The 115343-nt window shown below is 42.2% G+C and carries 103 protein-coding genes, 3 tRNA genes, 1 rRNA gene, 1 other RNA gene and 3 pseudogenes (2 of these 111 only partly in view); 15 read left to right on the top strand and 96 right to left on the bottom strand.

Going from position 1 to position 115343, the window contains the following annotated elements; all coding sequences use genetic code 11:
• A protein-coding gene (locus tag NQ550_RS06580; RefSeq protein ID WP_008707544.1) for a cytidylate kinase-like family protein crosses the window boundary here: on the top strand, positions 1-208 show its 3' end. The gene continues 419 nt to the left of window position 1, outside the view; 208 of the gene's 627 nt are visible here — the last part of the coding sequence; its start codon lies off the left edge, out of view; it ends in the stop codon at positions 206-208.
• A 106-nt stretch (positions 209-314) separates the two neighbouring features.
• Here the strand turns inward: NQ550_RS06580 and NQ550_RS06575 are convergent, their stop codons facing one another.
• From NQ550_RS06575 to NQ550_RS22775, 14 genes are all read right to left on the bottom strand, one after another.
• On the bottom strand, positions 315-1085 hold the full coding sequence (locus NQ550_RS06575) for a LamB/YcsF family protein (protein WP_025577218.1): 771 nt from the start codon (positions 1083-1085) through the stop codon (positions 315-317).
• An 86-nt stretch (positions 1086-1171) separates the two neighbouring features.
• Positions 1172-2521 carry an acetyl-CoA carboxylase biotin carboxylase subunit gene (accC, locus tag NQ550_RS06570; RefSeq protein WP_008707547.1) on the bottom strand — a complete coding sequence of 450 codons (1350 nt, stop codon included), beginning with the start codon at positions 2519-2521 and terminating at the stop codon, positions 1172-1174.
• 18 nt (positions 2522-2539) lie between these two features.
• Positions 2540-2977 (bottom strand): acetyl-CoA carboxylase biotin carboxyl carrier protein, encoded by a 438-nt coding sequence (gene accB / locus NQ550_RS06565; RefSeq protein ID WP_025577217.1) that lies wholly within the window; start codon positions 2975-2977, stop codon positions 2540-2542.
• A gap of 41 nt (positions 2978-3018) precedes the next feature.
• Positions 3019-4026, bottom strand: coding sequence for a 5-oxoprolinase subunit C family protein (locus NQ550_RS06560; protein ID WP_022380574.1), 1008 nt, complete (start codon positions 4024-4026; stop codon positions 3019-3021).
• Position 4027: 1 nt separating this feature from the next.
• Positions 4028-4753, bottom strand: coding sequence for a 5-oxoprolinase subunit PxpB (pxpB, locus tag NQ550_RS06555; protein ID WP_025577214.1), 726 nt, complete (start codon positions 4751-4753; stop codon positions 4028-4030).
• A 153-nt stretch (positions 4754-4906) separates the two neighbouring features.
• Positions 4907-6109, bottom strand: a complete 1203-nt coding sequence (locus tag NQ550_RS06550; protein WP_025577213.1) for an NRAMP family divalent metal transporter — start codon at positions 6107-6109, stop codon at positions 4907-4909.
• Positions 6110-6360: 251 nt separating this feature from the next.
• Entirely contained in the window at positions 6361-7755 is a 1395-nt protein-coding gene (locus NQ550_RS06545) for a glycine--tRNA ligase (RefSeq protein ID WP_022380971.1), read from the bottom strand.
• A gap of 152 nt (positions 7756-7907) precedes the next feature.
• A complete protein-coding gene (gene recO, locus NQ550_RS06540) occupies positions 7908-8660 on the bottom strand; it encodes a DNA repair protein RecO (RefSeq protein ID WP_025577211.1) in 753 nt (250 codons plus the stop codon).
• A gap of 28 nt (positions 8661-8688) precedes the next feature.
• Complete coding sequence (gene era / locus NQ550_RS06535) at positions 8689-9597, bottom strand: GTPase Era (protein ID WP_025577208.1); 909 nt, start codon at positions 9595-9597, stop codon at positions 8689-8691.
• A 16-nt stretch (positions 9598-9613) separates the two neighbouring features.
• Positions 9614-12538 (bottom strand): insulinase family protein, encoded by a 2925-nt coding sequence (locus NQ550_RS06530; RefSeq protein WP_025577207.1) that lies wholly within the window; start codon positions 12536-12538, stop codon positions 9614-9616.
• 32 nt (positions 12539-12570) lie between these two features.
• Positions 12571-13155, bottom strand: a complete 585-nt coding sequence (locus tag NQ550_RS06525; RefSeq protein ID WP_025577205.1) for a DUF6553 family protein — start codon at positions 13153-13155, stop codon at positions 12571-12573.
• 71 nt (positions 13156-13226) lie between these two features.
• Positions 13227-14342 carry a UDP-galactopyranose mutase gene (glf, locus tag NQ550_RS06520; protein ID WP_025577203.1) on the bottom strand — a complete coding sequence of 372 codons (1116 nt, stop codon included), beginning with the start codon at positions 14340-14342 and terminating at the stop codon, positions 13227-13229.
• 173 nt (positions 14343-14515) lie between these two features.
• On the bottom strand, positions 14516-16051 hold the full coding sequence (putP, locus tag NQ550_RS06515) for a sodium/proline symporter PutP (protein WP_025577201.1): 1536 nt from the start codon (positions 16049-16051) through the stop codon (positions 14516-14518).
• A 387-nt stretch (positions 16052-16438) separates the two neighbouring features.
• Positions 16439-16528: a DUF6783 domain-containing protein gene (locus NQ550_RS22775; protein WP_329288283.1), complete on the bottom strand. Its 90-nt coding sequence runs from the start codon at positions 16526-16528 to the stop codon at positions 16439-16441.
• Between NQ550_RS22775 and NQ550_RS22770 the strand changes: the two are divergent.
• Positions 16487-16603 (top strand): annotated as a pseudogene (locus tag NQ550_RS22770) (DUF6783 domain-containing protein); the annotation flags it as partial. The gene NQ550_RS22775 and the pseudogene NQ550_RS22770 overlap by 42 nt on opposite strands.
• Here NQ550_RS22770 and NQ550_RS06510 read toward each other — a convergent pair.
• From NQ550_RS06510 to NQ550_RS06500, 3 genes are read right to left on the bottom strand one after another with little or no spacing between them, the layout of a single operon-like run.
• Positions 16567-17121 (bottom strand): DUF5662 family protein, encoded by a 555-nt coding sequence (locus NQ550_RS06510; protein ID WP_025577200.1) that lies wholly within the window; start codon positions 17119-17121, stop codon positions 16567-16569. The pseudogene NQ550_RS22770 and the gene NQ550_RS06510 overlap by 37 nt on opposite strands.
• Positions 17099-19030, bottom strand: a complete 1932-nt coding sequence (locus NQ550_RS06505) for a Type II secretory pathway, pullulanase PulA and related glycosidase (RefSeq protein ID WP_081703168.1) — start codon at positions 19028-19030, stop codon at positions 17099-17101. The genes NQ550_RS06510 and NQ550_RS06505 overlap by 23 nt, the downstream gene beginning before the upstream one ends.
• Positions 19031-19057: 27 nt before the next feature.
• Positions 19058-19813, bottom strand: a complete 756-nt coding sequence (locus tag NQ550_RS06500) for an exodeoxyribonuclease III (protein ID WP_025577195.1) — start codon at positions 19811-19813, stop codon at positions 19058-19060.
• A gap of 218 nt (positions 19814-20031) precedes the next feature.
• On the opposite strand from NQ550_RS06500, the gene NQ550_RS06495 reads away from it, so the two are divergent.
• Positions 20032-20409 carry a DUF1292 domain-containing protein gene (locus NQ550_RS06495; RefSeq protein ID WP_025577193.1) on the top strand — a complete coding sequence of 126 codons (378 nt, stop codon included), beginning with the start codon at positions 20032-20034 and terminating at the stop codon, positions 20407-20409.
• Positions 20410-20639: 230 nt separating this feature from the next.
• Here NQ550_RS06495 and NQ550_RS06490 read toward each other — a convergent pair whose 3' ends face one another.
• Entirely contained in the window at positions 20640-23105 is a 2466-nt protein-coding gene (locus NQ550_RS06490; RefSeq protein ID WP_025577191.1) for a beta-mannosidase, read from the bottom strand.
• 222 nt (positions 23106-23327) lie between these two features.
• Here NQ550_RS06490 and NQ550_RS06485 point away from each other — a divergent pair, with 222 nt between their 5' ends.
• Entirely contained in the window at positions 23328-24092 is a 765-nt protein-coding gene (locus tag NQ550_RS06485) for a DUF6062 family protein (protein WP_025577189.1), read from the top strand.
• A gap of 66 nt (positions 24093-24158) precedes the next feature.
• Here the strand turns inward: NQ550_RS06485 and fabV are convergent, their stop codons facing one another.
• The 22 genes from fabV to NQ550_RS06375 form a co-directional block, all read right to left on the bottom strand.
• On the bottom strand, positions 24159-25343 hold the full coding sequence (gene fabV / locus NQ550_RS06480; protein WP_025577188.1) for an enoyl-ACP reductase FabV: 1185 nt from the start codon (positions 25341-25343) through the stop codon (positions 24159-24161).
• Positions 25344-25634: 291 nt separating this feature from the next.
• The gene (locus tag NQ550_RS06475; RefSeq protein WP_008707572.1) at positions 25635-26147 is read right to left on the bottom strand and encodes a dCTP deaminase/dUTPase family protein; all 513 of its coding nucleotides are present in this window, start codon (positions 26145-26147) and stop codon (positions 25635-25637) included.
• Positions 26148-26282: 135 nt separating this feature from the next.
• Positions 26283-26771, bottom strand: coding sequence for an anaerobic ribonucleoside-triphosphate reductase activating protein (nrdG, locus tag NQ550_RS06470; RefSeq protein ID WP_008707576.1), 489 nt, complete (start codon positions 26769-26771; stop codon positions 26283-26285).
• Between the two features lie 6 nt (positions 26772-26777).
• The gene (locus NQ550_RS06465; RefSeq protein WP_025577186.1) at positions 26778-28871 is read right to left on the bottom strand and encodes a polyribonucleotide nucleotidyltransferase; all 2094 of its coding nucleotides are present in this window, start codon (positions 28869-28871) and stop codon (positions 26778-26780) included.
• Positions 28872-29283: 412 nt separating this feature from the next.
• Positions 29284-29550 carry a 30S ribosomal protein S15 gene (rpsO, locus tag NQ550_RS06460; RefSeq protein ID WP_008707580.1) on the bottom strand — a complete coding sequence of 89 codons (267 nt, stop codon included), beginning with the start codon at positions 29548-29550 and terminating at the stop codon, positions 29284-29286.
• 141 nt (positions 29551-29691) lie between these two features.
• The gene (locus NQ550_RS06455; RefSeq protein WP_025577184.1) at positions 29692-30588 is read right to left on the bottom strand and encodes a bifunctional riboflavin kinase/FAD synthetase; all 897 of its coding nucleotides are present in this window, start codon (positions 30586-30588) and stop codon (positions 29692-29694) included.
• An 8-nt stretch (positions 30589-30596) separates the two neighbouring features.
• Entirely contained in the window at positions 30597-31484 is an 888-nt protein-coding gene (gene truB, locus NQ550_RS06450) for a tRNA pseudouridine(55) synthase TruB (RefSeq protein WP_025577182.1), read from the bottom strand.
• Positions 31481-32443, bottom strand: coding sequence for a DHH family phosphoesterase (locus tag NQ550_RS06445; protein WP_025577180.1), 963 nt, complete (start codon positions 32441-32443; stop codon positions 31481-31483). Before NQ550_RS06445 ends, truB begins: the two co-directional genes overlap by 4 nt.
• Positions 32444-32457: 14 nt before the next feature.
• Entirely contained in the window at positions 32458-32853 is a 396-nt protein-coding gene (gene rbfA, locus NQ550_RS06440) for a 30S ribosome-binding factor RbfA (RefSeq protein ID WP_008707585.1), read from the bottom strand.
• 168 nt (positions 32854-33021) lie between these two features.
• A complete protein-coding gene (infB, locus tag NQ550_RS06435) occupies positions 33022-35847 on the bottom strand; it encodes a translation initiation factor IF-2 (protein WP_025577178.1) in 2826 nt (941 codons plus the stop codon).
• Positions 35848-35850: 3 nt separating this feature from the next.
• Complete coding sequence (locus NQ550_RS06430; protein ID WP_008707587.1) at positions 35851-36189, bottom strand: L7Ae/L30e/S12e/Gadd45 family ribosomal protein; 339 nt, start codon at positions 36187-36189, stop codon at positions 35851-35853.
• Positions 36140-36415, bottom strand: coding sequence for an RNase P modulator RnpM (gene rnpM, locus NQ550_RS06425; RefSeq protein ID WP_008707588.1), 276 nt, complete (start codon positions 36413-36415; stop codon positions 36140-36142). Before rnpM ends, NQ550_RS06430 begins: the two co-directional genes overlap by 50 nt.
• Complete coding sequence (nusA, locus tag NQ550_RS06420; protein WP_022380143.1) at positions 36399-37619, bottom strand: transcription termination factor NusA; 1221 nt, start codon at positions 37617-37619, stop codon at positions 36399-36401. Before nusA ends, rnpM begins: the two co-directional genes overlap by 17 nt.
• A 24-nt stretch (positions 37620-37643) precedes the next feature.
• Positions 37644-38108, bottom strand: coding sequence for a ribosome maturation factor RimP (locus tag NQ550_RS06415; RefSeq protein ID WP_008707593.1), 465 nt, complete (start codon positions 38106-38108; stop codon positions 37644-37646).
• Positions 38109-38259: 151 nt separating this feature from the next.
• Positions 38260-40506: a DNA gyrase/topoisomerase IV subunit A gene (locus NQ550_RS06410; RefSeq protein WP_025577174.1), complete on the bottom strand. Its 2247-nt coding sequence runs from the start codon at positions 40504-40506 to the stop codon at positions 38260-38262.
• A 72-nt stretch (positions 40507-40578) separates the two neighbouring features.
• Complete coding sequence (locus NQ550_RS06405; RefSeq protein WP_025577172.1) at positions 40579-42504, bottom strand: DNA gyrase/topoisomerase IV subunit B; 1926 nt, start codon at positions 42502-42504, stop codon at positions 40579-40581.
• 346 nt (positions 42505-42850) lie between these two features.
• A tRNA-Glu gene (locus tag NQ550_RS06400) sits at positions 42851-42922 on the bottom strand.
• Between the two features lie 253 nt (positions 42923-43175).
• Entirely contained in the window at positions 43176-45344 is a 2169-nt protein-coding gene (locus NQ550_RS06395; protein ID WP_025577171.1) for an RNA degradosome polyphosphate kinase, read from the bottom strand.
• Positions 45345-45358: 14 nt separating this feature from the next.
• The gene (locus NQ550_RS06390) at positions 45359-46897 is read right to left on the bottom strand and encodes a Ppx/GppA phosphatase family protein (RefSeq protein WP_025577169.1); all 1539 of its coding nucleotides are present in this window, start codon (positions 46895-46897) and stop codon (positions 45359-45361) included.
• A gap of 36 nt (positions 46898-46933) precedes the next feature.
• Entirely contained in the window at positions 46934-48241 is a 1308-nt protein-coding gene (locus NQ550_RS06385; protein ID WP_025577167.1) for an ATP-binding protein, read from the bottom strand.
• A 152-nt stretch (positions 48242-48393) separates the two neighbouring features.
• On the bottom strand, positions 48394-49524 hold the full coding sequence (pheA, locus tag NQ550_RS06380) for a prephenate dehydratase (RefSeq protein ID WP_025577166.1): 1131 nt from the start codon (positions 49522-49524) through the stop codon (positions 48394-48396).
• 21 nt (positions 49525-49545) lie between these two features.
• On the bottom strand, positions 49546-50829 hold the full coding sequence (locus NQ550_RS06375; RefSeq protein ID WP_025577164.1) for a bifunctional folylpolyglutamate synthase/dihydrofolate synthase: 1284 nt from the start codon (positions 50827-50829) through the stop codon (positions 49546-49548).
• A 165-nt stretch (positions 50830-50994) separates the two neighbouring features.
• On the opposite strand from NQ550_RS06375, the gene NQ550_RS06370 reads away from it, so the two are divergent.
• From NQ550_RS06370 to NQ550_RS06360, 3 genes are all read left to right on the top strand, one after another.
• Positions 50995-51381 (top strand): putative ABC transporter permease, encoded by a 387-nt coding sequence (locus NQ550_RS06370; RefSeq protein WP_008707623.1) that lies wholly within the window; start codon positions 50995-50997, stop codon positions 51379-51381.
• Between the two features lie 79 nt (positions 51382-51460).
• Complete coding sequence (gene pyrB, locus NQ550_RS06365; RefSeq protein ID WP_022379948.1) at positions 51461-52384, top strand: aspartate carbamoyltransferase; 924 nt, start codon at positions 51461-51463, stop codon at positions 52382-52384.
• A complete protein-coding gene (locus NQ550_RS06360; RefSeq protein WP_008707627.1) occupies positions 52378-52815 on the top strand; it encodes an aspartate carbamoyltransferase regulatory subunit in 438 nt (145 codons plus the stop codon). The genes pyrB and NQ550_RS06360 overlap by 7 nt, the downstream gene beginning before the upstream one ends.
• A gap of 51 nt (positions 52816-52866) precedes the next feature.
• Here the strand turns inward: NQ550_RS06360 and rnpB are convergent.
• From rnpB to NQ550_RS06325, 7 genes are all read right to left on the bottom strand, one after another.
• Positions 52867-53217: RNase P RNA component class A (gene rnpB, locus NQ550_RS06355), an RNA gene on the bottom strand.
• Between the two features lie 58 nt (positions 53218-53275).
• Positions 53276-54943: a nucleoside kinase gene (locus tag NQ550_RS06350; protein ID WP_025577161.1), complete on the bottom strand. Its 1668-nt coding sequence runs from the start codon at positions 54941-54943 to the stop codon at positions 53276-53278.
• A 118-nt stretch (positions 54944-55061) separates the two neighbouring features.
• Positions 55062-55844, bottom strand: a complete 783-nt coding sequence (locus NQ550_RS06345; protein ID WP_025577160.1) for a Nif3-like dinuclear metal center hexameric protein — start codon at positions 55842-55844, stop codon at positions 55062-55064.
• Positions 55831-56538 carry a tRNA (adenine(22)-N(1))-methyltransferase gene (locus NQ550_RS06340; RefSeq protein WP_008707630.1) on the bottom strand — a complete coding sequence of 236 codons (708 nt, stop codon included), beginning with the start codon at positions 56536-56538 and terminating at the stop codon, positions 55831-55833. The genes NQ550_RS06345 and NQ550_RS06340 overlap by 14 nt, the downstream gene beginning before the upstream one ends.
• Positions 56539-56548: 10 nt before the next feature.
• Positions 56549-57676, bottom strand: coding sequence for an RNA polymerase sigma factor RpoD (gene rpoD, locus NQ550_RS06335; RefSeq protein WP_008707631.1), 1128 nt, complete (start codon positions 57674-57676; stop codon positions 56549-56551).
• Between the two features lie 39 nt (positions 57677-57715).
• Complete coding sequence (gene dnaG / locus NQ550_RS06330; protein ID WP_022380712.1) at positions 57716-59512, bottom strand: DNA primase; 1797 nt, start codon at positions 59510-59512, stop codon at positions 57716-57718.
• Positions 59513-59534: 22 nt separating this feature from the next.
• A complete protein-coding gene (locus NQ550_RS06325) occupies positions 59535-60542 on the bottom strand; it encodes a deoxyguanosinetriphosphate triphosphohydrolase (RefSeq protein ID WP_022380713.1) in 1008 nt (335 codons plus the stop codon).
• Positions 60543-60739: 197 nt separating this feature from the next.
• Between NQ550_RS06325 and NQ550_RS06320 the strand changes: the two genes are divergently transcribed.
• Both NQ550_RS06320 and NQ550_RS06315 read left to right on the top strand, forming a co-directional pair.
• Positions 60740-60824 (top strand) — tRNA-Leu (locus NQ550_RS06320).
• Positions 60825-60961: 137 nt separating this feature from the next.
• Positions 60962-62230: a peptidoglycan-binding protein gene (locus NQ550_RS06315; RefSeq protein WP_025580335.1), complete on the top strand. Its 1269-nt coding sequence runs from the start codon at positions 60962-60964 to the stop codon at positions 62228-62230.
• Positions 62231-62332: 102 nt separating this feature from the next.
• On the opposite strand, the gene NQ550_RS22470 is transcribed toward NQ550_RS06315, so the two are convergent.
• The 9 genes and pseudogenes from NQ550_RS22470 to NQ550_RS22465 form a co-directional block, all read right to left on the bottom strand.
• On the bottom strand, positions 62333-62467 hold the full coding sequence (locus NQ550_RS22470; RefSeq protein WP_226824586.1) for an SMI1/KNR4 family protein: 135 nt from the start codon (positions 62465-62467) through the stop codon (positions 62333-62335).
• A gap of 27 nt (positions 62468-62494) precedes the next feature.
• Positions 62495-62695 (bottom strand): flavoprotein, encoded by a 201-nt coding sequence (locus tag NQ550_RS06305; RefSeq protein WP_025580334.1) that lies wholly within the window; start codon positions 62693-62695, stop codon positions 62495-62497.
• A 303-nt stretch (positions 62696-62998) separates the two neighbouring features.
• Complete coding sequence (locus NQ550_RS06300) at positions 62999-64705, bottom strand: AAA family ATPase (RefSeq protein ID WP_022380716.1); 1707 nt, start codon at positions 64703-64705, stop codon at positions 62999-63001.
• Positions 64706-65042: 337 nt separating this feature from the next.
• Complete coding sequence (locus NQ550_RS06295; RefSeq protein WP_025580332.1) at positions 65043-65735, bottom strand: hypothetical protein; 693 nt, start codon at positions 65733-65735, stop codon at positions 65043-65045.
• 250 nt (positions 65736-65985) lie between these two features.
• Positions 65986-66717 (bottom strand): DUF554 domain-containing protein, encoded by a 732-nt coding sequence (locus NQ550_RS06290; RefSeq protein ID WP_025580331.1) that lies wholly within the window; start codon positions 66715-66717, stop codon positions 65986-65988.
• A gap of 24 nt (positions 66718-66741) precedes the next feature.
• A complete protein-coding gene (locus NQ550_RS06285; RefSeq protein ID WP_025580329.1) occupies positions 66742-68211 on the bottom strand; it encodes a sensor domain-containing diguanylate cyclase in 1470 nt (489 codons plus the stop codon).
• 367 nt (positions 68212-68578) lie between these two features.
• Complete coding sequence (gene rseP, locus NQ550_RS06280) at positions 68579-69916, bottom strand: RIP metalloprotease RseP (RefSeq protein ID WP_242832775.1); 1338 nt, start codon at positions 69914-69916, stop codon at positions 68579-68581.
• Positions 69876-71018 carry a 1-deoxy-D-xylulose-5-phosphate reductoisomerase gene (dxr, locus tag NQ550_RS06275; protein ID WP_025580328.1) on the bottom strand — a complete coding sequence of 381 codons (1143 nt, stop codon included), beginning with the start codon at positions 71016-71018 and terminating at the stop codon, positions 69876-69878. The genes rseP and dxr overlap by 41 nt, the downstream gene beginning before the upstream one ends.
• Before the next feature lie 33 nt (positions 71019-71051).
• A pseudogene (locus NQ550_RS22465) lies at positions 71052-71225 on the bottom strand (DUF6783 domain-containing protein); the annotation flags it as partial.
• Between NQ550_RS22465 and NQ550_RS22460 the strand changes: the two are divergent.
• Positions 71163-71330 (top strand): annotated as a pseudogene (locus tag NQ550_RS22460) (DUF6783 domain-containing protein). The pseudogenes NQ550_RS22465 and NQ550_RS22460 overlap by 63 nt on opposite strands.
• Here NQ550_RS22460 and NQ550_RS06270 read toward each other — a convergent pair.
• The 10 genes from NQ550_RS06270 to eno form a co-directional block, all read right to left on the bottom strand.
• Positions 71293-72087, bottom strand: a complete 795-nt coding sequence (locus NQ550_RS06270; RefSeq protein ID WP_025580326.1) for a phosphatidate cytidylyltransferase — start codon at positions 72085-72087, stop codon at positions 71293-71295. The pseudogene NQ550_RS22460 and the gene NQ550_RS06270 overlap by 38 nt on opposite strands.
• Positions 72088-72090: 3 nt before the next feature.
• Positions 72091-72798, bottom strand: a complete 708-nt coding sequence (locus NQ550_RS06265) for an isoprenyl transferase (protein WP_008707655.1) — start codon at positions 72796-72798, stop codon at positions 72091-72093.
• 135 nt (positions 72799-72933) lie between these two features.
• On the bottom strand, positions 72934-73485 hold the full coding sequence (gene frr / locus NQ550_RS06260; protein ID WP_008707656.1) for a ribosome recycling factor: 552 nt from the start codon (positions 73483-73485) through the stop codon (positions 72934-72936).
• Between the two features lie 69 nt (positions 73486-73554).
• Positions 73555-74250 (bottom strand): UMP kinase, encoded by a 696-nt coding sequence (gene pyrH, locus NQ550_RS06255; RefSeq protein ID WP_008707658.1) that lies wholly within the window; start codon positions 74248-74250, stop codon positions 73555-73557.
• An 80-nt stretch (positions 74251-74330) separates the two neighbouring features.
• Positions 74331-75401, bottom strand: a complete 1071-nt coding sequence (locus NQ550_RS06250; RefSeq protein ID WP_025580324.1) for a hypothetical protein — start codon at positions 75399-75401, stop codon at positions 74331-74333.
• Between the two features lie 311 nt (positions 75402-75712).
• Complete coding sequence (locus NQ550_RS06245; protein ID WP_025580323.1) at positions 75713-76303, bottom strand: cytidylate kinase-like family protein; 591 nt, start codon at positions 76301-76303, stop codon at positions 75713-75715.
• A 154-nt stretch (positions 76304-76457) separates the two neighbouring features.
• Positions 76458-76928, bottom strand: coding sequence for an SsrA-binding protein SmpB (gene smpB, locus NQ550_RS06240; RefSeq protein WP_025580321.1), 471 nt, complete (start codon positions 76926-76928; stop codon positions 76458-76460).
• A gap of 75 nt (positions 76929-77003) precedes the next feature.
• Positions 77004-79256 (bottom strand): ribonuclease R, encoded by a 2253-nt coding sequence (gene rnr, locus NQ550_RS06235; RefSeq protein ID WP_081026523.1) that lies wholly within the window; start codon positions 79254-79256, stop codon positions 77004-77006.
• 119 nt (positions 79257-79375) lie between these two features.
• On the bottom strand, positions 79376-79612 hold the full coding sequence (gene secG / locus NQ550_RS06230; RefSeq protein WP_008707669.1) for a preprotein translocase subunit SecG: 237 nt from the start codon (positions 79610-79612) through the stop codon (positions 79376-79378).
• Between the two features lie 87 nt (positions 79613-79699).
• Positions 79700-81037 (bottom strand): phosphopyruvate hydratase, encoded by a 1338-nt coding sequence (gene eno / locus NQ550_RS06225; RefSeq protein ID WP_025580319.1) that lies wholly within the window; start codon positions 81035-81037, stop codon positions 79700-79702.
• A 1160-nt stretch (positions 81038-82197) separates the two neighbouring features.
• On the opposite strand from eno, the gene NQ550_RS06220 reads away from it, so the two are divergent.
• Entirely contained in the window at positions 82198-83025 is an 828-nt protein-coding gene (locus NQ550_RS06220) for a delta-lactam-biosynthetic de-N-acetylase (RefSeq protein ID WP_025581329.1), read from the top strand.
• A gap of 361 nt (positions 83026-83386) precedes the next feature.
• Here NQ550_RS06220 and NQ550_RS06215 read toward each other — a convergent pair whose 3' ends face one another.
• The 6 genes from NQ550_RS06215 to NQ550_RS06190 form a co-directional block, all read right to left on the bottom strand.
• Complete coding sequence (locus NQ550_RS06215; protein WP_025581342.1) at positions 83387-84379, bottom strand: cysteine ABC transporter substrate-binding protein; 993 nt, start codon at positions 84377-84379, stop codon at positions 83387-83389.
• A 292-nt stretch (positions 84380-84671) separates the two neighbouring features.
• Positions 84672-85427: an amino acid ABC transporter ATP-binding protein gene (locus tag NQ550_RS06210; RefSeq protein ID WP_008708208.1), complete on the bottom strand. Its 756-nt coding sequence runs from the start codon at positions 85425-85427 to the stop codon at positions 84672-84674.
• Positions 85428-85448: 21 nt separating this feature from the next.
• The gene (locus tag NQ550_RS06205; RefSeq protein WP_008708209.1) at positions 85449-86126 is read right to left on the bottom strand and encodes an amino acid ABC transporter permease; all 678 of its coding nucleotides are present in this window, start codon (positions 86124-86126) and stop codon (positions 85449-85451) included.
• Positions 86107-86766 carry an amino acid ABC transporter permease gene (locus NQ550_RS06200; RefSeq protein ID WP_008708210.1) on the bottom strand — a complete coding sequence of 220 codons (660 nt, stop codon included), beginning with the start codon at positions 86764-86766 and terminating at the stop codon, positions 86107-86109. Before NQ550_RS06200 ends, NQ550_RS06205 begins: the two co-directional genes overlap by 20 nt.
• A gap of 178 nt (positions 86767-86944) precedes the next feature.
• Positions 86945-87565 (bottom strand): GDSL-type esterase/lipase family protein, encoded by a 621-nt coding sequence (locus NQ550_RS06195; RefSeq protein WP_008708211.1) that lies wholly within the window; start codon positions 87563-87565, stop codon positions 86945-86947.
• Between the two features lie 244 nt (positions 87566-87809).
• Positions 87810-88577 carry a helix-turn-helix domain-containing protein gene (locus NQ550_RS06190; RefSeq protein WP_025581267.1) on the bottom strand — a complete coding sequence of 256 codons (768 nt, stop codon included), beginning with the start codon at positions 88575-88577 and terminating at the stop codon, positions 87810-87812.
• Between the two features lie 296 nt (positions 88578-88873).
• Here NQ550_RS06190 and NQ550_RS06185 point away from each other — a divergent pair, with 296 nt between their 5' ends.
• Positions 88874-91159, top strand: a complete 2286-nt coding sequence (locus tag NQ550_RS06185) for a glycoside hydrolase family 3 C-terminal domain-containing protein (protein ID WP_025581320.1) — start codon at positions 88874-88876, stop codon at positions 91157-91159.
• Positions 91160-91360: 201 nt separating this feature from the next.
• On the opposite strand, the gene bioA is transcribed toward NQ550_RS06185, so the two are convergent.
• From bioA to NQ550_RS06110, 15 genes are all read right to left on the bottom strand, one after another.
• Positions 91361-92551: an adenosylmethionine--8-amino-7-oxononanoate transaminase gene (bioA, locus tag NQ550_RS06180; protein WP_025581225.1), complete on the bottom strand. Its 1191-nt coding sequence runs from the start codon at positions 92549-92551 to the stop codon at positions 91361-91363.
• Positions 92548-93246 carry a dethiobiotin synthase gene (gene bioD, locus NQ550_RS06175; protein WP_008708217.1) on the bottom strand — a complete coding sequence of 233 codons (699 nt, stop codon included), beginning with the start codon at positions 93244-93246 and terminating at the stop codon, positions 92548-92550. Before bioD ends, bioA begins: the two co-directional genes overlap by 4 nt.
• A complete protein-coding gene (gene bioB, locus NQ550_RS06170; protein WP_025581224.1) occupies positions 93243-94235 on the bottom strand; it encodes a biotin synthase BioB in 993 nt (330 codons plus the stop codon). Before bioB ends, bioD begins: the two co-directional genes overlap by 4 nt.
• Positions 94232-94825, bottom strand: coding sequence for a biotin transporter BioY (locus NQ550_RS06165; RefSeq protein ID WP_025581222.1), 594 nt, complete (start codon positions 94823-94825; stop codon positions 94232-94234). The genes bioB and NQ550_RS06165 overlap by 4 nt, the downstream gene beginning before the upstream one ends.
• Before the next feature lie 262 nt (positions 94826-95087).
• Positions 95088-95534, bottom strand: coding sequence for a threonine/serine exporter family protein (locus tag NQ550_RS06160; RefSeq protein WP_025581221.1), 447 nt, complete (start codon positions 95532-95534; stop codon positions 95088-95090).
• On the bottom strand, positions 95531-96295 hold the full coding sequence (locus NQ550_RS06155; RefSeq protein WP_025581220.1) for a threonine/serine exporter family protein: 765 nt from the start codon (positions 96293-96295) through the stop codon (positions 95531-95533). The genes NQ550_RS06160 and NQ550_RS06155 overlap by 4 nt, the downstream gene beginning before the upstream one ends.
• A gap of 320 nt (positions 96296-96615) precedes the next feature.
• Positions 96616-97944: an IS200/IS605 family accessory protein TnpB-related protein gene (locus tag NQ550_RS06150; RefSeq protein WP_259839538.1), complete on the bottom strand. Its 1329-nt coding sequence runs from the start codon at positions 97942-97944 to the stop codon at positions 96616-96618.
• A 299-nt stretch (positions 97945-98243) separates the two neighbouring features.
• Complete coding sequence (locus NQ550_RS06145; RefSeq protein WP_025581160.1) at positions 98244-98936, bottom strand: ABC transporter ATP-binding protein; 693 nt, start codon at positions 98934-98936, stop codon at positions 98244-98246.
• A gap of 14 nt (positions 98937-98950) precedes the next feature.
• Complete coding sequence (locus NQ550_RS06140; RefSeq protein ID WP_025581159.1) at positions 98951-99811, bottom strand: hypothetical protein; 861 nt, start codon at positions 99809-99811, stop codon at positions 98951-98953.
• Positions 99812-99822: 11 nt separating this feature from the next.
• A complete protein-coding gene (locus NQ550_RS06135) occupies positions 99823-100584 on the bottom strand; it encodes a hypothetical protein (protein ID WP_025581158.1) in 762 nt (253 codons plus the stop codon).
• Between the two features lie 4 nt (positions 100585-100588).
• Positions 100589-100876, bottom strand: a complete 288-nt coding sequence (locus NQ550_RS06130) for a hypothetical protein (RefSeq protein WP_172730365.1) — start codon at positions 100874-100876, stop codon at positions 100589-100591.
• Positions 100877-100888: 12 nt separating this feature from the next.
• Positions 100889-101983, bottom strand: coding sequence for a hypothetical protein (locus NQ550_RS06125; RefSeq protein ID WP_025581155.1), 1095 nt, complete (start codon positions 101981-101983; stop codon positions 100889-100891).
• 98 nt (positions 101984-102081) lie between these two features.
• Positions 102082-102465: a hypothetical protein gene (locus tag NQ550_RS06120; protein WP_025581153.1), complete on the bottom strand. Its 384-nt coding sequence runs from the start codon at positions 102463-102465 to the stop codon at positions 102082-102084.
• 142 nt (positions 102466-102607) lie between these two features.
• Positions 102608-103189, bottom strand: coding sequence for an accessory gene regulator B family protein (locus tag NQ550_RS06115; RefSeq protein WP_025581152.1), 582 nt, complete (start codon positions 103187-103189; stop codon positions 102608-102610).
• Entirely contained in the window at positions 103189-103338 is a 150-nt protein-coding gene (locus tag NQ550_RS06110) for a cyclic lactone autoinducer peptide (RefSeq protein ID WP_044996944.1), read from the bottom strand. The genes NQ550_RS06115 and NQ550_RS06110 overlap by 1 nt, the downstream gene beginning before the upstream one ends.
• 313 nt (positions 103339-103651) lie before the next feature.
• Here NQ550_RS06110 and NQ550_RS06105 point away from each other — a divergent pair, with 313 nt between their 5' ends.
• Positions 103652-103969 carry a helix-turn-helix domain-containing protein gene (locus NQ550_RS06105; protein WP_242833703.1) on the top strand — a complete coding sequence of 106 codons (318 nt, stop codon included), beginning with the start codon at positions 103652-103654 and terminating at the stop codon, positions 103967-103969.
• A 148-nt stretch (positions 103970-104117) separates the two neighbouring features.
• On the opposite strand, the gene NQ550_RS06100 is transcribed toward NQ550_RS06105, so the two are convergent.
• The 5 genes from NQ550_RS06100 to NQ550_RS06080 all read right to left on the bottom strand — a co-directional run bounded on the left by NQ550_RS06100 (position 104118) and on the right by NQ550_RS06080 (position 108279).
• Positions 104118-105791: an IS66 family transposase gene (locus tag NQ550_RS06100; protein WP_227219332.1), complete on the bottom strand. Its 1674-nt coding sequence runs from the start codon at positions 105789-105791 to the stop codon at positions 104118-104120.
• A gap of 24 nt (positions 105792-105815) precedes the next feature.
• Positions 105816-105980 (bottom strand): hypothetical protein, encoded by a 165-nt coding sequence (locus tag NQ550_RS06095; protein WP_167515506.1) that lies wholly within the window; start codon positions 105978-105980, stop codon positions 105816-105818.
• A 512-nt stretch (positions 105981-106492) separates the two neighbouring features.
• Positions 106493-106711 (bottom strand): hypothetical protein, encoded by a 219-nt coding sequence (locus tag NQ550_RS06090; RefSeq protein ID WP_025581140.1) that lies wholly within the window; start codon positions 106709-106711, stop codon positions 106493-106495.
• A gap of 9 nt (positions 106712-106720) precedes the next feature.
• Positions 106721-107815 (bottom strand): hypothetical protein, encoded by a 1095-nt coding sequence (locus tag NQ550_RS06085; protein ID WP_025581141.1) that lies wholly within the window; start codon positions 107813-107815, stop codon positions 106721-106723.
• A gap of 80 nt (positions 107816-107895) precedes the next feature.
• The gene (locus NQ550_RS06080; RefSeq protein ID WP_025581142.1) at positions 107896-108279 is read right to left on the bottom strand and encodes a hypothetical protein; all 384 of its coding nucleotides are present in this window, start codon (positions 108277-108279) and stop codon (positions 107896-107898) included.
• A gap of 419 nt (positions 108280-108698) precedes the next feature.
• On the opposite strand from NQ550_RS06080, the gene NQ550_RS06075 reads away from it, so the two are divergent.
• Positions 108699-109406 carry a LytR/AlgR family response regulator transcription factor gene (locus NQ550_RS06075; RefSeq protein ID WP_025581143.1) on the top strand — a complete coding sequence of 236 codons (708 nt, stop codon included), beginning with the start codon at positions 108699-108701 and terminating at the stop codon, positions 109404-109406.
• A 7-nt stretch (positions 109407-109413) separates the two neighbouring features.
• On the top strand, positions 109414-110715 hold the full coding sequence (locus NQ550_RS06070; RefSeq protein WP_025581144.1) for a sensor histidine kinase: 1302 nt from the start codon (positions 109414-109416) through the stop codon (positions 110713-110715).
• Between the two features lie 114 nt (positions 110716-110829).
• On the opposite strand, the gene NQ550_RS06065 is transcribed toward NQ550_RS06070, so the two are convergent.
• The 4 genes from NQ550_RS06065 to NQ550_RS06050 all read right to left on the bottom strand — a co-directional run.
• Positions 110830-111285, bottom strand: coding sequence for a transposase (locus NQ550_RS06065; protein ID WP_226815984.1), 456 nt, complete (start codon positions 111283-111285; stop codon positions 110830-110832).
• A 26-nt stretch (positions 111286-111311) separates the two neighbouring features.
• Positions 111312-112046, bottom strand: coding sequence for an IS110 family RNA-guided transposase (locus NQ550_RS06060; protein ID WP_227219328.1), 735 nt, complete (start codon positions 112044-112046; stop codon positions 111312-111314).
• A gap of 480 nt (positions 112047-112526) precedes the next feature.
• Positions 112527-112597: transfer RNA gene (locus NQ550_RS06055), tRNA-Trp, on the bottom strand.
• Between the two features lie 128 nt (positions 112598-112725).
• Positions 112726-115343 (bottom strand): 23S ribosomal RNA (locus tag NQ550_RS06050); it runs 265 nt beyond the window's last position.

Here is a 115343-nt window from a genome sequence, read left to right as displayed (position 1 = left end):
CTTAAACGGAAAGGAAGATCCCAGGAAATATCTCACCAAAATGGACAACCTGCGTGAAACCTATTTCAAAACCTATACAAAACATGAGCTTGGCACTTATCACGATTATGACCTGTGTCTGGATACCGGAACCCTTGGATACGATAACTGTATTGAGATTATCACTTCACTTGCAAAACAGCAGGGGTTGAATCTGAAGCATCAGTAGAAGGACCGCTGCAAGCTGTAAAACAGCAACAAGGCTGTGGCAGTCAGAAAATCTGTGCCACAGCCTCTTTACTTCAGTCCTTTTAATAGTTGTTTCTAAATTTCTTTTATTTTACAAACTCATCCAGAGAACGGATCTGGATTCCTTCTTTTGCAAAAGCCTCTCTGATTTTTTCCACAAACGCCAGAGCCTTGGCTCCGTCTCCATGAACGCAGACAGAATCTGCCTGAATATCAATATCTTTTCCTGTAATTGCAGTAATCTTTTTCTCTTTGACCATACGGATCACCCTGACAATAGCCTCATTTTCATCAGTGATCACAGCACCTTCCTTACGTCTGTTTACCAGAGTACCATCTTCTTCATAGGCGCGGTCTGCAAAAACCTCCATAGCTGTACGCAGGCCCATATCCTGAGCAGCCTTTGCCAGCTGTCCGCCGGAAAGAGCAAGTACGATCAGACTGCTGTCAAATTCTTTGATTGCCTCACAGATCGCAGTAGAAAGGGCATAGTCCTCTGCAGCCATATTATATAAGGCTCCATGAGGCTTTACATGCTGCATTTTTACACCGGTTACTCTGCAGAATGCATCCAGTGCACCCAGCTGATAAAGCACATATGCTTTTGCCTCTGCAGGGGAAACACTCAGATTTCTTCTTCCGAAGCCCATCAGATCAGGAAAACCCGGATGTGCTCCTATACGAATTCCCGCTTCCTTTGCCATTGCCAGCGTATTTCCCATAACTACCGGATCTGAAGCATGATAACCGCAGGCTACATTTGCAGAGGAGATCAGCGGAATGACCTTATCATCATTACCGATTTTATAGTTTCCAAAACTTTCTCCCAGATCACTGTTTAAATCTACTGTATACATTTACCTTACCTCTTTTCTATTTATTTCCCAGAGCGTGTTTGAAAAATCACTCCCTCAATCCGTATACAGGATCCTTACCTACAATCTTATCCCTTAATTTTCAGTACATTCTCAATAAATCCCGTATCTGCCTTTCCGTCGCAGAATACCTGATTCTTCATAATCTGATACTGGAAATCAAGGTTTGTCTCCACACCCATGACCACCATCTCATCCAGCGCAGAGCGCATTTTCTGCAGGGCAGCCTCTCTGTCAGGTGCATGAACGATTACCTTCGCAATCATGGAATCATACTCTGACGGAATCTTGTAGCCTGTATAAAGGGCAGTATCCACCCGGACTCCGTTGCCTGCCGGAAGATGCATATGCTGTACTACTCCGGGACTTGGCATGAAATTTTTCTCAGGAATCTCTGCGTTGATGCGGCATTCAATAGCATGTCCTTTAATCCGGATATCTTCCTGTTTAAAGCTTAACTCCTCTCCCATAGCCACACGAATCTGCTCAATGATCAGATCTGTGCCTGTAACCATCTCTGTTACTCCATGCTCCACCTGGATTCTGGTATTCATTTCCATGAAATAGAAGTTGCCTTTGGGGTCTACGATAAATTCAATCGTTCCTGCATTGGTATAACCTACTGTTTTCGCAGCAAGAACTGCATATTCATTCATTTTCCTGCGGGTTTCTTCATCAATGGCAGGGGACGGGGATTCCTCGATCAGCTTCTGATGATTTCTCTGTACCGAACAGTCACGTTCTCCCAGTGCCACCACATTTCCATGACTGTCTGCCATGATCTGAATCTCCACATGGCGGGGATTTTCTACAAAACGTTCAATGTACATAGTATCATCCCCAAAAGCATTGGCTGATTCTCTCTGTGCCATATTAAACTGAAATTCAAATTCATCCTCATTGGCAGCCACACGCATTCCCTTGCCACCACCGCCTGAGGAAGCCTTGATCATAACCGGATATCCAATCTCTTCAGCCAGTTTTTTACCTGTTTCTGCATCGTATACAGGTTCCTTTGTTCCCGGTACAACCGGTACCCCGGCATCCATCATGGTTTTACGGGCATGGGATTTATTTCCCATCTTATCGATCACATCCGCATCCGGTCCGATAAAGGTAATTCCGTTTTCTTTGCATTTGCGGACAAACTCACTGTTTTCTGAAAGAAAGCCAAAACCGGGATGGATAGCATCTGCTCCCATATTTTCTGCTGCAGCAATGATCCGGTCCATGTTCAGGTAGCTGTTTCTGGCAGGACCTTCTCCGATACAGATACGCTGGTCTGCCAGCTGTACATGAAGGCTCTTGGCATCTTCCTTAGAATAAACAGCTACACTTCGGATCCCCAGATTCCTGCAGGCACGTATGATCCGAACTGCAATCTCCCCACGGTTGGCGATCAAAATTTTATTAAACAATATGAAAGCCTCCTTATCCTACAGTCTCTTAACGCGGAACAGAGGCTGTCCATATTCTACTTTCTGTTCATTGCTTACCAGAACTGCTTCAATCTCACAGTCATAGTCACTCTGGATCTCATTCATAAGCTTCATAGCTTCCAGAATGCAGACTGTCTGTCCTGCCTTTACCTGATCTCCCACCTTTACAAAGGCAGGTACATCCGGAGCAGCTGCTGAATAGAAGGTTCCCACGATAGGAGAAGTGATAAACAGACTTTCCTCCTCTTCTTCCTCAGCCTTTTCCACAGTTGTATTCACAGGTGCAGATGCAGCCACAGGTACTCCCGCTGCAACTACAGGAGGATGATCCAACTTGCTCATTGTAATCTTTACATCCTTGTCCTTATATGTGAATTCGTTAAGTGATGAATCCTCAATAATCTTTACCAATCCCTCAATCTTCTCTAAATCCATCGAACATTATCCTTTCTGTCTATTCTATATTATTTTTATGGTTATTCTTCAAACAGCTTTCGCAGTCTCTTTGCCACCAGACGGCAATCCAGAACCTCTTTACATGGCTGATGAATGATCTTTCTCAGTCCGTCAAGTTCTTTCATTTCCTCAACATAAAGAGCCTGAGCCTCCTGTACGGTAATTGCCTTGAAATGTATCTTATCATCTGTTTTTCTCTGTACCAGCTTGGGAATATCCACAGATGCCACTGTGGCAATTTTCCCATAACCGCCCGTTGTCTGACGGTCAGCCAGCAGAATGATAGGTTTACCATGGGAAGGTACCTGTATAGCCCCAAATGCGATTCCGTCGGAAATAATATCCGAAGTCTTCTTAGGAGCAATAAACGGTCCCTCCAGCCTGCAGCCCATACGGTCAAATTCATTTGTCACTGTATACTCACTGCCCAGGAAAGTCTGGATGCCCTGTTTGCTGAACATACCATCCTGCGGTCCCATTACTACCCGCAGTGTTGCTTCTGTCTGATCAAACTCATCCATATCAAGCTTTCGGGAAAGGAAAAACGGCAGATAACGTCTCTTAATACGAAATCCGATATAATCGTCCGCTTCCAGTTTTCTTCCCTTAAATCCGCCCAGACCACTCTTTAAATTGGTGCATCGGCTTCCCATCACTACCGGAATATCCAGATAACTGGAAAAAGCAATATAACCTCTGCTTCCCGTTCTGGCGCTTCCAAATTTCAGTACATCTCCCTTATTCATATACAGGGCTGTATACATGGGAGCCGGCTCTCCATTAATGGTTGGCTGGAAATCTCCGCCTGTGATTGCAATGATAGTAGCTGATGTAAATTCAAGGGTTGGGCCTATCAGCGTTATCTCCAATACTGCCTCATTCTCCGGATTATCCAGAAGAAGATTGGCTATTTTGAATGAACGGACATCCATGACTCCTGCCACACTGAATCCCTGACTCTGATATCCATAACGCCCCAGATCCTGAACCGTTGTCATCATTCCGCCTTTTAATATACGAATTCCCATTTTATGCCTCCTCATGAACGGTGCACTGGTATTCGCCACGTTCTACTAATTCTCTGATCCGTTTGTACTCATCTTCATCGATCGGTACAAAACGGATATAATCTCCTGCCTCTACCAGAATCGGGATTTCACGGTCCGGATCATAGGTTTTTACAGGTGTCATTCCCATCAGCTGCCATCCTCCCGGAGAATCCAGAGGATAAATCCCTGTCTGGGAACCACCGATTCCCACACTTCCTGCATTGATCTTGATTCTGGGATTTGCAAGACGGGGTGTATGGATCCTTTCATCCAGCCCGCCCAGATAACAAAAGCCCGGAAGAAAACCAAGCATATAGATCAGGTAATCTCTGGAAGAATGAATCTTTATTACTTCCTCTACGGAAAGTCCGGCATGTTCTGCAATATTCTCAATATCCGGACCATATTCTCCTCCATAGCATACAGGAATCTCATAAACTTTTCTGCATCCTTCACCTGCTGTAACTTCCATCTTTAACAGAATTTCCAGTCTTTTTTTCAGGTCATCGTAGGAAATCACACGCGGGTCATAATTAACCAGCAAAGAACAGAACGCAGGGATCATATCTACAACTCCCTCTATATGCTGTTCTTTCATAAGCTGTACAGTGGCAGTGATCTTCCGGTTGATCTCCGGACTGATCTTTTTGCCAAATTCAACCAGAACAGAAGAATCACCTTCTGTTAAAATTCTAATGTCCGGCATAATCTGCTCCTCTTTTCTTAATCTTTTCGCCATGTCTTTTTATCTGCTTCTTTCTGCATCACATGGCTGTTAATGAACCAAAAAGGTGTAACCTGGACGATCACACCTTTTTGATATACTCTCCAGTCTGAAAACCGGATACATTTTCCTCAATTATAACAATGTACCGATCTTAGATACAAATGTAGTTACACCGAGGTATGCTGTAAGAACTACCACGATCACTCCAAGAATGGTAAGTACTACCGGATGATGATAATTCTCTCCCATAATGGATTTCTTATGTGCAGCGATCAGGCAGATTGCCAGGGTGATCGGAAGGATCAGACCGTTCACAGCACCTGCAAGTACAAGAAGTACTGCCGGATTACCAAGAATAAACATAATTGCTGTGGAAATAACGATAAATCCAATGATCACTTTATTTTCATTTTCTTCAATAGACTTACTGAAAGTCTTAAGGAAAGAAACAGAAGTATAAGCCGCACCAATGATGGATGTGATAGCTGCGCACAGAAGAACCAGACCTGCAAACCGGTATCCGATTTCACCAGCCCCCTGCTTAAAGGCATCTGCTGCAGGATTTGCAGCATCCAGTGTTACACCCTTGACAACAACGCCCAAAACAGCCAGGAACAGGAAAATACGTACAATAGTGGCAATGATCATACCCATAACAGAACTCTTATTAATCTCTTTCAGGTTCTTCTCGCCTGTAATTCCTGCATCAATCAGACGGTGTGCGCCAGAGAAAGTGATATATCCTCCAACAGTACCTCCCAGAAGTGTAAGGATTGCAGGAATCAGATTTGTGGCACCGGCTTCCGGTACAAATGTATTCTTCAATGCACTTCCTACCGGTGGTTTTACCACAATGATCACAACAAAGATTACGATAATCATAATGGCACCCAGTACCTTGGTAATAGTATCCATGGCACTTTTGGCATTTTTCAGCACAAACACCAGGATTGCCAAAAGACCTGCCAGTATGTAACCAACTTTGGTAGGTATTCCAAGCAATGTGTTAAAACCAAGTGCTCCGCCACCTACGTTTCCGATATTAAATACCAGACCACCAAATACAATCAGTATAGATACCAGATATCCCAGTCCCGGAAGTACCTTATTGGAAACATCCTGTCCACGAAGTCCGGTTACACAAAGCACGCGCCAGATATTCATCTGTGCAATGGCTGCAAGGATTACGGAAACCAGGATAACAAATCCAAAACTTGCCTGATACTGCCCGGTAAAGGTTGCTGTCTGTGTCAGGAATCCAGGTCCGATTGCAGATGTGGCCATCAGAAACGCTGCGCCAAGTAAAGCTCCACCACTTTTTTTCTTTTCGCTCATTTTTATTGCCCCCTTTTCATGTTATTATTGCTCATTATACTAAAAAATGAATATTTACACAAGCAAAAATTATTTTGGCAACTTTTGATGTCGAATTTTTATAATCTATATTTTGTAATAAAAAACAGCAAAGGAGTGCCCGGATTCCCATCCGATACAGCTCCCTTGCTGTTTTTTTCAGTCATGCGGATATAATCATCCACTTTGTTGTTCACTCACATAACCGAATAACTGCTTTGCACTTTATTCAGTTAAAATGTAAATTTATCCGCAAAATATGCATCCAGTTCATCGATCTTCACACGAACCTGTTCCATGGTATCACGGTCACGGATTGTAACTGCTCCGTCATTTTCGGACTCAAAGTCATAAGTTACACAGAACGGAGTACCGATCTCATCCTGTCTTCTGTAACGTTTACCAATGTTTCCACGATCATCATATTCACAGTTATATTTCTTGCTTAACTGCTGATAGATCTTCTCTGCGCCCTCATTAAGCTTCTTGGAAAGAGGAAGCACACCGATTTTAACAGGTGCAAGTGCCGGATGGAAATGAAGAACTGTACGAACATCATTCTTCTCTGCATCCAGAACTTCTTCGTCATATGCGCTGCACAGGAATGCAAGTACCACACGGTCAGCTCCAAGTGACGGCTCGATTACATATGGAATGTATTTCTGTTTCTTCTCATCGTCAAAGTATGTCAGATCCTGTCCTGATACGTTCTGATGCTGTGTCAGGTCATAGTCTGTTCTGTCAGCGATTCCCCAAAGCTCGCCCCATCCGAATGGGAACAGGAACTCTACGTCAGTAGTAGCTTTGCTGTAGAAGCTTAACTCTTCTGCATCATGGTCACGATAACGAACTTCTTCATCCTTCAATCCAAGAGAATGTAACCAGTTCAGGCAGAAATTCTTCCAGTATGCAAACCACTCAAGGTCTGTATCCGGCTCACAGAAGAATTCAAGCTCCATCTGCTCGAACTCACGTGTACGGAATGTGAAGTTACCCGGTGTGATCTCGTTACGGAAAGATTTACCGATCTGACCGATACCAAACGGGATTTTCTTACGTGATGTTCTCTGAACATTCTTGAAGTTTACGAAAATACCCTGTGCTGTTTCAGGTCTTAAGTATACTGTATTCTTGGCATCCTCTGTAACACCCTGGAATGTCTTGAACATCAGGTTGAACTGACGGATATCTGTAAAGTTATGTTTGCCGCATGTAGGGCATGGTACATTGTGATCTTTGATGAAGTTCATCATCTCTTCCTGAGACCATCCGTCTACAGAGCTCTCAAGTTCAATGCCATTCTCCTGGCTGAAGTCTTCGATGATCTTATCTGCGCGGAAACGCTCATGACATTCCTTACAGTCCATCAGCGGGTCAGAGAAGCTTCCCAGATGTCCGGATGCAACCCATGTCTGCGGGTTCATCAGGATTGCACAGTCAACACCTACATTGTATGGGGATTCCTGAATAAATTTCTGCCACCATGCACGTTTTACGTTATTCTTTAATTCTACACCAAGATTACCGTAATCCCATGTGTTTGCAAGACCACCATAGATTTCGGAACCCGGGTAAACAAATCCTCTTGCCTTTGCCAGCGCAATGATTTTGTCCATTGTTTTTTCCATGACTATTCTCCTCGTTCTTTTTATAAAATGCGTGTAACTGTTCATATCCGTCAGGCAATTTGGTTCACAATCCATTCCGCTATTTGATTAACGTAATAAACAGCTACAATTAACGTTATTATAACTGCATCTGATTTCTTTTTCAAGGTATCTCAGCTCATTATTTCCAGAATTTCCAGACTTTTGAACCGTTTTTCAGTGTTCGCAGCAATATAGGTATGGATATGACGTTCCAGTTCATGGAGTACTTCTTCTGTAACAGTAAATGTATAAAGCTTCCCAAGAGAAGCAGTTACTATGTACTGCATGGCATATAATGCAGGTGCTGAGATTCTCTTTGCATCATTTACATGTCCCAGACAGGCTTTATCCAGAATACCATGATTCTGCTGAGAAAAGAAAAGCTCTTCTCCCTCCACAGGCTGTCTTTCGCAGCACACACAATGAAACAGTGAAGGACACAATCCCTGTGCAGCCATCATACGAAGTTCAAAAATACACCTCACCAGCCTGTCATCAATATTCGGGTTCAGAAGTGCCTTCACTGTCACATACAGAAGGTTCATAGATTCTTTCTCGTCAATCCCCTCCTGTCCGAAATAATCTGCCAGTTCCAGAAAATAATATCCATAGTAAATTCCAGGCTGTTCGCCTGCCAGTTCCACAAAATGATGACTGATGGATACCTGATTCAGATTATAACTGGAACGCCCCTCATAAAGGGCAAAGGTTCCAAACACAAAAGGATTGGCAGCCGCCAGAAACTGGCTGTTTGGGCGGCGGGCTCCTTTTGCAAACGCGGAAATCTTGCCTCTTTCTCTGGTGAGAAGGACGATCCGCTTGTCATATTCTCCCACAGGCATGGCAGAGAGCACTACTCCCTGCACAGTTATCAAATCACTCATTCTCTCTGTTTCCTGACTGTCTTTTTATTTAGATTTCCTTCTTATCGTAACCAAAGTTCTTGATAAGGAAATCACTGTCTCTCCAGTCTTTCTTTACTTTTACCCAAAGCTTCAGATTCACTTTTGATTCCAGCATACGCTCAATCTCATATCTTGCATTACTTCCGATTTTCTTTAACATCGCACCCTGTTTGCCGATGATAATTCCTTTGTGAGACTCTCTTTCACAGATAATTGTCGCATCAATATCCACGATTGGATTTTTTCCCGGACGTGTTTTCATCCGGTCAATGGCAACTGCGATTCCATGAGGAATTTCCGCATCCAGTGCATGAAGTGCTTTCTCGCGGATGATCTCAGCCACGATCTGACGCTGAGGCTGATCAGTAACTGTATCCTCATCATAAAACATAGGACCGTAAGGCAGATATTTCAGGATACAACCGATAATATCCTGTGTATTCTGTCCACGCAGTGCGGAGCATGGGATAATCTCTGCGAAATCGCATACTTTTCGGTAGGTATCAATGGCAGGAAGGATTTCTTCCTTTGATACAGTATCAATTTTGTTGATGATCAGGATTATCGGCACTCCGATTCCCTGAAGCTGTTCTGCAATATGACGCTCTCCTGCCCCGATAAAGGTACTTGGCTCTACCAGCCACATAATGGCATCTACCTCTTTTAAAGTTCGCTCTGCCACCTGAACCATATATTCTCCCAGCTTATTCTTTGCCTTGTGGATACCGGGAGTATCGAGAAATACGATCTGACCTTCGTCACAGGTATAAACGGTCTGGATACGGTTTCTGGTTGTCTGTGGTTTCTTGGATGTGATAGCGATCTTCTGTCCGATGAGATGATTCATCAGAGTGGATTTACCTACGTTTGGACGTCCAATAATCGCTACAAATCCGGATTTAAAATTTTCGTTCATTCTGTTCTTTCCTTTTTTAACAATTGATCAGTGGTTTCACTTCCATCAGTACATCAGAGGCCTCAGCCACCTTGCTCTCGCTTCCCACCACACATATCTGATCTGCTGCCAGAACTGCCTCTATAATCTCGGCCAGTGCATGGATATCCTCTGCAGACGCATTCAGAATCTGATCACGTTCTTTCTGGAGCATCTCCTCTGTCACACCGCAGAAATATGCTGTCTTGGAAACAGAACCTTTCATCTGAGGTGTCCTGGGAACATCCTTTCCGCTGATGGTACCAATGATATATTTTGTCATCTCGCGCTCATCTGCCTGAAAATTGCGGATATAATCCGGAATCCCCTTATATACATCCAGTGTACGTTTCAGATGAGGATCGCGATAAGATACCAGATAGCTCTCACCATTCCTCTTAAATCCGCTCATACATCCATATGCACCGCCCTTTACGCGCAGATTCATCCACAGATAATCATAACTTAAGATAACCTTCAGAATTTCCAGTGCACCTGTATATTCCAGGCCTTTTTTCTTAAAGTTACCGGTCTGAGCCACATACTGGACCTGTCCGGAAGTCTTAAATCCCTCATTCTTCTTTGTGCAGGTCAGCTTCTCTTCCGATTTCTCCACCGGCTCTGTGCCAAGTCCTGCCTTTACAGCTCCCGCCAGTTTCTGAACTGTCTCCAGGGACTCTCTCTCACCTGTATAACTGATCATAAAGTTCTCCGGACGGAGAATTTTTTTCATCAGTTTGCAAAGCTCTTCTACAGTTTCCTCTTTTCGCTGTTCAAAATCTTTTTCCAGTTTCTCGATAAACTGATAATATCCGATTCCCGCCATCTCATCCTGAAATGCAGCCATCGGAGAAGAATATGCAGCTGCTCTGAGTACAGCAGTGGAATGTCCGGCACCTGTCAGGTTTACCTGTGCCCTGGACTTCACAGATGCAACAATCTCATAGAGACGCTTGGTATCCTCCAGTTTCGAGCTGTTCAGGATCTCCCCGATCATTTTGAAAAGGAAATCCATTTTCGTATAAAGTGCCTTACCTCTTACAGAGAACATAGCCTGAAACTCTTCTGTAGAATCAGCTCTGTCAAAAACCTCTACCCCACAGTTGATACCGCCTGTATTGGCATTGATCTCATTAAACAGTTCTCCGTATGTGTAATTCTCTGTATCCACATAACCCAGTACGGATTTCAAAAGTCCCAGATAAGGAATCTGCTCAGGCGCAATACTGTCAGTCTTAAACATCAGGTCTACGTAACCGATGCCATTTGTGCATACGTCATGGTAAAGGAACAGACTGTCATCTACCGTTAATTCTTCATTTATGATCTTTGCAGCTTCTCTTTTAATATCACTTCTCTTTAACATCGGAATGCACTCCAGTGCTTTTGGATCTTCGCCGGCTTCCTGATATGCTTCCAGTGCTTTCGTCTTCTCAACCATTGCATCCAGCTGTTCTTCAGAAAGACTGCTTCTGTATGCTTCCAGCTTCTCCTCCAGCTCTTTCTCACGCTGGGCTGCCAGACCTTTCTTCGGCACAAGAGTCATGATGCATCCATGTGGATTCTCAAGAAGATATTTACGGATCAGTTCTTCAAAATATCCTTCGTTTACTGCCTTTTTCAGTTTTTCAAAAACTGTAAGCTGCTGTACCTGTGCAAAGGGATTTCCTTTTTCATACAGCCAGTCTCCCAGAATATCCAGACTGTACATCAGTCCTTTCGGATAAGAGGAAAAATCAGCTTCACGATAGCGGAATTCAAAGTAATTGATTCCTGCCTCTACAGCTTTCCTATCAATTCCATTCTTAACAATATCTCCCAGTACCTGTCTGATCACAGATACGAATTCTTCTTTTCTGTCCGGATTGGAACCTTTTGCAATTACTGTAAAATATGGCTGGAGAATACCATCATCATAAGATCCATAGACATCCTTGCCTGCTTTTACATCCAGAAGTGCCTGCTTTAACGGTGCTCCCGGTGCGCTTAACAGTGCGTAATCCAATACCTCAAATGCCATTGCCATCTGACTGTCCGCAGCATTTCCCACAACCATGTTATAAGAAAGATAGGTATTGTCCTCTTCTCCCTCATTCTCAGCAACCGGATACTCAAGAGTCACATCCTGGCATGCTCCGAATGCTTTCTGTTCCTGAATAACAGAATCCACATCCAGATAATCAAAATGCGACAGATAATGCTCATCCAGGAATGCCAGTTTCTCTTCCATATCCATATTTCCATACAGATAAATATAGCTGTTGGATGGATGGTAATAAGTTCTGTGGAAATTCAGGAAATTCTCATAGGTAAGATCCGGAATATTTTTCGGATCACCGCCTGATTCACATCCATAAGTGGTATCAGGGAAAAGGTGATTCATAATCTCCCGTTCCAGAACTTCATCCGGTGAGGAGAAAGCACCTTTCATCTCATTATATACAACACCGTTATATTTCAGCGGTCCTTCCTTCTGTTCCAGATGATAGTTCCAGCCTTCCTGACGGAAAATCTCTTCTCTTTTATAGATATTCGGATAAAATACCGCATCCAGATAAACATGCATCAGATTCTGAAAATCCTTATCATTGCAGCTGGCTACAGGATAGCAGGTTTTATCCGGATAAGTCATGGCATTCAGGAAAGTATTCAGAGAACCTTTTACCAGTTCTACGAAAGGATCCTTTAATGGAAATTCCCTTGAACCACAGAGTACACTGTGCTCCAGGATATGTGCCACACCTGTGCTGTCCTTAGGCGGTGTGCGGAATGCGATATTAAATACTTTATTCTCATCATCATTCTCGATCAGCATAACTCTTGCACCTGTTTTCTTATGGCGCAGAAGCCAGCCTGTGGAATGGATATCTGTCAGGTTTTCTTCTGTTACAACTTCATAAGCTGTCAAATTTGCTTTGTTCATGTATGCCTCCAGTAATTTTTTTTGGCTTTTCTTTATAATCCGCCTTCTCCCGGAAAATGAGCTTCGTAAGCTTCCCTTGCTGCCTTTGTTATCATTTCCAGTTCTTCCTGCATATTGATTTCTTCCGGAAACACAATGGCAGTGGTATAGACATCTTTCTGAAGCTTACTCTTCGCACTTTTCTCACTGATAGGAACAATTCCGCACAGGGTAGTATTATATGTCTTGTCCTTCTCACAAAGTTCCATATAAGTCTTAACCATATGGCAGCATTCTCTGTAAAGCAGTTCCCTGTGAAGTTCGCTCTTTTCCTGCATTTCCCTGAATTTCAGTCTGGCAAGGTTTTTCTCGATTTCTTTTCTGGCTCTCTTTAAACCAAACAGCTTTCCCGCTGTATCCTTGCTGTATTCCATTGCCATCCAAAGCGCCAGATACCCATCAGCACGCGTACCGGAACCTGCCTCTGAAGGTTCTCCGTAACGCAGTTCCCACAGTTCCTTACGGACAGCATTTGCCTCCTCATCTTCGCCTGCAGCAATAGACTGGTCAAGAAACATCTTTCTTTTCATCGGATCATACTCTCTGTAATAAAGAGCAATTATTGGTGTGTCTGTCATATATTTATCCTTTCCGGTTACTTTATCTGTAACTGTTTGCTACCTTTATCTTACAATCCCAAAATTTACTTTCATGGCTCTTCATAGGTAAGCTCTGTTTCTGCCAGAGACAGCGCCTCTTCAATAACCTGATCCATATCCATGTAGCGATACATGCCGAGTCTTCCGCCAAAGATCACATTCTTCTCTTCCAGTGCGCGACGTTCATATTTGTCAAACAGTTCACTGTTCTTCGGGTCATTGACCGGATAGTACGGCTCTTTGCCTTTCTCCCATGCTGCCGGATATTCTCTGGTGATCACAGTCTTTGGCTGTGTACCAAATTCAAAATGTTTATGCTCGATGATCCTTGTATACGGAACTTCATAATCTGTATAATTGACAACCGCATTGCCCTGATAATTTCCCATATCCAGCACTTCTGTCTCAAATCTCAGTGATCTGTATTCCAGTTCTCCGTAACAATAGTCATAAAATTCATCGATCATACCTGTAAAGAGTACTTTGTCTGCCTGTGCAGTCAGTTCTTCTCTGTTTGCAAAGAAATCTGTATTCAGACATACCTGTACACCCTCCAGAAGTTTCTTCACAATACGTGTATATCCACCTTTGGGGATTCCCTGATAAGGATCTTTGAAATAGTTATTATCATAAGTATAACGCAAAGGCAGTCTTTTTATGATAAATGCCGGCAGATCTTTACACTCCCTGCCCCACTGCTTCCTTGTATATCCCTCTACCAGTTTCTCATATACGTCCTGTCCAACCAGTGCAAGCGCCTGTTCCTCCAGGTTCTTCGGATGAGTAATGTGCATTCTTGCGATCTGTTCCTGTATCTTCGCCTTTGCTTCTGCAGGAGTACGTACTCCCCAGAGCTGATGAAAGGTATTCATATTAAACGGCAGATTATATAATTCATCCTTATAGACTGCAATCGGTGAATTCACAAAATGATTAAATTCTGCAAACTGATTGATATAATCCCACACCTGTTTTCTGGAAGTATGGAAGATATGTGCACCGTATCTGTGTACCTGGATCCCCTCTACTTCTTCTGTGTAAATATTACCGCCGATATGACCTCTCTTATCGATCACAAGGCATGTTTTCCCCCGTCTTGTGGCCTCATGTGCAAATACTGCACCAAAAAGGCCGGCTCCTACTATCAGATAATCATATTTCTTCATGTGCGACACCTTCTTCTTGTAATAATCAAGCGGATAAAATCGTCCGCTTCGCTACGCAGCTCTACACCGAATAACTGCTCCGCAGTTTATCAGATTAAAAAAGCAGTAACGCTTTTTTTGCGCTACTGCCATTATAACAAATTCATCCGAAAATGGATAGTCTTTCTATTCTATTATTTTCCTGCCACTTTATCAAACACATCTGTGATTTCTTTGGATGGTGCTTTCGTAGCCAGACTGAAGATAATGATCATCACAAGGCTGACAGCAAAACCTACAGCCAGAGAATAAAGTCCTGTATAAGAACCAAGAGTCTGTCCTGCCGCAAGCGGTATATAGTCCCAGACGATAACTGTCAGACCACCGGAAACAATACCTGCAACTGCACCTGTAAGGTTTGTTCTTCTCCAGAACAGTGACATTACCACAGTCGGACCAAACGCTGCACCAAGACCGGCCCATGCATTGGATACCAGTCCCATGATACTGCTGTTCGGATTCCACGCGATCACAAATGCGAGAACAGATACCACGATAACCGTAAGTCTTGCAACTGCAAGAATTTCCTTTGAGTCTGCATCCTTCTTAATGAACTGATGATATAAATCCTCAGATGCTGCGGACGCTGTTACCAGAAGCTGTGAATCCGCTGTGGACATAATTGCCGCAAGAATACCGCAGAGGAAGATTCCTCCGATAAACGGAAGTCCCAGATGACTGGAAAACAGTTTATTGATCATCTCGATAAATACACTCTCTGAGGAAGATGCACCATTTTCACCAAGTACAGTCGGAAGCAGATATGCACGACCTATAATACCGATAAAGCACGCTGCTGTCAGAGAAAGGATATCCCACACGATTGCGATCGCACTGGATTTTTTTAATTCTTTCTCACTCTTTACAGCCATGAAGCGGGTAAGGATATGAGGCATGCCGCAGTATCCAAGTCCCCATGCAAGCTGGGAAAAGATTTCAATAAATGTATATGGGCGCTCTCCGTTCTCAAAAGGATTCAGGAAAGCTGCTGCTCCACCCGGCGCTCCGCTCTGTGTCAGAAGATCACTCAGACTTCCGCTCAGTGTCAGATATGCAACCAGCGGAACGACCAGAAGACCGATCAGCATCAGTGTTCCCTGTACAAAGTCAGTTACGCATACAGCCATAAATCCCCCCATAAATGTATAACAGAGGATAACTGCTGCACCAATTGCCAGAGCTATATGATAATCAATTCCAAATACTGTGTTAAAAAGTTTACCACCTGCTGCCAGTGCAGAAGCTGTATAAACCAGGAAAAAGATTACAATCACGATGGATGAAAGCAATAACAGGATTCTCTTCTTATCCTGAAATCTGTTCTCAAAAAATGCCGGGATTGTAAGGGAATTGTTTGCTGCGATCGTATATTTACGAAGTCTGTGTGAAATACACACCCAGTTTAATACAGTTCCGATGAACAGACCTACAGCAATCCAGATCTGTCCTGTTCCCAGTGAATAAATTGCTCCCGGAAGTCCCATTAAGAGCCATCCGCTCATATCTGATGCCTGTGCTGAAAGAGCAGCTACCCATGCATTCAGTCCACGTCCGCCCAGAAAATAATCTTCCGAGCTGCTTGTTTTTTTCATATAAACCACACCAATGACTATCATAAGTAACAGATAGGCAACAAATGCGGACAATATGACCATTGTTGTACCACTCAAATTTACTCCTCCTTTTTTCTTCTTTTTTCATACACTCCGGATTTGCCAAAATATGTTCTGTTTCCTTCACATATTTATCCCAAAACAGAATACAGTCATTTTATATACTGCAAAAAAGTAACCGGGTACCACTTCTGTACCCAGTTACTTTACCACATTACCTTGGCATCACGCAAGTGTATTTCTTGTTTTTCGACATTTTTCCGCCATTTTATGGAATTATTACTGTTACCGTCCGGCAAAGACCTTCACAGTAACTGTTTTATATTTTTACACCCAAACAGGTACTCTGTCAATCAGAAATTTATCTGTTCCTGTCTGCCGGCCTGTTTACATTCTCTTTTTGCTGTATGTTTTCTGCCTGCCAGAGCGTGTCTGAAAAATGCTTTACGCAAGATGTGCGTCACAATTTGTGGGAGATTTTGTTCGGATGAGGGCGTCGTAGTGGGCTACGACAACCGAATTCGGACAAAATATACCGCAAAGTGGGGCGTGCAGATTGCGGGAATGATTTTTCAGACACGCTCCAGGGCTTTATCTTTTTTCAGATAAACATTCTTAATATAGGAAATCAGTACCTCTTCCCCATGATCATTAAGTATCCGCAGCAGTCCCTCCAGATCTCTCTTTGTCTTCGGATGGATAAACCACAGTTTTTCCTTACCTTTCAGATAATAGTCCAGAGGCTGATGCTGATCATACTTATCCCCCAGATAATTTCTGGAAGCACTGATCCTGTCCATCACCATTTCCGCAATATATTTACGGGGCATGGGCACACCATTGATGATATGCTCATCTCCCGGTGCATAATCTACCCAGTACTCAAAATGATGTTTGTTGCGCCCTTTATGATGAAGCCAGGATTTTGATATTCCTGTATCTTCTCTTTCTGCATTGTTGGGACTTCTGTCTCCCTGATAGTATTTACATCCAACCAGAAATTCCACAGGTGCATATTTGGACAGGTCATGAAGCAGTCCCTGTTTATACATACCAGCCCGGAAACAGTAATGCATAACCAACAGCTTATGTCTGGTTATTGTTTTAAAGTGCAGCCACGGATGCATCTTTCTTCTCCTCCTCTACAGCCATCAGCACCACGATCGTACGCGGTGTGACCTTCAGCTTTTTACTATAAGTTTCCTGTTCCTGCTCCAGGAAACCATTCTCTTTCACAGCACTGGTATCAATCACTTTCTTCCATTTTCTGTATCCTGCCAGATTAGGAAGCGCAAAAATACGATCTTCCCAGTGAAAGTTATATGCAACGTATATGGAAGCATCCTCGCTGCCGTCTGCCCGGTGCGCATAGGCGCCACAATACATAATTCCAAGCAGTCTGGATGTGTTCTCAGAATTCATATACCATGCGCGTTCTCCATGAAGGGAAACATCCGGCAGTCCCCTAGTCTGATAATCCACTCCGTACATTTCTCCTGGAACATGAAGAATCGGATGTTCTTTCCGGAAAGCAATGGCATTCTTTACAAACTGAAACAGGGATTCATTTTTCTTCAGTGCTTTCCAGTCAATCCATCCAACCTGATTATCCTGACAATAGGCATTATTATTTCCGTTCTGTGAATTTCCAAACTCATCCCCGCCATAGATCATAGGAACACCCTGACTGAGCAGCACCATAAGAAAAGCATTTCTGATCTGACGTTCTCTCATCTGTCTGATCTGCAGCCTTCTGCTTGGCCCTTCCACGCCACAGTTCCAGGAATAATTATAACTACTGCCATCGTGATTATTCTCCTGATTTGCTTCATTATGTCTGTAATTATAGGTCACCATATCATTCATGGTAAAGCCATCCTGACAGGCCATATAATTAATGACTGCATAGGTATTTGGATTCCTTCTGATATGGTAAGCAGCCGCTGAGACCATATCCTCGTCACTTTTCAGAAAACGGCGCATATCCTGCAAAAATCCCGGATTATACTGTGCAATACATTTGTCTTCCGGTTTCTTTTTTTTCCGGATCTGGCTCTCATCAAAATCGTGAAACATCAGCCGGGTATCACTTAAAACCCCGTCATGCATCAGCAATTTGGCAGAAACTCCCTCACCCAATACATGAAATCCGTCTACATGATAGTAAAGCTTCCAGAACTGCAATGCCCTGAGTGCTGTCACAGGATTACATTCTCGTGGAAAATACATTTCCATGATACAGGCAATTCCGGCCTGATGCAGTTTTTTAATGAATGTTTTAAACTCTTTCTCCGGATCATCTGTTGCACAGTAAGATCTCTTGGGTGCAAAATAATAGCCATACATATATCCCCAGAAATTAACACGTCCCTGTGTATGCTTCTCAGATACCATTTTCTCAGATTCAGAATTCTTACAGGTACCGCTTTCCATAAATTCATATGCAGGCATCAGTTCAATTGTATTGATATCAAGCTCTTTCCAGTACGGGATCATTTCCTCCAGTGCCTGAAAAGTTCCCTTTGTACCGGTTATCGTCCGATTCGCTTTTGTATATCCGCGCACATGCAGTTTATAAAGAATCATTTCGTGATATGGAATAGCCGGATTTTTGTCGTTCTCCCAGTCAAAAACTTCTTTTTTAAGAAATCCTCCCCTGACTTTGTGCGGATTCGTACCCACCTCTGCACCAAAGCGTTCCCGTCCCAAAATCCTGTACGCACAGGGATCAGTATACACCTTTCCATTTATCAGAAAATTGTACTCGTACTCTTTCAGATTAAAATCCGGAATATACATTGCATATACATTTCCGGTTCTGTTTTCTTCTGTAAAAGGAATCTCCACATAAGGTTTTGCTGATCTCTTTTTGTAGAGAATCAGAGATGCTCTGCTGTCTTCCGGTACCTCAACTGCAAAATTACAGCCATCTGCCAACGGATTTGCACCAGGCACAAGAGCCAGCCCCTTTTCTGTTTTCATCTTTCTGCTCTCAGCCATCTCTTTCTCTCCTTCATATTTTTTCTTGTTGCTCATTACACTTTTCAGAAACACTATACAACGCTATAATGTAATCTGAAGTTCTACCGGACAATGATCGGAACCCATAATTTCAGAATGGATTTCTGCGCCTTCAAGCTTATCCTTCAACTGTGGAGACGTGATAAAATAGTCAATTCTCCACCCTGCATTCTTCTCTCTTGCCTTGAATCTGTACGACCACCATGAATATCTGCCCTCTACATCCGGATAAAAATAACGGAATGTATCGATAAATCCACTCTCCAGCACCTTACCAAAGCATGCTCTCTCTTCATCTGTAAATCCGGCATTTCTCCGGTTGGTCTTAGGATTCTTCAGGTCGATCTCCTGATGTGCCACATTGAAATCCCCGCAGCAGATCACAGGCTTACTTTCCTGCAATTTCAACAAGTATGCCAGAAAATCCTCTTCCCAGTGCATACGGTATTCCAGTCTGCGCAGTTCACTCTGGGAATTTGGTGTATATACAGTCACCAGATAAAATTTTTCATATTCCAGGGTGATCACACGTCCTTCTTTGTCATGTTCCTCAATTCCAATTCCATACGCCACAGACAGTGGCTCTTTCTTTGTAAAAACAGCAGTTCCGGAATATCCCCGTCTGTTGGCATAATTCCAGTACTGATAATATCCCGGAAGTTCCAGCTTCACCTGCCCCTGCTGGCATTTCGTTTCCTGCAGGCAGAAAATATCCGCATCAAGTGCTGCAAAACTCTCTTCAAACCCTTTGCCAATGCATGCACGTATACCATTTACATTCCATGAGATTAATTTCATAATCAACTGATCCCCTTTGTTTTCTTATTAGCCCTGTTCAGCATTTGCTAACGATTCTCCCCTGAACGCTTCTGGTCTATTATAGCACGTTTCATGACTGTAAAAAACCTCTTTTTCTCCGGTTTCTGCTCATTGCATTTTTTTCCGGTTTCTGCTACAATGAACTGACATCAGATAAACATAGTCCCTGATAAATAAGAAAGAATGAGGAATATAAAATGAGTGACGAATTTACAGCTGGCGGATGTAACCCGAGTGACTGCGCTTCCTGCGGTGGTGGATGCAGTTCAGCCGGCGGATGCGATCCTGTTGAAAACCACAAGACAATCACCCTTACCATGGAAGACGATACAGAGGTAGAATGTGCGATCCTCACCGTTTTCCCGGTAGATGCGAAGGAATATATCGCACTTCTCCCACTTGATGAGAACGGTCAGAATGAAAGCGGCGAGGTTTACCTCTACACATTTGCCCGTACTGAGAGCGGTGATCCGATGCTTTCCAACATCGAAAGCGATGAAGAATATGCAAAAGCCGCAGTTGCTTTTGACACAGTTCTCCAGAATGCAAAAGATTCTATGGATAAGATTGACTGATCTGTTAAAGAATTTCATATGTAAGACTAAAATAAGAACCATCATCATTTCATAAAATGTGTGATGGTTCTTATTTTTTATCTTATAGCGATTCCATAAAATAATGCAATCAAGACAGTTCAGCAGAGTGCGAGTTTCCTTCTATAGCCCTCCTCGTAAATTATGTATATAAGAGGATTACTATACAGAATTTCGTCGCAAACTGCCATAAATACTACTATGAATAAAGGTTATATATCATAAACACTGCGCACTTTCAGTCCATCCGGCTTTCCATCGAGTATCTTCACTCTGTATTCTCCTGCATTCATGTCAAAATAATTATCTTCAAGAATCAGGTCATCATTCTCATTCCGGATTTCCACACTCTTTGCATATGCTTCTGCCTTAACAACTATCTCATCTCCGTCTACGCGCACAGCCAGTCCGGGATTCAGATAGTGGAAGTATTTCGGATAGGAAAAAATCACAGTTCCCTGAGAAATAATCTGATCATTTTCCCATGCCTCATAACTTACATATTCATTAAAACAGTCAATCTGGGGAAGTTCGACCTTATCCATCCATACAGCAGACAATGCCGGTACTTCCAGCCACTGTTCTTCCTCCCTCAGAATTGTGGCATCTGTCTTTCGCACTGCCCATTTCACCAGAACCCTGTGAGCATTCAGCGTTTCATTGGTCACATTCAGACGGATGGATTTTTCAAATTCAAAATGCTGACGGTTCATATCCGCTTCCACTGTCATCCAGCTCTGTTCTTCACAGGAAAGCATTACAGGCGCAAAGAATCTCTTCGCATAATAATGAAGCGCTTTCCAGCGTCCGTAATAATCAATGGATGACCAGGAAATAACCGGCCAACAGTCATTTAACTGCCAGTAGATTGCACCCATACAACGTCCCCGGTTTCTGCGGTAATGCTCGACTCCATATCGGATTCCATCTGCCTGGAGAAGCTGAGATGCATAAACAAAATCGCTGAAGTTCTCAGGATAACGGTATGCTGCCTGCATGTATTTGGCAATTTTTCCATTTCCTCCGTAATTTCTCTGATGTTTCTCCATCACATAAGAAAATGGATTCAATTCTTTCGGATCATCTGTTACTGTTTCAAGCGTTTTTACAGACGGGAATGACTGAAAACCAAACTCAGATGCATATCTGAAGAAATATTTACGATATTCTGAAAATGGCTTATTGCCATGCCATACTTCCCAATAATGCACATCTCCACGGTTCGGATCATTGGGTTCATCAAAGGAACCGCCTGATGACGGGCTTGCAGGCCAGTAGAAGGTATCCGGGTCGTATTCGCTGAGAACTTCCGGAATAATGCGCTCATACATAAACAGATAATCTCTCATTTCTGTCGGCTTTGTCACCCAGGTGCCCTGCTTTACAAACATTTCCATCTCATTGTTTCCGCACCACAGGGCAAGGGATGCATGATGACGGAGGCGTTTGATATTATCAATAAATTCCTGACGGATATTTGCCTCAAACTCCGGTGTCAATTCATAGACAGAGCATGCAAACATAAAGTCCTGCCATACCATCAGCCCCAGTTCATCACAGAGATCAAAGAACCAGTCCTCAGGATAATAGCCGCCGCCCCAGACACGTACTGTATTAAAGTTCGCTCTCTTGCACTGAAGAAGTAATTCTCTGGTACGTTCTCTGGATGTTCTCTGCAGAAGATTGTCCTCAGGGATATAGTCAGCACCCATGGCAAAGACCTGATAACCGTTTACTTCATGAGCAAAGCTCTCGCCCCACTGGTCTTTCTCTCTATGCATGGTCAGCGCACGGAGACCGATTTTTCTGCACCAGGTGTCTACAATCTTATCTCCGGCTTTCAGGTCTACCTGCACCTGATATAACGGCTGTTCTCCCAGTCCATTTGGCCACCAGAGCTGCGGATTTTCAATCTCCATTTCATCCGGACAGTCATCCCATATGGTTTTTGTTCCATTCGGTGCAGTTACAGTCACCTGATATTCCAGTGCCTGTGCACCTTCATACCCATCTGCTTCGCTCTCTTCCTCATCAACAGTCTCCACATCTACTTCCGGAACCAGCAGGACTTTGCCATCCTTATGTACCTGACGGATATACACGCTGTCCAGTCTGGCAGTTTCAATTCCCAGAAGTGTTACAGGACGGAAGATACCTCCATCCGGCAGACATGCACCCCAGTCCCAGCCGCACATATAGTGAGCTTTGCGCAGATGCATAAATCCCTCAATTGTGTCTTCATTTCCCCTGTTTTTATATTTCTTAAATGCCTCTGCCATGAACTTCAACGGAGAGCGAATGATAACGCGTAAGGTATTTTTGCCGTTTTCAAGCAGCTCTCCTACCGGGAATTCCCAGATTCTGTGCATGTTATCAACTTTTCCAAGACAACATCCATTCAGATAGATGTCCGCAATCGTATCAATCCCGTCAAATCTCAGGATCACTTCCTGACAATCTTTAAACTGCGCTTCTTCATAATTAAATACCGTTCTGTATTCATAATCCTCCTCCATCAGTGCTTTCGCCTGATATTCATTATCCCCAAAGAACGGATCCGGCATCTTTCCGGTCTTAAGAAGTGCCGCATAAATATCCCCCGGAATCTGTGCCGGAATCCAGTCCAGTTGTCTGATATTGCACAACTGCCAGTTTTCATGAAGCTGTAATTTTATCATTTGTCTTATCCCTCTTTGATTATTTTTTACATATGTTTGCATTCAACTATATATATAATATCATACTGCCCTTTTCTAAATCAACTCTGCAAAAGAAATCATTACTGTTCACTCCGTTCACAGTAACCCGTTTACAGTAACAGGAAATCTTTTGCTTGACATTCCCGGAAATTCTATGCACAATAAAGGGAACAGAAACTATGATGTATGGAGTATATAGAAATGAAAGAAAAGTTATATACCATTCCACTTAATGATGCGGTAAATGCCAGTGACGAGTGTCCTTTCTGTTTTATTGAGCGGGAACTGGAGCAGAACTCGCTGGATTTTGTACTGGGTAACAGTTCTTCTTATATGGAAAGTGACATCCGGGATCAGACGGATAAGGCGGGATTTTGCAGGGTACATATGAAGAAAATGTTTGATTATGGGAATACTCTTGGGAATGCATTGATTCTTCAGACTCATTATCATAAACTTCGGGAAGAGATGAGAAAGCAGTTTGATTCTTTTTCACCCGGAAAATCCTCGGTCCTCGCGCGTTTCCGCCGTTCAGATTCCAGCGCAGATAAGAATCCGATTGCTGCATGGACTGCTTTTAAGGATTGCAGCTGTTTTATCTGTCAGAATATTGAGGATACATTTAAACGGTATGTGGAAACTTTTTTCTGGCTGTATCGGCAGGATAATGAATTTAAAAATAAAATTCTGCGCAGTAAAGGCTTCTGTCTGCATCACTTCGGGATTCTGTGCAACGGTGCAGATAAATATCTGAATGATAAAGAAAAGGCTGAGTTTTATCCTGCCATGTTCAGGCTGATGGATGAAAACTTCCAGCGTATGGAAGAAGATCTGGTATGGCTGTCAGATAAGTTTGATTACAGAAATAAGGATGCTGACTGGAAAAACTCCAAAGATGCGCTCCAGCGTGGAATGCAGAAACTTCGTAGCGGATACCCGGCAGATCCGGTGCATAAGGCAAAATAAAAAATTCTCTCTTAACATTTATGAACCAATATACTTCATGATCATTTGTTAAGAGAGAATTTTTTATTACATTACAACTCCATCAATTTCTATATCAGCATCCACATCCTGAGTATAGTCGATATCTTCATATCGGAATCCAAACATATGATAGAAATCTTCCCAGTAACCATCAATATCGCAATATTCCTTTACAGTATCTGTAGTAACAGCTTTCCAGCATTTTTTTACTTCTTCCTGAATCTCCGGCGCCAGTTCGTAATCATCCATACGAATGAAACCATTCTCATCTGTCTGGAAGCCTGTTGGTGTGTAGAGTTTCTGTGTAAATAGTCTGGCAATCTGCTGAATGCAGTTTTCATGATTTCCGGCTTTCTTCATTACTTTATAGAGGATTGCAAAATACAGCGGCACAACCGGAATTGCTGCACTTGCCTGAGTTACAAGACCTTTATTTACTGATATTACCGCACAGACATCCGGGTGTGCCTGGTTGATCTCAGACATTGTTTTCTGTAAATGCTGTTTGGCAGTTCCGATGGTTCCGTGATAGTAAATTGGATAAGTAAGTTCCGGTCCGATATAGGAATATGCTACGGTTACTGCATTCTCAGTCAGTACATCTGCTGCTTTCAGCGCATCAATCCAGTCTGCCCAGTCTTCGCCGCCCATAACTTTGACTGTGCTTAAAACCTCTTCTTCAGTAGCCGGTTCTACTGTTTTCTCTGTAATCTCATTGTTTCGCAGATCAAGACTCTTTTCTGTGAAAGCCTCACCTGTAGTCTTCAGGCAAGAGGACCAGATTTTTCCTTCAGAATCTGTACGTCTTGGCGCTGCCAGACTGTAAACTACCAGATCCACCTTTCCCAGATCTTTTTTGATCAGCTCAATTGCTTTATCTTTTATTTCTTTTGAAAAAGCATCTCCGTTGACAGTCTTGGCATAGGCACCTTTTTCTGCTGCCAGGCGATGAAATTCCGCAGTGTTATACCATCCGGGTGTAGCTGTCCTTCTGCCATTTGCCTGACGTTCAAACATGATTCCAAGAGTATCGGCACCACAGTTTTCCAGTGCGCAGATTCGGGATGCGAGGCCGTAGCCTGTAGAACATCCGATGATCAGTGCTTTTTTTGTTCCGTTTACCATTCCCTGTTTACAGGCGTAATCTGCCTGGTTGCGCACACTCTCTGCACATCCCTGCGGATGTGCGGTTGTACAGATATATTCTCTTACTTTTGGCTCGATGATCATAACTTTTCTCCCTGAATTTATTTCTTTGCCTGATATTTTTTAGTCAAGCGGATAAAATCATCCGCTTCGTTACTTGTTCATAATCGAATAACTGCTCCGCAGTATATACGCTTGAATTGTATGTATTGCAAATATTTTGAATCTCAAAATATTATAGCAAAGAAAAAGCAGAACGTAAAGTAAAAATCTCAGATTCTTCCCTATGTTCTACTTTTTTTACATTCTGGCTCTGATTTCATCTATAAACTTTGTGAAATATGCTCCGCTAGAACATTACATTACTTTTACCCACTATTTCGCAGTAGTACTTCCAAATCCACCATTGCGGATTTCTGTAGCATCATCATCTACCGTGATTCCGTACTCTACAAAGATTCCCTGCATGAATCCTGTATCTGCCGGGATTGTCAGAGTTTTGTTTTCATTGGAATCATTTGTGATCTTTGAAAAAATGTGGCCTTCGTTATCTGAATAGAAATAATCACTGTCAATGATACCAACTGTGTTGTTAAGCTGAAGACGGTATTTAAATCCCAGTCCGCTTCTCGGATAACATTTCAGCACCCATTCCGGCTGCATTTCCACCCGGATTCCTGTCGGGATCTTTACTGTTTCGCCTGGCTTCAGAGTAAATTCTGCCGGTGCGAAAAAGTCATAGCCGGCACTTCCTGCTGTCGCTCTCTTCGGCAGACGGATAGCCTCGTATACTTTCTCTGCTTCTTCCTGAGACTGTGCGAAGGTATCGATCCAGTCTGCTGTGAAGCGTTCTTTGCTTACTTTATGAAATTTTGCGATTCGTTTCATCTGTTTTTCCTCCTGTCTGGTCATGCAAAGCTGACACTCCTGCTTCGCAGTACACTCATAGCTGAATATTTGACTGATTCAGTAAAAAAGCAGTTCAGGTACACCTGACGCATACTTGAACTGCCTGTATATTTCTTATTTATGCAATACGACTTTTCCTTCATGAAGAGTTTTGGGAACATCGATCACTCTCTGATTGCTGGAACCTTTCCATTTCAGGGAAAGTTCTTTCTTGTCCACCTCAAATTCACCGTCTACGCAGACATCCAGATAACGCACAATCTCTTCTTTGCAGATCTCCTCCCAGAGGAAACCTGTATAAAGCCAGATTGTTTTACCAGGATATCTCTTTCTGATCTCCTTCGCAAAGGCTGTTACCTCAGTGATATTTGCCGGGTGCAGTGGATCTCCACCTGAAAAGGTAATTCCGCTCACATAATCCTTATCCAGTTCCGCAAAAATCTCCTTGCGTTCTGCCTCACCGAAAGGCAGTCCGCCGTTTGGATCCCAGGTGACAGGATTCTGGCACTCCGGACAGCAGTGATTGCATCCTGCCACCCAGAGCACTACACGAAGTCCGTCGCCATTAAGCATATCGTCCTTGGTAATATTGTGATATCTCATAATTTTTTACGCTTCTTCCGGTACATCCTTCATGCTGAAGCTGATTCTTCCCATCTTGTCTTTGCCAAGGCAGACAACCTTAACTTTATCACCAAGTGTGAGAACATCCTCAACACGATTGATTCTTTCTTTACAGATCTTGGAAATGTGTACCATTCCCTCTTTACCCGGTGCAAATTCAACGAATGCACCAAACTCTTTGATGCTGACAACTTTACCTGTAAAGATCTGTCCTGCTTCAAAATCAGTTGCAATGATCTTAACCATGTTAGCTGCCTCATCCATGCTCTTCTGATCAACTCCACAGATAGATACCGCACCTTCGTCTGTGATATCGATCTTAACACCTGTACGCTCGATGATCGTATTGATAGTCTTTCCTCTCTGACCTACAACATCACCGATCTTCTGAGGATCGATCTGGATCTGAATGATCTTCGGAGCATATTCGCCTACAGATGTACGTGGAGCTGCAATACATTTCTCCATAACTTCTGTCAGGATATATTCTCTTGCTTCTTTTGTACGTCTGATCGCTTCTTCTACGATCGGTCTTGTCAGTCCATGGATCTTGATATCCATCTGGATTGCTGTGATACCGTCATGAGTTCCGGCTACCTTGAAGTCCATATCTCCGAAGAAGTCTTCAAGTCCCTGGATATCTGTGAGAACAATGTAATCATCATCTGTATCGCCTGTTACCAGACCACAGGAAATACCTGCTACCGGTTTTTTGATCGGTACACCGGCTGCCATCAGAGACATTGTGGATGCACAGATACTTGCCTGAGAAGTAGAACCATTGGATTCAAATGTCTCAGATACAGTACGGATCGCATATGGGAATTCCTCTTCGCTTGGAAGTACAGGAACTAATGCTCTCTCAGCAAGTGCACCATGTCCGATCTCACGACGTCCCGGTCCTCTGGATGGTTTTGTCTCACCTACAGAGTAGGACGGGAAATTGTAGTGATGCATATATCTCTTTGAAGTTTCAAATTCGTCAAGTCCGTCAAGCTTCTGTGCTTCTGCAAGAGGAGCCAGAGTTGTGATGGTACAGATCTGTGTCTGTCCACGTGTGAACATAGCAGAGCCATGTACTCTGGGGATAATATCTGTCTCTGCTGCCAGAGGACGGATCTGAGTAATGGCACGACCATCAGGACGTTTGTGGTCTTTTAAGATCATCTTGCGGACAGTCTTCTTCTGGTACTGATATACAGCCTCGCCCAGAACTGCAAGCCACTCTTCCTTGTCAGCAAAAGCTTCTTTCAGTTTCTCTGTTACCTGACGGATATTTTCTTCTCTTGTCTGTTTATCGTCAGAGAATACGGCAACTTCCATTTCTGCCGGAGGTACGATTTCTTTGATCGCTGCGAAGAGTTCTTCCGGAACTGCACATGATTCGTAGCTGTGTTTCGGTTTTCCGCATTCTTCTACGATCTTATCGATAAATTTGATGATCTCCTGGTTTACTTCATGAGCTTTATAGATAGCTTCGATCATCTTGTCTTCCGGAACTTCTTTTGCGCCGGCTTCGATCATGATTACTTTCTCTCTTGTGGAAGCTACTGTAAGCTGAAGGTCAGATACATCTTTCTGTGCCATGGTAGGGTTGATGATATATTCACCATTGATCAGACCAACCTGTGTGGTAGCACACGGACCATCAAACGGAATATCGGAAATACAGGTTGCAATAGAGGAACCAAGCATAGCCGGAATCTCCGGATTACACTCAGGATCAACAGACATAACCATGTTTACCAGTGTTACGTCGTTTCTGTAGTCCTTCGGAAACAGAGGACGCATTGGTCTGTCGATCACGCGTGAAGTAAGGATTGCATGCTCGCTTGCTTTTCCCTCTCTCTTGTTAAATCCTCCTGGGATTTTGCCTACTGCATACATTTTCTCTTCATATTCAACGCTTAACGGGAAGAAATCAATTCCTTCTCTTGGCTCTTTGGATGCTGTTGCTGTAGATAAAACTGTAGTATCACCATAGTGCATTAATGCTGCACCGTTTGCCTGTTTTGCAACGCGGTTGATATCTACTGTCAAGGTTCTTCCGGCTAATTCCATGGAATAACTTTTGTACATATGTTCATTCTCCTTTTTTCATAATTCTGTTGTCATTTTCTGTTACCGTTCACTGCATGTCCGGTAACTACTTTATTCTTTTCAAATTTGTCTGTTCCGTCTGCTGACAATCTTGTCCATCAACGTTCAGACTTTTTATGAAATTGTCACATTAAAACAGGAGTCCGAAACAACTGAAAAAACTACTTTTCAGGCAAATATATCTGCCTGTTTTGTTACTTTCATATACAAAATAATCTTTTCAGTAGTCTCGGAAATAACTCCTGTCATGTTTCGCAGCTTCTGAATATGCAGATGCAGTCGAAACAACAAGCCACCGCAATCCTGAAAAACACCATATTTTACAGAACTGCCATATACATAAAAAGGGAGGCGGATGGAAATCCGCCCCCTTCCGCATACTAAAAGGCTATTATTTTCTTAAGCCTAATTTTTCAATCAGTGCACGGTATCTTTCGATGTCTGTTTTCTTCAGGTAAGCTAACAGTCCACGTCTCTGACCTACCATTTTCAGAAGACCACGTCTGGAGTGATGATCTTTATGGTTGCTCTGTAAATGCTCTGTAAGTTCCTGAATTCTTGCTGTAAGAACTGCTACCTGTACTTCCGGTGATCCTGTATCGCCTTCAGTTCTTGCATATTCTTTCATGATCGCTGCTTTCTTTTCTTTTGAAATCATTGTGATTTCCTCCTGTATTCTATAATTATTATTGACTGACCGCCACACATTAAGAGATGGTCGGAGCGTCCGGTCCCTGAACATGGGCTAAATTCACCTTGGTTAGTATAGCACATTGATTCTGGCGTGTAAACCTCTTTTTTACAAAGTTTCAAAATATTCCTGTCCCTTCACAGCATCTCTCTCCAGCTGTGCTTTCAGCGCCTCCAGCGAAGAAAACTTCTGTTCAGGTCTGAGGAATTTTTTGAAATCCACCTTGCAGTATTCCCCATACAGATCTTCATTGCAGTCAAACAGATATGTTTCCACACCAATAAACTTCTCGCCGCCAACAGTAGGCTTATGACCTACATTGGTAATTCCCTGATAACTTCTGTCTCTGAAATGGGATACTGTGATATAAACCCCGTTTGGAGGCATCAGTTTCTCTACCGGAGGGATCAGGTTGGTGGTCGGAAGCAGATATTTATGTCCCATTCCACGTCCATGTTCAACGATTCCTTCCACTGAGAAATCTGTTCCCATAAGGAAACGGAATTTTTCCATATTTCCTCTGTTCAGTTCTTCCCTGACAAAGGTACTACTAATCTTACGGCGTCCGTCCATTTCTTTTGGCAGGACTTCCGTATGAAATCCATATTTCTTTCCGAACTCTTTGAGCATGGCAGGAGTTCCTTTCCGCTCATAGCCAAAACGGAAATCCTCTCCAACTGCCACATAGGAAACCTGCAGATCTCCTATCAATATTTCTTTTATAAAATTCTCTGCTTTCATGTGCCGTATTTTCTCTGTGAGCGGACATTCCAACAGTATATCCACTCCCATTTCTTCCAATATACGACATCTCTCTTCCTTTGTGAGGATTGTTCTTGAGGCAGTTCCAAGCGCAAGTACAACCGCCTGTGCACCTTCCTGTTTCTGCTCAATAATTTTCTCAACCAGTTTCTGATGTCCGCGGTGTATGCCGTCAAACTTCCCAAGTGTTACCGCACTGTGTGAAATTCTGGGAAAATCATTCTCAATCCTTAAATATTCCATCATGTCTCCTAAAACATTTTTACAGGGAAATACCTGTTTCTTTTCTCGTCCCACTGGTAAACTCCGGCAAAACTGCCTTCACTGCTGCACATACGGATCCATCCTTTTTTCTCCTGTGCATCGACCAGTGCCTGTACAAGAGGATTTCCATTAGCCAAAAGTCTGTCCCCTTCTTTTGTACAGCATACCCTTGGATACTCTGCAAGAATCTCCTCAATACCGAGGATTTTACTCTCTATGGTTCCTTTCTTCACTGCCTCTTCTGTCTGCGCCAGGGTAATGGCATCATCCAGTGTAAATCTGCCCACCTTTGTCCGCAAAAGACTTTCCATGGCAGCTCCACAGCCCAGCTTTTCCCCTATATCATGGCACAGAGTACGGATATAGGTTCCCTTGCTGCAGGTCACACGAAAACGCACCAGCGGAAAACTGATATCCAGAATTTCTATCTCATAAAAATGTACAGGTCTTGGTTTACGCTCCACAGTCTTGCCCTCTCTGGCAAGTTCATAGAGTTTCTTTCCATTGACCTTCAGTGCTGAATACATTGGCGGCACCTGCATATAGTCTCCCACAAAAGAACTGACCACTGTGCAAAGCTCTTCTTCTGTAACGGAAAGCTCTGTAGTCTGTGAGAGAACAGTTCCGCTCATATCCTGGGTATCCGTAATAACACCCAGACGCATCACTGCCTCATAGGTTTTCTCTTTATCTGTGATCATATCCACCAGACGGGTTGCTTTTCCCAGAGCCACCGGGAGCACTCCTTCTGCATCCGGATCAAGAGTTCCGGTATGTCCGATTTTCTTCATATGAAGGATTCCCCGAAGCTTTGCCACCACATCATGGGAAGTGAATCCTTTTTCCTTACGGATTACAATTACTCCATCCATCAGACTTCCTGCTCCTGAAACTGTTTGCAGATCTGTTCTGTCACATTGTTGATCACATCATACACAGAACCCTGAAGATCACATCCTGCTGCTCTCATATGACCGCCGCCGCCAAAATATACTGCAATCTTGCTTACATCCACATTTCCGTTGGAACGCAGGGAAACTTTGAAAGACTGAGTTTCCACTTCATAGATAAACATGGCAACTTCCACTCCCGCTGTAAGGCGAAGCTGACTGACGATACCGTCCAGATCCTTGCCATCCACACCATAGAACTCCATGTCTCTTTTTTTAAGATATCCGATAATACATTTTCCATCCAGAAGCAGGATACTCTCTGCAAGAACACGCCCCATTACCTGATTCTGCACATAAGTTTTCTGATAGAAAGATTCGTCAATGATCTTACTGAAATTGAATCCTGTCTTCATCAGTTCCCCGGCAATACGCATGGTCTCCGGTGAAGTTGAAGAGTACTGAAATACCCCTGTGTCATGAACCATTCCCGTATAGATCGGCACTGCAATGGTACGGACCACTTTCTCAGGCTCAAAAAGCCCATAGAGAACTTCACAGGCAGAGCTTACCTCTCCCCTGATATGATTCACCTGTGCAAATCCGGAGTTACTAATATGATGATCAATACATGCTGTTCTTTTTGCAGTGTCAAAATATGGACCTGCAATGGCAAGTCTGTCTTTTGCACTTACATCACAGGTAACAAAAAGGTCATACTCTTTGTCACCGTCCAGCTCTGTTTTAATCTCATCCATACAGTCAATATGTCCGAAAACAGGTTTGGGATTATCCAGGTACACATCTGCCTGAATTTCCGGATAATAGGTTTTTACATATAAATATAACGCCATACAGGAACCAACGCAGTCACCATCCGGACGGATATGTCCGCCGATTCCCATTGTTTTCACACCTTCCAGTATTTCCGCAATATTTTCCATGTTCTCATCCTCTTTTAATTCTCATCCTGCTCCTCATCCTGTCTGTGGGAGTTGCTGTCTTTCTTGGTAACATCATCAATAAGCTTTGACATATTTACACCATACTCAATAGATTCGTCCAGGATAAAACGGATCTCCGGTGTATTTCTCAGGTTTAAATTACGCGCCAGCTGGCGTCTGATGTAGCCTTCTGCACTGTTCAGACCTTTGATCGTCGCTTCCTTTGCTTCTTTTTCACCCAGCACACTGATATATGCTCTGCAGGTTTTCAGATCAGGAGCCACTTCTACAGCCATGACAGAAGTCATCGGATGAATACGCGGGTCCTTGATCTCGTTGCGGATAATGGTGCTGAGTTCCTTCTGGACTTCCCCATTGATCCGGGTATTCTTAATACTGTTTTTTCTCATTTTAAGTTTTACTCCTATATATCCGGCAATTCTGTCAAATACTGTGAGCAATCCGGATCATCGACTATCCTGATCACATTATTTTCTGAATTACCACAATCAAGTCAAGGTGCGCACCACACTGTACCTGACACTATGAATCGCGCACCCTACCTTTATAAACCATTACTATCTCGGTACTTCTACCATGATATAAGCTTCTACTTTATCTTCCTCTTTCACATCGTTAAATCCGTCAAATACAAGGCCACATTCGTATCCTGCCTTAACTTCCTTAACATCGTCTTTGAATCTCTTCAGGGATGCAAGCTCACCTTCAAATATCTGCTCGCCTTCTCTGGAAATACGAACCTTGCAGTTTCTCTGGAAGATACCATCCAGAATATAGCTTCCTGCAATCGTACCAATACCGGATGCCTTGAACAGCTGACGCACTTCCGCATGACCGATAACTTTCTCCTCAAATATAGGATCAAGCATACCCTTCATGGCAGCTTCTACATCTTCGATTGCCTGATAAATAACTCTGTACAGACGAAGATCTACACCTTCCTGCTCAGCAAGCTGTTTTGCGGTTGCATCCGGACGGACATTAAAGCCGATAATGATCGCATTTGATGTAGCCGCAAGACTTACGTCAGACTCATTGATCGCACCAACACCGCCATGGATCACCTTTACAACCACTTCTTCATTGGAAAGTTTGGTCAGACTCTGTTTTACAGCTTCCACAGATCCCTGTACATCTGCTTTGACAATGAGCGGAAGTTCCTTCAGATCGCTTGCCTGAATCTGATCAAAGAGATTATCCAGAGATAATTTGCCCTTAGTCTCCTCAAGAAGACGGTTCTTGTTCTCAGATACAAATGCACCTGCAAAGTTCTTGGCTTCCTTATCACTGTCAAATGCAAGAAGAATTTCACCTGCATTCGGCACATCACCAAGTCCCAGGATTTCTACAGGAGTAGAAGGACCTGCTTCTTTAATCCTGCGTCCCTTATCATCCATCATGGCACGAACCTTACCATTGCATGCTCCTGCTGCAATAAAGTCTCCCACATGAAGAGTACCTTTCTGGACAAGGATCGTGGCAACCGGACCTTTACCTTTATCAAGCTGAGCCTCGATTACAAGACCTCTTGCGGAACGGTTCGGATTTGCCTTTAATTCACATACCTCGGCTGTAAGAAGGATCATCTCAAGAAGAGTATCGATTCCCTCTCCTGTATGTGCGGATACAGGAACAAAAATCGTACTTCCGCCCCAGTCTTCCGGGATCAGTTCATATTCAGAAAGTTCCTGTTTTACACGCTCAATATTAGCACTTGGCTTATCAATCTTGTTGATTGCAACTATGATCTCAACGCCTGCCGCCTTCGCATGGCTGATAGCCTCTACTGTCTGAGGCATCACACCATCATCAGCTGCTACAACCAGAACTGCAATATCTGTGGAGTTTGCACCACGCATACGCATAGCTGTGAAAGCTTCATGTCCAGGTGTATCCAGGAATGTGATCTTCTGTCCGCCAACCTCTACTACAGAAGCACCGATGTGCTGTGTGATACCGCCGGCTTCTCCACGTGTTACATTTGTCTTACGGATTGCATCCAGAAGAGATGTTTTACCATGGTCAACGTGCCCCATAACACAGACTACAGGTGGTCTTGAAACCATATCTTTTTCGTCTTCTTCATCCTCTTTGAGGAGTTCTTCGATAACGTCTACCTTCTCTTCCGGTTCTGCGATGATATCATATTCCAGAGCAATCTCCTGAGCTTTCTCAAAATCGATCTCATGGTTTACGGTAACCATCATACCCTGCATAAAGAGCTTCTTCACAATTACTGACGGCTGCATTTTCATAGCTTCTGCCAGTTCGCGGATCGTCATCTTCTCCGGAAGTGTGATTTCCTTAACCTCAGGTTTCTTCTCTTCCTGTTTTGGCTGCGGAGCCGGTTTCTGCAGAGCTTTCGGGATTCTGGAATTCTTATTGAATCCACCCTGGTTTGGTCTGCGTCCGCCACTCTGTGTCTTATCAAAATCTTTTTTCTTGTTTTTGTTCTCTCTGTCTCTTTCTCTCTTGCTGTCTTTGGAAGTCTTTGTCAGTTCCGGTGCAAATGCCATATCGTCATTCTTTCTTGTATTCTGGCGCTGTCCCTGACGTCCCTGACTGCCGCCGAAGCGTCCGTCACGTCCTTCACTTCTGTTTCCGTCCGGACGACCCTGGCCATTGCCCTGCGGTCTTCCTCCCTGACGGTTTCCTTCGCCCTGTGGTCTTCCCTGTCCGAAACGTCCTCCCTGACGATTTCCATCGCCCTGGAATCTTCCGCCCGGACGACCCTGACCATCGCCCTGGGATCTTCCCTGTCCGAAACGTCCTCCCTGGCGGTTATCTCCCTGGGATCTTCCCTCGCCCTGAGGTCTTCCCTGACGGTTTCCTTCGCCCTGGTTTCTTCCCTGGCCAAAACGTCCTCCCTGGGATCTTCCTTCACCCTGAGGTCTTCCCTGACGGTTCTGTCCGTCCGGTCTTCTGTTGCCTGTACCTGGGCGGTCATTATTATTTCTTCTTGGTCTGTCACCGTCTGTTCTTGAACTGTCGGAATTTCTTCCTTCTGCATTTCTTGGTGAACCTGTTCTCTCGCCTTCAGCTTTCACAGGTTTCTTTCTTGTTTTTCCTCCGTCACTTGCATTCTGTGCATGAAAAACGCGGATAATATTTTTTTTCTTTTTAGGTGTTTCAGTTTTATCTCCTTCTGATTTTGCTGTTACAACCTTTTCTTCTGTCTTGGGAGTCTCCAATTTCGCAATATGCTCCTTTCCCCTGTTATTATTGTCTTTTCTGAATCTATTCTTTACTTCCGAAACCGCAGGCTCATCCACCATACTCATATGGCTTCTCACATCAACGCCTTTTGATTTCAGAAACTCGATCACTTCTCTGTTCTGTCGTCCAAGCTCTCTGGCCAGCTCATGTACTCTTAATTTTGACAATCGCTATACCTCCTTCATGATTGCTTTCGCAAAGTTCTCATCCTGGACAGCCAGACAGGCGCGGTACTCCTTTCCCATTGCTCTGCCTAAGCTCTCTTTATCTGAGAAGAAGAAAATCGGAACTTCATAAAAACTGCACATATTCCTGAATTTCTTCTTTGTATTCTCGGAGGCATCCTCAGCAACGATCACAAGCAGTCCTTTTCCGGTCTTTACAGATTTCTCTGTGGAAAATTCTCCGCTTACGGTCTTGCCTGCTTTGGTAGCCAGCCCTATCAGCGACAGTACTCTGTTATTTTTCAATATCTTCCAGCTCCTTCTTAAGTCGTTCGTATACCTCATCCGGAACCGCAGTTTTCAGTGAACGCTCAAGTCCATGATTTTTAATCGCTTTATCCAGACATTCTCTGGAAAGACACAGATATGCGCCTCTGCCGTTTTTCTTACCGGTAGTATCAAGCACGATCTCATCTTCTGTAGTCTTAAGAACTCTGAGCATCTCTTTCTTGCTTTTCATTTCCCTGCAGCCGGTACACTGGCGCATGGGAATCTTATTCTTCGTCTTCATTCTCTCCTGCTTCCTGAGCCTGTGGCTCTTCTTCTACAGGAACTTCCTCTGAAACTTCTTCTGCTTCGGTTTCTTCTGTCAGGGAATCTTCTGCTGAAGTTTCCTCTGCTGATGCCTCAGCTGCATCTTCTGCAGTCTCGTCATCATCATAATCATAGAAATCACCGGCTTCTTTTGCCTGAGTCTCACTCTTGATGTCAATCTTAAATCCTGTAAGTCTTGCAGCAAGACGTGCATTCTGACCTTCTTTACCGATTGCAAGGGACAGCTGATAATCAGGAACAACTACCAGAGCTGTCTTCTCATCAGGATCTGCCATAACTGCGATAACCTTTGCAGGGCTCAATGCATTCTCGATCAGGATCGCAGGATTCTCATCCCAGTTGATGATATCGATCTTCTCACCGCGAAGTTCCTCAACTACTGCATTGACACGTGCACCGTTCATACCTACGCATGCACCAACTGCATCTACATCCGGATCGTTGCTCCATACAGCGATCTTTGTACGGGAACCGGCCTCACGTGCGATGCTCTTGATCTCAACAGTTCCGTCTTTTACTTCTGCAACTTCTGACTCAAAGAGACGTTTCACAAGTCCCGGATGAGTTCTGGACACCAGAATACGAGGTCCCTTCGGGGTATCCTTGACTTCAAGAATATACACCTTTATTCTCTCTGTCGGCTGGAAGGTTTCCCCTTTCACCTGTTCATTCTCACTTAATACTGCATCTGCCTTACCAAGATTGATGCTTACATTCTTGCCCATCACACGCTGTACAATACCGGTTACTACTTCTTTTTCTTTTCCATAGTATTCATCATACAGCACTTTACGTTCTTCCTCACGGATTTTCTGCAGGATAACGTTCTTTGCATTCTGTGTCGCAATACGTCCGAATTCCTTAGACTGGATCGGAACCTGTATCATGCCTCCAATTTCAGCTCTTGATGTGATCTTCAAAGCATCTGCCAGAGAAATCTCCATTGCAGGATCCTCTACGTATTCTACGATACTTCTGTCTGCATACACTGAAAAATCGCAGGTTTCCGGATTAATAGTTACATGTACATTGTCAGCTTTTCCAAAATGGTTTTTGCAGGCCTGGATCAGAGACTGCTCAATTGCCTCAAGCAGAGTATCTTTGCTGATACTCTTTTCCTTTTCAAGGATATCCAGTGCCTCCTTTAACTCTCTGCTCATTTTTTTCTTATCCTCCCGAATTAACTAAAACTCTATTGCGAGGCGTATCAGGGCTGTGTCTTTCTTATCAAAAACACGCTCGGTTCCATCCTCATCGATTGTCACACTGTTACTATCATATGCGGTCAAAATCCCGCAGAACTCTTTTTGCTTCTCGATTGGCCGGTAGGTACGGATTTCCACCAGTTTTCCCATGTTTCTCTCAAAGTCTTTGTCTTTCTTCAGCGGTCTGTCCAGTCCCGGCGAACTGATCTCCATGATATAACTGTCTTCGATAAAATCATTCTCATCCAGTTTGTCACTGAATGCTCTGCTGACTGTCTCGCAGTCATTTACTGTAATTCCGCCTGGTTTGTCAATGTATCCTCTCAGATACCAGTTACCTGCTTCCTTCACATATTCTACATCAACCAGTTCAAAGCCGTTAAGTTCTACGATCGGTGCCAGAAGTTCCTCTGCGCGCTTTTCATACTCTTCCCGTCTGCTCATTTTCCCACCTGCCTTTCCATGCAACAAATAAGAGTGGGCTCACGCCCACTCCTTTGTCAACAAGTTCTAATTTAGATGTATTGTAACACCAATTTCCGGCAATTGCAAGGCTTTTCCTGCAAAAACCTTGATTTTAGCGGATTTGTTGGTTTTATATACGTGGTTTTGTTCCTTTACTGTCCCGTTTGGACAGTTTTATCCTGTTGAGAACATAGGGTTTATCATGATAAGTAATGGTATATTCCTGGCGGCTTTCCAGAAGATATGCATGATCCAGCTTATCTCCTTCTGCCAGTTTCATTCCACGTACCCCGATAGATGTTTTCTTCATAGCAGAAATATCCTGTTTCTGAAATCTTAAGAAATATCCGCCTTCACTCTGGAATACCACCTGTTCCATTTCATCCGCAGAACCCACAAAGACCAGAGAATCCTCTTCAGCAAGTTTCGTAGACACAATCGTTCTCTTCGCCACATCAAACTCTGCACCACTCACCAGCTTGCACATGGATGCAGCAGTGACAAACAGAAGTGTATTTTCTTTTACAGATGCCAGTGGTGCTACATAGAGCATACGTTCCTGTGCACTGTCATAATTGCTCAGATTATCTGCCGGTGTCCCCTTATCCCTGAAACGAACCAGCGGAATATCTGCCACCTTGATACTGTGCATCTTTCCATTATCTGTAAAGATACAGATCTTATCTGTATTCATACAGTTAAACACATATTTGTTCTCTGCATTGGCAGCTTCTTTATTTCTCTCATATGCAGACTTATCAATGGTCCGCATATATCCGAAGCGGTCCATAAGGAATGTGACTTCCATTTCTTCCATCTTCTTTTCCTCATAGACAACTTCTTCTGCATTCTCGATCACTGTGCGGCGTTTCGTACCGTATTCTTTCTTGATCTGATCCAGTTCTTTCATGATCACTTCTGCCATGGAATCATAATTATTCAGGATATCTTCATAAATGGCAATGTTCTTCATTGTTTCTGCATAGTCTGCCTGAAGTGCCTCGATCTCCAGACCAATCAGTTTGTACAGACGCATATCCAGGATCGCAGCTGCCTGTTTCTCTGAGAAATGCAGCTTCTGCGCAGCTTTCTCGCTTGATTTGCTCTTGAACCTGATTCCTTCTGTCACACCGTCAACCAGGCATTTCTTTACCTGTTCTCTGTTCTTGCTTCCTCGCAGGATCTCGATGATCAGGTCGATCACATCACATGCCTTGATCAGACCTTCCTGGATTTCTTTCTTCTCCTGCTCTTTATTCAGAAGTGTGGTGTATTTTCTGGTTGTAACATCAAACACGAAATCCACATGATGCTCTATCACCTGTTTAAGACTTAGGGTCTCAGGTCTGCCATCTGCAACCGCAAGCATATTGACACCAAATGTATCTTCCAGCTTGGTTTTCTTGTACAGCATGTTTGTCAGGTTCTCCACATCAGCATCACGCTTCAGATCAAGAACAATACGGATCCCTTCTTTTGATGACTGATTTGAGATATCCACAATATCGGTTGTCTTCTTACTCTCCACAAGAGATGCAATATCATTCAGGAATTTTCCTATATTTGCACCTATCATAGTGTATGGAATCTCCGTGATCACAAGCTGCTGCCTGCCACCTTTGAGCTTTACTGTTTCCACCTTGCCTCTGACGCGGAGCTTTCCTGTTCCTGTCTCATAGATCTTGAGCAGGTCATCTTTATTTACCACCAGACCGCCTGTGGGGAAATCCGGACCTTTAAGATAGCGCATCAGTCCCTTGACACTGATGTCATTATTCTTCATATAGGCTTTTACCGCATCCACTACTTCACCCAGATTGTGAGGCGGAATGCTGGTCGCCATGCCGACAGCGATACCATCCGCCCCGTTTACCAGCAGATTCGGGATTCTGACAGGAAGTACCACAGGTTCCTTCTCTGTCTCGTCAAAGTTCGGCATAAAATCTACTACATTCTTATCCAGATCTTCGAGGAAGACATCCTGTGTCAGTTTCTCCAGTCTGGCTTCTGTATATCGCATGGCCGCTGCACCGTCACCCTCGATGGAACCGAAGTTTCCATGTCCGTCAACCAGTGTTTTGCCTTTCTTAAAATCCTGAGCCATTACCACAAGCGCTTCGTAGATAGAACTGTCACCGTGGGGGTGATATTTACCCATGGTATCCCCTACGATACGGGCACATTTTCTGTATGGTCTGTCATAACGGATACCCAGTTCATACATATCATACAGGGTTCTTCTCTGTACAGGCTTCAATCCGTCACGCACATCCGGCAGGGCTCTGGAAATAATAACACTCATGGCATAATCTATATAGGATTTCTGCATGACCTCCGCATAGTCGGTAGGAATCACATTCTCCTGTTTTGTTTCCATTTAATCTCTTTCCTCCATCTCAGACACATATCCATGTATCTGTCTTAATTTCCATATAACACTCCGGCGAAATCAGATGTCCAGCTCTGCATCCTGTGCATGCTCATAGATAAATTTCTTTCTCGGCGGGACATCGCTTCCCATCAGAATCTCTGTCACACTTGATGCAAGTCTCGCATCCTCAATCTCCACTCGCTTCATCATTCTTGTCTCCGGATTCAGAGTAGTCTCCCAGAGCTGCTCCGCATCCATCTCGCCTAGACCTTTATATCTCTGAAGAGTAAAGCTTCCCGGCTTATGGGCACGTCTGTATCTCTCCAGTGCCTTATCATCGTACAGGTATTCCTCCTGCCCCTTCTTAGGCATGACTTTATATAATGGCGGCATGGCAATATACACATGTCCCTCAGTGATCAGATCCGGCATGAAACGATAGAATAAAGTCAGGAGCAGTGTGGAAATATGCGCCCCATCCACATCGGCATCAGCCATGATCACAATCTTGTCGTAACGAAGCTTCGTAATATCAAAGTCATTTCCGTATCCTTCGGAGAATCCACATCCGAATGCATTGATCATGGTCTTGATCTCCGCATTGGCAAGCACCTTGTCAATAGTTGCCTTCTCCACATTCAGGATCTTACCTCTGATCGGCAGAATTGCCTGGTAATTACGGTTGCGGGCAGTCTTTGCAGAACCTCCCGCAGAATCTCCCTCTACGATAAAGATCTCGCACTGGGAAGGATCTTTCTTCTCACAGTTTGCCAGCTTTCCGTTAGAGTCAAAGGAATATTTCTGCTTTGTCAGAAGATTGGTCTTGGCTCTCTCCTCTGTTTTACGAATCTTTGCTGCTTTCTCTGCGCAGGAAAGGATGGTCTTAAGAGTCTCCAGATTTCTATCAAAATAGAGTACCATCTGCTCTCCTACAACCTTTCCGGTTGCGCGTGATGCATCCTGATTATCCAGCTTTGTCTTGGTCTGCCCCTCGAAACGCGGTTCCGGATGCTTGATGGAAACAACTGCTGTCATTCCGTTACGGATATCTGCACCTGTGAAGTTCGGATCCTTGTCTTTAAGAACACCAATCTCTCTCGCATAAGTATTCATGACTGTAGTAAATGTAGTCTTAAATCCGGTCAGATGAGTACCGCCCTCTGCATTGTAAATGTTATTACAGAAGCCCAGTACATTCTCACGGAATTCATTGGTAAACTGGAATGCCACCTCTACCTGAATGCCGTCTGCTTCCCCTTTCAGGTAAACCGGATCATGCAAGACTTCCGCACTGTGGTTCAGATCTTTGATAAATCCAATAATCCCATCTGGCTCATGATAGGTAATATCTTCAATCTCAGAACCTCTTTTGTCCTCAAAATGGATCGTCAGTTCCGGATTTAAGTATGCAGTTTCATGAAGTCTGCTCTTTACCTCTGTTGCTGAGAATCTTGTCTTCTCAAAAATCTCCGGGTCTGGCAGGAAATTAATACTGGTCCCTGTCTGTCTGGTCCTTCCCAGTTTAGGCAAAAGTCCATCTTCCAGTTCCAGAGTGGGGATTCCCCTCTCATAATGATCATGATGTACATATCCGTCACGGCTGATCTTAATATCAAGATATGTAGACAGAGCATTGACAACAGAAGAACCTACTCCGTGAAGTCCTCCGCTTGTCTTGTAAGCGGAATTGTCAAATTTACCGCCTGCATGAAGTGTAGTAAATACCAGTCTCTCTGCCGATACTCCTTTCTCGTGCATGTCTACCGGGATTCCTCGTCCGTTGTCTGTTACTGTACAGGAACCATCTTTCTCCAGAACTACATGGATCAGACTGCAGTATCCTGCCAGATGTTCATCTACTGCGTTATCTACGATCTCATAAATAAGATGATTTAATCCTTTTCGTGAAACACTTCCGATGTACATTCCCGGACGCTTACGAACCGCCTCCAGACCTTCCAGGACAGAGATGCTCCCTGCATCATAGGTGTTTTTCTTTGCCATGTCTGTTACATTTCCTTTCTTTCTATATATCAACATCAACCAGATTGCTTACTGCAAATCAGGAAATAATTTTTACGTTGCAAACGTTTGTTCGTATTATAACCGAATTTTTATTTTTTTTCAAGCCTAAACCTTCCTTGTCAATGGAATAAAACACAAAAAAATAATCAGAACCGAAATTCTGATCCTTTTCTGCCTGTAAGCCTGTTCTGTTATAATTTGAGTGCATTTATCTTATCATTGGTTTTTTCAACTGTCAACTTTTTCTTTCTATTCAGCTATAAATCTTCTGAACGCAAAAAATAACCAGAGCCTAAGCTCTGGTTAAATTCTCACTATTTTGTAGCAGCCAGTACGGGAATCGAACCCGTGTTTTCGCCGTGAGAGGGCGACGTCTTAACCCCTTGACCAACTGGCCATTTGTTTATCTGTCGTTCGCTCTTCGCTGTCGACTCGTTTAATATACACCATCTTTTTCTAAAATGCAAGTACTTTTTTAAAAAAATTTCAATTTTTTTATTTTTCTCGAATTTTTCGTTCAAAAAGCCCTGTATTTACGCGGCTTTTACCACAAAAAAGGGGTATTTTTTGTCCCAGAGAAGAAATGCCATAGCAGCTCCACCGCTTTCCATGGCATTTCCCAGTTATTTATTTCTGTTTCTGACTGTTTCTTATTCCTCTATATCCTCCGCAGGCTCTGCCGGAATGAATACGCGGGATTTCTTTTCTTCGTGTTTATGAAGTGCTGCTTTCTCAGTTGCCTCCATACAAAATTCCATCTGAGAATTAATCTGGGCTTTGCCTCGTTTATCCGGCTTCACATAAGTTCCATCCGGCTGCAGGATATGAGCTTTTACATTATCCTTAAACTCCAGATCAAGTACATGCTCCAGCTCTTTCTTAATCTTCTCATCTTCCACAGGGAAAACAATCTCTACCCTGCGGTCAAGGTTACGCGGCATCCAGTCCGCACTTCCCATATAAATTTCCGGGTTTCCACCATTTTCAAAATAGAAAATACGGCTATGCTCCAGAAATTCCCCTACAATAGAACGGACATGAATATTCTCACTGATTCCCGGCACTCCTACTTTCAGACAGCAGATACCCCTTACCAGAAGTTCCACCTGAACTCCACAGGAAGATGCATAATACAATCCTGCAATAATCTTCGGATCACAGAGGGAATTCATCTTTGCGCGGATCAACGCCGGGAGTCCTTTCTTCGCATTCTCTGCCTCACGTTCAATCAGGCTTAAGAACCTGTCCTTCATCCAGATTGGTGCTACGATCAGCTTATTCCAGCTTTTCGGTTCTGAATATCCGGAGAGCATATTAAATACTGCTGTTGCATCTTCACCGAAACGTTCATCGCAGGTAAAGATACCGCAGTCTGTATAGAGTTTTGCAGTGGAATCATTGTAGTTTCCGGTTGCCAAATGCACATATCGGCGGATTCCTGTCTCTTCCCTGCGCACAACCAGTGTGATCTTGCTGTGTGTCTTAAGACCTACCAGACCATAAATTACATGACATCCTGCCTTCTCCAGCTTCTTCGCCCATACAATATTATTTTCTTCATCAAAACGTGCTTTCAGCTCTACCAGTACGGAAACCTGTTTGCCGTTTTCTGCTGCCTGCGCAAGGGCAGCAATAATCGGTGAATTGCCGCTGACGCGATACAGAGTCTGTTTAATAGCCAGAACATCCGGATCTTTTGCTGCCTGACGTACGAAATTTACAACAGGATCGAAGCTCATATAAGGATGATGCAGGAATACATCGCCCTCACGTATCACCTGGAAAATATCCTTCTCATTCTGAAATTCCGGTACAGGTGCCGGCTGATATCTCGGTGTCTTGTAAGCATCAAAGCCATCCGCACCATATACTTTCATAAGCATGGTAAGATCCAGAGGTCCGTTTATCTCAAAAACATCTGCCTCTTTGATGTCAAATTCCGTTTTCAGAATCTTCAGCAGGCGTTCATCCATCTTATCCTCTACTTCCAGACGGATAACCTCACCCCACTGACGTTTCTTTAACTGGCGCTGGATCTCCACCAGCAGATCCTCTGCCTCATCTTCATCGATGGTAAGATCCGCATTACGCATAATACGGTAAGGATGGGCACATATCACATCATAACTCAGGAAAAGTTTGTCAATATTTCTTTCAATAATCTCTTCCAGCAGGATCACTGTGGTATCTCCATCCTTCTTTGACGGAATCTGCACCACCCTTGGAAGCACAGACGGAACCTGCACTGTAGCAAACAGAAGTTCTCCTGTTTTATCCTTTTTGCTGAGTTTATCACTCTTCTCCTTCTTGGAGATCAGAGCACCGATATTTAATGTCTTGTTTCTGATCAACGGAAACGGTCTGGAAGAATCCATCGCCATCGGTGTAAGTACCGGATATACATTATCCTCAAAGTATCTGTCTACAAATACACTCTGTGCTTCTGTAAGATTCTCATGGGCTGCCACCAGGTGCATTCCGGCTTTCTCAAGCGCAGGGATCAGAGAACGGTTCAGTGTATTATACTGTACATGAACCAGTTCATGGGTACGGACACTGATTTCTTTTAACTGCTCCTTGGCTGTCATTCCTGCAATGTCTGTTTTATGATATCCTGCATGTACCTGATCCTTAAGAGACGCCACACGCACCATAAAGAATTCATCCAGATTGGATGCGGTAATGCTTAAGAACTTCAGTCTGTCAAACAAAGGAAGATTTTTATCTCTTGCTTCACTCAGAACACGCTCATCAAATTTGAGCCAGCTCAGCTCGCGATTCACGAAATATTCTTTCTTTTCAAATTTTTCAAAGTCCATAAGTTCATCCTCCTTTACGCTCTGCCCTTGCGTCTGAGAACCAGACGAATGCCAAATACTTCTTCAAAAAATGCCTCTTTATCTTTCAGCAGTCCCAGTTCCAGGGAAATGTCCTGTGCAGAATCCACGATCATCTGCAGTTCTCTGTCTTTGAGCACTGCTTTGATTCCTTTTACTTTCTGATAATGACTTCTGTCCATGGCATTCGCCAGACGAAGGATTGCAGTCATCTTTACCACCTTGATATAGCTCTCTCTGTCTATAGCGATTCCCATACTGTAAAGTTCATCGTAATAAACAAACGCAGAATTATTGAATCTGACCGCACATGCGATCATCTGGCGCTCCATAGAGGACAGACCAATAATATCTGTAGACATAATAATCTGATAGGAACACTCGGAAACCTTTTCCATGCTGATATATTTGCCACAATCATGAAGCAGTGCTGCGATCTGCAGTAACAGACGCTCTCTTGTTCCCATACCATGAACCTTCTTCATACTGTCAAAGATATTCAGGCAAAGATTCATAGTTCCCTGGATATGGCTCTTACTGCTGGAATAGCGTTTCGCAATGTTCTTTGATGTAACCAGAATGTCATTCTCAAAATTGTGGACACTTTTGAGAAATTTTTTCTTCTCTGCAAAATCATAGGCAATTCCATCCAGCAGGGAAACACCTGGTGCCCAGAGAGACTCTGCATTGAAAATATCAATAAAATTTCTGCACACTACCATGGTCGGCACAACAAGGGATGCATATTCCGGATCAATCTCCATCTCCTGTGCCAGCAGGTCAACAGATTTTCCAACTGTATCCTCATAGCGTTTCATAAATTCTTCCCTTGTAATGATCCTGTCTTCCATTTCCTCCTGGAAGATCATATCTGTAATAAAATCTCCCATCAGGATCACATTCCTGATATCCTTATCCTTCAGATACAGACGCTGAAAGCTCATCAGGTCATTTCGGATAAATTCCTCAACCAGCTTGTCATAATGAATGGTTGTTTTCTCCAGTTCCTGCAGACGCTGGCGGATTCTTAAACTTCCCATTTTAAGTCCCTGGGTAGTGACCAGAGCATCCTTGTCAAAGAGGGAAACCTGAAGGCTGCCGCCGCCCACATCCAGGATCGCGGTGCCTTTCTGGATCATCTTTTTGAATCCCTTTTCTATAGCAGCAATTGATTTGTACCCAAGGAAATGCTGTTCTGCACTGCTTAGGATTTCAATTTTCATTCCTGTACGCTGATAGATCTGTTCAATGATCAGCAGCGGATTCACAAGTTCTCTGAATGCACTGGTGCCGCAGGCACGATACTCTTCCACCCCAAAGTCCTGCATCAGCCTCTTAAAGTCGTTCAGCACCTCACATAAAACATTCAGCATTTCTGAATCGATCTTTCCGTCAGAATAGACACCCTTTCCGATTTCCAGACTGTATCTGACATCATTCAGTTCACGAAAACCAATTCTTTTTGACATCTCAAAGATCTTCATGCTGACTTCATAAGATCCGATATCAATGGCTGCAAATGTCATGACTGCCATATGCGTTCCCCCTTTACCATTCATCTATTTGCTTTTTTATTCCTTCTCCACACCCAGCAGATGGTCGATAAACTGCTGTGCAGTTCGTCCTGTAAGTCCTCCATGGGAAAGCTCCCACTTATTTGCTTCCAGAAACAGTTCGTCCTCCGGCATGGTAATTCCGTTTCTCTCTGCGAGAGCTTTCACAATTGTCTGGAATTCTTTTTTGCTCGGTGCACCATAATAAATACGGACACCAAAACGATAAACCAGTGAAAGCTTCTCCTGCACTGTATCGGAGGAATGCAGATCGTCATCATCCATGATCTCCAGCTTGTCACTGGATTTCTCTCTTACCAGATGTCTTCTGTTACTTGTTGCATAGATCAGGATATTGTCCGGCTTCTTCTCCAGACCACCCTCGATCACTGCCTTCAGATATTTATATTCGATTTCAAATTCCTCGAATGACAGATCATCCATATAGATAATGAATTTATAGTTTCTGTTCTTGATCTGGGCGATCACATCATTCAGATCCTGAAACTGATGCTTATACACCTCGATAATACGAAGTCCCTCATCATAATAACGGTTCAGGATTCCCTTGATACTTGAGGATTTACCTGTACCCGCATCACCAAAAAGCAGACAGTTGTTTGCCTTTCTGCCTCTTACGAAAGCTTCTGTATTCTCGATCAGTTTCTGCTTCGGGATTTCATATCCGACCAGGTCTTCCAGTTTCACATGAGCGATCCTTGTGATCGGCTGGATCTCCACATTATCATTCTCATCATGGCCTACACGAAAAGCCTTATGTAATCCCAGCTTACCCACACCAAAATCCTTATAAAACTGTACCATATCCTTCATGAATTCCTCTGTGGACTCCGCTGCTGCCAGCGTTTTGCTCAGATCACAGATACGGTCTCTGATACGGGAATTAAACATCTTGCTGTTACTTCCGGTGTTGGTATAATCACCGAGAACCTTACAGCAGGAAATTCCAAATGCCTCATCCAGTACAGTCAGGTCAAAATCATACAGTTCTTTAAACACACCGAAATCATTCAGTGCCAGTTCATTAATACTTCCGTTGACAGCCCCTCTGATCTCACAGGCTGTACTGAATGCATTTTCATTATTTACCAGAAGAAATGTCAGATAACAGTGCCATAAATTTCCGGAAAATCCATAAGCGCCGGCAGTTTCCACCAGTCCGTTGGCACACTCAAAGAACAGCCCTTCCTTTTCTTTCAGATCAGGTGCTTTCTGTTCCCAGGCATTCATCAGTTCTGCCATTTTATCAAGGATTTCTCCATGTTCAAAGTTACGGTATAAGATGCATTCATTTAATCTAGCCATTTTTATTACTTCCTTCTTACCTTGTTGTTTTATCTTATTGTTCTGCTGTGAGTGGTATAATTATTTCGAAAACGATGTACCAGAGTGTGTTTGAAAAATGCTTTACGCAAAATATGCCGCAAAGTGGGACGTGCAGATTGTGGAAATGATTTTTAATAATTTCCCAAAATTCTCATTCTGTCAGCTTCTGCCTCAATTCCTCTCAGGGCATTCTTCACTGCACTGTCCTTTAAATTTCCCTCGAAATCAACAAAAAAACGGTACTGCCAGTTCTTCCCTGTGATCGGGCGGGATTCTATCTTCGTCATATTCAGTCCATTATAAATAATGTGAGACAGCATATTGTAAAGAGTTCCGCTCTCATGATGCAGTTCAAAGAAAATACTGATCTTATGTGCATCCTTCACATAGATTGGTTTCTTACTCACTATCACAAAACGTGTGGCATTCTGTCCGTTATAGCAGATATTCTCAGCCAGGATCTTCAGTCCGTAAAGCTCTCCTGCCTGTCTGCTGGCAATAGCTGCCTGCGTCTTGTCATTGTCTTCTTTTATCTTCTTGGCAGAACCGGCAGTATTTTCCATCTCTTTCTTCTTCCAGTCCGAATGAGATTCCAGATATTTTCCACACTGGGAAAGTGCCTGAGGATGAGAACATACCTGTCTGATATCCTCCAGTTCAGCATCCGGCAGTCCCAGAAGTACATGCTCCGGACGGATGATCTGTTCTCCTACAATGCTAAGCTCATACTCTGTAAGAAGATCATAAATATCAGCAACAATACCGGCAGTTGTATTCTCAATGGGAAGTACCGCATAGTCTGCTCTTCCCTCCACAACTGCTTCCATTGCATCGCGCCAGGTTTTTACATGAAAACTCTCAATATCGTCCTGGAAATATTCCCTCATTGCAGCATAGCTGTATGCACCTTCCACACCCTGAAAGACAACTCTTACATCTTTCAGCGGAAGTGCATCTACCATTTCCAGTTTCTCATCGTCCTCGATTCCATGCTCTGTGAGAAGCTGATACTGTCTCTTACGGCTGATCGCCATGATCTGCTGAAAAAGCTCCTGCGCACCAAGCTGATTAAATTCTCCATGCGCCTTACCTCTCAGGACCTCCAGCTTCTGTCTCTCTCTTTCCGGATCCAGAACCTTCTTTCCTGTTCGTATCTTATATTCTGCAACATCCTCACACACCTTCATTCTCTGTTCAAAAAGACGTATGATATCGCTGTCGATCTTATCTATTTCATTTCTGCATTCCTGTAAATCTATCATTTATGTTGTACCTTTTTACTTTCACAAATTCTCTACAATATCAGTCATCTCTCCGATAAAGGAAAGAGAACCAAAGGCAATGATCACATCCTGTTCCCCGGCAAGTGAAAAAGCCTCCTCCACTGCATCTTTAATCGTATCCATTGCCTGTACATTGGGATTGTATTCACTGACAGTCTTCGCCAGCTCTCCGGCAGGCAGCGCCCTTATATTATCCGGAGTCTGGATCGTAAGTATCCGGTCTGCAAAGTGCGCAGTTTTCTGAATCACACTTCTGTAATCCTTATCTGCAAACACTCCCATAATATAGATGATCCGTTTTCCCTTAAAATAATGCTCTATTGAAGCTGCCATCATATCCGCAGCAGCAGGATTATGAGCCCCGTCTACCACAAACAGCGGTTTTTTACAGATAACTGTAAACCGTCCGTTCCAGTTTACTGTGCGAAGCCCTTCTTTTTTCTGCTCCGCAGCAGTGGGAAAGCCCAGCTCATCCAATACTTTTAAAGCATTCAGTGCAACTACTGCATTTTCCTTCTGATAAACACCTGCCAGCGGAATCTCATACTCTTCACCCCTGTACCGGATTGTCTGTCCAAGGCAGCTTTCCTTTAGCACCTCTGCCTCAGAAGCATCTGCTATGGTACATTTTGCACCATGTTCTCTGCTGATCCTCTCGATCACCTGCATTGCTTCCGGCTTCTGTCTGGCAGTCACCACTCTGCAGCCGTCTTTGATGATCCCGGCTTTCTTCTCTGCAATCTGTGCCAGAGTATTTCCAAGAAAAGACATATGATCCATACTGATCGATACCAGCACTGCCAGCAGCGTATTCTTAATAATATTTGTGGCGTCCAGATTTCCGCCCATTCCCACTTCCAGCAAAACGAGATCACAATTCTCTTTTTTAAAGAACAGAAATGCCACCGCAGTCTCTATTTCAAATGCAGTGGGATGGGGATAACCATCCTTTGTCATAGCAGCAATAACATCAGACACCTGTGTAATATAAGCAGCAAAGTCCTCTCTGCTGATCCTGCTTCCCGAAACTTCCATCCTGCCTCTGTAAGAATACAGGGTAGGTGAAACATATCTTCCAATGCGATATCTCGCACCTGATAAAGCAGAATACAAAAAAGCAATGACAGAACCCTTGCCATTGGTACCGGCTACATGCACATATTTCAGATCATCCTGTGGATTTCCAAGACGTTTCATCAGCTCACGCATATGCTCCAGTCCCAGGACACTGGGAATTTCCCGGGTGATTTTGTCTATGTACTCCCGGCTTTCCTGATAATTCATAATAAACTCCTCTTATTTCCATGAGATCCCCTCCACACGTTCCTTTTGCGCATAAGGCACCTCATTGCTATAGTGTAATAACGTGTTCTCATTATATCCTACGTGTATGTTTTTTTCAAGGCAGGCAATACTAGAATCATAGAAATTTATACAGGAGCGTTACCTATGAAAAAAGCTTTTATTCTCTGCGGTCTGACGGGCTGGTGCATGGAAATCCTCTGGACCGGACTGCATTCCATCCTTTCAGGAGAACTTACCATGACAGGAAAAACTTCCCTTTTAATGTTTCCCATTTACGGATGCGGTGCCATCATCCGCCCGCTCTCCGGTAAACTTTCTGCTGTCCCGCTTTTTGTCCGCGGCTGCATTTATACTGTCGGATTTTTTTTCGTAGAATTTATCAGCGGTGCTCTTTTGCGCTGTTTTCATATGTGTCCCTGGGACTACAGCAACACTCCCCTGAATTACCGGGGACTGATAAGACCGGACTACGCTCCCCTCTGGTTCGGAGCCGGACTTTTTTTTGAGAAAATACTTGGAAAACTCTCTTGAAAAAAGCACCTGATTATTATATGATGTTAAGAAGGATTACGTAAACAATTCCTGAACTAGTAAAATATGGAGGTATGAAATGAGACACTTAATGAGTCCGCTGGATCTGTCTGTTGATGAGTTAAATACTCTTCTTGACCTGGCCAGCGATATTGAGAAACACCCTGATAAATACGCACATGTCTGCGATGATAAAAGACTGGCAACTTTATTCTATGAGCCAAGCACCCGTACCCGTCTCAGCTTTGAAGCTGCTATGATGAACCTTGGCGGTAAAGTTCTCGGTTTTTCATCAGCTGATTCCAGTTCCGCTTCAAAGGGTGAAAGTGTTGCCGATACAATCCGCGTTGTATCCTGTTACGCTGACATCTGTGCTATGCGCCACCCGAAAGAAGGTGCTCCGTTAGTAGCTTCTATGGCTTCTTCTATTCCTGTTATCAACGCCGGCGACGGTGGTCATCAACATCCTACCCAGACATTAACCGACTTACTTACCATCCGTTCCCTGAAAGGACGTCTGGACAATCTGACCATTGGTCTGTGCGGCGACCTGAAATTCGGACGTACAGTTCACTCCCTGATCGAGGCACTTGTACGTTACACAAATGTAAAATTCATTCTGATCTCACCGGAAGAGCTTCGCATCCCAAGCTATATCCGCGAGGATGTTCTGAAAAAGAACAATATCGAATTTCAGGAAGTAGAGAGACTGGAAGATGCCTTACCGGATCTTGATATCCTCTACATGACACGTGTACAGAAAGAACGTTTCTTCAACGAAGAAGACTATGTCCGCATGAAGGATTTCTACATTCTGGACAAACAGAAAATGGAACTTGCAAAAAAAGACATGTACGTTCTTCATCCGCTTCCACGTGTAAATGAAATCTCAACAGAGGTGGATGCAGACCCGAGAGCAGCTTATTTCAAACAGGTACAGTACGGTGTATATGTACGTATGGCCCTGATTCTCACATTACTGGAGGTAAAATTACCATGTTAAATGTTGGAGCACTTCGCGAAGGTTATGTATTAGACCATATCAAAGCAGGCAAGGCCATGACTATCTATCATGATCTGAAGCTTGATAAACTTGACTGCACCGTTGCCATCATCAAGAACGCGCGCAGCAACAAAATGGGTAAGAAAGATATCATCAAGGTTGAATGCCCGGTTGAGAATCTCGATCTTGACATTCTCGGCTTTATCGATCATAACATTACTGTAAACGTAATCAAGGACGAGAAGATCGTTGCCAAAAAAGAACTGAAACTTCCGAATCAGGTTGTCAACGTGATCAAATGCAAGAATCCACGTTGCATCACTTCCATTGAACAGGGACTCGACCAGATCTTTGTTCTTGCAGATAAAGAGAAAGAAGTTTACAGATGTAAATACTGCGAAGAGAAATACACAGGTAAACGCAATAAATAATAAAACAAATATCAAAAAAACAGAACGGAAGAAATCCGTTCTGTTTTTTTGTACGCAATCAGACCGATAAGCCGGGTTATGTCATTGGGTAATCATCTGTCTAGGCCTTACGTTGCCATAAGGCTCAAGCGACCCACCTGAAAGCACGACGGGCAGCCGTATCGCTTTCTATTCGGTCTTGCTTCAAATGGAGTTTACATGTGCCCGGCCTGTTACCAGGACGGCGGTAGTCTCTTACACTGCCTTTCCACCCTTACCTCAGCAAGTGAGGCGGTTTATTTCTGTTGCACTGGTCTGGGAGTCACCTCCACCGGACGTTATCCGGCATCCTGCCCTGCGAAGCCCGGACTTTCCTCGTCTGAACCCTTTCGTCTGTTCAGCCGCGATTACCTGGCCTGGTTGCGCAAGTGCTATTCTAGCACGTTTTTTTGCACTTGTAAAGAATTTTCATTCTAGTATTTTACACATTAAAGCAGCTTCCGCCGATAAATTCTCTTAAAATCGAATTATTCGGCACTGCCTCGCTTGGCACCGGAACAAAATATTCAAAGAACTTCAGCAGCCTCTTCGCCTCTGTATACTCCGGTTCGTCCTTGGCAATCCCAAACAAAAGCGGTTCCGCATATACTTTCAGGCATGCCAGTTCATAGATCAGCGCAGAATTAAACATTACATCTGCATCCTCCTGGAACGGAAAGATATTCTGTTCTTCACCTCTGCGCACAGACGGCCATCTTGCAATTGTCTCTTTCGCGGAAGTCCCTCTGGTGCGGGCATCTCTTACAATTCTGCGGATCAGACGGCCATCCGTAGTAGGAATCCTGTTATGTTCATCAATATTCAGCTGAGTCAGAGCGCTGAGATAAATCTTAAATTTGCTCTCCTTTGGCAGCGCATAGCTAAGCCTGTCATTCAATCCATGAATTCCCTCGATCACCAGAATATCGTCTTTATCCAGCTGCAGAAAATCACCTTTATATTCTCTGGTTCCTGTTTTGAAATTGAAAACCGGCATCTCTACCCTTTTTCCTTCCAAAAGCTCAAGCATATCTTTATTAAACTGCTCCACATCAATCGCTTCCAGACACTCAAAATTCTTTTCCCCAAACTCATCTACAGGAGTCAGGTGCCTGTCAATGAAATAATTATCCACTGCGATCGGATGCGGTTTCATTCCATGGGCAGCCAGCTGAATAGACAGCCTGTGTGAAAACGTAGTCTTTCCGGAAGAAGACGGACCTGCGATCATAACAAACTTCTTGTTTCCGGCTGTGGCAATCTCAGATGCGATTTCCGAAATCTTTGCCTCCTGCATAGCCTCCTGGATCAGCAAAATATCCTGGATACCGCCTCTGGTAACCTTTTCATTCAGATCACCGACTGTCGCAATATCCAGTTTATCTCCCCATTCCTGAGATTCCTTCTGCACACGAAAAATCTTCTCCCTCGGTTTAAATTCAGGTATCCGGTCCGGTTCATTCTGAGTCGGAAGCTGCAGTACGAAACCACCCTCATACAAAAACAGATCAAACGTCTTAATATATCCCGTATGGTTCGCCATAAAACCGTAGAAATAATCCTCAAAACTTCCAATACTGTAAAGATTCACCGCAGAGCTTCTGCGGTAATTAAACAGCTTCTCTTTGTCATACATATGATGCTTATGAAAAAGTGCAACTGCCTCACTAGTGCTTACACTTCGCTTTACAATGGGAAGATTCTCGTCCACGATCCTGTGCATCTGCGCCTTTACCTTATCAATAAATTCCTGATCCAGCGCCATAGGTCCTTTCATTGTAAAATAATAGCCACTGCCTACAGAATAATGGATCACTACACTGTCTATATTTTCCTGCCCTGCCACATCATAAATTGCTTTCAGAAGAATCAGACTTGCACTTCTGCAATAAGTTTTGTGTCCGATCGGATCTTTGGATGTCACAAATTCAATCTCACAGTCTGCCTTGAGATGCTTATGCAGTTCTCTCAGCCTGCCATTTACGATCACCAGCATTACAGGTGCATCCGTACTTCCTTCGTATTCCTTTACAATCTCACTGTAAGGAATCTTCTCAGGATATTGTTTTGTTATTCCCTGTATCGTAACGTTATACATTTTCTGTCCCATAAATCCTGCCTCCATTTCTGCTATACCGACAAGTAAATACAGTTATCAGCTCCGCCGCCAACAGGCAGATCAGCCAATTTTCATTTATAATTTCATTATTATATGGTAAGAACCCGTATCACAGAATCGTGTACGGGCTCTTTACCTCTGCACAGGAGATTTTCAGTTCCGGAAATGCCTGTGTCAGTTCTTTTTTCATTGCATCCATAAAAATATATTCTGTTCCATAGTGTCCGGCGTCGATCAGCGCCAGTCCCTGCGCAACCGTATCAATTCCTGTATGGTGGTCGATATCACCGGTCACATACACATCCGCACCGGCCTTAATGACATCCTTGATCATGCTCTTGCCTGATCCTGTACATACAGCAGCACATTTTACCATGCTGTCCAGATTCCCATAAACCTTTACATCATTTAACTTCAGAGACTCTTTGACAAGCTGTGCATACTCTCTCAGCGTCATTTCCCGGGGAAGTTTCCCAACTCTGCCAAAGCCCTGTACTTCCCCCTCTCTCTCTTCAGTTACGGAAAGGACTGTGGTATCATGCATCTTCGTATAGTCTGCACTCAGATCCGCCATACCCAGCACATCATAATTGGTATGCATCGCATAATAAACAATTCCTTTCTGTATCAGCGTAAGGATCTTTCTTCCTGTAAAGCTGTGATTATTGATCTTCTTAATTCCGGAAAAGATCATGGGATGATGGGTAATGATCATATCTGCCCCATCCTCTATGGCCTCACCCAGTGTTTCCTCTGTCAGATCCAGAGCCAGAAACACATGGCTGATCTCATTTGTATCATCTCCTGCGAGAAGTCCTACGTTATCCCAGTCCTCTGCTGCATCTGACGGGTACTTTTTCTCCAGCCAGGAGGTCAGTTCATATGCCTTCATATTCCTCTAAAGCAGCAATAACTGCCTGCTTTTCCTCCTCTATCTCGCCCGCACGCTTCTCTGCATTGGGCGCATTCTTTAATCTGTCAAGAATCTCATTGCGGATGCGAAGCTCTCTTTCCAGATACTCCCGCAGAACAGGATGCTTTCTTTCCAGAAGCATTCCTCCAAACCACTCATCTAAAGTATAAGGAGTATCTTCTGAAATATGCATCTTTTCTCCATGAATTACCTTCATCATAGGATAAAACTTGCCATCCTCCAGAACCATCTCCTCCTCTGTGATCTGCCAGCCGATTTTTCTGACAAATCTGCGAAAATGGGGGATATCTGACTGAGGCTGCAGGATCATTTCCCGAAAGCTCTCCCTGACCTCTGCCCCGTCAGTAAGAATCCTCTCCATGAGAGGGCCACCCATTCCTGCGATCACAAGAGTGTCGCCCTCTCCCGGTTTCAAAGCCTCAAGTCCGTCTGAAAGCCGGGTTTCTATGTATGCGTCCAGTCCATACTGAGAAATATGTTCCTGCGCTCTGGACAACGGGCCTTTTCTTACATCCATGGCAATCGCACCCGGAATCTTTCCATCCAGATAAAGCGAAACCGGCAGGTATCCATGATCGCATCCCACATCCACAAGTCTGTTTCCCCTGGTCACCAGGCCTGCTATTGCAGATAAACGTAATGAAAGCTGCATAACAGGCTCCTTAGTCCAGATAATCCTTCAGTTTACGGCTGCGGCTCGGATGACGAAGCTTGCGGAGCGCCTTTGCCTCAATCTGACGGATACGTTCTCTTGTTACATTAAATTCCTTACCAACTTCCTCCAGAGTTCTGGCACGTCCATCGTCCAGGCCAAAACGCAGGCGCAATACTTTCTGCTCTCTGTCTGTCAATGTGCTCAGAACCTCTACCAGCTGCTCTTTCAGCAAAGTAAATGCTGCTGCATCTGCAGGTACAGGTACATTGTCATCCTGGATAAAGTCTCCAAGGTGGCTGTCCTCTTCCTCACCGATAGGTGTCTCCAGAGATACAGGCTCCTGGGAGATCTTAAGGATCTCACGTACACGCTCTACAGACATATCCATCTCTTTTGCAATTTCTTCCGGCGTAGGTTCACGTCCAAGCTCCTGCAGTAACTGACGGGAAACGCGGATCAGTTTGTTAATAGTCTCAACCATATGCACCGGAATACGGATGGTACGTGCCTGGTCTGCGATTGCTCTGGTGATTGCCTGACGGATCCACCATGTAGCATAGGTACTGAATTTATAACCCTTGCGGTAATCAAATTTCTCAACCGCTTTGATCAGACCTAAGTTACCTTCCTGGATCAGGTCAAGGAAAAGCATTCCACGTCCCACATATCTCTTTGCAATGCTGACAACAAGACGAAGGTTTGCTTCTGCCAGACGTTTCTTGGCAGCCTCATCCCCATTCTCCATTCTCTTTGCAAGTTCGATTTCCTCTTCTGCTGAAAGAAGCGGAACCTTACCAATTTCCTTCAGATACATACGTACCGGATCCTCGATGCTTACACCTTCAGGAACAGAAAGATCGATCTTGTCAAGCTCAATCTCTTCTTCATCCAGCTTATCAATGTCTGCATCGTCATCATCCAGGATCATATCATCTGCATTACTGTCTGTAATCCTAAGCACATCCACTCCACTGGCTTCCAGAAAGTCAAATACTTTCTCCATCTGTTCAACTCCCAGTGGCTGGTCCTTAAAGAAGTCATTGATTTCCTGGTATTCCAGTACATTCTTTTTCTTTTTGGCAAGCTCCAGAAGTTCTACCAGTTTTTCACTGAATTTACCCATATTCATTTCCATATGTGCTCTATACCTCCATATAGTGTTTATATTTTATCCTTATTCAAAAGAAATATGCAGCTGCTGCCGCTTTCTTCCAAGCTCTTCCAGTTCTTTCTTTGCTTTTACAAGTTCCTGCAGTCCCTGTATATCTGTGGGATCCCAGGTTCTGTTTCTCTCTTTCAGACTCTCATCCTTAATCCTGATCACAGCATCCGAAAAAGCCCGGTTCTGTTCCTCCGGAGTCTCCAGATGGATCGTTGCATTAAAAAGAGATGAAACCTCTCTCTGCTCTTCACTGTCAATGAAAGCATTCATCAGCCTTGCAGGATTCACATCGCCATCCCTGTGCTGCTGGTAAAGCATCTCTGCCACCTGCCTGTACAGAGGAACCACGAAATCTGAAGGCTGGATATATTTTTCCACTGTGTCAAATATGCCCGGATAAGTTACCAGCCAGGTAAGCATCAGCTTCTGTGCTTTCTCTGCTGCACTCTCCTTCTTCTTTTGCTGACCTGCTCCCACAGGTTTAGGCTGAATTCTCTGCTCTGCCGGAGTTCCCTTCATCGCAAGAGCTCCGACTCTCTTTTTCAGATTCTCCACACTGATCCCACTGCTTCTGTAATCCTTTACGATTGCTTCTATATAAAGATTTCTCTCCAGTTCATCGGAAAGCTCCAGAAGCATCTGCGCACACCGCTCAAAGAAACGGTTCTGTCCCTGGGGTTCCTCCATTGGAAATTCCCGCTCTGCCATATGTATGCGGAACATAAAGCTGTCCATAGCCTGCTCCAGACGTTTCTCAAACTCTTCCGCTCCAAGTGCCTTGATAAATTCATCCGGATCTTTATGCGGCTTAAGATTTACCACTCTCGAAGAAACACCTGCTTCCCTCAGGATCGGAATGGCACGAAGGGCAGCCCTCACGCCTGCATCATCACTGTCATACAGAAGCAATACCTCCTGAGTGTAACGCTTCAGCAGACTTGCATGTCCGGAAGTAAGTGCCGTTCCCAGCGATGCCACCGCATTGGTAAACCCTGCCTGATGCATGGATATCACATCCATATATCCTTCACACAGGATCAGATAATTTTTTCTCGTGGTTCTTGCAACATTCAGCCCGTACAGATTCCGGCTTTTATCAAAGATCGTAGTCTCCGGCGAGTTCAGGTACTTCGGCTTTCCGTCACCCATCACTCTGCCTCCAAATCCGATCACGCGGTTATTCACATCCATGATCGGGAAAATAACCCTGTTCCAGAACTTGTCATACATTCCCCTGCGTTCATCCACATTGAACAGGCCGGAATCCCGCAGCAGTTCGTCACTGTAATTCTTTGACTTCAGATATTTGTACAGATCGTCACTGTACTTATCCGAATATCCCAGGCCAAACTTCCTGATCGTCTCCTCACTGAGTCCTCTGCCTGTCAGATATTCATGTGCCTGTCTGCCACTCTCACGACGCAGCTGATAATAGAAATATCCTGCTGCAAGCTTATTGATCTCCAGAAGGGCAGCTCGACGTTCTGCTTTCTTCTTTGCTTCTCCGGAATATTCAATCTTCGGAAGCTGCACCCCTGCCCTGTCTGCCAGATGCTTCAGTGCCTCCCCAAAGGTATAATTCTCATATTCCATCACAAAATTAAATACATTCCCGCCTGCTCCGCATCCGAAGCAGTAATACATCTGCTTCGCCGGTGTTACCGAAAAAGAGGGCGTTTTCTCATTATGAAACGGACAAAGTCCAAAATAGGTACTTCCTCTTTTGTTCAGCTTCACATACTGGGATACAACATCTACAATATCATTCTTCATCCTGACTTCTTCAATGATATCGTCTGAATAACGCATGCTTCGTCCTCCTTCTTGATGATTAATAGACTTCCCATGCTTTTGGTATGTAAATCTCCCGGAATTTCCTTATAGAATACTGGTCTGTCATTCCTGAGAGATAGTCACATACTGCCTGTTCCTTCTTCTCTCCACGCACGATCAGCTCCCTGTATTCTTTTGACATTGCTTCCGGGTATTCGACATAATATTCATATAACTCCGTCAGCATCTTCACTACCTTTTCCTCTTCCTTATGGGCTGCCGGATTCTCATATACATTCTGAAACATGAGAGCCCGCAGATCCATCATTGCCTCGTAGATCTCTGCTGACATCTTTATGGTATCCTGCTCAAGACTGTTCTCTATCACATCATGAACAAATGTATTGAGCCGCTCTCTGGTTGTATAACCGAGCAGCATCCGAAGCGTGACCGGAATATCATCCTCAGAAATAATCCCCGCCCGCTGTGCATCATCCATATCATGATGAATATAGGCGATCTTGTCCGAAAGTCTTACTACCTTTCCTTCGAGAGTAGACGGATTCCCACTGGTTCTGTGATTCAGGATACCATCCCGGACCTCCCATGTGAGATTCAACCCTTCGCCGTTCTTCTCCAGTACCTGTGCAACCCTGACGCTCTGTTTATAGTGGGCAAAACCATCTGGATTCACTGCATCAAGAGCCCTCTCACCTGCATGTCCAAAGGGAGTATGTCCCAGGTCATGTCCAAGTGCGATCGCTTCTACAAGATCTTCATTCAGTCTCAGTGCCTTCGCTATTGTTCTGGCAATCTGTGATACCTCAAGAGTATGTGTCAGTCTGGTCCTGTAATGGTCACCCTGGGGCGCCACAAAAACCTGTGTCTTATCCTTCATCCTGCGAAAAGCTTTACTATGAAGGATCCTGTCCCTGTCTCTCTGATAGACAGTCCGTACATCGCATTCTTCCTCCTGCCGCTCTCTGCCTCTGGAACAAAGACTCAAAGCAGCATAAGGACTGAGCATCTTTTGTTCACGCTGTTCCATGCTTTCTCTGATATTCATAAGCGATACCTCCACAAGCTGACAAAATACCTCTTATTAATTATATTCTACATAAAATTTCAAATTCCTCTTTTTTTCAAAAAAAAATTGAAATTTTTTTATATTTTTTTCAAAAAGGTGTTGACATTAGCTTTTACATTTGATATAGTATCACTTGTCGCGAGGGAGAGCAAAAGAATCCCAGAGAAATGCGATATGCGGAAGTGTCGGAACTGGCAGACGAGCAAGACTAAGGATCTTGTGAGCATTGCGCTCGTGTGGGTTCAAGTCCCATCTTCCGCATTTAAAGAATGAGGAACTATGAGAAGTCATGGTGCCTTATTTTTTTATTCTTTTTTCTACAATAATTCTTTTCTCAGGTAACCATTTTCCGGTCCCCTGCATAATTTATCAGGAAAGCATTATCTACAGGAGCTTGTATGGCTTTTTATCATATGCAGATGCAGCAGGAAAATATAGATACAGGACAATATCAGGTTACCGTATCAGACCGGCTGAACAATCGTCCCATAGAAAACGCACGCGTCAGAATCTCCTACACAGGAGCACCCGACAGTACCATTGAAGAAGTGGCAACAGATTCCTCCGGACGCACTCCTGTTATCGAACTTAAGGCTCCACCTCTGGAATACAGTATGGAACCGGTTGAACAACAGCCCTACTCAGAATATACCATTCAGATCGAAGCAGAAGGATTTGAACCAAAAGAAATCGCAGGAAGCCAGGTATTAGCAGATACTTTATCCAGACAGCCAACAACGCTGAATGTCATGGAATCCGGCGAAACTTTCCAGAGAATTGTAATTCCTCCGCATACGTTGTTCTATGAATATCCTCCCAAAATCGAAGAAGCCGAGATAAAACCAATAAATGAAAACGGTGAAATTGTATTAAGCAAAGTCGTTATCCCTGAATATATAGTGGTACACGACGGACCTGTCAACGATTCCGCTGCAGGCAATTATTATGTACGCTACAAAGATTACATCAAAAATGTAGCCAGCAGCGAAATCTATGCCACCTGGCCCGACGACACCATCCGGGCAAATATTCTGGCTATCATGTCTTTTACTCTGAACAGGGTTTATACGGAATGGTACCGGAACAAAGGTTATGACTTTACAATCACTTCCTCCACTGCCTATGATCACAAATGGATCTATGGCAGGAATATCTTTGCCAGCATTGACCGCATTGTAGATGAACTGTTTGAGAATTATCTTTCCAGACCAAATGTACGTCAGCCAATCCTTACTCAGTACTGTGACGGCAAACAGGTACAATGCCGAAACAGAGGCTGGATGACACAATGGGGAAGCAAGGCACTGGGCGATCAGGGATACTCTGCCATTGAAATCCTACGGACTTTTTACGGAAATGATATGTATATCAATGTGGCGGAAGCAATCTCCGGCATCCCCGCCTCCTGGCCAGGATATGATCTGGATATCGGTGCATCTGGAAATAAGGTAAGACAGATTCAGGAACAGTTAAACACAATCGCAGAAGCTTATCCAGCTGTCCCTGTTGTCACCGCAGATGGAATTTACGGACCTGAGACCCAAAATTCCGTCAGGATTTTCCAGAGCATTTTCGGTCTGGACCAGACAGGAATCGTAGACTATCCAACCTGGTACAAAATTCAGGAGATCTACGTGGCAGTCAGCAGGATTGCTGAGTTGCGTTAGGGTTGTAGCAAAAATATACGTAAAATGGCTGCCTCACCTACTGATATGTTATCTCACATATTTACCGGATTGGCAGCCGTTTTATTACCCTTACAACAGATATCACCTAAAAAAAGAAGCAAATTCATCTATCGATTCAGCAATATAATAATAGCTATCTTCGCTTGAACTCCAATAATATACTTTTCCATTCTCATTATTTACACAATAATAATTATCTCCCGAAGTCAGTACCACCAGCTCTGCTGGGGGTTTGAGATTGTTTCAATCATGTACCTCGTCCGCAAGAGCATATAGCTGTTCCAATGTATAATCTGTCTCCTGTTCCAGCGTCATTTCCGCACCTTTTGTCACGATCAGATGTATCTCTATTATTTCTTTATACTGCTGCAGTTGTTTCAGCAATTCTATTGTAAGGGGCGCTCCGGAAGCCCCACTCATACCGATGATAAGTCTCTTTCTCATTTTTCTTCCTTTCCTGACTTTTCCGTTCATATTAAAGTATGTTTAAAAAATTTTCCAACAATTTGCACAAATTATACCCGTTCGTTTCCTATTTCCTTCGCAATTCTTCTTTTCACATGGATTATTCCAACAAAGAATACGTAAGAAAGAATCCTGTCCAAAAGACTGTTACATCACAGAAACATTGCAGAATAATCTTCTATGATATAAAAAGTTCCCCTCAGTATCACAAATAATAATCACTGAGAGGAGCTGTAATTTCAGAACAGCAGAGCTGTTTTCTTATTAAGATATCTTCTTAGATTAAGAATTTTCTTTCCCAATCTTAACTTTACAATGTTTCCGATAACAGGCAATGCCATAATTTACAATATTCTTCATCCCGTCACTCTTTAACCTTGCAGCATACTGACGTTGTTCAATCTGTTTCAGAGCTTCTGTACAAGCTGCCTCCATTCTGTCTTCCTGAGCATATTTCATCTCGATCACCACTCCGACACGATTCTCCGGAACTTCCAGTAAAATATCACAATAACCTTCACCAGATTCTATATTCGACCAGACAGCCCAGTTCTCCATATGACTTAGCAGCCCCAGCAAAACTCCATGATAAAAATTTTCTTTTCTTCCCTTAACTGCCGTATCCCGAATACTGATTGTATTCCATAAATAGTCGTTAAACAAATCTTCTATCGTTTCTGCATCTCCATCTGGAAAAGCCATGCATAATTTATCAAGCTTCTTTACATCCTCAGATGACTTTTCCTGAAACCATTCCCTGATCTGAAGTTCAAACAATTCTTTAATTTCTCTGTTAGGAATTGCCAGACGTAACTTTCTGCTGTCTATTCTTTCACGTTGTGTTAAATACCCTGTTGTAAAAAGTATACTCCAAAGATTCTCAATGGATTTATCCAATTCATTATATGTCAGTTCCTGTTTTATTTCTTTTATAACCGTTTCTCCCGAAATCAGGTTTTCGATTTCATCTCTCGTCTGTTTATTCGCTTTATCTATAAAACGACTCACAATGCTGTTGCTGCTGGTATTAGACCAGAAATCTTCTGGTATCGCATCAGGATCTGCACATAAATTTCTGCAATAACTGATCACGTCCCAAGGACAATACACTGCTTTCTTTCCAAACTGATAACCATCATACCATTCCCTGATTGTTTCATGGTAGTCAGAAAGCCCAAAATATTTCAGCATTTCTGCGACCTCATCATCTGTAAATCCAAAGAACTCATCAAACTGTACACTCGTAATCGAAAAAACATTAAAATTGTTTAATCCTGTAAAAATGCTTTCCTTCGCAATTCTCAGGCATCCCGTAAGTACTGCAAAAAACAGGCTCGAATTTGTCTTCAAAACATTTCCAAACATGTTTCTGATCAAAGATACCATCTCGTCATAATATCCATACTGGAACGCTTTATCTAATGGCACATCATACTCATCAATCAAAAGAACCGCTTTTTTTCCATAATGTTTCTCCAGTAATACAGTTAATATAAGCAGCGCCTTCTCCATTGTGGCATCAGACATTTTGAAATCGCCATGATCATCAACGACAGTCAATGCTTTATAAGAGTTTTTTTCTTCCTCTGTAAGGCGGCTGCTCTCTGCCAGAGCACTAAGTCTCCACGCCTCCATTCCCAGAGTATTCTTCAGCGATTTCCGGGCTGACTCAAAATTTAATCCCTCCACATTCTTCAATGTAAGCGAAATTACCGGAAACTTTCCCATATATTCTTCACACAGTTCTTTTTCACGGGATACCTTCAGTCCATTAAACAGCGATTTATCACATCCGATTTCCAGAAATGACTGCAGCATATTCATATTCAGAGATTTTCCAAAACGGCGAGGACGTGTAAACAGATTCACTTCTCCCCAGTTATGAAGAAGTTCTGTTATCATTTCTGTTTTATCCACATAGTAAAAATTATGCCGGATTATTTTTTCAAAACTATCTATTCCAATTGGCAGTTTCTTTCTGTTCCGCATATTTTTCATCCTCCTTCATTACCAGATTTTGCAAGTCAAACGGATATTCGCAATCCGCATTCGGTTAAAAAATTCCCCGAAAAACAGCTTCCCTGATTTTAGATAATGATAACATGAAACATTTGTAACGTAAAGCAGGAGTTACTGCCACTTCGAGCCCGACTAAGCCAGAAATAATAACAGCAATTTTTATTTCAGACAGGAATTATTTATGCTAAAATATACCTAATTATAACAATTCCGACGTAATTTCCTAAGCATAACAAAACAGCAGCCATTGCGGTACTGTTTAGAGTATCTCACAATGGCTGCCTGTCTGATATCACAATTTCATTTGTTATTTCTTATACCAGAATTTCTTACATTTCACCAGTACCTTTCCATCCGGAGCATCTGTCATCATTCCAATTTTGAACCTGTAATTTTTTATCTTTCCGGCCGGAATATTTACATTGTAGGTTTTGGTCGGTGTTGCAGTTTCATCCAGTGGTATCTCAAAATACATCGTTACCTTTGTAATCGTATAACTGGAAGTGTTCTGCATACGGGCAGTTATATACAGCTCTCCTGTGTTCGGATTGTACTCATATCCCTTGTAGCTGACTTTGAGCTGGTTTAGCTTAGGTGTCGCTGACTTATACCAGAACGATAAGCATTTTACCTTCGGCGCTTTATATGGCTGCTGAGTCATTTTTCCAATATAAACCGTCTTATTCACTGTCTTTCCGGGATTAATCGTTACACTGAAGGTCTGGGTTATGGTTCCATCCTCCATAATAGGTATCTCATATCCCATCTTCACTTTTGTAATCGTGTAACTCGAAGTATTTTTCAGACTCAGCTTCAGATATAACTTTGCTGTATCATTGTCATATTCGAATCCTCTGTAGGTTACTTTAAGCTGTTTGGCAGTTGGCTTGGCAGCAGCCGATGCTACCTTTGGGAAAAATAAAAGTGCTGCAACTGCCGCCAGAAGAAAAAATACCAGATAACTTCTACATTTTCCTGCAAATCGATTTTTCATACTCATAAAAATCTCCTCCTCTCTTGATGTGCCATTATAGTTTCAGGCAAATATCAGGAAATACTTTTGATACACCTGATATTTTTTTCAGATTTATTATATATTTACAATACAATATCAGGAAGAAATTTTCTATTAACTATTGGTTAGTTTTTTATAAGCGCCATTACAGTCATCTATAACTTTGATTGTAATTGACCTAAAAAGAAGCAGATCTCCGTTTCTGAACTCAGAAATGAAAATCTGCCAGCTTAACTTATGATACTAACGGCAGTACGTAAGTCACCCAGAACCATGACATAGGCATGATCAGCACCATCGCCGGTATCATGTCCGCAGTTGGGAAGTTCTTCAGCTTCACCATACGAAAACCGGTTGCAAGCATCAGAAACCCGCCACAGGCTTTAAAGTCATTGATCATGCCCGGCGTAGTCAACGGAAAAATCGCCGTTGCTGCAAAGAACAGGATCAGGAAAATAATCACCTGCGGAATGGCGATCATACACACTACCATTCCCAGGCTGCAGGCAAAAATAGCTGCTGTAAATAAATCCAGAATAGATTTGGAGATCAGCACTGAATGATCCCCGCTCATTCCGGATACGATAGAGCCATAGATCCCTGTTCCGCTTGCACAGAATAATACGATGATCGTCACCAGTGTATTCATAAACTCATCCTCAGAAAGCTCTGAATTTGAATTCTTGATAAATTTGCCGATCACACGCTGCATAACACCGGCACCGGCATTGATCCTTTCTCCAAGATGAATCGCAAGTCCGATTCCCGTACCGATCACAACAGAAAAAATAACCGCCGGCATATTTTCCATCAGACCGATGGTGCTGATTCCCATTCCCATAGAGCATACCCCGAATACAAGAGTAATATCCTCTTTGAATTTCGGACTTAATTTGTGCCCCACAAGAGTCCCCAGGATTCCGCCGATAACTATGGATAATGCATTGATAATTATTCCAATAGGCATAACCTTTTTCTCTCTCCTTTATCTTTATCTTTTTTCTTCTTCATAAATATTATACCCATCTCTGCCATTCTGTTTTGTCTTATATAGTGCAGTATCTGCATTTTTATACAGATCAAGATATCCTGTTCCATGTTCCGGAGCAAATGCCATTCCGGCACTAATGGTAATATTCTTTCCATTCATTTCCGGAAATGTTAATTCTTTAACTTTTTTTATCAGACTTTCGATTCTGGAAACAGCCACTTCTCTGCTGTCCGTTTTTCTCATAAATACTACAAATTCATCACCACCGATCCTGCCGACAATGTCTCCTTCACGAAAATGCTCATGAAGCACTTCACCAAATTTGTGCAGGACTTTGTCCCCTGTAATGTGTCCATATATATCATTTACTTCCTTAAAATGATCCACATCCATGATCACAAAAGTTCCCGGTTCCTGCGGGTGTTCCTGCAGAACATTATGGATCCGTTCTTCTGTACTTCTCTTATTGTACGCGCTGGTCAATGCATCTGTCTCGGCTGCCTGAATAAGCTGTTTATTCTTTGATCTGTTCTTAACAAATCCCCAAAGGAACAACATGCTTACCATAACACAAAACCCGATTGTAAAAATCAGTTCATATTTTCGTACAAAGTTATAAGATTTCTGCGCTTCAGAAACAGGGATAACATAACAAATCATCCAGTCATTCAATCCCATATCTGTATAGGCCAGATAACGGTCTGAATTATAATCATTTCCAATTCTTATTTTCATCAGTCCATCGGCACCCACTGTAAAATCTTTTTTCACTTCTGTCAGGGACGAATCAAAAATAAGTGTCTGATCATCATAAAATTCAAAGAAGTTATCGCCATATTCAATCTCATGATAGGCAAAATCACCATCATACGCAATAATCTCACCATCACTGGTAGTAATCAGTGTATATCCTACATCTTCAAAGAAATCGTTAAACAGCATACGGCTTAATGCAGTTACGTTATAAGAACCACCCAGAACTCCTATCACTTTTCCGTTTTTCCAGACCGGTACGCCCAGAATTACACGGGTTTCTTTATCTACGCTGCTCTCCAGTGGATCGCTTAGTGTTTCTTTTCCCTCCATTCCTTCCTTAAAATATCTCCTCAAAGATACATTCTTCTCTGCTCCGTTATCATAATGAGCCGTACCATCTGCTTCAATCAGTGCTGTACGCTCTAAAGCAGTTTCCTCTTCAAGCGATATTAACATTTCCATATTTTCATCCGACACAAGTTCTTCGGATTTTCCAATCTCTTTTGCTATACCCCTCAGATATCCATAATGAATATCCAAAATTGCTTTAATATGTTCACTCTGTCTGGAAACATTCGTCTTAATTACTTTCTGCGAGTTACGCTCAATAGAATTCTGCGTGCATACCAGAAATATGCCCAGACTTACTGCTACCGCACACACAAATATAAGAGCAGCAGCTACATACTCAGTGATTTCATTTTTCTTTCTCATAAACATCTCCTTTCACCCCACATTTTTCTGTTTGTCTTTTGTTGGGTTACATTATACACACACTTTCCCGAAACTGCGTTCAAAATACTTTCACTGTTAATCCTCTGTAACAGATTTGTGTAATACATATATCTGTCGCTTAAACCTTCAGGACAATTTTAATATATCAAATCGAACTGTGAAAATCCAGATAAATCGTCAAATTTTCGTCAAAAAAAGACAGACTCTCTATTTTCTTTCAAGATATCTGTCTTTTTAATCATATACATTACATTGGTTCTAAAGTGTGTTTAAAAAATGCTTTACACAAGATATACGTCACATTTTATGGGAGATTTTTTCAAACCCACACTGGTATGCCAGATGATCAGATCAGCTTAACAATATCATTATACATAACAAATACCATCAGCGCCATCAACAGCATCAGCCCTGCGAAATGGATGCCGCCCTCCACCTGTCTGTTAATCGGTTTTCTGCGGATTGCCTCTATGACAAGGAATACCAGCCGTCCACCGTCCAGTGCCGGAAACGGAAGGAGGTTCATAACTCCAAGGTTTGCAGAGAGCAGAACTGCCAGATTAAGCATATTCATCCACAGGATCATGGTTCCTTCGCTTTTGCTTTCCTCATACGTAGTTCCGATTGCATCCACAATTCCGACCGGACCACTCAGATCTTTCATTCCAAGCTTTCCGCTGACCAGCTCTTTCAGGCTGAGAATCGTTGTACGTACCATATATTTTACTTCTACGGCACCATATTTGACTACATTCAGCCCTTTTGCTTTTTCAGAATACATATTGTAGGTAAATCCTGATTCTGCCGTACGGTATTCTTTTGGTGTAACCGTAATATCATATTCCTGTCCGTCCCTGGAATAGGTAATCTTTACAGACTTTTCTGTCAGCGGATTCTCCTGAATATATTTCTGGTAATCTGCTGCATTTGTAATCTTCACTCCATTAATGGATGTGATCACATCTCCCTGCTGAATCCCTGCTTCCTGCAACGGCATTCCATCCATTACAGATTCCACTGTCATGGCAGAAGTATCATCCCCGTTGAAATTGCAGCCCAGAAGGTATCTCACATTTGTATCCGACTTATAGGAAATGTCCATCTTCTTTCCATCACGCTTAACAGTCAGGTTAATGGTATCTCCCTCTTTCAGCTGGTTCAGATAGGAATATACATAGAGATCTTTTCCCAGATCAATGTGATATCCCTGATAACCGGTAATAATATCTCCCTCTTTCAGTCCTGCCGCCTCAGCCGCAGAACCTTCCTTTACGGAAAGAACTCTGGATGGTTCATATCCTACAGCACCTACAATGATCACAGACAATACAAATGCCATGATAAAGTTAAATACCGGTCCTGCGGCAACTACAGAAATCCTGCCCCACACAGACGCACTGTTAAAAGTTCCTGGTTCATTCTCTATGTCCGTATCCTCCCCCAGCATGGCACAGGAGCCACCGATAGGAAGAAGTTTCAGTGAATATCTGGTATCTCCTTTCTCAAAACTGTAAAGTCTTGGTCCCATTCCCAAAGAGAATTCTGTGACCACGATCTTATTCAGCTTTGCAAAAAGAAAATGTCCCAGCTCATGAAAGAGAATGATTGCACTGAATATGACAATTGCAATAATAATTTTCAATCTACCACCTGCTTTCAATCCAACGATAAGTTTCTTTCTCAATCTCCAGAATCTGATCCAGGTCCGGATCCTTTACTGCTGTATGTCTGCTCATAGACTGCCCGATAATCTCGTAAATATCCAGAAAGCTGATTTTTTTCTGAAGGAATTTGCGGACTGCCAGCTCATTTGCAGCATTAAAAACGGTTGGCATACTGCCGCCTGCCCTTGCCGCTTCCACCGCCATTGGAAGACCTTTAAAAGTTTTCCTGTCCGGCTCCTCAAAGGTGATCTGCTTCAACATATGAAAATCCAGTCTGTCGCCTTTTAAAAATCTTCTGTCCGGGTAGCATAATGCATACTGTATCGGAAGTCTCATATCCGGTGTTCCAAGCTGTGCCATCACTGCACCGTCCTCGAATTCCACCATAGAGTGGATAATACTCTGCGGCTGAACCACAACCTGAATATGATCCAGATCTACATCAAAAAGCCATCTGGCTTCCATAACTTCCAGACCTTTATTTACCAAAGTTGCAGAATCCACTGTAATCTTCTGTCCCATTACCCAGTTCGGATGCTTCAGCGTATCCTCCAGAGTCACCTTCTCCAGATCTGCTATTTTCTTTCCGCGGAAAGGACCGCCGGATGCAGTGATGAGCAGTTTATGTATCTGCTCTCTTTTCTCTCCATGAAGTGCCTGGAAAATAGCACTGTGCTCGCTGTCTACAGGCAGGATCTGCACACCGAACTGCTTTGCCAACGGCATGATCAGATGTCCGGCTGTTACCAGTGTTTCCTTATTTGCCAGAGCAATATCCTTACCTGCAAGGATTGCTTCCATAGTTGGTCTGATTCCTATCATTCCTACGATAGCGGTCACCAGAATGTCTGATTCTTCCATTCTGGCAAGTTCGATAAGACCACCCATCTGGCTTACGATTTTTACATCCAGATCCTGCACACGTACTGCCAGATCTCTGGCTGCCTCTTCTTTCCAGACTGCAACAAGTCTGGGATGAAATTCACGTATCTGCTTCTCCAGCATTTCTACATTGCTGCCTGCTGCAAGACCAACTACTTCCAGGTCATCATTTGCACGTATCACATCCAGTGTCTGTGTTCCGATCGAACCTGTAGAACCTAAGACTGCTACTTTTTTCATATTGTACCTCATTTCAATACTTATACAACAATTTTATAAAATTACTTCTGACCTGACAGTTCTCATATCAGAAAATACTGTAAACATGTATATCAGAAGAATATATGCTCCGTTAGAGCGCGTCTGAAAAAGGCTTTCTGCAAGATGTGCGTCACAATTTATGGGATATTTTGCCCGGATGAGGGCGCCGTAGCGGGCTATGGCAACTGAATTCGGGTGAAATATCCCGCAAAGTGGGGCGTGCAGATTGCGGGAATGATTTTTCAGACACGCTCTAGATCTCAATCATCACAAGAGAGAGGAAATAAATAACCGGTGCTGTGAAGATCACACTGTCAAATCTGTCAAGGATTCCTCCATGTCCCGGAATTAATTTTCCATAATCTTTAATCCCCTGATTTCTCTTGATCGCAGATGCAGCCAGATCGCCTACCATGGAAATCAGCGCTCCGATTGCACAGATCACAGCATATTCCAGCATCGGTCCCTGAGTGGCTGCTGCATAGATCACACCAAGAAGTGCAGCTCCTGCCACACCACCCACAGCTCCCTCCACAGATTTCTTAGGGCTGAGGACAGGTGCCATTTTATGTTTACCTATCAGCATTCCCACACAATATGCGCAGGTATCACATCCCCATGAGCACAGAAAGATCAGCCATACGTGGAACTTTCCACCGGGAAGCTCTCTGGTAAGATAAATAAACGACAACATAACTGCCACATACACAATACCAAACAGTGCAGGCATTACCTGCCCTGCCTCATAGGTTGGATAAGTGAACACGTATACAAACATGAGCAGCACAAGTCCGAAAATGATTGCCAGCACTCCATACCTCTCAAAATCAAGCAGTACTGCCAGATAATATAATACTGCGCCTAAATAGCCTGCTACTGCCAGCAGATTTATCTTCTCATCCTGCACCTTCATTGCTCTGTACAATTCTCTCATTCCAATGAGAGAAACCGCAAGAAGTGTGAAAAACAGCACATAATCACCGCTGATAATAGTGGCAAGCGCAATAATCACAAGCAGGATTCCGCTTAAGAGTCTTGTCTTAAACATTCTTTACTCCTCCTTAACTCCGCCGTATCTTCTGTCTCTCTGATTATATTTCTCAATAGCCTTAATCAGCTCTGCTTTATTAAAATCCGGCCATGCCACATCTGTGAAATAAAATTCTGTATAAGCCATCTGCCATAACAGAAAATTGGAAAGTCTCAATTCACCGCTTGTGCGGATCATCAGATCCGGATCAGGGATTCCTGCCGTATCTAGGTAATTGTCAAAAACATGCTCATCAATTTCTTCCGGCTTTACTTTTCCATCTGCAGCATCCTGAGCAAGTTTGCGGATACCTCTTATGATCTCATCTCTGCTGCCGTAGTTCAATGCGATTTGGAAATAGATTTCATCATATTTCTGAGAATATTGTTCCAGACGTGCAATACTTTCCTGAATATCCTGATCAAATGCCGAAACCTCTCCGATCACCCGGACACGCATTTTGTTCTTATCTGCCAGTTTAATACATTTTTTCAGATAACTTCGGAACAGTTTCATCAGACCGTCCACCTCATCTTTGGAACGTTTCCAGTTCTCTGTGGAAAAAGCATATACAGTCACATATTTAACTCCCAGCTCCTTCATATAGTCACAGACTGTTTCCAGATTTGCACAGCCCTTCACATGTCCGTAGCTTCTGGGCATTCCCTTTGCCTTCGCCCAGCGTCCATTACCATCCAGAATAATGGCAATATGATTTGGTACATTCATACTCTTGTTTCCTTTTCTTATCCTGTTATTCCTTTAACCTTACTGTCTCATCATAATGAACCACAGTTTCCGGTCCATTATCTCATTCAGATAAAAAGAGAGCCCGCATTCATGGAGCTCTCCTTTTCGTTTCCCTTATACGGTCATGATTTCTTTGCTCTTTGCATCCACTGCCGCATCAACTTCTTTGATATATTTATCTGTGCTCTTCTGGATTTTCTCCTCAAGTTCTTTGATCTCATCCTCAGATACATCCTGTTTTGCAAGTTTCTTAAATGCATCATTTGCATCACGACGAATGTTGCGGACTGCTACTTTGGCTGCTTCGCCTTTTTTCTTGACATCTTTAACCAGTTCCTTACGGCGTTCCTCTGTAAGTTCCGGGAATACAAGGCGGATTACTTTACCATCGTTGCTTGGATTTAATCCAAGGTCAGAGGTAAGGATTGCTTTCTCAATTCCTTTGATCAGGCTGCTTTCCCATGGCTGGATCTGGATCATACGAGCTTCCGGGACAGTGATATTTGCCACCTGCTGAAGAGGTGTCGGAGCTCCGTAATAATCTACGGCGAGTTTGTCAAGGATATGCGGGTTCGCACGTCCTGCACGAATTGTAACCAGTTCGCTCTCAAGGCTTGCCAGTGTCTTTTTCATCTTCTCTTCATATTTCTGAATTCTCTCATCCATTAGGTTCGTCTCCCTCTTTTCATAGTTTTTATATTACACTTTCTCTGTAAACTGACTTATAAGCCTTACTTATACAGTAACCTTAGTTCCGACAAATTTGCCATGTACTGCATTAATGATGCTGTCTTTTTCATCCAGTGCAAATACCAGCATCGGCATCTTCTGTTCCATACACATGATCGATGCTGTCAGATCCATAGCTGCCAGTTTCTTTGCAACTACTTCTTCAATGGAAATTTCATCATATTTTACTGCATTCGGGTTTGTCTTCGGATCACTGTCATAAATTCCGTCAACAGCTTTTGCAAGAAGGATTGCTTCTGCTTCGATCTCTACTGCGCGAAGTACAGTGGCTGTATCTGTGGAGAAGTAAGGATGTCCTGTACCGCCTGCAAAGAATACGATCTTGCCCTGTGCAAAGCTTGCTTCCACTGCATCCTTAGAGTAAAGGCTTGTAAATGCACCGCATACAAATGGTGTAAAGATTTCTGTCTTTAATCCAAGGTATCTGCAGATATCAGATACATAAATACAGTTCATAACTGTTGCAAGCATACCAATCTGATCAGCCTTATTCCTGTCGATAGTCTCACTGGTGCGTCCTCTCCAGAAATTACCTCCGCCGATCACGATGCCGATTTCCAGTCCTTCCTCAGCAATTGTCCTGATCTGCTTTGCAACTTCAATAACAGTCGCCTCGTCAAATCCGGTCTTCTTCTCACCGGCAAGGGCTTCACCGCTTAATTTTAATAATACACGTTTCATAGTAACTGTCTCCTGAAATTAATTTTATCGCAGGTAACAGAGGATCGGAATACCTCCTCTGTTACATTCGTAGTTCTATTCTACCATATTCCGGCAACAATTTCATTACCATTTTCATCAACTGTTGTAGAAACTGTGAAATTGCTGTAATAATGGAATCCTGTTTTACCTGTCTCAGGATCATCCTCATAGCTGCTGCCCTGTGGAGAACCGCATGCGCCTTCCAGTGCATCCAGAGACTGACCGATATACTGTTCTGCTGTGGAAATCATATCGCCGCCATTTCCCGGGTCATCGTTACTGCCCGGATCATCATTAGTACCCGGATTGTCTGAGTTTCCCCCATTGCCCGGATCATCTGAATTACCCCCGGTTCCATTGCCACTGTTATTATTCTGATCAGAACTGTTGTTACTATCTGTGGAATCAGAATTATCTGCAGACTTCTTATCACTGTCGTCTGTGGAATCTGATTCTGACTCACTGTCATCTGTAATGCCAAGACGTTCCTTTACCGCATCAAGCGTGGATACTTCTTTTGTTGATGTACCTGTCAGATATTTTGCATATGGGATCGCATCATCATCTGTGCCATCCATACATAACGTAATCTGCGAAATTGTTCCAAGCGGAATATCGCGGAAAAAGCATTCATTCTTGTCCTCATCAGCATATGCAATACGGATATCATAGGAAGCTGTACTCTTGTTGGATGTTGTCTGTGTATCTGATGTCTGTGTACCTGATGTCTGTGTATTTGCAGTCTGCATATAATACAGTGCCTTGTCCTTATCTGTCAGGGTAAACATTCCATTGATGAGATCATCTCCCCATCCTCCATCCTCGTCTGCATCATAATCCTCACTGTCTTCATCCACATGAGTCCGGATATAGAGTGACTGGATGTCATCCCCTGTATTATTTACAAACACAATCTTAGATGCTGTGGAAGTTTTCTCCCCCATTACATTCTTTATGTCTTCATCTGCTGTCTGCTGCATATCCACCATATCGACTGCCTTGGTTACTTCAGGAGTCGGAGTAGCTGTTACCTCTACAGGTGCTGTCTCTGTTGTCTTTTTCTTACCACATCCGGCAGCTGCCACTGTCATTACTAACAGACCTGCCAGTATTAAATAACGTTTCTTCATAATATATTCCCTCCTGCTATATGGAATATCTTTTTCTTTTTAACAATGTCATTTTTTCAATTTCCTATTATTGCAGAGTATCGAAAACTTGTCAACTAAGCCTCTGCCGATTTCATACAATTTTAAGACTTTCAGGTTTTTAAAGTTTCTGCCTGCGGACGCATTCTTATGAAAAAATCACATTTTTCCTACTTCATATTATTGCACAAAAGGAAGCACACACTGTAATCAGCGGATACTCCAACAGAAAGGACTGCCATGTTACTCTGGCAGTCCTTTCTTATCCTTTTGTGGTCATATTTAATATATTTCTATTCTGCAAGCTTCATCAGAAGTTCCACACATTCTTCCTCTGATAAAACCGAAGTATTCAGGCAGATATCATAGTTTTCCATTTTGCCCCATTCATGTCCTGTATAAAAGTTATAATAATCTCTTCTCTGACGATCTTTATATGCAATTCTGTCAAGTGCCTCTCTCTGAGAAATATGCTTATTTTTCTTGATCCGTTTAATACGGTCTTCCATATCAGATGCATAAATATACACACGAAGCAGCTGATTATCATCTTTCAGGATCTGGTCTGCACATCTTCCCACAAAAATACATGGACCTTCCTGTGCCAGGCGCTTCACTGTCTCTTTTTGCGCATGAAACATCTTCTCCGGAATTGTCAGGCGTTTTTTATCCTGCGATTCTTCCGACATCATTACTCCGATTGCATAGAGAAGACTGGTCTTGCCTTTAAATTCATTGATGATTTCCTGGCTGATTCCATGCCTCTCTGCTTCCTTCAGCAAAAGCTTACTGTCGTAACAGGGAACTCCCATTTTTTCTGAAAGCAAAGCTGCAATGTGTCTTCCACCGCTTCCATACTGTCTGCTGATCGTGATTGTTTTCATAGGGCACCACTCCTTTCAGCTCATCTGCCTGAAAAATGAATTGTTATTTTTTTATCTATATGATAGATTATACGAATTTTCGAATATTTTTGCAATATCCATTAATTTTTTCATAACATTTCACAATTTTGAGCCAAAGGATTTGGTAATATTATCAATATAGATTCTTAACCTTAAAGTCACGTTCTGCTTCTCTTCTCTGGTCTTTCTTTGCGATATCCTGTCTCTTGTCATAAAGTTTCTTACCTCGAGCCATTCCGATCTCTACTTTTACCAGACTGTCTTTGAAATAAACTTTCAGAGGTACCAGCGTCAGACCTTTCTCTTTTAGCTTTGCTTCGATTTTGTTGATCTCATACCTGTGAAGCAGCAGCTTACGGATCCTCAGGGGATCTTTATTAAAAATATTGCCTTTTTCATAAGGGCTGATATGCATTCCGTAGATGTAAACCTCTCCGTTTTCCACACGTATAAAGGATTCCTTAATACTACACTTACCCATGCGCAGGGATTTTACCTCTGTTCCTGCAAGGGCAATGCCGGCTTCATAAGTATCTTCTATAAAATAATCATGAAATGCCTTTTTATTATTGGCAATCAGCTTCATTCCTTTTTTCTTTGCCATAATATCCTCCAAGCCATTTTTATTTAACTCTCTTCTTCATCATCAAATACCAGAAGTGTATCCATACATTTTTATTTAATTCTCTTCTTCATCGTCCCGGATATCAGAAACCAGCTCAAAGTCTACAGTCTTGAGCATCTTATCTGCCTCTGCCACGCGGACACGAACCTTATCTCCCAGCTTGTACACTTTCTTTGTCATCTCACCGCGAAGTTCATAGCTCTCCTGGTCAAAAACATAGTAGTCATCACGCAGCGTGTTGACATGAACCAGTCCCTCTACAGTATTCGGAAGTTCCACATAAAGCCCCCATCCGGTAACACCTGAGATAATTCCCTCGAACTCTTCTCCCAGATGGTAGGACATGTATTCTGCTTTCTTCAGCTTGTCTGATTCACGCTCTGCCTCATCTGCGCGGCGTTCGCATACACTGGACTGCCTCGCAACTTCATCAAGGATTTCAGCATAGTGTTCGGTTCTGCCTTCACGCATCAGTCTGCCTCGTAAGTTATCCTTAATGATCCTGTGGATCTGCAGATCAGGATATCTTCTGATCGGAGATGTAAAATGGCAGTAATATTTTGCTGCCAGTCCAAAGTGACCGCTGCATTCTGTTGTATATTTCGCCTGTTTCATGGAACGCAACACCAGACGGCTGATCATTGCTTCATTCGGAAGCCCTTCGATACTTTCGATGATCTGCTGGATTTCTTTTGGCGTGATTTCTTCTTTTGCTTTCTGAATCTTCACACCCTGATTGTGAAGTAATGTCAGAAGACTCTCCACTTTCTCCGGATCCGGGTTATCATGGGTTCTGTATACAAACGGAATCTCTTCTGTGCAGTATTCCTGTGCCACAGTCTCATTTGCCATCAGCATGAAATCTTCAATGATTTTGGTTGCCACATTTGCTTCATATGGCTTAACATCGATTGCTTTTCCTGCTGCATTGAGAATAATCTTGCTCTCCGGAAAATCAAAGTCAATGGAACCTCTGTGATGGCGGCTGTTTCGTAAGATTCCGGACAGTTCTTTCATCATAAAGAACATCGGGATAAGTGCATCATACCGTTTCTTTGCTTCTTCGTCTGTGTCCTCAAGAATGTTCTTTACATCAGTATAGCACATTCTCTCATTTACGTTAATCACTGTTTCCGCGATCTGATGGGAAACTACCTTACCCTTTTCGTTAATGTCCATCAGGCAGCTCAACGCCAGTCTGTCCTCTCCCTGATTCAGAGAACAGATTCCATTGGAAAGACGTTCCGGCAGCATTGGCACAACGCGGTCTGCCAGATAAACACTGGTTCCACGTTTCAGTGCTTCCCTGTCCAGAGCACTGTTATACTGTACATAGTTGCTTACATCTGCGATATGGACTCCCAGATGATAGATATCCCCTTCTTTTGTCAGGGAAATCGCATCATCCAGGTCTTTGGCATCTTCGCCGTCAATAGTGACTGTCTGCAGATGTCTCAGATCCAGCCTTCCATCTCTGTCTGCATCCAGCACATGATCCGGAACACGCTGAGCCTGCTTCATTACTTTCTCAGGAAATTCACTTGGGATTCCGAAGCTCTTGACGATTGCCAGGATATCTGTACCCGGTGTTCGGATATTTCCCAGATTCTCCTTAATTTTTCCTTCAGGATTCTTATTTCCGGAGCCGTAATCTGTGATCACCGCGATTACTTTATCACCATTTTTAATTCCTGCTGCTTCTTTTCTCGGAATGAAGATATCCTTGGAAAATTTCGGATTATCACTGATCACAAAACCGAAATCCCGATTTAACTGGTAAGTTCCTACAATTTCAGGCATACCACGTTCCAGAACCTTCACAACTACACCTTCCTGGCGTTTTCCCTCTTTTTTGTCATCTCTGATGATGATCCTTACTTTATCCTGATGCATGGCTGTTCCTGTATCACTTTCAGGAATAAAGATATCCTCATCCTGTCCTTCGATTTCTACGAAGCCGAAACCTTTGGGATGTCCGATGAATGTTCCCTCAGCCTGGATTCCCTCCGGCTGCTCTTTTTTATTTTTATCTTTCTTCTTTCTACCATACTCTGATCCGTATTCTTCTCTTCGGTCATCGTAATAACGGTCATCTTTTTTCTTTTTCCATTTTCCTTTGACCTTTTCATATCTGCCCTTGCGGTCTACAGATACCTTTCCTTCCTCGCAAAGTTCGTCCAGAACATCATACAGCTCTCTTTTCTCTTCTTTTGAAAGTCTCAGAAGAGAAGAAATCTCGCGGAGTCTCATTGGCTGATAAATAGGATCTCCCATCAGTTCCAGGATAAACTTTTTTCTTCTGTCCATATCTTTTTTACTCATATTACTCCTCACAGCCTCCGCAGAGGACTTTTATCTGATTCAGCTCTTTATGACACAAAAAACACTCTTGCACATAACAAGAGTGTTTCAAATTTCTTTTCTGATTAACCAAGCATATTTAATGCTACAGAAATTACAAAAAATAAAATTCCCATAATAGTGGTTGCCTTAACAAGTCCGCCCTCCATGGAACGACCTTTGTTCTTACCCCAGTATGTTTCTGCTGCTCCGGCGATAGCACCAAGTCCCTGCTGCTTACCTTCCTGCATAAGAACTACTACTGTAAGAGCGATGCAATCTATTATGAAAATGACACTCAGAATGATCTTAATAATCTGCACTTCGTTACACCTCCTAATCAACTGAGTTTCATTGTAACATAGCCGGATTGGGATTTCAACCACAATTCAGAGTTTTTGTCAGGTTTCTTAACAATTTTTTTCATTTTCTTTAAAAGGATTTTCATACACTGCCAGTTCTCCCAAGGCCTCATGGATACGAAGAAGCTGGTTATATTTGGCATTTCGGTCCGAACGGCAGGGTGCACCTGTCTTAATCTGGCCGGCACCTGTGGCAACTGCCAGATCTGCGATAAATGAATCTTCCGATTCTCCTGATCTGTGAGAAATTACTGCCCTGTATCCCGCTTTCTGTGCCATTTCCACTGCGTCCAATGCTTCTGAAAGTGTTCCTATCTGGTTTAATTTTATCAGAATAGCATTTGCCGCTCCCAGTTTGATACCACATGCAAGACGTTTGATATTCGTGACAAACAGATCATCACCTACAAGCTGTATTTTATCTCCCAGTCTTTTTGTCATCTGTTTCCAGCCTTCCCAGTCATCTTCCTCAAGTCCATCTTCAATGGAAACAATCGGGAACTTCTCTGCAAGTTTTTCATAATATTCTATCATCTCGCCGGAATCCCTGAGAACTTCCTCCCCTTTCATTTTTCCTTCTCCGGGGAAAACATAAACGCCTCTTTCTTCATCGTACAGTTCACTTGCCGCAGCATCAATTGCAATGCTGATATCCTTTCCGGGTTCATACCCTGCCTTTTTTACTGCTTCCAGAATCACTTCCAGGACGCTTTCTGAATCGGAAAGATCCGGTGCAAAACCTCCCTCATCCCCGACTGCTGTTGACAGACCTTTTTGTTTCAGGATAATTCTGAGAAACTGGTATACTTCCGCACACATTCGGATCGCCTGCTCCATATTTTCCGCTCCCGTCGGCATAATCATGAATTCCTGTAAATCCACCGTATTGTCAGCGTGACGTCCCCCATTTAAGATATTCATCATCGGTACAGGCATCTGTCTGGTATGGCAGCCGCCAAGATACTGATATAAAGGAACGCGAAGAGCTGCTGCTGCCGCCCTTGCTACTGCCAGGGATACTCCCAGTGCCGCATTTGCCCCTACATTACTTTTATTGTCTGTGCCGTCTGTTTCTATGATTTTTTTATCAATATAGGACTGATCCAGAGCATTTTCTCCAAGAATTGCTTCTGCCAGCTTTGTATTTACATTCTCCACTGCTTTGCGGACACCAAGTCCGGTGTAGCAACCTTTTTCTCCGTCACGAAGCTCCACTGCCTCGAACTTTCCTGTGGAAGCTCCCGAAGGGACGATTGCCCTTCCCGTATATCCATTTATCCCGATCACACCTTCTCCTACTGTTACTTCTACTTCCACTGTAGGATTTCCTCTGGAATCAAGTACCTGTCTTGCATGAACCCTTCTTACAGGCAGATAACGTAACATATTAGAACCTCCTGATCATTTTAATAAACCGGTAACTGTTCCATATTTTCACAGTTACAGTTAAACCTCAAGTACAGCGTTTCGTAAATAACTATACCAATCGCGTAGGATGCGGATTCGAGTGTGCTGGTATAAAAACGCAGGCGTAGCGGGCTACGCTGAGGCTTTTAGACCTGTGCAATCGGATTCGCAGACAAGTGAGTGGTATAGTTATTTCGAAAACGATGTACTAGTCAAAATACGTCACTGAGAACGGCGTGAACAGTAACGTAATTTGACTTGCATATCTTTACAACCATATTTTTACCCAATATGCTTCCGGCTATGCATTGTCTATATTTATTATTATTTTCAGAATATTTTATCAATACAAATAATTTTAATATTATCTTTTAAATATTTTTGCAAATTTTCTATTTTTATTCTTGACATTTCATTCTTTATCTGTTATATTAAGTTCATAAAACAAAAGGGATTACGAAAAACAAAAAAGTAAAGGAGTGAGACCACCGAAAACATAATCTTTTCTTCATAATTTAAGAAAGCGAGGTACAGACCACCAGAATAGCAAAGTTTCAAATTCATGACTTATAAGAAAGGCAGGTACGGACCACCAAGAACTTAAGCTTTTAAATCCAACTAAGTTTTATAAGTAGTTCCTATCAAACAAGGAAGGTACAGTCCAATGGAAACCTAACGATTTATCTTATTTTGAACGTAACAGTTAAACATTCTAAAGAAGGTACGGTCCAATGGAAATTTAATGATTTACCTTATTTTTAAAGTGACATTCAATCAAAATAAGGAAGGTACGGTCCAATGAAACGTTAACGATTTACCCTATTATAAAACGTAACCGTTCATTTACATGAAGAAGGTACAGTCCAATGAAAACTTAACGATTTACCCTATGAAACTATAAAAGGAAGGTACAGACCAATGGGACAGTAAGTTGAACCGTTAATTTCATAATTCAAATTCATACAATTTCATAATTTATTTTACAGAAAGTGAGGTATCATCCCTTGGATACAGAATCTTAACAGGAGCCACGATGAAATATAAATCTGTGGCTCTTTTATTTGTCATTCAGCTTCTATAGTTCCCCTCTTTCTCATATATTAAACTAATATCATTCCGTTCTGAGGTTAATACTCTCTATGCATCTCAAATACATATCTTCCACTCGGATTTTCTCTTCCAGATTTACCAAGATTTTTCTTCTTTTCTGTGCTTGTGCATTTATAGGTTCCTCTATAGGAAAAATCGTATCGCACAACACTGCCAGACAGACTGCTGCTTCTGCCCAAAGTTCCAACTGGGGACTCAGTTTTCAGGAAGAAGGCAAACGTCCTGTTGGAAATGCAACGATAGAAGAACTGGCTCAGTACAATGCCTTTTTTGCTGAAGATCCCGAAGAAAAGAAAATCTATCTCACCTTTGACGCAGGCTTTGAAAATGGAAATACTCCTGCTATTTTGGATGCACTGAAAAAACATCAGGCACCTGCTACATTTTTTGTGGTTGGAAATTTCATTTCGGAAAACAAAGATCTGATCAAACGAATGGAAACGGAAGGGCATATTGTCGGCAATCATACTATGACGCACCCGGATATGTCAAAAATTTCCACAAAAGAATCTTTTCAGAAAGAATTATCCGATGTAGAAAAAATTTACAGGGAAATTACAGGAAAAGAAATGACAAAATTTTACCGCCCCCCACAGGGCATCTACAGTACACAGAATCTGTCTATGGCCAGAGAACTGGGATACCACACATTTTTCTGGAGCCTTGCCTATGTAGACTGGTACCAGGATAACCAGCCAGATCCGCAGGAAGCTATTGCAAAACTGACGAAACGGATTCATCCGGGAGCTATTGTACTGCTGCACAGCACCTCTTCCACTAATGCGCAGATTCTGGATGAACTGTTGGATAAATGGGAAGAGATGGGATATTCCTTTCATTCTCTGAATGAATTATGATCATTTAACATTTTCCGATACTGTTCACACACCACTATCCCGCGAGGTGTTTTGGCATGAATATGCCAAAATCCCGAGACATACAAGCCAAAATTCCATTGCCGCAGGCAATCTGGAATGAATTTTGGCTACGTTACTGTGAACGGAGTGAACAGTAACCATTTTCCCATTTACAAAGTCACATACAAAAATGACAGAATTTTGAAATATCTGACACACTTGCAATAAACAAAAATTGATCATTATCTCAAAATGAAACGCACTCCACAGGAATGTCCTAATGGAGTGCGTCTCACTTTGTTTATAAATCAATACTTTAGAGAATATCAAAATTATAACTTTTATACTGCATTTACACTGCTTATTCAGCGTCTGCTGCCTCTGTCTCTTCCGGTTCTTCTGTTGTTTCCGCTTCTTTAGTGTCATCGGAGGCTGCATCAGAATCTTCTGTCTCTGCTGCATCTGCATCCTCAGCTTTCTCTTCGCTGTCCACAACACCACCTTCAACTACCAGGTCATCCGGATTGATGTTGTCACCGTATACAGGTTTCAGAGTTTCTTCGAAATCTTTATGGAAGAACTGTTCATCTGCCAGAGATTTAATCTCATCGTTGATTGCGTTCAGAAGGTCTGTGTTACCCTTCTGTACTGCTGGTGCGATCGTATCAATATCACCAAGAGATTCAATTCCTACAGAGAATCCTTCATTCTGCTGAGCCCATGCAAGTACTTCTGTATTGTCTGTGGAGAATGCATCTCCTCTTCCATCAAGAAGCGCATCGTATGCTTCCTGGTATTCATCAAATTTTACAAGTTCAATATCCGGATAGTTATCTGTGAAATATGTCTCTGCTGTTGTTCCTTTTACAACGATCAGCTTCTTGCCTTCCAGATCTTTTACATCTTTGATCAGCGCATCATCAGGAGAAACAACTCCAAGAGCTACCTTCATATATGGAAGTGCGAAGTCTACTTTCTCCGCTCTGTCATCGGTTACTGTAAAGTTTGCAAGGATCACATCTACTTTTGCAGACTGCAGATATTCTACACGACTTGCTGCCTCTACATAAGTAAATTCTGCATCGTCTTCACTTCCCAGAAGGTCTTTTGCAAGTCTTTTTCCAAAGTAAATATCGTATCCCTGAACATCACCGTTTTCATCTACATATCCAAATGGATTCTTGTCACTGAATACACCGATTTTGATCTTTCCGTCTTTTTTGATCTCATCCAGAGTACGGGCCTGTGCAGTGTTTCCACCGTCATCTGCCGCACTTACAAGAATACTTCCGCCAAGAAGTGTTGTTGCTGCTACACCTGTTGCTAATAAGACTGCTAATATTTTTTTCTTCATGTTCTTTTCCTCCATGTTTTTAAAAATATGATTTTATTATAATTTTTATAACTAGTACATCGTTTTCGAAATAACTATACCACTCACTTGTCTGCGAATCCGATTGCACAGGTCTAAAAGCCTCAGCGTAGCCCGCTACGCCTGCGTTTTTATACCAGCACACTCGAATCCGCATCCTACGTGATTGGTATAGTTATTTACGAAACGATGTACTAGCTCTTATGATATCCTGCTATTTCGTGGATATTATCATCCATTTCAGGATTTATAAAATATTCTGTTTTCCTCTATTCTATTTTTTCACTGTTTCATAATGGAAACTGTTCAGGAACTGTTTTGCCCTGTCAGTCTCCGGATTATCAAAGAACTGTTCCGGAGTGTTCTCTTCTACAATGTTTCCCTTATCCATAAAGATCACTCTGTCTGCTACGGAACGGGCAAATTCCATCTCATGAGTGACGATCAGCATGGTCATTCCTGTCTTTGCAAGTTCCAGTACTACCTGAAGTACTTCTCTTACCATCTCAGGATCAAGTGCTGCTGTAATCTCATCCAGAAGCATGATCTCCGGATGCATCAGCATGGCACGTACAATGGCAACTCGCTGTTTCTGACCACCGGAAAGCTGCCTTGGATAATTATCTTTCTTATCCAGAAGACCAACTCTGTCAAGAAGCTGCTCCGCTTCCTTTTTCACTTCTTCTTTATTTCTTTTCTGTACTTTCATTGGTGCCAGAAGAAGATTATTTAAAATTGTCATATTCGGGAAAAGATCATAGCTCTGGAAAACCATTCCTATCTTCTCTCTGACTTTGCTTATATTCTTTTTTTCTTTCTCATAGCTTACACCGTTAAGCTTCAGTACACCGGTGTCAATCTCTTCCAGGCGGTTGATACATCGCAGGAAGGTACTTTTTCCACATCCGGAAGGTCCTACGATCACTACCACTTCTCCCTTTTGCAGAGAGAAGGAAACATCATCCAGAATAGGAACATTGTTTACATATGATTTCTTTAAATGTTCTACTTCTAAAATCGGCTGTCCCATTCATTTATCCTCATTTCTCTATTAATCAGCAAACTTCTTTTCCAGTACTCTGGAGAGTCTGGAAAATGGAAAACATATGATAAAATACATAAAGAATACTGCACCGTATACCCAGAGGGCCGCTGTCGGATTTGTATAACGTGATGCATCTATGATCTGTTTTCCAACTTTTAACACCTCTACTACTCCGATAAGAGCTACCAGTGATGTGGTCTTGATCATTCGGGTAAGAAGATTCACTGCGGATGGAAGAAGTCTTCTTATAGTCTGCGGAAGGATAATATAAAGATAGACCTGCCATTTGTTTAATCCAAGACCGTATCCGCTGTCATACTGGTGTTTAGGAATGGAGATCAGCGCACTTCGCACCAGATCACCCATTTCAGCAGTTCCCCAGAATGTAAATACAATGACCGCCGCTGTCTCACCGGAAAGATTCATCCCCAGATGCTTGGCCGCTCCGAAATATACCAGGAACAAAAGCACCAGCTGCGGCATGATTCTTACTATTTCAAGGTAAATGCGGCAGATAAACTTAATGATTTTATTTGGGATATTCATTACCATCCCAAGAAGAAATCCAAGGATTATGGAAAATACCATGGAAATCAGTGCAATTCTTATTGTTACCCACAAGCCCTGCCAGAGTCTTAATGAGTTGATTCCCTTAAAAAGAACCTCAATCCCCATATTCTGCATAGCGGACTCTCCTTTCTACAAATGAACAGATAAGTGAGATTGGTAAAAGTATGATCAGATATGCGATTACCAACATAAACAGGGCTTCATCTGTTTTGTAATAAATTCCGATCAGGTCTTTTGTCACAAACATCAGGTCTGCAAGTGCTACTGCACTGAATACGGAGGTTTCCTTAATAAGAAAGATCGCATTTGCACAGAATGCCGGAATAGAATTGGATACTGCCTGGGGCAGGATAATGTTTGTAAATACCTGACTCTTACTCATTCCAAGGCTTAATGCGGATTCCACCTGAATGGGCGGAACATTGTCCAGGCCGCTTCGGAAGGCTTCTGCCATATAACTGCCTCCGAGAAAGGTCAGTCCTGTGATCGCACACTGTTCTGAACTGAGGACAATCCCTATTTTCGGAAGACCGAAATACAGGAAAAACAACTGAATCAACAATGGTGTATTTCTGGACAGTTCAATGTAACATTCCACGATCTGACGAAGTACAGGAATCCTGAAATACTTAATCATGCTGCAGACAAGCCCAACCACAATGGCAAGCAACACACCAATCACCGCCATGTGAAGTGTAAGCTTTGCTGCCTCAATATAAAGAGGTGTCTGCTCGCGGATAAACTCAAAATCCATGGTTACTTTATTCTCCTTCTATTATTATGATTTAGAGCATATTTGAAAAACGCTCTGGTGTGCCTGTTCCACTTATTACTTTTCAATCCACTGCTATTTCGGTTAAAGCAGGTAGTTTACTTGATTTAGTTAAAGCGTTACATCTGCACATCTGTGAACTATCATAACATTTCAGGCTTCATCCTGCAAGCTTTTCATAAATTGCATCTGCAAGTCTGCTATGTCCCAGTTCATCCAGATGCTCCTGATCGGCTTCTCCCGGTCGGGCAAATTCTGAAGCCGGAAGATAAGAAATATTTCTTCTTCTGGCGATTTTCTCATACACCCGGGGCAGATTCCATGATACTTCGATAGAATTCTTATCGAATTCCGGATCAAAATCCTCTTCCCAGATTCTCTCCCCAAGGTAGATTGGAGATACCAGTAATATTTTGGCATCCGGGTTTACAGTGTTGATCTGATCAAGGAGCTGTTCAATCCCCTGTCCGATTACTTCCGGGGTTGCGCTGTATACACTTTTACAATCGTTCGTGCCAAGCATGAGAACGATAGTGTCTACTGGTCTGTGGCTCTCAAGGATTGCCGGAAGCATTTCTGTTCCTCTTCTTTCTGTACGGAATGGATCATCGAATACGGTGGTTCTTCCGCAAAGTCCTTCTTCGATTACTCTGTAGCCTTTTGTTCTTACTTTGTCATCCAGGATGCTGGTCCAGCGGGTACCCCATCCGTATCTCTGATTAGTAGTTCCCGGGATTAAACCATATGTATTGGAATCACCGAAACATAAGATTTGTTTCATGTCTTGTCACCTTCTTATCTGATATTTTTAATGGGATTTTTGTTTTCCCTGTTTTCATATTGATTTGATAGGAATACTATACAATCTTTATTTTTGTTTGTCAAGCCCTTTTTTGTATTTTTTGAAAATGTTTATTTGTACGTCATAAGTCATAAAGGGACGCTCAGAAATATTTTTATTTTCCGTGCGGTTTCGGGACCTATAGCAATCCTCGTAAATAATCAAAAAATTTTTGATACCGATATTATTTCCAGTCCTGAACTTTATATTTTTTATATTTTGCAGGTGTCGTGCCTGTATATTTTCTGAAGATTTTTATAAAATAGCTCTGTGTGGAAAAGCAAAGATATTCACTGATCTGTGCTGCTGTATAATCTGAATAGGTCAGCATATTACAGGCAGCTTCTATCCGTTCTTTCTGAATATAGTCGACAAAAAGCATTCCTGTTTCTTTTTTAAACAATCTGGAAAGATAACTGGCACTGATCCCTGCTGCCTCTGCAGTTTCTTCCAGTGTAACGGGAACATGCAGATGAAGATGAATATATTTTACTGCCGCTTCAATTTCTCTGCTGTAATGTTGCATCCCGGACTTCTGCACTTCCTGGGCAAATCTCAGGGCTGCTTTTTGTGATAACTTTTCTATAGAAGATTTGCTGGTGCACTCTTCTACTGTCTGAATATAACCGTCACTTAATGCATAAGCAGTTTCTTCAGGTACACCACCTTCAATGGCAGCTCTGGTAAACAGCGTAATTCCTGCTATAAACATATTTTTACTGTTTCTCAGTTCATTTCTGGACAGGATTCCCGGGGTTCCATCCGGTGTGAGCTGAAAAACAGACTGTATTCTGTCTGTCTGACCATTCCTGATAGCATCATACTGCCGACGCTCACTTGCATAAGATTCATGTTTCTGTAAATTTTCACGTCTCTCAAATAGAGTATTCCTGCTTCTGTTCTCTGCAATCTGTTGTTCTTTTTCATTGTATTCCTTACTTTTCTCCTGCATCTTTATTCCTCTCGCATATATAGCAATATTTTATTATTTATAACAATATTTTACTATATTTTATCATTTACAGGTGATATAGTCCAGATAAAGGCAACACAAACAATCTGTTTGTTACTGTTCACTCCGTTCACAGTAACGTAGCCAAAATTCATTCCAGATTGCCTGCGGCAATGGAATTTTGGCTTGTATGTCTCGGGATTTTGGCATATTCATGCCAAAACACCTCGCGGGATAGTGGTGTGTGAACAGTAACATCTGTTTCACATATAAATAAACTTATGGAGAAATTTATTATGAATCGAGATTTAAAGAAAATCATCAGCCAGATGACTCTGGAAGAAAAAGCAGGCATGTGCTCAGGGCTTGATTTCTGGCATCTGAAAAGCGTGGAAAGACTTGGAATCCCGGAGGTAATGGTAAGTGACGGTCCTCACGGGCTTCGTAAGCAGGATGACAAAGGAGATCATCTTGGAATGAACGACAGTATCAAAGCAGTCTGCTTCCCTCCCGCAGCTTTAAGTGCCTGCTCTTTTGACCGTAGCTTAATGGAAGCCATGGGCAAGACTATTGGCAGAGAAGCACAGGCAAATGACGTATCTGTTGTCTTAGGACCGGCTGTCAATATTAAACGTTCTCCGCTCTGCGGAAGAAACTTCGAATACTATTCAGAAGATCCATACCTTGCTGGTGAAGTTGCTGCTGCATTTATCAATGGTGTACAGTCCCAGCATGTAGGAACTTCCATCAAGCATTTTGCAGCTAACAATCAGGAATATCACCGCATGAGCAATTCTTCTGAAGCAGATGAAAGAACACTCCGCGAAATTTATTTTCCTGCATTTGAAACTGCAGTAAAAAAGGCTCAGCCATATACATTTATGTGCTCCTACAATCAGATCAACGGTACTTTTGCTTCCGAGAATAAATGGCTTCTTACCGATGTTCTCCGCAATGACTGGGGCTTTGAAGGATATGTTATGTCTGACTGGGGTGCTGTCAATGACCGTGTGAAGGGTCTGGAGGCCGGCCTGGATCTGGAAATGCCAGGTTCCAACGGAACAAACGATGCTCTGATCATGGAAGCCGTAAAAAATGGCACTCTGAAGGAAGAAGTTCTGGATCAGGCTGTAGAACGTATCCTGAATATTATTTACAAATATGCGGACCACCGCACACCGCAGGAATTTACCATGGAAAAAGACCATGAAGAGGCACGCCGTATTGCAGAAGAATCTATGGTCCTTCTGAAAAACGCAGACCAGATTCTGCCTCTGAAAGCCTCTGAAAAAGTAGCTTTTGTAGGTGGTTTTGCCAAAAAACCTCGTTTCCAGGGTGGCGGAAGCTCTCATATTAACTGCTTTAAAATTACCAATGCACTGGAATCTGTTCCTGCTGATGCACAGGTTACTTACGCAGAAGGCTTTTCTGCTGATAAAGATTTATACGATGAAAAGCTGGCTGCTGAAGCAGTTCAGGCTGCAAAAGCTGCTGATAAGGTTGTGATCTTCGCCGGACTTCCGGACAGTTTCGAGTCTGAAGGATATGACCGTTCTCATATGAGACTGCCAGAATGCCAGAACCGTCTTATTGCTGAGATCCTTGAAGTTCAGCCAAATACTGTGATCGTTCTTCACAATGGTTCTCCTGTGGAAATGCCATGGATCAATAATGTGAAAGGTATTCTGGAAGCTTACCTTGGCGGACAGGCAGGTGGTACTGCTGTTGCAAATATCCTCTATGGTGTTGTGAATCCAAGCGGTAAACTGGCCGAGACAATCCCAGTTAAGCTGGCTGATAATCCATCCTACCTGAACTTCGGTGGCGGCGATAAAGTGGAATACCGTGAAGGTGTATTTGTAGGATATCGTTATTATGACACCAAACAGATGGAAGTTGCCTATCCATTCGGATACGGACTCTCCTATACTACTTTTACATACAGCAATCTGCTGATTTCCAACACAAATCCAACAGAAAAAGATACTATCACTGTTTCTGTAGATGTAACAAATACAGGAAACGTTGCAGGAAAAGAAGCTGTCCAGCTCTATGTGAAAGACATGACAGCATCCACGATCCGTCCGGAAAAAGAACTGAAAGATTTTGAAAAAGTCCAGCTTGCTCCCGGCGAAACCAAAACAGTTACTATGGAACTGGATAAGCGCAGCTTTGCATGGTACAACACCCAATTACATGATTGGTATGCAGCAAGCGGCAAATATGAGGTCCTGATCGGTGCGTCCTCCAGAGATATCCGTCTCTCTGAAACCATTGAACTCTCCAGCAGCCAGGTAATTCCCATGCATATTCATATGAACACAACACTGGGTGAGCTTTTCAATAATCCCAACACAAAAGAAGCAGCAAAAGAATTGACTTCCAGATATCTGGCTGCAATGAACGGCGGTTCAGACACAGCGTCCCAATCTGCTGCTGAAGCTATCACTGAAGAAATGGTAGCAGCAATGACAGATTCCATGCCACTTCGCTCTCTGTGCAGCTTTGGCGGATTCTCCCGGGCTGAGATCCAGGAGATGATTGACAAACTGCAGGCAATCTATAGCAATCCTCTGAAATAATGCATCTTAATCCAGCCCATCAGAGTGTGAAATCCTGCGTCAGATATCTTTGCCGTGCGTCAGCACGCCTGCAGATATCTTCCTTGTCTTTCGCACTCTGCTGAACTGTCTTAAATGCATTATTTACGAGGATTGCTATAAAACAAAAAAACTACTGTATATAAGCTGAATTTTTTTCCGGCTTTATACAGTAGTTTTTATTTATTTCTCTCTAAACCATTCCTTCATCACATCAAAAATTTTTATAAGCTCTTCGTCACTGATCACATATGGAACCATAGAGTACATGTAGTTCAAAAATGGCCTGCTGAACACACCCCGTTCATAAGCAAACTGCTGGAAGCCTTCCAGATCTCTGGAATCATGAACCTCCACGCACACACAGCCACCCATGATCCGGACTTCTTTGATCCGTGGATCTGTGAATGCTTCCATCTCACGACGTGAAACCTGTTCAATATGACGGATCTTACTCATATAATCTTCGCGCTCAAAAATCTCAATTCCCTTTAAGGCCACAGCACATGCCAGCGGGTTTCCCATAAAAGTAGGGCCATGCATCAGGGCAAGTCTGTCATCATCACTGTAAAAGGCATCAAATACCTTATGATTTGCCACAGTGACAGCATGACCAATATATCCTCCTGTAAGGGCCTTTCCAAGAACCAGGATATCCGGCAGAACAAGATCTGCCACAAAGCGATTACCTGTGCGGCCAAACCCGGTTGCAACCTCGTCAAAAATCAAAAGAACATCATACTGGTCACACAATTCTCTTGCTCTCTTCAGGAATGAAATATCATACATCCGCATTCCTCCTGCTCCCTGTAAAAGAGGCTCCACAATAAAGCAGTTCAGACGGTCATGATACTGTTCAAATGCCTCCTCCAGGGCCGGGATCTCAGTGGGAATATGGACAACACCCTCTTTTTTGTCAAAAGCGAAATGATAATCCTCGTCATCACCAACTTCCATTGCCTTAAAGGTATCCCCGTGATATGCATGTTCAAGAGCCAGCACTAACGGGCGCTTTCTTCCCTGATTGGTGTTGTATTGAAGGGCCATTTTAAGTGAGACCTCCACTGCAACACTTCCTGAATCTGAAAAAAAACAATAATCCAGATCTCCTGGCAGAAATTCCTGCAGCTTCGCAGAAAGCTTTTCCACCGGCTCATGTGTCAGTCCCCCAAGCATTACATGACAAAAACGGTCTGCCTGTTCCTTGATCGCTTCTGTCAGTTCCGGATGCTTATATCCATGAATCATACACCACCAGGAAGATATAGAGTCTATCAGCTTCTGATCTTTTGTATAAAGATGTACACCCTCTGCATCCAGAATCTTATAGGGAGCTTTCATTGTTTTCATTTGTTCATAGGGATACCATATCATTTGATCTTCACCTCATCATAAAATTCTGCCAGTACATCTGCATCTATATCAAGATCTTTCGCATTATCCTGTACTTTTGCAATAACCGGAAGGCCTGTCATATATTGGCACATAGCAATATTATCCTCTTCCATAATATTTCCGGGATGGTAATGGTTAAAAATAATACCTTTGATTGGAAGGGAATGGGCTTTCATATACTCAGCAGTCAATACAACACTGTTTATTGTACCAAGCCCTGCATCTGCCACCAGAATACTGGAAAGCTCAAACTCTCTTATCACATCTTCAAGCTGGATTTTGCGTTCATCAAAACAGAGCGGACAGAGGATACCGCCACTTCCTTCCATGGTAATATATTCATAATCATTTGCTGCCTTCAAAAATCCTCTTCGCACAACATCAAGATCCACCGGATTACCCTCAACTCTTGAAGCAAGATGAGGAGACCAGGCATTTTCATATACATAGGGACACATATCATCCAGAGACTGGGAAATACCAGACATCTCTTTAACAAAAAGTGCATCGCCCGGGATCAGACTTCCGTCTGCACGCCGGTCATTTCCACTCATTGCAGCTTTGTAATAAGCCGGATTTTTTCCTGCCTGTGCCAGTTTTTTTACGATCAGTCCTGAGAGATAGGTTTTGCCCATGTCTGTTCCTGTTCCTGTAATAAATACCGCTTTACTCATGATTCTTCCACTTCCTTCCAATATTCTGGTGTTACATTTCTGCCCATATCAGAGAGCATTTTTCGGTCGCTGCGGATGGTTGCGCAGGCAACAGTAGTCAGCATATTCCCTGTTATTGTAGCGGAGGCACCGGATTTAAAAGCGGTTTCCCCGTCATTGGTAAGAAGTGCCCGTCCGGCAGCAAGACGAATATTAGCCTCAGGATTAATATAACGGAAGAAGGCGATTGTCCGGAGGATATCCTGCTCTGAAAGCTGATCAAGGTGTTCCAAAGGTGTTCCCGGAATGGGCATCAATGCATTGATTGGAATAGAATCAATCCCCAGCTCCGCAAGGCTGACTGCCATATCCAGACGATCCTCCCAGGTCTCTCCCATTCCTATGATACCGCCAGAACATGCACACATTCCTTCTGCCTTTACCTTTTTCAGAGTTTCAATCTTCATATCGTATGTATGTGTCGTACATATATTAGGAAAATTTCTCTTTGAAGTCTCAATATTATGATGGTAACTGGTTACTCCGGCTTCATGAAGACGATGCAGTTGTTCAGAAGAAAGAAAGCCCATGGAAGCACAGAGATCAATATTACATTCCTTATGCATGGTTTCATAGGCGTGGATCGCCTGATCAAATTCTTTTCCAGTCAGGGCCTTTCCTGCAGTAACGATTGAGAAACGGTCAACGCCCTCCTCTTCGTTCATTTTACATGCTTCCAGAATCTTTTCCTCCGGAAGAAAATCATAGATCTCACAGGAAGTATGGTGGTGTACTGACTGCGCACAATATTTGCAGTCCTCCGGACACCTGCCGCTGCGGCCATTGATGATGGAACAGAGATCCACCTTATCACCGATATATGCTTCGCGGATACGGTCTGCTCCTTCACATAATTCGTCTAAATCACAGGTAAGAAAATAGGAAAGATCATCCTCCCTTGTAATTCTGCGCCCATCAATAATTTCCTGTGCTAAAATAAGTGGATTCATTTTGCAAGCTCCTCCGTTTTCAGTCTGACATTTGATTTTGAATCAAAAAGATATTGATGCACTACCGGTCTGACACGCTTTGCAATGACAGCTCCCAGGATACTTAATGCAATATCGCCGGGTACCGCAAGCAGAAAACAATAAAGAATCAGCGGCCAGATTCCAATCGGTGTATCAATCACATAGTTACAGATCACATAGTAATAAACCATTCCACAGATATAGACAATCATCAGACCTGCCAGATTTGCAAGTAAATAGCGAAAAACTGTCTTCTGCTTAAGACGTTCTGCGATAAGTCCGGTTACGTATGTTCCCAAGCAGAACCCTATAATATAACCGAAGCTTGGCTTGAAAATATACCAGATCCCACCGCCCTCCGAAAAGATCGGAAGTCCTGCCAGTCCCAACAGCATATAGGCAACCACAGAAATCATACCCCTTCTGGATCCCAGAAACAATCCGGCAAGCATAGTGAACAGGTACTGCAGTGTAAAGGGAACTACAGGTACAGGGATTTTAATAAACGCACCTGCTGCAATCAACGCCGTAAAAAGACCGCAATAGATCATGCTTTTTGTTTTAGTCATTTGTAAACCTCCATATATTTTATGGTTTACTATTTTAAAACACAGAAGGTTAATTGTCAACTTTTTTTATTTTCTCAGTTTACAGTTCGCCTTGCTATTTGCGTCACAGCATATATAATATGGTCAAGCGGATAAAATCATCCGCTTCGCTACTTGCTTGATTCAGTAATCACGACCACCGGCTAAGCCGGTGGTCGTGATTTTTCATCAACTGTCGAAAACGGGTGTGTGTCATTTCATCGGGAATTTCTTTCTTGCCAGGTCAGTTCTGCTTTTTCCTTACAGTTCTCAGAAAATAACAGATCGACCACGCAATACTCATTCCTGCTGCAATTCCAAAAGCAAAAAGAAACGTATCCCGTCCATATTCCAATGCTCGAACAGTATTTCCTTCCACAATGCTGTTCATACAATAATAAAGAGTACTTCCGGGAATCAGAGGGATTACGGAAGTAACAAAAAAAGATGTAGATGTTTCTTTACAGATTCTTGCAAGAATTTCTGCATACACATCTGTAACAAAGCCAGCCATCAGAGTCGGAAGAAAAACATTTCCCCAGAATTCTTTTCCCAGAAGGAACACCAGCCAGCTAAGGAAGCCGCCAACTGCTACCAGAGGCAAATATTTCTTTTTTATATGAAAAAGAATTCCAAATCCTACAGAGCCAATGGCTCCGGTAATTAATTGTATCATGATTGCTGCAGTCAAAGTCCAAACCTCCCAAATAAAATAATTGCCCCCATAAATCCAAGTGCCAGTGCCGCAGCAAGTAGTAAAGCAGCAATCAGACGGATGATTCCAGAGAGTGTATCACCAATAAGTACATCCCTGATTGCATTTGTCGACATTAACCCCGGAATCAAAAGCATAATGTCACCGATCATAATCTTATCCATGCGAAGGAATGGGCACAGCAAGGTTAATCCACAGATTGCACAGCCTGTAAAAAAAGACGCCACAAACTGAAAAGTCACTTCATTCATGCATACCGGACGAAGATATTGCTGTAATCCCCAGATCAGAACAGCCCCAAATCCTGCTGCAACAGCATCCGGAATACTTCCACCATAAAAAAAAGCAAAACTGCATGCAGCCAGAAGGCTTCCAAGAAGTTTCCATAACGGTTTCGTCCTATTTATGTTAATTTTATCAAATTCTTTCCGAAGCTCTGCCGCAGGGACAGGATGATTACAGAAACGACGGCTCAGATCATTCAACTGCTCTAATTTTGTAAAATCATTTCCACCACTTTCCCTGATCCGTCGGGTCTGTGTCCGCGCTCCTTCTTCTGGAAATTCCATGGTAATAACGATACTGGATGTGATCACAAAAACATTCATCTGTGCAGCACCACAGGCATAACCCATTCGGTTCAGCGTATCCTCCACTCGAAAAATCTCTGCACCGCTGTTTAACAATGCGTCACCCATATCAAGAAAAATATGTAAAAAATCTTTAGATGTCTGCATAGGATTACTCCTTTAATTTTGCAGAAAAGAGTCCGGCATAATATACGCCAGTGTCTTACTTCTGCACTTTTGTATTCTGAAGATAGCTTTAGTATAAGGCTTAATTGCAGTTAATACAACTTCTATTTTATAGCGCTTACATAAAATAGTTCCAGGTGAACCTCACATGGCTAAAGTCACGTGCTTCCGGACGCTTTAGGCGTCAGACTAAATATCGGCGGATACGCCTGTAACTTAGGTCTGCACAGTTATGTGCTTTTTCCATGCCAGATATGGCTGGTTCCCACATTACAGGTAGTCCGCTGTATATCTGCCTGTATCTATGCTGCTTTTAAGAGTTCCATTTCTGAATGGAGTTTTCTCAGATCTGCATAAACGCATGAGGTTCTACGCTTTACAGGAGGGACTTTTGCCTCCAGTAAAGACCTTTCCGTTGCCGGAAGGGGTTTTAAAAGTTCCCTTATAAAATATCTCGCCCCTATATTATAGGATGCTGACAGGTCACAATTATATCGTTTTCCTGTCTGGAAAGTACAGAGGCTGTGATTTTCCCAGTCACGTGTTACCGCCCCGGAACCATCATAAGCCAGTCTGCTGGTATTCCATGCGCAGATCCTGGATACCCGCATCCCTTTCCTGTGTGCCTGATGTTCACAACACTTCTGGATATCTCTTTTTCTCCACAGGTGCATTTTCTGTTTTTTCTTTCCCGATATCTTCCCCTGCATCTCCAGATACTCGAACACGATCACATCTGCATGGTTTTCTTCCGCATATCTTACAATCGCACCTGCAGTCTTTTTACCCAGTTCTGTGTTCAGACGTTTCGTATATGCCCATCTTCCCTGTGTCTGCGCAGAGCCATGTTCCCTCTGGAATCTGCGGATCCGTCCCAGTGTACGGTACATCCGGTCTTTTTCACTGGGATGATCTATGAATCTTCTTCCCAGGACAGTTCCGTCTGCCCGCATGATGGTACTGACTGCATCGGTATTGATCCCTAAGTCCACGCTGCAGATAATCTGTTCTTTCACAGGTGTTTTGGTAAGTGTTACTTCCTCTTTATAGGAAAAACGCAAAAAATACTTCTGGTGTCTCTTTTCCAGAGTCGGGGCAGATGCCTTTTTCCCTGACCAGCATTTTCTCAGATATTCCATATCCGTATGATCCAGACGTACACAGGACCATTTCCAGTCATGACCGTCATAGAGTTTCAGGTATGCTTCGTCTTTCCCTTCCGCTCCTTCACGGTACATGACATCACGGTAGAAGACCGGCATGGCGTGATTTTCATATACAAGCTTTGGTTTCCCGCTCTTTCCGTCGGTCTTTTCCCATAGATCCAGCCGTGTTTTATAAGAGGATACTGTCCCCAGTGCATGCTGGATGGCAGATCTGCGCAGATAGGAAGGCATCTTTGGGAACCGGATATCAAAATCAAAACAGGCATGGTTTTTCTTCGTAGTATGTACCAGATGTTCTGCAGCATTAAAACGCCTCTTTGCATCCGGGATTTCTGCTAATTCTTCCCATACCTGCACATAAATCCCAATCAGATAGCTGACAGCAGAACGGTAGATCTCCAGTGTCTGGCGGATCGGGATATTCTGTTTTCGTAATTCTACACCATAACTGGATATTATCTGCATTTTTATTTTTCCCTGATAACTCTTTTCTCAGATTCTGTTGTTTTTTCTACTACCCATGGCTATATTTTAGCACATATAGCGCTAAAAATAAACATATGTTTTCCTTTGGGTAAAAAATTTGCGCGTCTAACTCATCAGGCTAAAGTAACGAGAATGCGACGCGCAATTATTCAAATTATTTTGAAAAAATAAGATGTGTTTTTCAGATCAAAAAATATGAGTAGTAGTCAAGAGGAGCTGTCCTGAAAACGATCTCTAAAAACTAATATATACACTACACTGATATGTAATCCGTTAATTTATACCTCCGGTAAACAGTAACTTTTATCAGTTACTGATTTCACATTTGAATTTTTCCGTAGTACCCCGTCTTCCATTTCATATACCTCGTCGCAGAGAACATCTATATCTTCTCTGTTATGACTTGCCAAAATAATCAATTTATTTTTTTTCATTTTTAACAATAGTTCCCTGATTTCTTCCACACCATTTTTATCAAGTCCATTCATCGGCTCGTCTAAAATAAGAATTTCCGGATCTTCCATGATTGCTTGAGCAATTGCCAGACGTTGTCTCATACCGAGTGAAAACTTTCCTACCGGTCGTTTTAATTTCGGATTAAGACCAACTTTTTTTAATATCGAATATAAATATGACTTATCTTTTTTATTTCTTATTGTATATAGAAATTCCAGGTTATGATATGCGCTCCAGTTTCTTAAAAATCCAGGATCTTCAATAATAATTCCCGCTTCTGTAAGCATATCTTTGTCTTTTCCCATTATTTTCCCATTTACCGTAACAGTTCCCTCATCGGATACAAGAAAACCACATATTATTTTAAATAAAACTGTTTTTCCAGATCCGTTATGTCCCACCAGTCCGTATATTTTTCCACTTTCACATCTGAGAGAAACATCTTTTAATACTTTATTATCCTTGAAATTTTTATTTACATGCGATACTTCTATGACATATTTCTTTTCATCCATAATACCTGTTCCTCCTACATATCTTCATTTTCCCAGTTAAACTCCACATGTCTGATCTTATATATAATAAAGCTTGTCATTATTGCTATTCCCACTAACAAAAACAACACCATGTATGTCAAAGACGGTAACCAGTAATAAGTATGATCCACTGTTGCAATTCTTGCTAACTCAGCCCATACAGTAGGAACAAAACGTGCAAGTTTATAGCGGATTAACGGATGCATATTCAATACAGGAAACAAGGAGATTGCCAGTGCAAGCCCTCCGGCAACTGCAATGATCTTATTTATATATAAACTAAGAAAAAACATCAGAACACCAACAAATGTACAAGTCAGTGTACAAATTAAAATTTCAAGCAGTATAAGCTCAAGTGGTGTATATTCTGAAAAAATATCATAGTAAATAACCACACTGCTCTGATATCGTGAAAGAGCATTTGTAGTTGCCGCAGTCCTTAACAGCTTTCCCCATTCATTGCTCCATTCTATTTTGGACAGCAATGGAAGTATTGTGCAGAAAATAGTTATTAATACCATTATCAACGAACGTAAAAATATACCCCCAATCTGACCTAATCCCCATTGTCGCCTACCACTTCGAATTGCATGATACATATTCACATGCTGCATAAAAGGTACATCAGAATTCACATAAATTACACCAAACCAGAATATAATCAAATATGTAAAACTACACATTACAAACGGAAAAACGCACCAGGATACAGGATAATTTACTGCAACAGAGAATTCCCGTAAAGGATTTAAATAGGAACGGCTTGTGACAAGCATTAAAATTATAAAAACCGCCATTTTACTATTAAAACATTTTAATACTGTATTTTTCCATATATATTTTAATAACCGCATGTTTGTCACCTCTACAATCTATTTTTTATTACTCTGTATATTCCCAAAACAAAGAAAATTGATGGTACTAAACTGAAACCACATACAATCAAAAAATATTCTATATCCGATTTAAACTGAAATAACGCAGGATCAAATATCATTATATTTGCCCATCCACTTCCACGGAATTCCATTAAAATTTGATATAGTAAGATGGGAGTTAACATAATCAACATTTTATTAGTGATAAATATAGAAACAAATGAAGCTGCCAGAGACAATGTGCCAGCCAACATTCCCATCTGTAAAGCAACTACAAAAATATATGCCATAAAATGCCCGTTTCCCCATAGGGTCTCATACATTCCTGACATATCTGGTTTTTCTAAATAAGGTGTCCAGGGAAGCTGCAGCCGCAAATATATAACAAATAAAAATGTCCCTAAAACCATTGTTATTATGGAAGATACATAAATTACTATCGTTTTTGAAAATACATATTTTATTAAATTACCTCGTCCAATACTATACCGCAAATATTTGTTTTCAAGGTCTTCACAAAATACAGTTGCGAAAGCTGAAGCACAAAATGCATACGCAATCATTTTCCCAGACATTTCAACTGCAAACATATAAGTATCCATAACATTGACGTTTACCATACCTTTTTCAAAAGCATAATTTTCAAGAGAAAAAATAAAAGAGACTGCCACACCAACGATTGCAAGATACAGCGGATATTTCTTAAATAAACGGCTAAAATCCGTTCTAAGATATTTTGTCTTTTCCATTCAATCATCCCCTTTGCTTTTCCATAATAATATACATGGCTAGCACTACAAACATAAAGCCAAATACGCCAACACAAACAAGAAAATTTCTAATTCTATTTTTTCTATGTTGTCTGGATATGATAATATCTCTGCTATCCTTTAAAATTTCATCTAATTTTTCATACGGAACAGGCATATCACGAATTTTTCTATAGATTTCTTTTTCATAATCATCCGATGCTTTTTCCATACATCGGTTTAATCTCCTTCTTTCTTCTACTGCACAATATGGAATTGTAGAACTGCTCATATCTGATCTCCTTTACGGCAGGTTAATTTCTTTGCCTGTTTCTGCATTAACCAGCGTTACTGTTTTATTATTACCATTCTCAACCACCTCAAAATACCAGATTGGTTCTTCTGCATATTTCTGATCTTCACCTGTATAAACACGTTCACATAATTTTGCACGTGTGATCTCGTATTTAGAATCATTTAATAAGTTTTCATATTTCTCTTCTACCACTGACGCAATTTCTTCAAAAGGTTTCAGTGTTACCATATCCTGTTCATTTTTAAAGTCATAGATGTAATCTATATTTAATTCTTCCAGACCACGGGCAGAATAAATAGCCTGCACAGGTGCATTATCCGGAGAATCATCTGACATCTGCTTTGCAGCACTCATTAATTCATGAAATACAGGAATACCATTATTTTTCTGATAAGCATAGATGAAGTACGCCTCATCATCCGATGTTGGCTCCTTTGTTTTTCCTTCTTCCAGCAAACCATTATTTAATTCCTGATCTCTTAGTTTTTTCATCGCATCAACGCTCAATGAAAATGCCTGAAAAGAAAGATCTTCTGTATCATACCCAAATTCATTCATATCCTTTTTTATCTCTGAAATGCAGTTGTCCTTATCAAGAGAAACTGATCCACTCGAAAACAGGTCTATATAATCTGCCTGCTGAACTCCAAGATATGAGTAAAGAGAAGACGTAGTACTTCCCCAATGAACATAGTTATCTAAATAAAGACTTGAGCCGTCAGAAAATGTATAATTGGCAACATCACCACCATCCCAATCGTATTGATCTTTTTTAGATATTTCTTTTCCTTCAGCAAACATAGCATATACCTTATCTTTATTATAATCTCGTAAGCCTGCTACTGAAGTTTTCTGTATAGTTCTTCCATTCAAATTTTCTGGTATTTCCAATGTACAACTGAATTTTACTTTTCCAGATTTCGATTCTGCGTTATATGTTTTGGGAAAAGAATTTTCTGTTTTTGAATTTGCATCATTCTGTACAGTTTCCGCACTGTTTTCTTCTGAAGTTGCATTTTTTTCGCATCCTGAACTTATAATAACCGTCCCCAGAATTAAACATAACAGCACTTTTTTTACCATAGCTGATCTCCTTTATCCACACACAGGGATAGGATAACTTGCATCCTATCCCTGTGTTATTAATTATTCGTCATTATTTCGTCACAAACAATGCAATATCACGGAGTATAGCGTCCTGTTACATGCAGATTAGAAACGCTTGCAGATGTTGTCATATAGTAATACTGACCTGACGGTGCCGTTTTCTGGTAGGATGCATTTCCAGATAATTTATCTGGTCTAATACTTGCAGTGTATGATCTTATTGTATTGTTGTTTCGGTTAATTGATGTACAACGCAATGTTCCACTTTTGTTAAATGAACTCCCTGTCACATAAAATCTCTGTTCGGAATCAGCTTTAACAGCTCTCTGAGATAAAATATCTCCCGGTACGGTAATATCAAAGCTCACAGTCTGTGCCATGGCTGGTACAGTACTTCCAACCATACATAAAGATGCCGTTAATCCGCAAAGGATTCTTTTGATTTTTTTATTCATCATAATCTGTTTCCTCTTTTCTTTCGCAAATCATTAGAGCATTTACAATGTTTCTTTACGCGCGTAATTTGCAGTAAAATCAATGACAAGTGTTATTATCTATACTTTTTTATAATTTTCAACCCATTTTGCATGAAGCGACATTTTAAGGCTCTTTTTGGTCTTTTTTCATTTTCAGAAACAGACAGGGAATTTGTAAACTAGCTGTTAACTGTATTCCAATAAAAATACATATTGCATATCTATCCTTATTTAACCAAAGCAAAATTAGTGCTGTAATCAAAAATACTGTAACACTTATCACTATTATTTTTTTATAACGTTTTTTTTCAAGCAAATCCAACTTACGCTTGTTATTTTCTATTGGACTGAATTGAATCAGGCTTATAGCTAACACAACCGTAATGAAAAATAACGCATCCCTGTAAACTAACCTCATACAGAGAAATATGCACAAAAGCAGTAACAGACTTGACCCCAACAGGCAAAACTCTAATCGTTTGGCATGAAATCCACCGCTATATTTTCTCAATATCATAAATGGCAAAATCATTATAATCCCACATCTCATACTCCCAAAGCAAAAACCAATTCCAGCTGCAAGCAATAATGGAATTATCTGTAAAATAGCACTATACAATGCATACTGATATAATTCCTTCTCACTTTCATTAATAACTTTGCATCGTATCATCCAGTCCGTTACTTTATCTGTGCATATATTCATTACTTACTTCTCCTGTATTTCATCAGTTCTTCAGGTGCTTTTGGCTGAAACATGATAGCACAGGATGTTGTATTAGCTTCTGTCTTTAACACAGTATCCAATACTGTTTTCATACCTTTGGCCACTGTAGTTTTTACATTTTTCTGCATAATCTCGTTCTCCTTTCACGAAATTGTCATTGATTTCTTGCAGGTTATATCATAACTCTCTTTGTCTTATAATTCGATAGGTTTGGAATGAAGAGATTATTTTTCTTCAAAAATGGATAATTATTGGCTTTTCCAGTTTAAAATACTATGTATAGCAGAATTTTTCTCTATGAAATACAGAAAATCAAATGTACAACAGAATTTTTCTGTATAACATTCTTCATTTTGTAAAAGTATATTGTTAAGATTCATCATATGAAAGAGGGTGTTATAAATCGAATTTCATTATGATGACATGGGGAGCCGTATTAAGATGCGGCGGAAAGAATTACATATAAAGCAGGCGGAGCTAGCCGAAACACTTGAAATCTCAAATAATCATATGTCATCCATCGAAAATGGACGTCAGAAACCAAGTCTTGATACTTTCATCCGGTTATGTGACTGTTTAAATGTTACTCCCGACTATCTTCTTTTAGGTAGTATGCACGCATATAATTTACCACAGGATATTCTTGATAAGCTACGCCTGTGCAGCCAAGAGGATATCATTCTTGCCAGAGACTTTATAGAACTCCTTGTAAAAAGAAACAGAAAAAAGCATATTACAGACTCACCTATATCCTTTTAACAAACATACATATTAAGAACAGTAGAATATTTTCACTGTTCTTTTTTGTTATTTCTAAATAAGTAACCAAAAGTTACTGTTCAAGGGTTAGCTGGACTTGAGAAAACCGATGGTGTAGACTGATAACAGTCAAAGCCATCGGTTTTCTTTATCCAAATATTCTAGACACTCTGTCATATATATTTGCCGGATCTTCAAGGCGCATCAAAACAAGCATGCTCATGCATTGGCAGAGATAATCGATGCTTTCGAAACTTCTGAATGTCACGGCCTGCGCCTGTTTCCGCTTATAATTCCTTAGAAGCCTTTCGGCTTCATTATTCGTGGCAGGTACCCGGATATCATGCAGGAACAACAGATGGTTGTGCATGTATTTCTCCATTCTCAGGAATAAATTGTACCCGTCTTTATAATAATCATTTGCCGGAATGTTTTCATATTCTTTCCGGGCAGTTTCCAGTATCTCACGGTATCGTTTTTCGAATCCGGAGACTATTTCCGGATCTGGTCCGTGTGGCTGCCGGCATCCATTTCGGAAGTGGACCATTTCCTGCACCAGTGCATGCATTTTTTTATTCCAGGTACGGTCTGGTTCGTTCTCTATGCTGGCTTTCAGATACCGCAGTATATGGGCAAGGCATTCCTGATGATCTGCTCCATAATTATAAAAGGTAATATCATGGTCATGGACAAGGATCCCCTGATAGTCTTCTGTAACCGTACCCTTTACTCCTTCGTGTCCCTTTTTCTCGCGGGCAAAGTACAGGGCTTTTCCGCCCGGTGTTGCACAGACATATACCTGGCAGCTCTTTCCGTTTTCCCTGGCATTTGTACAATCCGTATGCATAACAGGGGAAAGCAGCATATCTGCATAGGCAGACCTGCGTTCAGGCTCAGTTTTTAAAGCAAACTCCCGGTTTAGTCTGCTTATCATGCCTTTGGAAATATTCAGTTTTCCACCCGTCAGGTCGGACAGAAATACCCTGCTCTTATCAATGGATGTACAGCAGTCATTGTTCAGAAGGAACAGAAATGCCCGTATGCTGCCATCATAATTCACATCATCGATAACTCCGTCTGGAAATGCTGCATGTGCACGTTCTCCCGTATGACTGTTATAATAAACATCTGCATGATATTCCGTTACATTCAGGACCATACGGATACTTACCATCTGCTTTACGATGGTCCTGGCAGTCTTTTTAAAAGCACAGTCTTCGAGCACTTCTTCAGGTGGCGGAAGAAGAATAACTGGCTGTGTAGGCTCCTGTCTTTTCCGGCAGTGCCCTTTGTGGCCGGGCTGCCCGCCTGGTCTTCTGCCTGTTTTTTCCCAGTTGTTTGTGATCTTTTTGCGTCGTACTGCTTTTGAAGAAGGAATAGAAGAGTTTTCATAATCGCGGTTGATCTGTGCCCGTAGTTTCAGATTCTTTCCCTGTTCTTCTTCCAGTCTGGATGCCGCTTCATAAAACTGATGTCTGAAAACGGCTGCTTTATCCAGTGCATCATCTCTTTGCTTTTCTGCATTCAGTGCACGGATCTCCATTTTTCGGAGTTCCTGCGCGGACCTTTTTTGTGCCTTTTCAAACTCCCGGAGCATATCCTCCAGTATCTGAAACCAGTAATTGCGCACACGGATCGTTTCTTTGTGCGCATCTGCAAGTTCTTTTTTCAGCTTCTCAATCTTATGTTCATAAACGTTGTACTCTTTCTGATAAAGTTCTTCTAACTGGATATATCTTTCACCAGATTCCAGTTCTTTGTTTCTGCGTTGTGCAGCTTTCAGCCGACACATGAGAGTGATATGATCATAAGTATCAGGCATACGTTTTCCTCCGGTACAGTCCTGCTAAACACTGCTGACGATATCTGTGATCTTTGAGATATGATCCTCGAGATATTCGATCAGCTCTTTCTGTTTCTGGATGAATTCCTCCTGGATCTCGATCTGCCTGAGATAGCCGTCAAGAAGTTCATCACGTTTTTTTAGTTCCTGTATAAAATCAATCTCCATAAAAACAACCTCTCTTTCTTGAAAAAAGTATAGCAGAAATGCAGGAAAAAAGCGAATTTCCGGAAATGACCCATTGGGCAATCTGACTGTGGATAAATCTCCATTATAAGATTGGAAATGAGTAGATATAAGGCCTCTGTCTGAAAGAATGGATAGGATTCGGTGTATAACTTTTGTGGATAATTATCTTCAGCAGAAAAAACTATAAATACAGTTTTTTCTGCTGAAGATAATTATCCACAAAATAGAGAAAATAATTTCGTCACTTTTTACAATGACTTATACATACCTTTGAACAGTAACAACCAAAAATTCATCTATTTTATCTTTTCATGTACATCCTTTGCAGGTTCTATATGTATATGATATGATGAATATATTTAAAAGAACGTCTGATGATATAGAATGCGGATTCTTATTTGTGATGATGACACATTAATTCTGGAACATATATATAAATTATTAAAACATTATTTTGAATCTGCTCATCTTAAGATGCCTGAAATTATATCCTACTCAAATGGGGAAAGTCTTTTAATGGACAAGGGTTCTAAAGATATGATAATATCTCTGCTATTCTCTAATATTTCATTTAGTTTTTCATACGGAACCGGCATATCGCGAATTTTTCTGTATATTTCCTTTTCATAATCATTCGATGTTTTTTCCATACACTGGTTTAATCTTCTTCTTTCTTCTACTGCACAATATGGAATTGTAGAACTGCTCATATCAATCTCCTATGATGGTAAATTAATTTCTTTACCGGTTTCCGCATTGACTAACATTACTGTTTTTCTACTGCCATCATTTACCTCAAAATACCAGACTGGTTCTTCTGCATATTTCTGATTCTCATCTGTATAAACACGTTCATATAATTTAGCCCGTGTAATTTCATATTTTGCATCATTCAATATGTTTTCATATTTCTCTTCTACTACTGACGCAATTTCTTCAAAAGGTTTCAGTGTTACCGTATTCTGTTCATTTTTAAAGTCATAAATATAATCTATACTTAATTCTTCCAGACCACGGGCAGAATAAATGGCCTGTACAGGTGCATTATCTGGAGAATCATCCGATAATTGCTCTGCAACGCTCATTAATTCATGAAATACAGGAATTCCGGTATTTTCCTGATAGGCATAGATAAAGTACGCTTCATCGTCTGATGTGGGTTCATTCGTTTGTCCTTCTTCCAGCAAACCATCATTTAATTCCTCATTTCTTAATTTTCTCATTCCGTCAACACTTAAGGGAAACGCCTGAAAAGAAAAATTCTCTGCATCATATCCAAGTTCATTTATGTCATTTTTTACTTCTGAAATACAGTTGTCTTTGTCAAGGGAAACTGCTCCACCCGAAAACAAGTCTATATAATCTGACTGTTGCACTCCAAGATATGAATAAAAAGAAGAAGTAGCACTGGACCAACGAAAAGTTGAACCTACTTCAAGGCTTGTTCCATCAGAAAATCTATAACAATCAAAACCATTATTGTCATCACCATATTGGTGTTTCTCAGATATCTCTTTTCCTCCTGCAAACAAAGAATATGCCTTGTCCCTATTATAATTATGTACACCTTCTACAGAAGTTTTCTGTATAGTTCTTCCATTCAGACTTTCTGGTAATTCCAATGTACAATTAAATTTGACTTTCCCGGATTTTGATTCTATATTACACGTCCTCGGAAAAGCTTTCTCAACTTCAGCTTTATCATTTTCCTGTCTATTTACAATATTGCTTTTTTCTGAAGTTACATTTTTCCCACATCCCGAACCTATAGTTATTACCCCTAATATTAAATATAATAATAGTTTTTTAATCATAATTTTTCTCCCTTACCACTACCCAGAGAAGATACAATAATCAGTATCTTCTCTGGGTATCCATTATAGAAAAAATAACATCACGGAGTATATCGTCCTGTTACATGCAGATTTGAAACACTTGCAGATGTTGTCATATAATAATACTGCTCTGCCGGAGCATCTGTAAGATAAAAAGCCTTATCTGATAATTTATTTGGATTAATAGAAGCAACATTTGATTTTATCGAACTAAATTTCCTATTAATTGATGTACAGTGCAAGGTTCCTATTTTGTTAAATGAATTTCCTGTTACATAAAATCTCTGTTCATAATCAGCCTTTTTAGCTCTCTGGGATAAGATATCTCCCGGTACGGTAATATCAAAGCTCACAGTCTGTGCCATGGCTGGTACAGTACTTCCAACCATGCATAAAGATGCAGTTAATCCGCAAAAGATTCTTTTGATTTTTTTATTCATCATAATCTGTTTCCTCTTTTCTTTCACAAATCCTTAGGACATTTGTAATGTTTCTTTACGCGCGTAATTTGCAGTAAAATCAATGACAAGTGTTATTATCTATACTTTTTTGTAATTTTCAACCCATTTTGCATGAATCGACATTTTAAGTCTCTTTTTGGTCTTTTCTCATTTTTAGAAACAGACCAGGGATCTGTGGCATATTACAAATTCACTTATATCATTTTGACAGGCATACAAAAAAGAACAGTCGAATATTCCCACTGTTCTTTTTTTTCCCTTATTGTTTTTTCAAGAAGCTATCTTAGTTCTGAATATACAACCAAAAATGCTATCATTTTGTCTTTTCATGTACATCCTTTGCAAGTTCTATATGTATATGATATGATGAATATATTTAAAAGAAAGTCTGGTGATATAGAATGCGGATTCTTATTTGTGATGATGACACATTAATTCTGGAACATATATATAAATTATTAAAATATTATTTTGAATCTGCTCATCTTAAGATGCCTGAAATTATATCCTACTCAAATGGGGAAAGTCTTTTAATGGACAAAGGTTCTAAAGATATAGTTTTTCTTGATATAGAAATGCCTGGTATGAATGGAATTTATGTTGGAAACGAGTTAAAATCCCAAAACAGAAATGTAATCATTTTTGTTGTTACCTCATATTCTGAGTATCTGGATGAAGCCATGCGTTTTCATGTATTCCGTTATCTTTCAAAGCCATTGAATAAGCAACGATTTCTCAGAAATTTGAAAGATGCATTAACCTATTACAATACGATGACACAAATAATTCCCATAGAAACACATGATGGAATTTATACTGTTCCCTCTTCCTATATTATTGCCATTGAGGCCCAAGGGCGAAAAATAATTGTACACACAATCCAAAAAGATTATATTTCTGTTCACAATATGAACTACTGGGCAGAGCATCTACCTGAAAACAGTTTTTTTCAGTCACACCGAAGTTTTATTGTTAATTTCGAACATATTACAGATTTTGATCACACTACTATACATATGTTCAGCAATTCATTTACTGCATACCTTACACGCCGAAAATATACAGCATTTAAAAATGCTTATCTTCTATATCTTGAAAGTACGAGGTAAAGATTTTATGGAACATATCTTACTATTATTTTTTAGTTTTCTAATCGAAGCAATCATTATGTGGCAGTATTCTTCCAGCCTGTTTTTATCTGCTCATTCCGCTAAAGTAAAAATATCATTTATATGCTTTCTTTATGGCATTTTATTCCTTTTCTCTTTCATGGAAAAAGTCTGGCTTAACATTATTGTATACTTTCTGATAAACTTTCTGTTTTTATATATACAGTTTAAAATTGATCTGTTAATTGCAATATTTCATTCCGCTATTTTAACAACCATAATGGGACTTTCTGAGCTTTTTATGTTTAGCTTTATGTCTCAGTTCGCCCCACATTTTCTTGAAAATACGAAGGGCGGTTTAATTATATATACATTGTCCAGCAAGATTTTATTCCTTACAATTATTTATCTGCTTATGCATTTTTTCAAAAAAACAGATCCTAAACAGGAAAACTATATTGATTATACAGATTTTATTTTGATGTTGATTCCTGTTTCCTGTCTGTTTATAATAATAACTTTTTTTAATATTGGGGAACATTTTGTGTTTATAGCACCAATAAATATTATGGTAACGCTGAGTACAGTGCTTATTCTTTTTATTAATCTTCTGGTATTTGGAATGAATCAATATAATCATCGTCGAAACATAGAATTCACTGATATGCAGCTTTTGCTTCAAAAAGAAGCTGATTCTGCAGAATATTATAAAATGCTTCTTTCTCAGACGGAAAATCGGAATATCCTGATTCATGACATCAAAAAGCACCTGCAAACTATCAAATTATTGAATGAAAAAAAGGACACTTCAAAAATAAATGCTTACATCTGTCAGCTTCTTGATTCATCTGATCTGCAGGAGCCAGCCAGAATTTGCGATAATGAAATTTTAAACGCTATCCTTGGCCGTTACCAACGACAATGCAGCATAAAAAGCATCAGCTTCCATGCAGATATCCGAAGTAATATTTTAAAACAATTTTCTCCTTATGATCTAACTTCTTTATTTTGTAATCTCATGGATAACGCTTTTGAAGCAGTAGAAAAAATACCAGAAGCTTTTATCGAAGTAACAGCACAGAAAAAAGAGAACTCTCCTTTTATTGTTATTGTTGTTATTAATTCATGCCGAACTGCTCCGGCATATGATTCTGATCATCTTCCAATATCCAATAAAGAAAATACCACAAAACACGGTTATGGTATAAAAAGTATAAAAAAAGTCACAAAAAAACATGGAGGTAATCTTCAAATGTATTATGATGACTCCAGTTCCACGTTCCACACCATTATCACTTTAAAATCATAAAAAATGGGGCTGTCTTGAAAACGTAGTTCAGCGATAACCTATAAACAAGCATTCTAAATAAGCTCGCCTTTTGGCGGGCTTATTTCCTTCTCTTAATTATACAGTTAAAGAGATTCATTTCGGCTGAATCATTACATTTACCCCTAACTTTTCTAATGTACGAATATTCCTATTGATTATCTTTTCTTGATTGATAACGGAGTAGTAGTCCGCTCCAAGGTCATGATAAGGAACTTTCTCTTTTAGTATATGATAAATCGCGATTAACATGGTATGGGCTACTGCAATTAAAGCCCTTTTCCCACCTCTGCGCGCGGCAATTCTTTGATAACGGGAGTAGAGATAACTTTGCTTGTTTCGTATTCCAGCACGAGCACATTCCACCAGCGTTGCTTTCAAATATTTATTTCCTTTCCGTATTCGTGTACTCATCTTTTTTCCGGCGCTTTCCTTACACTCAGGCACAAGCCCCGCCCATGAGCTGAAACGGGATTCATTTTGAAAGTGCTCCATTTCCACACCAGTTTCCGCTAAAATTCGTTCTGCACTTTTTCTTCCAATCCCAGGCATATCATCCAAAGCTTCGATTGCCCAATTTATGGATTCTGTTTTTTTTTAATATCTGCATCTAAATCCATAATTAAAGCGGTCAGGCTTTCAATATGCCCAAGTTGATGTTTCAACATTTTTTGCTGATGTTCTGATATCCGTCCTTGTAGGGATTTCTGCATTTCTGGAATTTTATCTCTGGCTCTTCCTTCGGCAAGTTCACTTAAAACAACCGGATCTGTTTCTCCAGATACAATTGCCTTTAAAATTGTCATACCGCTTTTTCCGCTGATATCGGTAATTACACTGCTCAATTTAACATTGCAGCCTTCTAACACAGCCTGGATTCGATTTAATTCACGAGCACGTTCTTCAGTTATCTCCTGGCGGTAACGGGTTATTTCTCGCAGTTCTCTTTGATCCCTATTTGGTATGTAACTTGCTTTTACTAATCCATGGCGTACCAGATTGGCAATCCACTCTGCATCTTTTACATCCGTCTTACGTCCGGGAACTCCTTTGATATGCTGCGCATTCACAACCATGATCGGTATCTGTTCTTCTTCAAATATATTATATACAGGTTTCCAATAAGAGCCCGTACTTTCCATGGCAGCCATCTCACAATCTGTTTCTTTCAGCCACGAAACTAATTGGAGAATATCTTCCGTCATTGTTGAAAACTGACGGATTTCTTTTTTTCTGACACTCGTAAAAATACAGGCTACCATCATATTTTTATGAATGTCAATCCCACAACACCGCTTATACAATACTTCCATAAAGCAAACCTCCTTCGCATAAGCCGATGCAGCTCCTTGCTTAATTGTTGGCTGTCCTGCGTCCTCATCAAAACCCGATGGAAACAAAAAGTGGTACACCTAAGGAGCTGAAAATCAGTCTGTCGGACGGGCTTGTAAGCACCAATCCCCTTCCGATCTTATTCGGCACCTTAAGTATACCACTACATAACGTATAGCTAGTATCCAGTTTTCATTTATTGTGGTGAGATTTTCTCATGATTGTCTGTCGGAAAATAGATAGCCCCTTTCTATTTATTATGAGAAATAATCAGTGTACGAGCTGTCAAGTATTTTCTTCCTTCTTATAAAGATTAAAATTCTTGACAGCTCTGTTTTTGGCAAATAAAAAAATATCATAGAATCTAGTTTAATAGACTCATATGATATTTCTTTGATTACTCCTGTGATTACCCGTGAAGACGAAGACGCGCAAAAGCCTTTATTTTCAAGGGTTTCGAGCAGGGGATGAGAGAATCGAACTCCCACCAAAGGTTTTGGAGACCCCTATCATACCATTTGACCAATCCCCTACAAAGTATATTATACATACTTTCAAAACTACATACATGTTGACATTTCCTTGAGAATTAACTTCCTGCGTTGCTGATTGAGTTTTGTACTCCGCGGGGGTCACTTCGTGACTCCGTCTCTCAGCATTTTGGTCAAGCCCTCACCCGATTAGTAACAGTCAGCTCCATGCATTGCCACACTTCCACCTCTGCCCTATCTACCTCGTCGTCTTCAAGGGGGTTTACTTCTTTCGAATGGGATATCTCATCTTAAGGGGGGCTTCACGCTTAGATGCCTTCAGCGTTTATCCCTTCCGGGCTTGGCTACTCGGCCGTAGACTTGGCAGTCTAACCGATGCACCAGCGGCCCGTCCATCCCGGTCCTCTCGTACTAAGGACAGCTCCTCTCAGATATCCTACGCCCACGCCGGATAGGGACCGAACTGTCTCACGACGTTCTGAACCCAGCTCGCGTACCGCTTTAATGGGCGAACAGCCCAACCCTTGGGACCTACTACAGCCCCAGGATGCGATGAGCCGACATCGAGGTGCCAAACCACTCCGTCGATGTGAACTCTTGGGAGTGATAAGCCTGTTATCCCCAGGGTAGCTTTTATCCGTTGAGCGATGGCATTCCCACTTAATACCACCGGATCACTAAGCCCTACTTTCGTACCTGCTCCACCCGTCGGTGTCGCAGTCAAGCTCCCTTCTGCCTTTGCACTCTTCGAATGGTTTCCGTCCATTCTGAGGGAACCTTTGGGCGCCTCCGATACCCTTTCGGAGGCGACCGCCCCAGTCAAACTCCCCGTCTGGCATTGTCCCACCGCCGGGTCACGGCGGCTGGTTAGAAACCCAATACTGCAAGGGTGGTATCCCAACAGCGGCTCCATGGCAACTGGCGTTACCATCTCCTAGCCTCCCACCTATCCTGTACATGCAATACCGAGTCCCAGTACCAGACTGGAGTAAAGCTCCATGGGGTCTTTCCGTCCTGGCGCAGGTAACCAGCATCTTCACTGGTACTTCAATTTCACCGGATGCATTGTCGAGACAGCGCTCAAATCATTACGCCTTTCGTGCGGGTCGGAACTTACCCGACAAGGAATTTCGCTACCTTAGGACCGTTATAGTTACGGCCGCCGTTTACTGGGGCTTAAATTCAAAGCTTCGCTTGCGCTAACCTCTCCTCTTAACCTTCCAGCACCGGGCAGGCGTCAGCCCATATACCTCACCTTTCGGTTTCGCATAGACCTGTGTTTTTGCTAAACAGTTGCTTGAGCCTATTCTCTGCGGCCTGGTTTCCCAGGCACCCCTTATCCCTAAGTTACGGGGCCATTTTGCCGAGTTCCTTGACAATGCTTCTTCCGCCGGCCTTAGGATTCTCTCCTCATCCACCTGTGTCGGTTTACGGTACGGGTACGGTATAAACGATAGCGGCTTTTCTTGACGCATGGCTCACGGACTTCGTTACTTTATTTCACTCCGCATCACGGCTTCCCATTGCCACCCGGATTTGCCAAAGTGACTGGTACCCCGCTTGCACCGGGCTTTCCATTCCCGGCTTCCGCTTTCCTTACGTGTCCCCACAGTTCTGTCATACCGCAGTACAGGAATCTCCACCTGTTGTCCATCGGCTACGACTCTCGTCCTCGCCTTAGGCCCCGACTTACCCAGAGCAGATCAGCTTTACTCTGGAAACCTTGGATATTCGGCCATAAGGATTCCCACCTTATTCTCGCTACTCATTCCGGCATTCTCTCTTCCATGCAGTCCACAGCTCCTTACGGTACTGCTTCTTCCCGCATGCAATGCTCCTCTACCAACCTTTCGGTTCCTTAGTTTCGGTGGCGCGTTTCAGCCCCGGACATTTTCGGCGCAGGACCTCTCGACCAGTGAGCTATTACGCACTCTTTGAATGGATGGCTGCTTCTGAGCCAACATCCTGGTTGTCTTCGAAATCCCACATCCTTTTCCACTTAACGCGCACTTGGGGACCTTAACTGAAGGTCTGGGCTCTTTCCCTTTTGACCGCCCAACTTATCTCGTGCAGTCTGACTCCCGATAATCGATTACGCGGCATTCGGAGTTTGATATTCTTCGGTAGGCTTTGACGCCCCCTAGGAAATTCAGTGCTCTACCTCCGCAAATCTGTATCGAGGCTAGCCCTAAAGCTATTTCGAGGAGAACCAGCTATCTCCGGGTTCGATTGGAATTTCTCCCCTATCCACACCTCATCCCCACCCTTTTCAACGGATGTGGGTTCGGTCCTCCACTACCTCTTACGGCAGCTTCAACCTGGACATGGATAGATCACCCGGTTTCGGGTCTACTCCTACTGACTCTGGCCCTCTTAAGACTTGGTTTCCCTACGGCTCCACACCTGAAGTGCTTAACCTTGCCAGTAAGCGTAACTCGCCGGACCGTTCTACAAAAAGTACGCGGTCGCACATATAAAGTGCTTCCACAGCTTGTAGACACAGGGTTTCAGGTTCTCTTTCACTCCCCTCCCGGGGTCCTTTTCACCTTTCCTTCACAGTACTATGCGCTATCGGTCACTAAGTAGTATTTAGCCTTAGGGGGTGGTCCCCCTGATTTCCCACAAGGTTCCACGTGTCTCGTGGTACTCTGGATCCTGCTCAGTCTCATCGGCTTTCACGTACGGGGCTTTCACCCTCTGCGGCCGGCTTTCCCAAAACCGTTCTGTTAGCTTCAGAGAATCTTAAATGCAGTCCGTAACCCCGGAATGCACGCATTCCGGTTTAGG

This window comes from Blautia wexlerae DSM 19850 (genome assembly GCF_025148125.1).
In the GTDB taxonomy this organism is placed as follows: Bacteria; Bacillota; Clostridia; order Lachnospirales; family Lachnospiraceae; genus Blautia_A; species Blautia_A wexlerae.
Note: the sequence above shows the minus strand (reverse complement) of the source record. Positions and strands in the feature narration are given on the sequence as shown.

What these genes read in the sequence shown, in the direction of transcription:
- NQ550_RS06575 (WP_025577218.1), bottom strand. Translation starts at nt 1,085, where the DNA reads ATGTATACAGTAGATTTAAACAGTGATCTGGGAGAAAGTTTTGGAAAC.
- accB (WP_025577217.1), bottom strand. Translation starts at nt 2,977, where the DNA reads ATGGATTTAGAGAAGATTGAGGGATTGGTAAAGATTATTGAGGATTCA.
- NQ550_RS06560 (WP_022380574.1), bottom strand. Translation starts at nt 4,026, where the DNA reads ATGGGAATTCGTATATTAAAAGGCGGAATGATGACAACGGTTCAGGAT.
- pxpB (WP_025577214.1), bottom strand. Translation starts at nt 4,753, where the DNA reads ATGCCGGACATTAGAATTTTAACAGAAGGTGATTCTTCTGTTCTGGTT.
- NQ550_RS06550 (WP_025577213.1), bottom strand. Translation starts at nt 6,109, where the DNA reads ATGAGCGAAAAGAAAAAAAGTGGTGGAGCTTTACTTGGCGCAGCGTTT.
- NQ550_RS06545 (WP_022380971.1), bottom strand. Translation starts at nt 7,755, where the DNA reads ATGGAAAAAACAATGGACAAAATCATTGCGCTGGCAAAGGCAAGAGGA.
- recO (WP_025577211.1), bottom strand. Translation starts at nt 8,660, where the DNA reads ATGAGTGATTTGATAACTGTGCAGGGAGTAGTGCTCTCTGCCATGCCT.
- era (WP_025577208.1), bottom strand. Translation starts at nt 9,597, where the DNA reads ATGAACGAAAATTTTAAATCCGGATTTGTAGCGATTATTGGACGTCCA.
- NQ550_RS06530 (WP_025577207.1), bottom strand. Translation starts at nt 12,538, where the DNA reads ATGAACAAAGCAAATTTGACAGCTTATGAAGTTGTAACAGAAGAAAAC.
- NQ550_RS06525 (WP_025577205.1), bottom strand. Translation starts at nt 13,155, where the DNA reads ATGACAGACACACCAATAATTGCTCTTTATTACAGAGAGTATGATCCG.
- glf (WP_025577203.1), bottom strand. Translation starts at nt 14,342, where the DNA reads ATGAAGAAATATGATTATCTGATAGTAGGAGCCGGCCTTTTTGGTGCA.
- NQ550_RS06510 (WP_025577200.1), bottom strand. Translation starts at nt 17,121, where the DNA reads ATGCATCCGTGGCTGCACTTTAAAACAATAACCAGACATAAGCTGTTG.
- NQ550_RS06505 (WP_081703168.1), bottom strand. Translation starts at nt 19,030, where the DNA reads ATGAGCAACAAGAAAAAATATGAAGGAGAGAAAGAGATGGCTGAGAGC.
- NQ550_RS06500 (WP_025577195.1), bottom strand. Translation starts at nt 19,813, where the DNA reads ATGAAATTAATCTCATGGAATGTAAATGGTATACGTGCATGCATTGGC.
- NQ550_RS06495 (WP_025577193.1), top strand. Translation starts at nt 20,032, where the DNA reads ATGAGTGACGAATTTACAGCTGGCGGATGTAACCCGAGTGACTGCGCT.
- NQ550_RS06490 (WP_025577191.1), bottom strand. Translation starts at nt 23,105, where the DNA reads ATGATAAAATTACAGCTTCATGAAAACTGGCAGTTGTGCAATATCAGA.
- NQ550_RS06485 (WP_025577189.1), top strand. Translation starts at nt 23,328, where the DNA reads ATGAAAGAAAAGTTATATACCATTCCACTTAATGATGCGGTAAATGCC.
- fabV (WP_025577188.1), bottom strand. Translation starts at nt 25,343, where the DNA reads ATGATCATCGAGCCAAAAGTAAGAGAATATATCTGTACAACCGCACAT.
- NQ550_RS06475 (WP_008707572.1), bottom strand. Translation starts at nt 26,147, where the DNA reads ATGAAACGAATCGCAAAATTTCATAAAGTAAGCAAAGAACGCTTCACA.
- nrdG (WP_008707576.1), bottom strand. Translation starts at nt 26,771, where the DNA reads ATGAGATATCACAATATTACCAAGGACGATATGCTTAATGGCGACGGA.
- NQ550_RS06465 (WP_025577186.1), bottom strand. Translation starts at nt 28,871, where the DNA reads ATGTACAAAAGTTATTCCATGGAATTAGCCGGAAGAACCTTGACAGTA.
- rpsO (WP_008707580.1), bottom strand. Translation starts at nt 29,550, where the DNA reads ATGATTTCAAAAGAAAAGAAAGCAGCGATCATGAAAGAATATGCAAGA.
- NQ550_RS06455 (WP_025577184.1), bottom strand. Translation starts at nt 30,588, where the DNA reads ATGGAATATTTAAGGATTGAGAATGATTTTCCCAGAATTTCACACAGT.
- NQ550_RS06445 (WP_025577180.1), bottom strand. Translation starts at nt 32,443, where the DNA reads ATGGAAAATATTGCGGAAATACTGGAAGGTGTGAAAACAATGGGAATC.
- rbfA (WP_008707585.1), bottom strand. Translation starts at nt 32,853, where the DNA reads ATGAGAAAAAACAGTATTAAGAATACCCGGATCAATGGGGAAGTCCAG.
- NQ550_RS06430 (WP_008707587.1), bottom strand. Translation starts at nt 36,189, where the DNA reads ATGAGGTATACGAACGACTTAAGAAGGAGCTGGAAGATATTGAAAAAT.
- rnpM (WP_008707588.1), bottom strand. Translation starts at nt 36,415, where the DNA reads ATGAAGACGAAGAATAAGATTCCCATGCGCCAGTGTACCGGCTGCAGG.
- nusA (WP_022380143.1), bottom strand. Translation starts at nt 37,619, where the DNA reads ATGAGCAGAGAGTTAAAGGAGGCACTGGATATCCTTGAAAAGGAAAAG.
- NQ550_RS06415 (WP_008707593.1), bottom strand. Translation starts at nt 38,108, where the DNA reads ATGAGCAGACGGGAAGAGTATGAAAAGCGCGCAGAGGAACTTCTGGCA.
- NQ550_RS06410 (WP_025577174.1), bottom strand. Translation starts at nt 40,506, where the DNA reads ATGGAAACAAAACAGGAGAATGTGATTCCTACCGACTATGCGGAGGTC.
- NQ550_RS06405 (WP_025577172.1), bottom strand. Translation starts at nt 42,504, where the DNA reads ATGGCAAAGAAAAACACCTATGATGCAGGGAGCATCTCTGTCCTGGAA.
- NQ550_RS06395 (WP_025577171.1), bottom strand. Translation starts at nt 45,344, where the DNA reads ATGGACTTTGAAAAATTTGAAAAGAAAGAATATTTCGTGAATCGCGAG.
- NQ550_RS06390 (WP_025577169.1), bottom strand. Translation starts at nt 46,897, where the DNA reads ATGGCAGTCATGACATTTGCAGCCATTGATATCGGATCTTATGAAGTC.
- NQ550_RS06385 (WP_025577167.1), bottom strand. Translation starts at nt 48,241, where the DNA reads ATGGCTAGATTAAATGAATGCATCTTATACCGTAACTTTGAACATGGA.
- pheA (WP_025577166.1), bottom strand. Translation starts at nt 49,524, where the DNA reads ATGATAGATTTACAGGAATGCAGAAATGAAATAGATAAGATCGACAGC.
- NQ550_RS06375 (WP_025577164.1), bottom strand. Translation starts at nt 50,829, where the DNA reads ATGAATTATCAGGAAAGCCGGGAGTACATAGACAAAATCACCCGGGAA.
- NQ550_RS06370 (WP_008707623.1), top strand. Translation starts at nt 50,995, where the DNA reads ATGAAAAAAGCTTTTATTCTCTGCGGTCTGACGGGCTGGTGCATGGAA.
- pyrB (WP_022379948.1), top strand. Translation starts at nt 51,461, where the DNA reads ATGAGACACTTAATGAGTCCGCTGGATCTGTCTGTTGATGAGTTAAAT.
- NQ550_RS06360 (WP_008707627.1), top strand. Translation starts at nt 52,378, where the DNA reads ATGTTAAATGTTGGAGCACTTCGCGAAGGTTATGTATTAGACCATATC.
- NQ550_RS06350 (WP_025577161.1), bottom strand. Translation starts at nt 54,943, where the DNA reads ATGGGACAGAAAATGTATAACGTTACGATACAGGGAATAACAAAACAA.
- NQ550_RS06345 (WP_025577160.1), bottom strand. Translation starts at nt 55,844, where the DNA reads ATGAAGGCATATGAACTGACCTCCTGGCTGGAGAAAAAGTACCCGTCA.
- NQ550_RS06340 (WP_008707630.1), bottom strand. Translation starts at nt 56,538, where the DNA reads ATGCAGCTTTCATTACGTTTATCTGCAATAGCAGGCCTGGTGACCAGG.
- rpoD (WP_008707631.1), bottom strand. Translation starts at nt 57,676, where the DNA reads ATGGAAATGAATATGGGTAAATTCAGTGAAAAACTGGTAGAACTTCTG.
- dnaG (WP_022380712.1), bottom strand. Translation starts at nt 59,512, where the DNA reads ATGCGTTATTCAGACGATATCATTGAAGAAGTCAGGATGAAGAATGAT.
- NQ550_RS06325 (WP_022380713.1), bottom strand. Translation starts at nt 60,542, where the DNA reads ATGAATATCAGAGAAAGCATGGAACAGCGTGAACAAAAGATGCTCAGT.
- NQ550_RS06315 (WP_025580335.1), top strand. Translation starts at nt 60,962, where the DNA reads ATGGCTTTTTATCATATGCAGATGCAGCAGGAAAATATAGATACAGGA.
- NQ550_RS06305 (WP_025580334.1), bottom strand. Translation starts at nt 62,695, where the DNA reads ATGAGAAAGAGACTTATCATCGGTATGAGTGGGGCTTCCGGAGCGCCC.
- NQ550_RS06300 (WP_022380716.1), bottom strand. Translation starts at nt 64,705, where the DNA reads ATGCGGAACAGAAAGAAACTGCCAATTGGAATAGATAGTTTTGAAAAA.
- NQ550_RS06295 (WP_025580332.1), bottom strand. Translation starts at nt 65,735, where the DNA reads ATGAGTATGAAAAATCGATTTGCAGGAAAATGTAGAAGTTATCTGGTA.
- NQ550_RS06290 (WP_025580331.1), bottom strand. Translation starts at nt 66,717, where the DNA reads ATGCCTATTGGAATAATTATCAATGCATTATCCATAGTTATCGGCGGA.
- NQ550_RS06285 (WP_025580329.1), bottom strand. Translation starts at nt 68,211, where the DNA reads ATGAGAAAGAAAAATGAAATCACTGAGTATGTAGCTGCTGCTCTTATA.
- dxr (WP_025580328.1), bottom strand. Translation starts at nt 71,018, where the DNA reads ATGAAAAAAGTAGCAGTCTTAGGTTCTACAGGTTCGATCGGAACACAG.
- NQ550_RS06270 (WP_025580326.1), bottom strand. Translation starts at nt 72,087, where the DNA reads ATGTTTAAGACAAGACTCTTAAGCGGAATCCTGCTTGTGATTATTGCG.
- NQ550_RS06265 (WP_008707655.1), bottom strand. Translation starts at nt 72,798, where the DNA reads ATGAATGTACCAAATCATATTGCCATTATTCTGGATGGTAATGGACGC.
- frr (WP_008707656.1), bottom strand. Translation starts at nt 73,485, where the DNA reads ATGGATGAGAGAATTCAGAAATATGAAGAGAAGATGAAAAAGACACTG.
- pyrH (WP_008707658.1), bottom strand. Translation starts at nt 74,250, where the DNA reads ATGAAACGTGTATTATTAAAATTAAGCGGTGAAGCCCTTGCCGGTGAG.
- NQ550_RS06250 (WP_025580324.1), bottom strand. Translation starts at nt 75,401, where the DNA reads ATGAAGAAACGTTATTTAATACTGGCAGGTCTGTTAGTAATGACAGTG.
- NQ550_RS06245 (WP_025580323.1), bottom strand. Translation starts at nt 76,303, where the DNA reads ATGAAAACAATCACGATCAGCAGACAGTATGGAAGCGGTGGAAGACAC.
- smpB (WP_025580321.1), bottom strand. Translation starts at nt 76,928, where the DNA reads ATGGCAAAGAAAAAAGGAATGAAGCTGATTGCCAATAATAAAAAGGCA.
- rnr (WP_081026523.1), bottom strand. Translation starts at nt 79,256, where the DNA reads ATGGACAGAAGAAAAAAGTTTATCCTGGAACTGATGGGAGATCCTATT.
- eno (WP_025580319.1), bottom strand. Translation starts at nt 81,037, where the DNA reads ATGTTACGTTATCTGCCTGTAAGAAGGGTTCATGCAAGACAGGTACTT.
- NQ550_RS06220 (WP_025581329.1), top strand. Translation starts at nt 82,198, where the DNA reads ATGCATCTCAAATACATATCTTCCACTCGGATTTTCTCTTCCAGATTT.
- NQ550_RS06215 (WP_025581342.1), bottom strand. Translation starts at nt 84,379, where the DNA reads ATGAAGAAAAAAATATTAGCAGTCTTATTAGCAACAGGTGTAGCAGCA.
- NQ550_RS06210 (WP_008708208.1), bottom strand. Translation starts at nt 85,427, where the DNA reads ATGGGACAGCCGATTTTAGAAGTAGAACATTTAAAGAAATCATATGTA.
- NQ550_RS06205 (WP_008708209.1), bottom strand. Translation starts at nt 86,126, where the DNA reads ATGCAGAATATGGGGATTGAGGTTCTTTTTAAGGGAATCAACTCATTA.
- NQ550_RS06200 (WP_008708210.1), bottom strand. Translation starts at nt 86,766, where the DNA reads ATGGATTTTGAGTTTATCCGCGAGCAGACACCTCTTTATATTGAGGCA.
- NQ550_RS06195 (WP_008708211.1), bottom strand. Translation starts at nt 87,565, where the DNA reads ATGAAACAAATCTTATGTTTCGGTGATTCCAATACATATGGTTTAATC.
- NQ550_RS06190 (WP_025581267.1), bottom strand. Translation starts at nt 88,577, where the DNA reads ATGCAGGAGAAAAGTAAGGAATACAATGAAAAAGAACAACAGATTGCA.
- NQ550_RS06185 (WP_025581320.1), top strand. Translation starts at nt 88,874, where the DNA reads ATGAATCGAGATTTAAAGAAAATCATCAGCCAGATGACTCTGGAAGAA.
- bioA (WP_025581225.1), bottom strand. Translation starts at nt 92,551, where the DNA reads ATGATATGGTATCCCTATGAACAAATGAAAACAATGAAAGCTCCCTAT.
- bioD (WP_008708217.1), bottom strand. Translation starts at nt 93,246, where the DNA reads ATGAGTAAAGCGGTATTTATTACAGGAACAGGAACAGACATGGGCAAA.
- bioB (WP_025581224.1), bottom strand. Translation starts at nt 94,235, where the DNA reads ATGAATCCACTTATTTTAGCACAGGAAATTATTGATGGGCGCAGAATT.
- NQ550_RS06165 (WP_025581222.1), bottom strand. Translation starts at nt 94,825, where the DNA reads ATGACTAAAACAAAAAGCATGATCTATTGCGGTCTTTTTACGGCGTTG.
- NQ550_RS06155 (WP_025581220.1), bottom strand. Translation starts at nt 96,295, where the DNA reads ATGCAGACATCTAAAGATTTTTTACATATTTTTCTTGATATGGGTGAC.
- NQ550_RS06150 (WP_259839538.1), bottom strand. Translation starts at nt 97,944, where the DNA reads ATGCAGATAATATCCAGTTATGGTGTAGAATTACGAAAACAGAATATC.
- NQ550_RS06145 (WP_025581160.1), bottom strand. Translation starts at nt 98,936, where the DNA reads ATGGATGAAAAGAAATATGTCATAGAAGTATCGCATGTAAATAAAAAT.
- NQ550_RS06140 (WP_025581159.1), bottom strand. Translation starts at nt 99,811, where the DNA reads ATGCGGTTATTAAAATATATATGGAAAAATACAGTATTAAAATGTTTT.
- NQ550_RS06135 (WP_025581158.1), bottom strand. Translation starts at nt 100,584, where the DNA reads ATGGAAAAGACAAAATATCTTAGAACGGATTTTAGCCGTTTATTTAAG.
- NQ550_RS06130 (WP_172730365.1), bottom strand. Translation starts at nt 100,876, where the DNA reads ATGAGCAGTTCTACAATTCCATATTGTGCAGTAGAAGAAAGAAGGAGA.
- NQ550_RS06125 (WP_025581155.1), bottom strand. Translation starts at nt 101,983, where the DNA reads ATGGTAAAAAAAGTGCTGTTATGTTTAATTCTGGGGACGGTTATTATA.
- NQ550_RS06120 (WP_025581153.1), bottom strand. Translation starts at nt 102,465, where the DNA reads ATGATGAATAAAAAAATCAAAAGAATCCTTTGCGGATTAACGGCATCT.
- NQ550_RS06115 (WP_025581152.1), bottom strand. Translation starts at nt 103,189, where the DNA reads ATGAATATATGCACAGATAAAGTAACGGACTGGATGATACGATGCAAA.
- NQ550_RS06110 (WP_044996944.1), bottom strand. Translation starts at nt 103,338, where the DNA reads ATGCAGAAAAATGTAAAAACTACAGTGGCCAAAGGTATGAAAACAGTA.
- NQ550_RS06105 (WP_242833703.1), top strand. Translation starts at nt 103,652, where the DNA reads ATGCGGCGGAAAGAATTACATATAAAGCAGGCGGAGCTAGCCGAAACA.
- NQ550_RS06100 (WP_227219332.1), bottom strand. Translation starts at nt 105,791, where the DNA reads ATGCCTGATACTTATGATCATATCACTCTCATGTGTCGGCTGAAAGCT.
- NQ550_RS06095 (WP_167515506.1), bottom strand. Translation starts at nt 105,980, where the DNA reads ATGGAGATTGATTTTATACAGGAACTAAAAAAACGTGATGAACTTCTT.
- NQ550_RS06090 (WP_025581140.1), bottom strand. Translation starts at nt 106,711, where the DNA reads ATGAGCAGTTCTACAATTCCATATTGTGCAGTAGAAGAAAGAAGAAGA.
- NQ550_RS06085 (WP_025581141.1), bottom strand. Translation starts at nt 107,815, where the DNA reads ATGATTAAAAAACTATTATTATATTTAATATTAGGGGTAATAACTATA.
- NQ550_RS06080 (WP_025581142.1), bottom strand. Translation starts at nt 108,279, where the DNA reads ATGATGAATAAAAAAATCAAAAGAATCTTTTGCGGATTAACTGCATCT.
- NQ550_RS06075 (WP_025581143.1), top strand. Translation starts at nt 108,699, where the DNA reads ATGCGGATTCTTATTTGTGATGATGACACATTAATTCTGGAACATATA.
- NQ550_RS06070 (WP_025581144.1), top strand. Translation starts at nt 109,414, where the DNA reads ATGGAACATATCTTACTATTATTTTTTAGTTTTCTAATCGAAGCAATC.
- NQ550_RS06065 (WP_226815984.1), bottom strand. Translation starts at nt 111,285, where the DNA reads ATGCCTGGGATTGGAAGAAAAAGTGCAGAACGAATTTTAGCGGAAACT.
- NQ550_RS06060 (WP_227219328.1), bottom strand. Translation starts at nt 112,046, where the DNA reads ATGGAAGTATTGTATAAGCGGTGTTGTGGGATTGACATTCATAAAAAT.